The organism is Sanguibacteroides justesenii, from assembly GCF_003204205.1.
Taxonomy (GTDB): domain Bacteria; phylum Bacteroidota; class Bacteroidia; order Bacteroidales; family Marinifilaceae; genus Gabonibacter; species Gabonibacter massiliensis.
Window position 1 is genome coordinate 288,358 of the sequence record NZ_QJPL01000004.1, and the last position, 108,863, is coordinate 397,220.

The 108,863-nt window shown below is 41.6% G+C and carries 75 protein-coding genes, 1 tRNA gene and 2 pseudogenes (1 of these 78 running past the window's edge); 27 read left to right on the forward strand and 51 right to left on the reverse strand.

What is annotated here, in order from left to right; genetic code table 11:
• The 7 genes from DMB45_RS08320 to DMB45_RS08350 form a co-directional block, all read left to right on the forward strand.
• Nucleotides 1-564: the final stretch of an acyl-CoA carboxylase subunit beta gene (locus tag DMB45_RS08320; protein ID WP_110688653.1), read on the forward strand. 996 nt of this gene lie to the left of the window's left edge; 564 of the gene's 1,560 nt are visible here — the last part of the coding sequence; its start codon lies beyond the left edge, outside the window; its stop codon occupies nucleotides 562-564.
• A gap of 5 nt (nucleotides 565-569) precedes the next feature.
• Nucleotides 570-917 (forward strand): OadG family transporter subunit, encoded by a 348-nt coding sequence (locus tag DMB45_RS08325; RefSeq protein WP_041502161.1) that lies wholly within the window; start codon nucleotides 570-572, stop codon nucleotides 915-917.
• A 12-nt stretch (nucleotides 918-929) separates the two neighbouring features.
• Nucleotides 930-1,361: a biotin/lipoyl-containing protein gene (locus DMB45_RS08330; protein WP_041502162.1), complete on the forward strand. Its 432-nt coding sequence runs from the start codon at nucleotides 930-932 to the stop codon at nucleotides 1,359-1,361.
• A 20-nt stretch (nucleotides 1,362-1,381) separates the two neighbouring features.
• Nucleotides 1,382-2,647 carry a sodium ion-translocating decarboxylase subunit beta gene (locus DMB45_RS08335; RefSeq protein WP_041502163.1) on the forward strand — a complete coding sequence of 422 codons (1,266 nt, stop codon included), beginning with the start codon at nucleotides 1,382-1,384 and terminating at the stop codon, nucleotides 2,645-2,647.
• Nucleotides 2,648-2,747: 100 nt separating this feature from the next.
• A complete protein-coding gene (locus DMB45_RS08340; protein ID WP_041505387.1) occupies nucleotides 2,748-3,776 on the forward strand; it encodes a threonine aldolase family protein in 1,029 nt (342 codons plus the stop codon).
• A 3-nt stretch (nucleotides 3,777-3,779) separates the two neighbouring features.
• Nucleotides 3,780-4,439: a tRNA (5-methylaminomethyl-2-thiouridine)(34)-methyltransferase MnmD gene (mnmD, locus tag DMB45_RS08345; protein WP_110688654.1), complete on the forward strand. Its 660-nt coding sequence runs from the start codon at nucleotides 3,780-3,782 to the stop codon at nucleotides 4,437-4,439.
• Nucleotides 4,440-4,511: 72 nt separating this feature from the next.
• The gene (locus DMB45_RS08350) at nucleotides 4,512-5,267 is read left to right on the forward strand and encodes a TIGR02757 family protein (protein ID WP_059025604.1); all 756 of its coding nucleotides are present in this window, start codon (nucleotides 4,512-4,514) and stop codon (nucleotides 5,265-5,267) included.
• 3 nt (nucleotides 5,268-5,270) lie between these two features.
• On the opposite strand, the gene DMB45_RS08355 is transcribed toward DMB45_RS08350, so the two are convergent.
• The 17 genes from DMB45_RS08355 to DMB45_RS08435 all read right to left on the reverse strand — a co-directional run bounded on the left by DMB45_RS08355 (nucleotide 5,271) and on the right by DMB45_RS08435 (nucleotide 31,544).
• Complete coding sequence (locus DMB45_RS08355) at nucleotides 5,271-5,483, reverse strand: hypothetical protein (protein ID WP_059025603.1); 213 nt, start codon at nucleotides 5,481-5,483, stop codon at nucleotides 5,271-5,273.
• Nucleotides 5,484-5,623: 140 nt separating this feature from the next.
• A complete protein-coding gene (gdhA, locus tag DMB45_RS08360; RefSeq protein ID WP_110688675.1) occupies nucleotides 5,624-6,958 on the reverse strand; it encodes an NADP-specific glutamate dehydrogenase in 1,335 nt (444 codons plus the stop codon).
• 247 nt (nucleotides 6,959-7,205) lie between these two features.
• Nucleotides 7,206-10,544, reverse strand: a complete 3,339-nt coding sequence (locus DMB45_RS08365) for a golvesin C-terminal-like domain-containing protein (protein ID WP_110688655.1) — start codon at nucleotides 10,542-10,544, stop codon at nucleotides 7,206-7,208.
• An 89-nt stretch (nucleotides 10,545-10,633) separates the two neighbouring features.
• Nucleotides 10,634-10,978 carry a hypothetical protein gene (locus DMB45_RS14715; RefSeq protein WP_110688656.1) on the reverse strand — a complete coding sequence of 115 codons (345 nt, stop codon included), beginning with the start codon at nucleotides 10,976-10,978 and terminating at the stop codon, nucleotides 10,634-10,636.
• A 432-nt stretch (nucleotides 10,979-11,410) separates the two neighbouring features.
• Nucleotides 11,411-11,806 carry a carboxypeptidase-like regulatory domain-containing protein gene (locus tag DMB45_RS08375; protein ID WP_041502170.1) on the reverse strand — a complete coding sequence of 132 codons (396 nt, stop codon included), beginning with the start codon at nucleotides 11,804-11,806 and terminating at the stop codon, nucleotides 11,411-11,413.
• A gap of 25 nt (nucleotides 11,807-11,831) precedes the next feature.
• Nucleotides 11,832-14,135, reverse strand: a complete 2,304-nt coding sequence (locus tag DMB45_RS08380; RefSeq protein WP_110688657.1) for a Gldg family protein — start codon at nucleotides 14,133-14,135, stop codon at nucleotides 11,832-11,834.
• 12 nt (nucleotides 14,136-14,147) lie between these two features.
• Nucleotides 14,148-16,436: a Gldg family protein gene (locus tag DMB45_RS08385; RefSeq protein ID WP_110688658.1), complete on the reverse strand. Its 2,289-nt coding sequence runs from the start codon at nucleotides 16,434-16,436 to the stop codon at nucleotides 14,148-14,150.
• The gene (locus tag DMB45_RS08390) at nucleotides 16,433-17,377 is read right to left on the reverse strand and encodes an ABC transporter ATP-binding protein (protein ID WP_041502173.1); all 945 of its coding nucleotides are present in this window, start codon (nucleotides 17,375-17,377) and stop codon (nucleotides 16,433-16,435) included. Before DMB45_RS08390 ends, DMB45_RS08385 begins: the two co-directional genes overlap by 4 nt.
• Nucleotides 17,378-17,856: 479 nt before the next feature.
• Nucleotides 17,857-19,461, reverse strand: coding sequence for a PKD-like family lipoprotein (locus tag DMB45_RS08400; protein ID WP_110688660.1), 1,605 nt, complete (start codon nucleotides 19,459-19,461; stop codon nucleotides 17,857-17,859).
• A 24-nt stretch (nucleotides 19,462-19,485) separates the two neighbouring features.
• Complete coding sequence (locus tag DMB45_RS08405) at nucleotides 19,486-20,328, reverse strand: DUF4843 domain-containing protein (RefSeq protein ID WP_110688661.1); 843 nt, start codon at nucleotides 20,326-20,328, stop codon at nucleotides 19,486-19,488.
• Nucleotides 20,329-20,352: 24 nt separating this feature from the next.
• A complete protein-coding gene (locus DMB45_RS08410) occupies nucleotides 20,353-21,837 on the reverse strand; it encodes a RagB/SusD family nutrient uptake outer membrane protein (protein WP_041502176.1) in 1,485 nt (494 codons plus the stop codon).
• Nucleotides 21,838-21,848: 11 nt separating this feature from the next.
• A complete protein-coding gene (locus DMB45_RS08415; protein WP_052634361.1) occupies nucleotides 21,849-25,241 on the reverse strand; it encodes a SusC/RagA family TonB-linked outer membrane protein in 3,393 nt (1,130 codons plus the stop codon).
• Nucleotides 25,242-25,328: 87 nt separating this feature from the next.
• Nucleotides 25,329-26,534: a FecR family protein gene (locus DMB45_RS08420; RefSeq protein WP_041502177.1), complete on the reverse strand. Its 1,206-nt coding sequence runs from the start codon at nucleotides 26,532-26,534 to the stop codon at nucleotides 25,329-25,331.
• Between the two features lie 440 nt (nucleotides 26,535-26,974).
• Complete coding sequence (locus tag DMB45_RS08425) at nucleotides 26,975-27,400, reverse strand: carboxypeptidase-like regulatory domain-containing protein (RefSeq protein WP_041502178.1); 426 nt, start codon at nucleotides 27,398-27,400, stop codon at nucleotides 26,975-26,977.
• Nucleotides 27,401-27,507: 107 nt separating this feature from the next.
• A complete protein-coding gene (locus DMB45_RS08430; protein WP_110688662.1) occupies nucleotides 27,508-30,801 on the reverse strand; it encodes a golvesin C-terminal-like domain-containing protein in 3,294 nt (1,097 codons plus the stop codon).
• A gap of 63 nt (nucleotides 30,802-30,864) precedes the next feature.
• On the reverse strand, nucleotides 30,865-30,987 hold the full coding sequence (locus tag DMB45_RS14995; protein WP_262509242.1) for a hypothetical protein: 123 nt from the start codon (nucleotides 30,985-30,987) through the stop codon (nucleotides 30,865-30,867).
• Nucleotides 30,978-31,544, reverse strand: a complete 567-nt coding sequence (locus DMB45_RS08435; protein WP_041505382.1) for a hypothetical protein — start codon at nucleotides 31,542-31,544, stop codon at nucleotides 30,978-30,980. The genes DMB45_RS14995 and DMB45_RS08435 overlap by 10 nt, the downstream gene beginning before the upstream one ends.
• A gap of 535 nt (nucleotides 31,545-32,079) precedes the next feature.
• On the opposite strand from DMB45_RS08435, the gene DMB45_RS08440 reads away from it, so the two are divergent.
• On the forward strand, nucleotides 32,080-32,589 hold the full coding sequence (locus tag DMB45_RS08440; protein ID WP_041505381.1) for a sigma-70 family RNA polymerase sigma factor: 510 nt from the start codon (nucleotides 32,080-32,082) through the stop codon (nucleotides 32,587-32,589).
• Nucleotides 32,590-32,637: 48 nt separating this feature from the next.
• Here DMB45_RS08440 and DMB45_RS08445 read toward each other — a convergent pair whose 3' ends face one another.
• The gene (locus DMB45_RS08445; protein ID WP_041502623.1) at nucleotides 32,638-33,498 is read right to left on the reverse strand and encodes a sigma-70 family RNA polymerase sigma factor; all 861 of its coding nucleotides are present in this window, start codon (nucleotides 33,496-33,498) and stop codon (nucleotides 32,638-32,640) included.
• Between the two features lie 99 nt (nucleotides 33,499-33,597).
• Complete coding sequence (locus DMB45_RS08450; protein ID WP_041502622.1) at nucleotides 33,598-35,064, reverse strand: Do family serine endopeptidase; 1,467 nt, start codon at nucleotides 35,062-35,064, stop codon at nucleotides 33,598-33,600.
• Between the two features lie 271 nt (nucleotides 35,065-35,335).
• Between DMB45_RS08450 and DMB45_RS08455 the strand changes: the two genes are divergently transcribed.
• The 4 genes from DMB45_RS08455 to DMB45_RS08470 all read left to right on the forward strand — a co-directional run bounded on the left by DMB45_RS08455 (nucleotide 35,336) and on the right by DMB45_RS08470 (nucleotide 41,443).
• The gene (locus tag DMB45_RS08455; RefSeq protein WP_110688663.1) at nucleotides 35,336-37,858 is read left to right on the forward strand and encodes an FtsK/SpoIIIE family DNA translocase; all 2,523 of its coding nucleotides are present in this window, start codon (nucleotides 35,336-35,338) and stop codon (nucleotides 37,856-37,858) included.
• Nucleotides 37,859-37,878: 20 nt separating this feature from the next.
• Nucleotides 37,879-38,775, forward strand: a complete 897-nt coding sequence (locus tag DMB45_RS08460) for a CPBP family intramembrane glutamic endopeptidase (protein ID WP_041505380.1) — start codon at nucleotides 37,879-37,881, stop codon at nucleotides 38,773-38,775.
• 135 nt (nucleotides 38,776-38,910) lie between these two features.
• Complete coding sequence (locus DMB45_RS08465; RefSeq protein WP_041502619.1) at nucleotides 38,911-40,125, forward strand: C1 family peptidase; 1,215 nt, start codon at nucleotides 38,911-38,913, stop codon at nucleotides 40,123-40,125.
• Nucleotides 40,126-40,246: 121 nt separating this feature from the next.
• Nucleotides 40,247-41,443 carry an FprA family A-type flavoprotein gene (locus DMB45_RS08470; RefSeq protein WP_041502618.1) on the forward strand — a complete coding sequence of 399 codons (1,197 nt, stop codon included), beginning with the start codon at nucleotides 40,247-40,249 and terminating at the stop codon, nucleotides 41,441-41,443.
• 98 nt (nucleotides 41,444-41,541) lie between these two features.
• On the opposite strand, the gene DMB45_RS08475 is transcribed toward DMB45_RS08470, so the two are convergent.
• The 10 genes from DMB45_RS08475 to DMB45_RS08520 all read right to left on the reverse strand — a co-directional run bounded on the left by DMB45_RS08475 (nucleotide 41,542) and on the right by DMB45_RS08520 (nucleotide 54,578).
• On the reverse strand, nucleotides 41,542-42,864 hold the full coding sequence (locus tag DMB45_RS08475) for a TolC family protein (RefSeq protein WP_041502617.1): 1,323 nt from the start codon (nucleotides 42,862-42,864) through the stop codon (nucleotides 41,542-41,544).
• Between the two features lie 23 nt (nucleotides 42,865-42,887).
• Complete coding sequence (locus DMB45_RS08480; RefSeq protein ID WP_041502616.1) at nucleotides 42,888-45,938, reverse strand: efflux RND transporter permease subunit; 3,051 nt, start codon at nucleotides 45,936-45,938, stop codon at nucleotides 42,888-42,890.
• A gap of 76 nt (nucleotides 45,939-46,014) precedes the next feature.
• A complete protein-coding gene (locus tag DMB45_RS08485) occupies nucleotides 46,015-47,103 on the reverse strand; it encodes an efflux RND transporter periplasmic adaptor subunit (protein WP_041502615.1) in 1,089 nt (362 codons plus the stop codon).
• Nucleotides 47,104-47,287: 184 nt separating this feature from the next.
• Nucleotides 47,288-48,211 (reverse strand): magnesium transporter CorA family protein, encoded by a 924-nt coding sequence (locus DMB45_RS08490; RefSeq protein WP_041502614.1) that lies wholly within the window; start codon nucleotides 48,209-48,211, stop codon nucleotides 47,288-47,290.
• 136 nt (nucleotides 48,212-48,347) lie between these two features.
• Complete coding sequence (locus DMB45_RS08495; protein ID WP_052649423.1) at nucleotides 48,348-49,364, reverse strand: endonuclease/exonuclease/phosphatase family protein; 1,017 nt, start codon at nucleotides 49,362-49,364, stop codon at nucleotides 48,348-48,350.
• A 42-nt stretch (nucleotides 49,365-49,406) separates the two neighbouring features.
• Complete coding sequence (locus DMB45_RS08500; protein ID WP_041505378.1) at nucleotides 49,407-49,775, reverse strand: carboxymuconolactone decarboxylase family protein; 369 nt, start codon at nucleotides 49,773-49,775, stop codon at nucleotides 49,407-49,409.
• A gap of 11 nt (nucleotides 49,776-49,786) precedes the next feature.
• On the reverse strand, nucleotides 49,787-51,121 hold the full coding sequence (gene rseP / locus DMB45_RS08505; protein ID WP_041502612.1) for an RIP metalloprotease RseP: 1,335 nt from the start codon (nucleotides 51,119-51,121) through the stop codon (nucleotides 49,787-49,789).
• A gap of 80 nt (nucleotides 51,122-51,201) precedes the next feature.
• On the reverse strand, nucleotides 51,202-52,353 hold the full coding sequence (locus DMB45_RS08510) for a 1-deoxy-D-xylulose-5-phosphate reductoisomerase (RefSeq protein WP_041502611.1): 1,152 nt from the start codon (nucleotides 52,351-52,353) through the stop codon (nucleotides 51,202-51,204).
• Nucleotides 52,354-52,405: 52 nt separating this feature from the next.
• Entirely contained in the window at nucleotides 52,406-53,266 is an 861-nt protein-coding gene (locus DMB45_RS08515; protein ID WP_041502610.1) for a M23 family metallopeptidase, read from the reverse strand.
• A gap of 58 nt (nucleotides 53,267-53,324) precedes the next feature.
• Nucleotides 53,325-54,578, reverse strand: a complete 1,254-nt coding sequence (locus tag DMB45_RS08520; protein WP_041502609.1) for a mechanosensitive ion channel family protein — start codon at nucleotides 54,576-54,578, stop codon at nucleotides 53,325-53,327.
• Nucleotides 54,579-54,837: 259 nt separating this feature from the next.
• Between DMB45_RS08520 and DMB45_RS08525 the strand changes: the two genes are divergently transcribed.
• On the forward strand, nucleotides 54,838-57,654 hold the full coding sequence (locus DMB45_RS08525) for a M16 family metallopeptidase (RefSeq protein ID WP_041505377.1): 2,817 nt from the start codon (nucleotides 54,838-54,840) through the stop codon (nucleotides 57,652-57,654).
• 46 nt (nucleotides 57,655-57,700) lie between these two features.
• On the opposite strand, the gene DMB45_RS08530 is transcribed toward DMB45_RS08525, so the two are convergent.
• The 4 genes from DMB45_RS08530 to DMB45_RS08545 all read right to left on the reverse strand — a co-directional run bounded on the left by DMB45_RS08530 (nucleotide 57,701) and on the right by DMB45_RS08545 (nucleotide 64,153).
• Nucleotides 57,701-59,818 carry an HRDC domain-containing protein gene (locus tag DMB45_RS08530; RefSeq protein ID WP_041502607.1) on the reverse strand — a complete coding sequence of 706 codons (2,118 nt, stop codon included), beginning with the start codon at nucleotides 59,816-59,818 and terminating at the stop codon, nucleotides 57,701-57,703.
• A gap of 127 nt (nucleotides 59,819-59,945) precedes the next feature.
• Nucleotides 59,946-61,961, reverse strand: a complete 2,016-nt coding sequence (locus DMB45_RS08535; RefSeq protein ID WP_110688676.1) for a protein-disulfide reductase DsbD family protein — start codon at nucleotides 61,959-61,961, stop codon at nucleotides 59,946-59,948.
• A gap of 153 nt (nucleotides 61,962-62,114) precedes the next feature.
• Entirely contained in the window at nucleotides 62,115-63,662 is a 1,548-nt protein-coding gene (locus DMB45_RS08540) for an Rne/Rng family ribonuclease (RefSeq protein WP_110688664.1), read from the reverse strand.
• A gap of 188 nt (nucleotides 63,663-63,850) precedes the next feature.
• The gene (locus tag DMB45_RS08545) at nucleotides 63,851-64,153 is read right to left on the reverse strand and encodes an HU family DNA-binding protein (protein WP_449415972.1); all 303 of its coding nucleotides are present in this window, start codon (nucleotides 64,151-64,153) and stop codon (nucleotides 63,851-63,853) included.
• A 281-nt stretch (nucleotides 64,154-64,434) separates the two neighbouring features.
• Between DMB45_RS08545 and DMB45_RS08550 the strand changes: the two genes are divergently transcribed.
• Nucleotides 64,435-64,854, forward strand: a complete 420-nt coding sequence (locus DMB45_RS08550; RefSeq protein ID WP_200889844.1) for a single-stranded DNA-binding protein — start codon at nucleotides 64,435-64,437, stop codon at nucleotides 64,852-64,854.
• 129 nt (nucleotides 64,855-64,983) lie between these two features.
• Nucleotides 64,984-66,300 carry a gliding motility-associated protein GldE gene (gene gldE, locus DMB45_RS08555; RefSeq protein ID WP_041502602.1) on the forward strand — a complete coding sequence of 439 codons (1,317 nt, stop codon included), beginning with the start codon at nucleotides 64,984-64,986 and terminating at the stop codon, nucleotides 66,298-66,300.
• A gap of 33 nt (nucleotides 66,301-66,333) precedes the next feature.
• On the opposite strand, the gene DMB45_RS08560 is transcribed toward gldE, so the two are convergent.
• Complete coding sequence (locus DMB45_RS08560) at nucleotides 66,334-67,914, reverse strand: alkaline phosphatase family protein (protein ID WP_041502601.1); 1,581 nt, start codon at nucleotides 67,912-67,914, stop codon at nucleotides 66,334-66,336.
• 129 nt (nucleotides 67,915-68,043) lie between these two features.
• Here DMB45_RS08560 and DMB45_RS08565 point away from each other — a divergent pair, with 129 nt between their 5' ends.
• Nucleotides 68,044-68,667: a hypothetical protein gene (locus DMB45_RS08565; protein WP_041502600.1), complete on the forward strand. Its 624-nt coding sequence runs from the start codon at nucleotides 68,044-68,046 to the stop codon at nucleotides 68,665-68,667.
• An 11-nt stretch (nucleotides 68,668-68,678) separates the two neighbouring features.
• Nucleotides 68,679-69,164, forward strand: a complete 486-nt coding sequence (locus tag DMB45_RS08570) for an Lrp/AsnC family transcriptional regulator (RefSeq protein WP_041502599.1) — start codon at nucleotides 68,679-68,681, stop codon at nucleotides 69,162-69,164.
• Nucleotides 69,165-69,208: 44 nt separating this feature from the next.
• On the opposite strand, the gene DMB45_RS08575 is transcribed toward DMB45_RS08570, so the two are convergent.
• Both DMB45_RS08575 and DMB45_RS08580 read right to left on the reverse strand, forming a co-directional pair.
• A complete protein-coding gene (locus DMB45_RS08575) occupies nucleotides 69,209-70,120 on the reverse strand; it encodes a diacylglycerol/lipid kinase family protein (protein WP_041502598.1) in 912 nt (303 codons plus the stop codon).
• A gap of 66 nt (nucleotides 70,121-70,186) precedes the next feature.
• A complete protein-coding gene (locus DMB45_RS08580; RefSeq protein ID WP_059025582.1) occupies nucleotides 70,187-71,506 on the reverse strand; it encodes a UDP-glucose dehydrogenase family protein in 1,320 nt (439 codons plus the stop codon).
• A gap of 311 nt (nucleotides 71,507-71,817) precedes the next feature.
• Between DMB45_RS08580 and DMB45_RS08585 the strand changes: the two genes are divergently transcribed.
• Together DMB45_RS08585 and DMB45_RS08590 are read left to right on the forward strand one after the other, a co-directional pair.
• On the forward strand, nucleotides 71,818-77,256 hold the full coding sequence (locus tag DMB45_RS08585) for an alpha-2-macroglobulin family protein (protein ID WP_237143290.1): 5,439 nt from the start codon (nucleotides 71,818-71,820) through the stop codon (nucleotides 77,254-77,256).
• A 621-nt stretch (nucleotides 77,257-77,877) separates the two neighbouring features.
• Nucleotides 77,878-80,178 (forward strand): TonB-dependent receptor, encoded by a 2,301-nt coding sequence (locus tag DMB45_RS08590; RefSeq protein WP_110688666.1) that lies wholly within the window; start codon nucleotides 77,878-77,880, stop codon nucleotides 80,176-80,178.
• 42 nt (nucleotides 80,179-80,220) lie between these two features.
• Here DMB45_RS08590 and DMB45_RS08595 read toward each other — a convergent pair whose 3' ends face one another.
• The 8 genes from DMB45_RS08595 to DMB45_RS08635 form a co-directional block, all read right to left on the reverse strand.
• Nucleotides 80,221-81,936: a sensor histidine kinase gene (locus tag DMB45_RS08595; protein ID WP_041502595.1), complete on the reverse strand. Its 1,716-nt coding sequence runs from the start codon at nucleotides 81,934-81,936 to the stop codon at nucleotides 80,221-80,223.
• Nucleotides 81,937-81,948: 12 nt separating this feature from the next.
• The gene (locus DMB45_RS08600) at nucleotides 81,949-83,070 is read right to left on the reverse strand and encodes a histidine kinase (protein WP_041502594.1); all 1,122 of its coding nucleotides are present in this window, start codon (nucleotides 83,068-83,070) and stop codon (nucleotides 81,949-81,951) included.
• A 212-nt stretch (nucleotides 83,071-83,282) separates the two neighbouring features.
• Complete coding sequence (locus tag DMB45_RS08605) at nucleotides 83,283-84,020, reverse strand: hypothetical protein (protein WP_041502637.1); 738 nt, start codon at nucleotides 84,018-84,020, stop codon at nucleotides 83,283-83,285.
• 238 nt (nucleotides 84,021-84,258) lie between these two features.
• Nucleotides 84,259-84,828 carry a K(+)-transporting ATPase subunit C gene (locus DMB45_RS08610; protein WP_041502636.1) on the reverse strand — a complete coding sequence of 190 codons (570 nt, stop codon included), beginning with the start codon at nucleotides 84,826-84,828 and terminating at the stop codon, nucleotides 84,259-84,261.
• An 80-nt stretch (nucleotides 84,829-84,908) separates the two neighbouring features.
• Complete coding sequence (kdpB, locus tag DMB45_RS08615; RefSeq protein ID WP_110688677.1) at nucleotides 84,909-86,948, reverse strand: potassium-transporting ATPase subunit KdpB; 2,040 nt, start codon at nucleotides 86,946-86,948, stop codon at nucleotides 84,909-84,911.
• A gap of 76 nt (nucleotides 86,949-87,024) precedes the next feature.
• Entirely contained in the window at nucleotides 87,025-88,722 is a 1,698-nt protein-coding gene (kdpA, locus tag DMB45_RS08620) for a potassium-transporting ATPase subunit KdpA (RefSeq protein WP_059025575.1), read from the reverse strand.
• A gap of 461 nt (nucleotides 88,723-89,183) precedes the next feature.
• Entirely contained in the window at nucleotides 89,184-90,536 is a 1,353-nt protein-coding gene (locus DMB45_RS08630) for a sigma-54-dependent transcriptional regulator (protein WP_110688668.1), read from the reverse strand.
• Between the two features lie 158 nt (nucleotides 90,537-90,694).
• A complete protein-coding gene (locus tag DMB45_RS08635) occupies nucleotides 90,695-92,047 on the reverse strand; it encodes a radical SAM protein (RefSeq protein ID WP_041502589.1) in 1,353 nt (450 codons plus the stop codon).
• 166 nt (nucleotides 92,048-92,213) lie between these two features.
• Here DMB45_RS08635 and DMB45_RS08640 point away from each other — a divergent pair.
• The 3 genes from DMB45_RS08640 (at nucleotide 92,214) to DMB45_RS08650 (ending at nucleotide 93,272) form a co-directional block, all read left to right on the forward strand.
• Nucleotides 92,214-92,301, forward strand: a tRNA-Ser gene (locus DMB45_RS08640).
• A gap of 237 nt (nucleotides 92,302-92,538) precedes the next feature.
• Nucleotides 92,539-92,739, forward strand: coding sequence for a hypothetical protein (locus tag DMB45_RS08645; protein WP_052649422.1), 201 nt, complete (start codon nucleotides 92,539-92,541; stop codon nucleotides 92,737-92,739).
• Between the two features lie 50 nt (nucleotides 92,740-92,789).
• Nucleotides 92,790-93,272: a phage integrase SAM-like domain-containing protein gene (locus DMB45_RS08650; RefSeq protein WP_110688669.1), complete on the forward strand. Its 483-nt coding sequence runs from the start codon at nucleotides 92,790-92,792 to the stop codon at nucleotides 93,270-93,272.
• A gap of 247 nt (nucleotides 93,273-93,519) precedes the next feature.
• Here DMB45_RS08650 and DMB45_RS14640 read toward each other — a convergent pair whose 3' ends face one another.
• The 3 genes from DMB45_RS14640 to DMB45_RS08660 all read right to left on the reverse strand — a co-directional run bounded on the left by DMB45_RS14640 (nucleotide 93,520) and on the right by DMB45_RS08660 (nucleotide 97,685).
• Nucleotides 93,520-93,699, reverse strand: a complete 180-nt coding sequence (locus DMB45_RS14640; RefSeq protein WP_146216430.1) for a hypothetical protein — start codon at nucleotides 93,697-93,699, stop codon at nucleotides 93,520-93,522.
• A gap of 24 nt (nucleotides 93,700-93,723) precedes the next feature.
• Entirely contained in the window at nucleotides 93,724-96,825 is a 3,102-nt protein-coding gene (locus DMB45_RS08655; RefSeq protein WP_041505340.1) for a response regulator, read from the reverse strand.
• 287 nt (nucleotides 96,826-97,112) lie between these two features.
• Nucleotides 97,113-97,685 carry a DNA-3-methyladenine glycosylase I gene (locus DMB45_RS08660; RefSeq protein ID WP_041502581.1) on the reverse strand — a complete coding sequence of 191 codons (573 nt, stop codon included), beginning with the start codon at nucleotides 97,683-97,685 and terminating at the stop codon, nucleotides 97,113-97,115.
• Nucleotides 97,686-98,098: 413 nt separating this feature from the next.
• On the opposite strand from DMB45_RS08660, the gene DMB45_RS08665 reads away from it, so the two are divergent.
• The 3 genes from DMB45_RS08665 to DMB45_RS08675 are packed head-to-tail and all read left to right on the forward strand — an operon-like array spanning nucleotide 98,099 to nucleotide 100,216.
• On the forward strand, nucleotides 98,099-98,941 hold the full coding sequence (locus tag DMB45_RS08665) for an ABC transporter ATP-binding protein (RefSeq protein ID WP_082027548.1): 843 nt from the start codon (nucleotides 98,099-98,101) through the stop codon (nucleotides 98,939-98,941).
• A 13-nt stretch (nucleotides 98,942-98,954) separates the two neighbouring features.
• Nucleotides 98,955-99,854 (forward strand): hypothetical protein, encoded by a 900-nt coding sequence (locus DMB45_RS08670; protein ID WP_041502580.1) that lies wholly within the window; start codon nucleotides 98,955-98,957, stop codon nucleotides 99,852-99,854.
• Complete coding sequence (locus DMB45_RS08675; protein ID WP_041502579.1) at nucleotides 99,851-100,216, forward strand: GntR family transcriptional regulator; 366 nt, start codon at nucleotides 99,851-99,853, stop codon at nucleotides 100,214-100,216. The genes DMB45_RS08670 and DMB45_RS08675 overlap by 4 nt, the downstream gene beginning before the upstream one ends.
• Before the next feature lie 78 nt (nucleotides 100,217-100,294).
• Here the strand turns inward: DMB45_RS08675 and bla are convergent, their stop codons facing one another.
• Complete coding sequence (gene bla / locus DMB45_RS08680; protein ID WP_041502578.1) at nucleotides 100,295-101,188, reverse strand: class A beta-lactamase, subclass A2; 894 nt, start codon at nucleotides 101,186-101,188, stop codon at nucleotides 100,295-100,297.
• A 133-nt stretch (nucleotides 101,189-101,321) separates the two neighbouring features.
• Between bla and DMB45_RS15070 the strand changes: the two are divergent.
• Both DMB45_RS15070 and DMB45_RS08685 read left to right on the forward strand, forming a co-directional pair.
• A pseudogene (locus DMB45_RS15070) lies at nucleotides 101,322-101,873 on the forward strand (GNAT family N-acetyltransferase); the annotation flags it as partial.
• A gap of 6 nt (nucleotides 101,874-101,879) precedes the next feature.
• Nucleotides 101,880-102,712: pseudogene (locus DMB45_RS08685) on the forward strand (aldo/keto reductase); the annotation flags it as partial.
• Between the two features lie 178 nt (nucleotides 102,713-102,890).
• Here DMB45_RS08685 and DMB45_RS08690 read toward each other — a convergent pair.
• From DMB45_RS08690 to DMB45_RS14725, 3 genes are all read right to left on the reverse strand, one after another.
• Entirely contained in the window at nucleotides 102,891-103,742 is an 852-nt protein-coding gene (locus tag DMB45_RS08690; protein ID WP_041502577.1) for a GNAT family N-acetyltransferase, read from the reverse strand.
• 81 nt (nucleotides 103,743-103,823) lie between these two features.
• Nucleotides 103,824-105,719, reverse strand: a complete 1,896-nt coding sequence (locus DMB45_RS08695; protein ID WP_041502576.1) for a M64 family metallopeptidase — start codon at nucleotides 105,717-105,719, stop codon at nucleotides 103,824-103,826.
• 234 nt (nucleotides 105,720-105,953) lie between these two features.
• Nucleotides 105,954-108,863: golvesin C-terminal-like domain-containing protein (locus DMB45_RS14725; RefSeq protein WP_181416503.1), on the reverse strand; the 2,910-nt coding region annotated here is incomplete at its 5' end.

The following is a 108,863-nucleotide window of genomic DNA, read 5'->3' on the forward strand; positions in this document are numbered from 1 at the left end:
GGAGTACTTGACATCGAAGCCTCCCGCAAAGCAGCCCGCTTCGTGCGTTTCTGCGACTGTTTCAACATTCCCGTGTTAACCTTGGTTGACGTACCGGGATTTTTACCGGGACGCATGCAAGAATACGGCGGTATCATCACCCACGGGGCAAAACTCATGTTTGCTTACGGCGAGGCAACCGTACCGAAAGTAACCATTACTTTACGGAAATCCTACGGTGGTGCTCACGACGTGATGTCGTGTAAACAATTGCGGGGAGATTTCAATTACGCCTGGCCGACGGCACAAATCGCCGTTATGGGAGCCAAGGGTGCCATTGAAGTGTTGTATGGCAAGGAGTTAGCCGCCATCTCCGATCCGGAGGAAAAAGCTAAGTTCGTCGCCACAAAAGAAGAGGAATACAACACGGCCTTCGCAAACCCGTACAAAGCCGCTTCATACGGATACATCGACGATGTCATCGACCCGCGTAATACGCGTTTCCGCATTATCCGCGCTTTCCAGTCTTTACAGACCAAGCGCATCGTTAACCCGATGAAGAAACATTCAAATATACCGTTGTAAGCCATATGATCACATTAGCAATAAACTGGGGTTATGCTCTCCTCATTACAGGTGTGGGAATGCTGACAGTGTTTCTATTATTGGTTCTTTTGATCTGGATCATTAATTTACAGACCAGGATCGCGAATCAAGTGAAAGATCATGCCACCAAAGCGGTTCAAGAACCGGAAAAAACAGTTGTGACGACGGATACCCATCCGACCCCACACGAACAAGCTGCCGTTGCCATGGCTATGCATCTATATTTTAACTCTCATGACGAAGAGCCTCATGTAATCACGATCGAAGAGGTTGAAAAACGTTATTCTCCGTGGAGCTCTAAAATTTATGGCATGAGAAATCTTAATAAGTAAAATAAACAGATTATGAATAAATTCAAAATCACCATAGACGAAAATAACTTCGACGTAACTGTCAATATAACGGACCATAACAAGGCCACGGTTGAGGTGAACGGGATATCTTATGACGTAACTTACGAAAGTAGGAATACGGTTGCTCCTACCGCCGTACCCCGCAAGCCCGCGGCAATACCGACATCGACCACGTACAAGAGTCCGGCGCAAAATACGGCGTCCAACAAAACCAACACGATTAAAGCACCGCTTCCCGGTACGATATCCGCAATCAGTGTTAAAGTCGGCAGTCAGGTGAAACGCGGAGATTGCCTGCTTGTGATGGAAGCCATGAAAATGGAAAATAACATCGTGGCAAGTAGCGACGGCCAAGTGAAAACAATTCATGTTACCGTAGGTCAGAGTGTTTCACAGGACGACCCACTTGTTGAATTGGCTTAATTACCGTAAAACATTTGAAAATGAAACAAGTAAAAAAATACCTGTTAAAGATAGCCTTATTACTCGGAATATTTATCATACCCTTTGCTGCCGGAGCAGAAGAGATCGATATGGGAGAAAAAGTGACCAAATTCTTAAATGACACAGGATTTGCACATCTCTATTCCGGGAACTGGTTATGTCTGGTCATGATAGTCGTAGCTTGCGTACTATTTTATTTAGCCATTGTTAAAAAATTCGAGCCCTTGTTGTTGTTACCCATCGCTTTCGGGATGTTGCTGACGAACTTGCCCGGGGCAGGACTATACCATCCGGAACTCTTTGAAGGAGGACACGTACATTGGGGCAATTTCGCAAACTACAATAATGTAGGTTTGCTGGATTACATTTATTTAGGAGTAAAATTAGGGATTTATCCCTGTATCATTTTTATCGGTGTCGGGGCAATGACGGATTTCGGTCCGCTATTGGCGAATCCTAAAAGTTTTCTGTTAGGTGCGGCAGCCCAACTCGGAATCTTCGCAACATTCTTGGGAGCCCTTGCACTCGGATTCACTTACGCGGAAGCAGGCTCCATAGGTATTATCGGGGGAGCCGACGGCCCTACGGCCATCTACCTGACGTCTAAGCTGGCTCCGGGGTTACTTGGCCCTATCGCGGTAGCGGCTTATTCCTATATGGCCTTGGTTCCCGTGATCCAACCGCCGATCATGAAAGCTCTGACAACCCAGAAAGAACGGGAAATTGTAATGCAACAATTGCGTAAAGTCTCCAAAAAAGAGAAAATCGTATTCCCGATCGTCGTAACCATCTTCGTATCGTTACTCTTACCCTCTGCTGCTCCTCTAATCGGATGTCTGATGCTGGGTAACCTGATGCGCGAATGCGGTGTGGTCGAACGCTTGAGCAAAACGGTTCAAAACGAATTGATGAATATCTGTACGATATTTTTAGGAATTTCCGTCGGAGCGACTACGACTGCCGCCGCTTTCCTGAATTTCCAGACACTGGCTATTCTGGTTATCGGTATTCTGGCTTTCAGTATCGGTAGTGCCGGTGGAGTTTTACTTGCAAAATTCATGAACTTGTTTACCAAAAACAAGATCAATCCGTTGATCGGTTCCGCCGGAGTTTCCGCCGTTCCGATGGCTGCCCGCGTATCACAAAACGTAGGCCAGGAAGCCAACCCGGGTAACTTCCTGCTGATGCATGCCATGGGACCCAACGTCGCCGGAGTTATCGGTTCTGCCGTAGCCGCCGGTATATTATTGTCTTTCTTGGGATAATTCAATATCAGAGACTACCTCAAATCTGTTTTGAGGTAGTCTTTTTATATTCCGTTCGTTCGGATCATTTTCCTTTAACCATTTAATTCAATTTCTATTCATGGGACTTAGAGGTTTCGGTAGTGACAACTTCTCCGGAGTATTACCGGAAGTTTTCAAAGCACTGGAAGAATCGGCTTTCGGACATCAACACTCCTACGGGGAAGACAAATACACGGAGAAAGCCGTTAAAGATTTCAAACAATTGTTCGGAGACGATATAGACGTCTATTTCGTTTACAACGGAACGGGAGCCAATATTTTGAGCCTCTCGGCATTCGCACATTCGTATAATGCCATCATTTGTGCAGAAACAGCCCATATCAACGTGGACGAGTGCGGGGCTATCGAAAAACAGACCGGAAGTAAACTGTTAACCGTTCCGACGTATGACGGGAAACTCACCTTGGGACTGATTCATAACCATATGCATGGATTCGACGATCAACATCACTCCCAACCGAAAATAATCTCTTTAACCCAATGCACGGAACTCGGAACCGTCTACACGCATGAGGAGTTGAAAGAAATTTGCGATTTCGCCCATGCCCACGATATGTATGTCCACATGGACGGAGCCCGATTAGCCAATGCCGTAGCCTATCTGGGATGCACCGCGGCCAGTATAACCAAAGAAGTGGGGATTGACGTGTTAAGTTTCGGTGGAACCAAAAACGGTATGATGTTCGGGGAAGCCGTCATTTTTTTCAATACACGAATGTCGAAAGAGGTTAAGTATATCCGGAAGCAATTGATGCAATTACACTCTAAATCCCGCTTTATTGCCGCCCAGTTCTCCGCCATGTTAAAAGATAATTTATGGTTGAAATCAGCGGCTCATGCCAATGCCATGGCACAAAAACTGGCCAATGCCGCAGAACAGATACCCTCCGTAAACATCACGCAAAAAGTGGAAGCGAATGAAATTTTCGCCATTATTCCGAGAGAAAAAATCTCCAAACTTCAAAATGAATGCTTTTTTTACGTATGGGATGAAGACGCCGCCGAAGTGAGATGGGTTTGTTCGTTCGACACCACGGAAAATGATGTCATCGAATTCGCAAATCTTCTGCGTCAAGAGTTGTGCTAAAGGATGGATAGAGCAATCATCACGACGGAAGACGGCAGCAATACCCTGTATATACCTGATTTGAATGAGCCCTATCATTCTATTCACGGTGCGATACAGGAATCGATTCACGTATTTATTAAAGCCGGAATAGTCCATTACGGTCAAAAGAATATCCGTATCCTGGAAGCCGGATTCGGAACCGGGTTAAACGCTTTTCTGACACTTATGGAGGCCCGTGAAAATCAAAGGAACGTGGTATTCCATACCTTTGAAAAATATCCGCTGACCCCTGACGAAGTGGAACAACTTAATTATCCGGATCATTTCGCTCCGGAAAACGCATCTTTATTCGCACGATTACATAATACCCCCTGGAACGAGGATGTTGTCGTCACGCCCTATTTCACGCTCCATAAACACAAGGCAGATTTTGAAGAAGTCAACTTCCAAGCATATTTCGATATTGTCTTTTTTGACGCCTTTGCCCCCGACGTACAGCCCCGTTTGTGGACGGAAGATATGTTCGCCAAGTTTTACAAAGCATTAAAACCGGAAGGAATTCTTACAACCTATTGTGTGAAAGGAACCGTGAAAAGAGCCCTCCGCAATCTCGGATTTAAACTGAAACGCCTTCCCGGTCCCCCGGGAAAACGGGAGATGCTGAGAGGGGAGAAGATTTAAGTGATTGAGTGATTAAGTGATTGAGCGATTAGGTGATTGAGCGATTAATAAAAACTGAAAATAATTTCAACTATGTCTGCACTTAAACAACTTCTTGACGAGAAATACATTGAGTATTGCAGATCCGATTTTTTTATCGAAACGGATCCCATCCAAATCCCTAAACTTTTTGAGGAAAAGGAAGACATTGAAATTGCCGGATTCATGGCAGCCACATTAGCCTGGGGTCAACGACCGACTATTATCAAAAAATGCAAAGAGTTGATGAAACGAGTGGATTACGCTCCCTACGACTTTGTCCTCCATGCGACGGATGCCGATTACTCCTGTTTATCCGGTTTTAAGCACCGCACTTTCAATGATTACGATTGTATCTACTTTTTCAAATCACTATCCCGCATTTATAAATATTACGGTGGATTAGAGGGTCTGTTTTCCCGAGCTTACCGACAACATCCGGATATGTTCGACGTATTGGCGGAATGGCACGCGATATTTACGTCTTCTCCGGCGGATCCCAGAGTTCTGCGTCATATTGCCAACGTAGAAAAGGGATCTGCAGCCAAGCGGATTAATATGTTCCTGCGCTGGATGGTCCGTCGGGATGAAATTGATTTCGGATTATGGAAGGAGATCCCTACTTCCGCCCTTCTTATTCCATTGGACTTGCATACCGGAAATGTCAGCAGACAATTAGGACTTTTAACTCGATCGCAAAACGATCGACAAGCGGTACTTGAATTAACTTGCCGTCTTCGGGAGTTCGACCCCGTCGATCCGATCCGTTATGATTTTGCCCTCTTCGGTTTGGGAGCATTCGCAAAATAACCTCTATGATTGCTTCTCAAAATCATCCAGAGCAGCAGATTCTTCCCTCAATTCATCCATATAATCAGACATGTTATCCTTCGCATCTTCATCATTGTTCTCCAAAATAGATTCCAGAATCTCATTGTATTCGGCATTCAGGGCATCATCGCTTTTCGAATAACGATTGTCTCGTTCCTCTTCGGGTAACGAATATTTTTTCTTATCTCTTTTCATTATTATCTTATCAAATTCATACCTTATCAAACGTAGAATGAAATAAAAGGTTTAAAATTTTCCATCGAAACAAAACAAGCGGTCGTATCGACCGCTTGTTCCCAACAATATTCAATATAAACGATTCTTCAATCTACAAATTATACGTGTCCCTGGGCACACATGGCTTCTGCGACCTTGATAAAACCTCCGATATTAGCTCCTTTCACATAATTCACCTTATCTCCTTCCCTGCCGTATTTGAGACAGGTATCATGAATATCTTTCATGATCTGTGATAATTTGGCATCTACCTCCTCGGCGGTCCAGCTGTAATGCATGGCATTCTGGCTCATTTCTAAACAGGAAGTTGCCACACCGCCGGCATTAGCCGCCTTTCCGGGAACAAAAGTAATATGTTCATTAGCATAATGTATGGCCTCCGGAGTACATCCCATATTTGAGGTTTCTACAATTAGTCGACAACCGTTAGCAACCAACTGTCTGGCATCCTCTCCATTAAGCTCATTCTGGATCGCACAAGGAAAAGCGATATCACATTTAACCTCCCAAGGTTTTTTACCGGCTTTGAACCGAGCTCCAAATTTTTTCGCATACGGCTCTACGACATCGTTATTACTTGCCCGCAGTTCAAGCAAATAGTTAATTTTCTCCTGGTCCAATCCCTTTTCATCGTAGATATATCCGTCAGGGCCCGAGACCGTAATAACCTTAGCCCCCAACTGAACCAATTTCTGAGCTGCCCCCCAGGCAACATTACCGAAACCGGAAAGAGCAACAACCTTACCGGCAATCTTCTCTCCCTTGGAAGCCAACACATGTTGCGCGAGATAAACCGTACCGTATCCCGTAGACTCCGGACGTACCCGAGAGCCACCGAACTCAAAGGGTTTCCCGGTCAAAACTCCGGTAAATTCGTTACGGATTCTCTTGTATTGCCCGAACATATACCCGACTTCGCGTCCGCCTACGCCAAGATCCCCTGCCGGAACATCCGTATCAGGGCCGATGTATTTACAGAGTTCTGTCATAAAACTTTGACAAAACCGCATCACTTCGTTATCAGATTTTCCTTTCGGGTTAAAGTCCGATCCCCCCTTACCTCCCCCCATGGGAAGAGTTGTCAAAGAGTTTTTAAAAGTCTGCTCGAAACCCAGAAATTTTAACGTACCGAGCGTTACTGCCGGGTGAAAACGAATTCCCCCTTTATAAGGTCCGATTGCACTATTGAATTGAACCCGATAGCCCCGGTTGATTTGTACCTCTCCTTTATCGTCGATCCAGGGCACCCGGAACATAATCACTCTTTCGGGTTCTACCATTTTCTCCAATATTTTATTAGCCTTGTATTTAGGATTAGCCTGATAGGTATCCCATACGGTTTCAATAACCTCTTCTACCGCTTGATGGAATTCGGGTTCTCCCGGAGTCCTTGCCTTTAAGGCGTCCATGAATTCTTGCATTTCTGTTTTCATTTTCATTCCGATTAATCAATTAAAAGATAATCCATCTTTTAATACGTTATTAAATTTTTGACTAAAGTAGACACTTATTCGCACTCTCCCAACTATTCCTCTATGGTCTTTTCTCATACGGTATAACGATTCATCATATTTATATACAACACCTTATAAAATTTCGGTTCTCAACAAGAAGATTCTTGAAAACAAATAACCGGTTCCCTTTTCAGGCAACCGGTTATCCGTTTATAAAATCCGAACTTTATTCCTCCCCTACATATACCCATTTCACTGCGTCGGCATACACGAGGTCCACATCGCATTTATCATTCATCACCAGTCTTACCTCTCCTTTATCGAAAAAGAATGTGCCGGCGGAAACCCATGGAGTACTTATCTCTCTCCGTGCATTAAATTCTATCTCCTCCTTCTTATCCCCGAAATACAATGTATAATATTGTGTTATTCCCTTATTAACACTTATTATATTACTCCCTCCGCTTACATTATAAATAAACAGTTCATACTTTCCCCGTTTAGGAAGGTTCGCTTTCCATTCGACCATGGCCTTTCCATCTCCGGCTTTTTTATAATAAGCACTCGCGATATATTTCCCGTAAAATCCCTGTCTTATAATATAAGTCCAACGATGACCACCCTTCAACTCCTCGTAACCGGTATCCCTCCTATCTCTTTTCTCCGCTATCCGTTTCCCGCTCGAATCAAATAAAGAAAAGCCCTCGTCTTCATTATCTACGACAATGACATTCGGATCGGGCTGGAAAAGCTCCGGACTGATCGGAAATAGTCCCCGCGTAGAATCACGAATTACCTCTAATTCGTCCGGCAACATAATCGTGACCGCTGCCGGCTGATTCAATACTATACTCGGAGTTATCGAAACCAGTCCAGGAACGTCGTCACACGGTATATGTACCTCCAAAGCCTCTCCCGCCGGCAAAACGAATCTTTTCTCCCAATACCCGCGAGCATTTTTGAGCCAATTCGCACTCGCCGTAGCCGAGATCAAAATATCGGACTTTCCAGGATTATACAACTTAAAATGAACCGCATAACCTTCGTACTCCCCTTGTTCTACTTTATACCCCCCGATATCTTTAGTTTCCAGATAAGAACATCCTTTATTCCTGTACCATTCATCAAATACCTCGCCCAACTTATAATCGAACCGCTCTTCGAACTCTTTCATAAACTGTTCGAAGGTAACTTGTTGATAACGATATTTAGTCATAAATTCTTCCATAAAAGCCTGCAATGAACGCTCAGGAATATCCACCATAATCAATTCATACAAGTAATTGCATTTCTTCAGCAACAGTAGTTTAAACATATCCGAAGAGAGGGACGGATCTGTTGCGGCATCCTCCAAACTATGTTCAGAAAGATAATCGAGTACGCGCATCTCGTTTTGTGGCGAGTGGTTAGCGGTATTCGCCGTCTTGTAAGCCGGAGATAACAGTATCTGAAACTCATCGAATATTTGTCCGGCTATAGGGATCTCCTTAGAAAGAACGACACACCTGTTATCCTGAAATAAAGAGGAGAGAATATGCTTATTTCCGACTCCCACCTTCGTCGTTACGGGCGTTCCGCTATAATCCTGTTTTCCTCTTAACAAATCGAAATCGACCTTCACAAATTCAGAACCGGGAAATACAAACACACTTTGTGCACAATCGATAAAACTACGCATTGTCCATTCTTCATCATAAGGAGCTTGTCCTGTATTATTCAAATTCTTTTTTACTCTTTTTATTCTTTCATACATCTTCGCCATTTGATTTGCGATTTCAGGTATAGTTATCCCTCGTTCGGGAACGAATACCATAGCCGGCTGCACGTAATTACTCTTTTTACTCCATCCCCGTATGTAAGTAGCGAACGACACGGGAGCTTCCAAAAGAGAGAGTCTATCATAAAGATAAGGATGCCCCCATTTAGTTGCCATCAACTCACTCGTTTGCTTGACCAAAGAGGGAAGCGAATCCTTAATGCTGACAAAAGGAGCTCTAAAATAGTTTTCCCCGCGATAAAAATAGAGATCTAAGCTTACTGAATCCACGGTCAATGATTTGTGGGTATAATCTCCCATACATAAGCTGATTCCTGTCAATTTATCGCAATTTTCGAAACGGATAGTATCACCGGATACCTTTCGATTTCCTTGCGAAATCACGGTACGTTTATCCCTATGAATTACATTTAAAACATAATTCGTATAATTTTTCCCCGTAGAATAAGGATGCACCCAATGAACAGGAGGTTCTGTTACCGGATACCACAACACTTCAGGCTCCAGCAACGTATAATCCTTCTCTAAAAAAGCGTATCGTTTACCGAAGCAAAAAATATTCGTAATCCAACGGTTATCGTAATATTCCTCATCGGAAATATCCAGATAACATACCCGGTCATCTATCTTTCCCGTGTAATCCACTTGGAGAGAAAACTCTTCTTCCGGTGCCAAGTTTTTTTCCAAAATAACGACTTGACCATCCCGACGATAAGAAATAGCTTCACCGCTCTCTCCCCGAATTTCTTTGATGCGCAAGGCCGGGTTTAAGAATAAAACGATCTCCGATACCGGATGATTCTCCTTATTTTGGACGGTTAATTTACTCTTCACCGACATGGTAGTACCCGATTGCTCGAAAGCAATCTCTGCATCGGATAAATAGAGCCGGTCTCGCGCGCTGTACTTTTCAAAAGTTTCCACCATATGCTTCCGAAAACGCCTGTCGGCCTCTTTCGCCCCGACGAAGATCCCTCCGATTAATATACCCGATAACAGGATAAGTCCGCTGCATAATTTCAATTTTCCTTTTTTTCCATTTGGAATTCGAGGATACGATACAATGGCAAATCCCAGTAATCCCACACCCCAAACGACATAGGTCAAACGTTGTAAAAGATAAGATCCTATTTCGGGATGCCCGGTCAGTTCCGAAAACATATTGGGCATTTCCCGGGCAAAAAGATCAAATATACCATATCCGGCAGAAGGAATAAAAACATAAACCAATCCAACCGCTACCAACAATACCAACAAAGCAAGCATGGCATTTTTTATCCATGAGTAGATCAAAATAGACACTCCCAAGATAAACAGGCAAGAAGGAATGGTTAGGGTAAACAAATAAAAGAAATAGAGCCAAACGTTTACCGGTGCCTCACTGGCAAAAATATTAAGGGACAACGATATCAATATGGAGATGACATTCAATACTACCAATACGGAGAAAATTCCACCTGCCATTCCTATCAAGTAATCCGTATTGCTCACCGGACGCACACGCAGAGATTCGGTCGTATCCACGTGTTTTCCACTTTTAAAGCGGTCCGCCACAATAAAGACCAACAAAAAAACCTGTAACAAATTAAACCAGTATGCATTAAAGAAAGGCATGGAAGAAGGCAGGGCCACCATATAGTGTTCCGTTATACTCCACGAACTCTGAGTCATAATCTGTAAAACGGTTATTCCGACAAATGCCAATAAAGCGAATAAACGCAATAACCAACTTCTTTTTAACACTTTCGCTTCATAGCAAGCTACGGTCAATATAAGATTCAATTTCATAATTTCCAATTTAAATTTCAGTCATATTACCTATCCTTTTTCAACACAAAACATCGGATAGCATTCTTACAAACATATCCATCCCGGCTTTACTCCATCCTTCCAATTACCTTAGCTCTCTTTTCAACCTGTAAAAGAATAACGGACAAACCCTCCCCAAAAGGATCTGCATCATTAATCGGATACGTTCGAAAAGAATTCGACACGTTTACCTTCCCTCTTACCCTAATAAAATACAAGAAAAGGCCACACAATGCATCAGAGAATAGAATACTTACAGATAACCCAATCCTATCATGCCCGGCCTCCTGAAATAAAAACGGAATACAAAAAATTCCTATCAACCAAAATGAGACAAACACCCGAGACAACCAACGCTTCCTTAAAGCATTGATTTTATGCCGGATGAATGTAGAGATGAGACGTAATTTCATGATTTTATTTTTAGTTACACACTTTTCAAATATAAAGTATCTTCATTTGAAATCCAAACTAAAAATCATAGTTAATTTTGCTCGACTACCCTATTTATTCTGAAACCTCCCATCTCTTTATTGTCAACTCACTATATAACAACATTTTTACATACTAAATTCACTTAAAAACAAAAAATAAATTTTCTGTAAATATTTTATTTTTATTATAAATATGCACGAAATACCCATTTTTAATTGATTCCCAATAAATTTGCTCCATCGTACCGTAATAATTCATTCGCAATACAATAACCGATACGTATTCACTCATTCGTTTTCTATTCGAAATTATATACAAAAGGCAGACCCTCTCCCCTACAAAACGTTTTTCCCCTTTGGTTTTTTTGTAAGGTTAAGGCCTGCCTCAGTATACACACTACACAATATTCTTTAGCGCTTTGTTTCTAAACAACAAACAAGTCGATTATAAAAATGAATCAGCGGCTCTTCAGGTAACTCTTCTTCCACAAGGGTAATGAATAAATAATGTCCCTGTGCAGCTAAAAAATCCTTTACTTTTATCTCACGAGTAACATAACCATTACAGATAATCAAAAGCGTTCCTTCCTCTGAAACAATCAACTCGAAATACCCGCTCAAATCCGTGATCGTACTGTTCGTCGTTCCTTTCTCGACGATCTGAACACCTAAAATGACATTCATTTCCGGATCACAAACTTCGCCTTTTACTTTTACCTGGCGATTCTGAGCTATCACGACAGAAGTGAAACCCATAAAAAACATGACGGCTAACGATAGGCCTTTAAAAAGTATTTTTTGTTTCATAACAATTCATTTATAGTTAAGCAATTTAGCCTCTTTTTCTCAAATAATTAATAAAGATCCCGCAAGCGATTAACAATAACGGGAATACCCCCAGAAGAAAGAACTTCACCCAAAAGATGTCCGTGATAGGAAAAACGACCGTTGTATCTTTCGGATCCGCACGAACGATCTCTACCGGGAATTCACCATTTGTCAACCAACGGAAACTCTCCGTAATCAACGAGTAGTTCGAGGCATTGATTCCCTTGCGCATCATCATCAACTCCGCGTTACTGGCACAATCCGCATCCCCGAGAATTATTACCCGTTGCTCCTTGCCTTTCGTCTTCCGGCTTAAACCCAAAGCCGTGACATGAGATCCCTCGAACTCACCGGCAGCAGGATTCAACACCACTTGCTCGTTTATCAGATCACTCGTTTCCAACTCGTTCCAACTACCTTTTTCGATTGTTCGTAAGATGGGAAAAAAGGCATAACCTGCGGTATTGTCATACTCGAGCCCCACAGCTCCAGGCATTGTCACTCGTTCTCCTTTCTTTAACATTCGGGCATATTCACGAGAAATATGAGCTGCCTCTTCCGTCACCTGACATTGTAACAAATCGGCACTAAAATCTGATGTCGGTTGCACCAATACACCGGGCACCGAGCTTACGCCAAACAACGAAAGCAAAGGACGGACCAAATCCACACGATCCGGTTCTACCGCGATCAAAAGGTTACCTCCTCTTTCGATGTAACGGCTAACCTTGGACAACTCGTCCGGGGTAAAAGGACTTTTCATATCGGCAATCACAAGAATATCGTACTCGATAGGAATATCTTCTCCCTCTTTCATCTGGTAAACATAAACGTCAAAACCCTGATTTACTAACGCATAACGAAATGTCAGGTTACTGGCAAAAGAGTAATAATCAGGATCACCGAAACCGCTCGTGCTACGCTCTCCGTGACCTGTCAAACAAGCCACTTTAGGCGCATCAACGGCCAAACGTTTCAACGCTGCCGCCACCTCCGTCTCCGTCGGGAATTGTAGCTGGTCGTTGTACATGCGCAGGAACGTTTTACGTCCGTTTGCTGCCTCCAGCAAACGAACAAAACGATAGCCCTCCGGACGCAAATCGATCTGTTTATTTATCTCTTCGGAAGAGATAAAACCTTTTAACGAAACCTTCGCCATCTTCGCATACTCCTCCGCTACACCGCGTTCGTCCAAACCGGCGAATCGCTTACCATGAAGGGGGGCTGTCTGCAAATAGTAACGCACATAAGACATCTCTATATCCGGTTTGAAACGAACGTAAGGTTTAAAACGGTCCATGTCTCCTTTCTCCGCTCTCGGCAAACCGTAAATGTAATTTGTTCCCAAGAGATTTACATAAGTCGTAATTTTAATTTCGCCGTCGATCTGCTCCAGAATTTTCTGGGTGGATTCCGTCACCGTCTCCGTCTGGCAAGCCGTCATGTCCTTATACAATTGCAGTGTCGGGCGCGAAGTCAAATACCCCAAACCGACAACCACCGCAACCACCGCCACGTATCTCCCGACAGACACGACCCAACTTCGTTTGGCCCGATGAGATTCGACCTTCATGATGGACAAAGCCAAGAAAAAAAGAATGACCAAAAGAAAATAGAACAAGTCTTCACTACAGATCAAACCGTTAACAAAAACCATAGCCCGCCCTTTAATCGACAGCCAGTAGGTAATCTCTCTAACGAAACCGATATCCTGACCGACACTACCGATAAAATTCAAAACGATCAGTACCGCTAAGGTTCCCATTGCCGCTACAATCTGATAAGAAGTCAAACTCGACATATAAAGACCGATTGCCGCGTAAGCGCAGATCAACAAATACAACCCCAACAAACCCGAAAACGCCATCGAAAGATCGAAATGAGGAATCGTCAGGCAGGAAAACAAGATGTAAACGAACAAAATACCTACCAGAAGTAAACCGTAAAACATCATCGAAAGAAACTTACCCGTGATAATCTGGGTTGCCGTTACCGGTGACGAATATAACAATTTTATGGAACCGCTGCTGTACTCCCGGCTCATCAGGCTCATCGTCAACAAGGGTATGTAAAGGTACAAATATTGTTGCACCACGATAAAAAGACCGCTTAAAGAGACCAGGATCACACCCGTCAAACTACCCTCGCCGGGAGCATCATTCAAAAACTGTGACGTCACGCAAGATTTGAAAAGGTCCATATAGGTAAGACCCGTCTGGATTGTGAAGATCACCAATATAAACCAAGCCACAGGCGAGTAAAAAAGAGCACCTAACTCATTTCCAGCTATTTTTAATACTTTTCTCATATTCTATATTATTTAACCCAACCTTCTTTTCATCCAAACACCCACTCCTCCCAAAACGAACAAGGCAGGGAATATCCATGTCAATAATAAACTCGTCAGCGGCATTCCTTCGCGTGTCAACTCCAGAACCGTGTCTTTAAACGCCGGACGAGTGATCGATAACGGAAACTCACCGTAACTCAACCACCGGAACATACCCGTAATCAAGGAGAAATTAGACGTCTGAACACCGATGCGATTCATCAACAACTCCGAGTTACTGATACAATCGGCATCACCCAACACCACGATCCGTTGTTCTCGATCGCCGACCTGTCGCGTTAAAGCAAGCATCGTCGGGTAAGCACCCTGGACCTCGCCAACCCGGGGGTTAAAGACCGCCTTATCGCCACCTTCGAGCTCGTTCCAACTCCCCTCCCCGGAGGTCGTCAAAACAGGTGCTACCCGGAAACCGCGTGTCGTGTCAAAAGAGAGTGCTGAAGCGCCGGGCATCACGATACCGTAACGGTTTAACAAATTTTTATAAGAGGTCATCACGTTCACGCCCTCTTCATTGAATCGACAAATCAGCAGATTATCATTATAAACTCCCGTCGGTTGGACAAGCTCTCCGGGTATGAATTCTACCCCCAGCATACGCGTAATCGGGTTCATAATCGACTGCTTGGCAGGTTCTCCTGCTATGACCAAATTACCCCCGCGATCGATATAGCGATTCAATTTATCGATATCATCACTCGAGAAAGCCGTGTATGGATCGGGAATAACCAAAACGTCCACCTCCGGCGACACCTCTCCGACTTTCGATAAATCGAGCACTTCCGTATCAAAACCCTTGTTGATCAACGAGTGACGGAAAGTAGGGCTCTGCGCAAAGGTATAATAATCCCGGTCTCCGGCTTTGCGTATATCACGCTCGCCATGCCCCACGACGAAAGCCACCACCGGGACATCTGTCACCAGTCGTTTCATTGCCGTCGAAATCTCCGCCTCATTAGGAAAAACGTAACCGTCATCATAAACACGCAAGAAAGTCTTCCGACCGTTGTCTCGCTCGATCACGCGAACGAAACGATAATTCTCTCCCGATAGATCGATCTGGTGCGAAAGTTCTTCAGGTGTTAAGAACATTTTCATATTCAAGTCATTAGCCACCGCCACCTTCTCCGCTTTCTGGCGCTCCGTCAATCCAGAGAAACGCTCGGTCAGGTAATTATTCGAGTCCTTCACGTCCTTATAATAATAAACGTATTTCATCTTCATCCTGGGCTTGAAACGAGTGTACTCTTTAAAACGATCTTTATCTCCGTTCACTCCCGAGGGGATACCGTAAAGGTAATGACTCTCCAGGAGGTTAACGTAAGTAGTGACCGTCAAACCTCCGTCCATCTTCTCCATCACCTCCCGGCTTGCCTGGGCCAGCGTGTTTAACTTGGTCGCCGAGGCGTCATAATAAAACTTGAAGACGGGACGGGAACTCAGGTAGCCCAAAAATAAAGCCAGAAAAGTCACAACGAAGTATCTGGTCACGATCAAACCTTTATTACGTTTCTTACCCGAGAGAATCTTAATCACGGATAAAGAAAGGAACAAACCGATAACGATCAGAAAATACAAGACGTCCTCGCTCGTGATTAGCCCCTCGATCATCTGCGAGGAACGCCCCTGGATGGACAACCAGTAAGTGATATCCCGAACAAGGGGGATATCCTGCCCCAACCGGCCGACGTAATTTAAAAAAGCCAAGACTGCAAGTGTTGAAACTGCCGCCACCACCTGATAAGAGGTGAGACAGGACATGAAAAGACCGATCGCCGCGTAAGCGCAAACAACAAGGTAAAGCCCTAAAACACCACTCAAAGCCAACGTGTAGTCAAAATTAGGAACATTAAAACCCGTTAAGAACACAAATACCAGCAAAATTCCTCCAAGAATCAAATTATAAAGCATCATCGACAAGTATTTCCCCAAAACGATTTGAGTCGTCGAAACCGGTGACGAATATAATAATTTTATGGAACCGCTGCTGTACTCCCGACTCATCAACCCCATCGTCAATAAAGGGATGTAGAGGTAAAGGTTGCCAAGCATCGTCGGGTAAAGACTGAAACTTCGTGTAAAAAGCTCACGTACGATACTGTACCATAACGGACGGGAAAACTGTTGTGTCAACATGGTATCGATTAAACCCGTGTAAGACATAGCTGCCTGAACGGTGAAAATCACCAGGATCAACCATGCCACCGGGGAATAAAACAGAGTACGTAACTCTGTTATCGCTATCTTGTATATCTTTCTCATGACAAACGACTATTCATCTTTACTTTCCCGGACAGGCGGGCGAATACTTCATCCAACGAGCTACGTTCTACCGTGATCTCGCTTAACTCCCAACCGCGGGAAACACTCAACTCTACCACTTCGCGAGTCACGTCACTATCACGGGTAAACCACATACGGTAACTGTTTTGACTGACTTCTTCAACCCGATCGATTCCCGGTATTTCCCGCAACATCTCGATTGCCGGAGGGTTTTTCATTACCACGACGAAAGTGTTGGGTTGAACATAATTGTTAAACTCTTCCATCGTCCCTGAAAAGACGAGGTTACCCTTCTCTATCATCTTGATATGATCGCAAGTAGCCTGTACCTCCGACAATATGTGAGTCGACAGCAATACCGAACGATCGTAAGCGATCTCTTTAATCAGTTCTCGGATTTCGAGGATCTGATTCGGGTCCAAACCGTTGGTAGGTTCGTCGAGAACCACGAATTTAGGGTTGTGGATGATCGCCTGAGCAATGCCTACGCGTTGTTGATAACCGCCCGACAGGTTCTTCAACAAACGTTTATTGAAATGAGTGATACCACATTTGGCCATAGCCGTGTCTACGGCTGCTTTTATCTTTCTCGGTTCAACGGAACGTAACTCCGCACAATAAGCAAGGTACTCACGAACCGTCAAATCAGTATACAATGGCGGTTTCTGCGGTAAAAAACCGATGTTCATCTTTGCCGCTATCGGATTATCCCGGAAATTGATTCCATTGATGTAAACCTCACCCTCTGTCTGGTTCAAAACTCCGCACATAATGTTCATCGTTGTCGACTTGCCGGCACCGTTCGAACCTAACAAACCGAGAATACCCTTCTGGTATATCTCGAAATTAATGTCCCGGATCGCCCATTGAACGCTGTAACGATGAGACAAATGCTCTACTCTTACTACTGATTCTTCCATAAATTTATTTGAATTACATTATATATTACATCGAATATTCTTTTTATTTCGATTAGCAACTACATGAGGAGCTCTTCAAAAGGGACCGCCACATAACTATCAATTTAACTTCCACGGCCGACACGCCTTGAACGGCACGCAACTCTTCGACGGGAATAGATTCTCCACTTTTACAATGGTTTCTTCCACAAATACTTTTGATTACATACACACCCCGATCATTCTATCATGTACGATTACAATACAAATCATATCCCCGACACACCTTTCCGACAATTATCGGAAACTTCTTTACCCCTACTGCCAACCGGAAAAAAAATATATTTCAAACCTGATTGTGCCGTTATTTCAGGCTATACCCTCCCCTTTCCGCCTTTTATGAAAAAGCAGGCCCAAACGGAACAAAATCTTTAATACACAGCAATTATATACGAAATGAATAAGTAGGTAAGCAGCTACTGCTTACCTACTTATAAAAATTATTTTCCTTGGACAACGATATTTGAGATTATACCGAATCCGTCATAAGTTATTTGTTTTCCTTTATCCAGATTACCCGTTCCCAAATCCTTTTGCGGAACTAAATAAACCTTTCCGGCCTCTCCTGCTTGCGTGGCGATCAATACGGCTTTCGCATTCAAGGGAACCAAAGAGGAAACATCTCCATCAAAATCAGACGGACTCATCGTGTAACGTCCTTGCTGATAGAATTGGACGATAGTGATCTTCTCTCCGTCGGCAACCGTATATTTGGATTCATAAGTCAACGAACCCAATGACATCCTAACGGCATAAACATCCGTTTCCGTTGCCACGTACATAATCGGGTCAACCGAGCTGAAAGTATAAGAAACCGCCGCATCCATGATGCTTTTCAATCCGGCCGGCACCTGATACAGAGCGTAAGGAGTCGGAGCTACCAGATCATAGTTCGAATTCTGCGTTTTAAAAATATATATTTCGTACTCCTGAGTCGTTTTATCCCGCAATACCATAGCCAAACCGTCTCTTTCCATCACGCCTCCCGCTACGGCTTCTTTACCCCGGATATTGGAAGGATCGAACGGGAAAGTTTGGTTATATTCCGAAGAACTGAATAATTGACATTTCGGAGCCGCAAACAAAGAGTTAAAACGGGCAAAACACCCCATTTGAGAATCATACCACACGGCGCCGGCCCGATGTCCGGCAAAGTCTCCGGCAACAGCCGCAAGAATCGCATTATCTACATGATTGGACTCAAGGCCTAACACGTTAGTAACCTTTTCCGGTTTAACGAACATATTGTCGTTTTGACGATTATGTTGATAAACCTGATGATTGGCAACCATAAGAGTAGCTTGTATGGAAGGATAAAAAGCATCTGCTTCAAAAGAGGCATCCGCCATGGGTACAATACTCTTGGTATCCGTGTAGGAGTAATCCTCCACGTCAATCCGGTAAGCTCCTTTTTCTCCCGCTACCCATAAAATATTCCGATAATTTCCATAGGTGGATCCGGAAACGGTGTACATCATATTTTTGATTTTATCCGGGAATACCTCTCCTTTGGAGGCGTAAATATCGGAAATCACCTTCCTCTCTCCGGTAAAATCCTTCGTCAGATTCTCGTCCATCACCAAAGAGAGATCGGAAGTTTGTCCGTCGCGAGAGTGAGCAACCACAAGTCCTTCTCCGAACTCACTCGTCACCACCACCGTAAAGGAAGCAAAATACTGCAAAGTAGTCGCAGAATCCGTTACCGTTAACAAAAGTTTATATCCCCCCGCATTGATCGGCATAGTAGCCGTAACATCCAATATTCTTTCATGAGACAACTCTTCCGTCACGTAATCCAAAGAGGAGGTTCCTAACTGGATCTTCCACAAATATCCCAAATCCGGATGATTTGCCTGCCCGTTTTTTGTAATGGGTATATCTAATTTAAGATTCCCCAAATAATTAACATTCTGGACCTCGGAAATATTTTCCAAGTTAATCTTTATTTCCGGAAGTTTTTCTGTATCGTAAGTACTTTTATCGTCATAACATGACCAAAGGCCACTACTCAATAAAAGTACCAATAGATAAAATATATTTTTCATATGAATAATCTTTGATCTGTTAAATTAAAACTTTCTTGCCTTAACCGGTTGTCCTTTCGCCAATCCTCCGTCATGCAACAAAGGCTCTCCGTGTACTTCCTCGTAAGCCTCCAAATAAGCATTCAGCAAATCGTAATAGGCGTTGGTTTGAGCGGTAGAGTAGAAGGTCAGTCCGAGCGGATCACGGTTATTATATGCCGGCCATTTATCGGATTCCCAAGGCCAGTCCAAAGCTTCCAATATCGCCTTATGAGCATTTTTACTATAATAGTTATAATTAGCTAAATTCATACTCTGACCTGCAGCAATCAAATAGTTGTAAGTACGGCAATAGAATGTTCCGGATCTCGGCATCGGCAACTGGTTATCAAACATAAACTTTGCCCGAATATACTCTTTCGGTCCTTTTGCAAAATCATCCGAAGTTGTCAACACCAGTTCCAGTACACAAGTTTCCGTCTCCAAAGCCGGCAATTTGGTAACCTCGATCGAGATCTTACCGAATGCCTCTCCTGCCGGAACCACCGCCTCCAGAATTTTATAAGAACCCTCTATTAACGTACAACTGTCCAGATCAAGCGTACAATTCACTTTCCGGTCGTAACTCCGTACGTCCCCTATCACTTCCAACGGAATATCGACAATGACTTTCTCCTCGTTCGGGTCCGACCAGAAAGAGTATACTTTCTCAAATTTCTTTGTAGTAGTATTATATCCCGGATAGGTTTTTATTCCTATTCCCGTCCACGGAAAAGTAACCGAAGGAAACTCCTCGTTATAAGTAGGTATTTCCTCTTTGGAACATCCTGCAACAAGCAATCCCAAAGCGAATATACACATCGTATATATAAATCTTAATTTATTCATAACTTTGAATTTATGCTATTAAACTTATTGAACAAGACCCATTCCACTTTCTGCCTCCGGATAGGGCCATACATAAGTCTCATCACTCATCGGAGTAGACAAATTCGGAATATTCACTTCTCCGATACGCTTGTAATAAAGGAAGGTCACACCTTCACACAGGAACTCACGCCTGTATTCGTTCGTCAAACAAGTCAACAACTGGTCCCGGGTATAACCTGAGATATCAATGAAATTAGAACGATTCTCACGCAACGTCGTTAAATATTTGGCCGCTTCGGTTGTGTTAATATCCGTTCCCTTCAAATAAGTTTCCGCCACGATCAGGTACATCTCCGAAATACGTACCAGCGGGATTCTGTTCAAACAATCGGTACCGCTGATAGCCCGGTCCTGAGCTAATTTCAAAGGCACATAATAGCCATTGGAAGCAGGGAACAACATTTTGGATGATCCCCGGAAATCGGCATTACTACCCGCTCCGCTTTCATCAAAAATACTCTGTACTCCCTCCTCTGACAATTTGATCTGCTCATAATCCGTATCCGTAAAATTCAATTTGAAATACCCGGAAATCTTGTCCGACAGGGTCAACACGTTCAAAGAAGCGATATGTTCCGTAGAAAGAATCAAATTCGAGGAAATGTTATCATTCGTCACCCACGTGTAAAGATTGACCTTTTCTCCCTCTTCAATCACCTTTTTAGCTTCCTCCCGGGCCAACAACAAAGAGGCATCGCTACCTTCCCACATGTATACCCTGGCTAACAACGCTTTTACGGCAAAATAATTCAAACGATAGGTACGATCACTATAAAATCCGTCGTCATTCAAATTATCATAATAGTCATCCGTATGCTTTTTCGTGATCGGATCTTCCTCTTCCAACAAATCCAACGCCTCTTTTAAATCGGCCACGATCAAATCTATGGTCTTTTTATAAGACAATTGTTCCGTTGTCTCTTTCTTGTACTCTTTCACATAAGGAATGGTGAGCTTTGTCTCTTTATCCGTACGGGAGGCCAAATCTCCGTAACCGTAAATACGCATCAGGTCGAAGTGTAACATCGCCCGAATAGCCAATAACTCTCCTTTTATCACCTTATAAGAGACCGGATCTAAAACATTCGATCTCTTTTCAATAAATTTCAGGGCGTTATTCGCATTAGCAATGATGTTATACGCGTTCAACCAAACCGCATCGATGATAGGAGTGGCTCTCACATGTTTATATTGATAAGCAGCCATCGGATAAACCTGAGCCGAAGGATACAAATCATATTTTCCGTCCTGTACATCCAGTACGTACCAACTCAGGTTTTTACCGTACAAGGTTTCACTGGCCATTCCGATATAGCAACCGATCAACGCTTGTCGAAATCCGGGCTCATCTTTAAACTGATCCTCTTCTGGGACCTGTGAGGCAGGCGTTACATCCAACCAATCGTTACATGACGTAACAGAAAAGAAGAGGATAAACAAAGTTATATATTGTGTTATTCGTTTCATATCCTATTTATTTAAAATGATCCTATAAGAGAGAATGACATGGTTCTGGCAAACGGATAACTATATCCCCGCTCTACCTTGACAGAAGAGAAGGTAGCAATATCATTCATGTTAAAAGAAATTTTCAATCTACTCATTCTAAGAGATTTAAGAACATCAGGCTGGAATTCATAATAAACATTCAAAGCTCCCCAGGTAAGTAAACTTTCATCTTGTACAAAGCGTGTCGTGGGACGTGTCTTTTCCTGATATGCCTGCGCATCGCCGTCATATTGGAATGTTCCCAAACGTTTGAACTGTGCGACCTGTCCCGGTTCTTTCCAACGACCGTATAAAGCCCGCTTATCCACGTTATAGTTCATATCCACGTTTTCTACCCGTTCTACTAAGGTCGAATTGTATTTCTGGTAGCCGGTAGCATAACGGAAAGTCGTACTTAATCCGAATCCTTTGTATTCGGCATTAAAACCGAAAGTCCCCCTGTATTTTTCCAAAGAGTTTCCGGCCGGTACCTGATCGTTCTCGTCATACGTATAGGTCAATTCCCCGTTGCGTTTCACATAAACCTCGTTTCCCGTTTGAGGATCGATACCCAAAGAACGAACAGCCCATATCGTATTCATGGATTCACCGTCCACATATTTTGTTACCGGTTTATTATTTCCCTTATCGGCTGCCATCTTATCCCGCAATGCATTATACGTTTTCATACTTTCCGACAGGCGGATAATCTTGTTCGTCGTGGTCGTCAAAGAACCGAACAACTGCAAGAAACCCTTATTAGTCTGAAATACGCTATAAGTCAAATAGGCCTCGATACCCTGATTCCGGACCAAACCCAAATTATCTTTCACGGTAGAGAAACCGGTCGATGTAGAGACAGAAACATCCGTCAACATATTCTTGGTATCCGCCCAGTAATAGTCAAAACGAATATTAGCCTTGTAAATAATGGCATCAAATCCCACGTTATAGTCTTTCTTCTGTTCACCCTTCAACTGAGGATTAGCCATACGTGCAACCTGGGCTCCCGTCATTCCCAAATAATTATCCGTCGTGTAATACTCATAGGTTGCAACTGCTTCATTGTTATAGAAATTCTGGTTTCCGGTTACTCCGATAGACGCCCGTAACTTAAACTGTTGAACAATATCGTTTTTGAAAAATTTCTCGTTATGCAGGTTCCAACCTAAAGCCAAAGACCAACCTAAAGCCCAGCGATTGTCATTACCGTATAAAGAAGAAGCATCCTCTCTGGCACTGAAGTCCAATAAATAACGATTATCGAAGTTATACCCGCCGGCAAGTACGAAACTTAAATTCCTATTCCAGGAAGAACTACCGTAAGGACGGGAATCTTTTGCATATTGACGCGCGAAAGTGATATCGGCAATCTGATTATTAGGGAATCCCTCTGCCTGAAATACATAAGCCTGACTTTTATCTTCTCCTATCTCCGTTCTAAAGTTCAAGAAGATATTATGACGATCCGCAAATGTCGCAGAATAAGTCGCATTTATATTAGCAGAAATGGTACTGCTTTTACCCTCATCGATCCGGTAAGAACCTTTACGCAATTGATCTTCGGTAGAAGAGTACTTATTAATATCGGCAAATGAAGAGTGAGTTGCGGGTAAAAATTCATCTCCGTCATTTCTCTTTAGGCCTAACGTAATTCCTCCTCTTAAAATCAAAGCTTGTATAGGTCTCCACTCGATTTCAAAATTATTGACAAACTCAACATAGGATTGCTGGTAAAGCGTTCCGATTTCAGCATCGTACATAGGGTTGGCAACCGAAGCTCCTTGACCGGTATAAGCCCAACGGGCCACTTCTCCCGTGTCCGGATCCTTGGCTCTCCAATAAGGATTCATTTGTGCATATTTACTGAATGCCCCATAAGGAGAATCATTACTCTTATTGCTCGTTATGGAAGCATTATTTCTGAATAACAAATTATCCTTGCGATAAGAAAGATCGATCTCTCCGATAATATTTCTACGATCGGATCCTTTCATGACTCCCTTCACCTGATTGTATGTCAAACTGAACAATGCCTGCAGGTTCTGGTCTCCCAATTGGACCGAAAGATTGTGTTTATGTCCGACGCCCGTGCGTAAAGGTTTGGAAAGCCAATAAGTATCCAAACCGGCGGCAATGAGTTGCTTTCTCTCCTCATACAGTTGAGAATACCTGATCTCCTCGTCCATATTTTTATAATCGTACATACCGTCTATCCTCTCGGCTTCTAATTTTTCCGCAGCATTACATAAATTATAACTGGTCAAGTCCGGCATCTCAATATCGACACTTCCCGTATAGGTTACCAATTGCTGAGTTCCCGTTACGCGTTTAGTCGTTATAACCACTACCCCATTAGCAGCTTTAGAACCGTAAATTGCTTTCGCCGCGGCATCCTTCAATAAAGTAACACTCTCGATCCGGTTCATGTCCATATCCATTACACGTTCTACCGTGGTATTAAATCCGTCCAATATAAATAACGGTTGATTGGGATTGTTCTGGTAGTTACCTTTAAGCTGAATTCCAGTCTCTTCTATCGGAAAACTGGATACACCACGCATTTGCATTTGCGGTAAACTATTCGGATTCGATCCCATATCCAGGTTATCCATAATAAACAAAGCCGGGTCCAGGTTCTTCAAACTTTGAAACAGATTCGAACTACCGGTACGAACGATGTCTTTTGACGTTAGCGTAACGGCAGACCCGGCATAAGTATTTGCTTTACGAGTAAACATACCGGTTACAACCACCTCCTCTACCTCTTTAACATCTTCTTCCAGTACAACGTTAATCACGGTACGGTTACCGATCACTACGCTTTGCGACTTATAACCGATAAATGAATAAATCAAAGATTTTACTGCGCTCGGAACGGTTAAAGTATAAGTCCCGTCAATCGTCGTACTTGTTCCCAAATGCAAAGAATCTCCCGCAACAACAACTGTAGCTCCCGGTAACGGTTGCCCTTCTTTATCTTTCACCGTACCAGTAATTGTAATGGAAACCGGTGCTTTTTTAGGTCCCACCACAACCTTACCGTTCAATTCTCTGCATTCCAAATTTGTGTTTTTGATACAAGCTTGAACAGCCTGAAGAGTAGTAACATTGTTTAAATCTACTGTTACTTTTACCGTTTCCTTCTCCACTTCCTCCTTCTTAAATACAACTGAATTATCGCTCAATCGGTTGATTTCCCGTAGTGCATCCAACACACTAACTTGAGCAAGCTTTAAAGAAAATCGTTTGGAGTTTTGTTGTCCGTAGACCGGTGAACTTGTAAGCGCCGCAGTAATACCTAACAGCAAAATACTGCAAAACAATACTCTACAAGTCACCAAAAGTCTACAGAACCTTTTCGGTTTGTAGTTTTTTTTCATACTTTTGTTACGTTTTAATTAAACACACACCTTGCTATCAACAAGGTTTTTTAAGCCGGAAATGCTCGCCAAAGCATTTCCGGTATTCTATTTCTCTATGATATGCACTGTATTTCCTTCGATCTTAAATTCCGGCCCTCCCGTTAAGGTAAGCATTTTCAATATTTCGTTCAATTTGTCATCTTTACTCATTCGTCCGCTAAAAGTATGGGGACCTTTCCGTTCACCGTCAAAGACAAACTTCACATCGTACCAGCGACTCAGCATCCGAGTAACCACCTCTATATCATCTTCAGCAAACATGAATACGCCATAACGCCAAGCGGTAATCTCTTCCACCCGTACCTTTTCCACGGAAAAATCTCCACTCTCCTTATCTAATTTCAGTTGCATGGCTGGTTTTAATACAACCGGAGAGGCATTTCCCCTCTTGTTCAACATCACCTCTACCTTTCCCGTCAACAAAGTGGTATAAACATTAGGCTCATTTTCATAAGCATTAATATTAAAAGAAGTACCCAACACTCTTGTCTGCATGGAAGTCGTTTTTACAATAAAAGGTTTTTCCGGATCAGGTGCAACCTCAAAATAAGCCTCCCCTTTTAAAAACACTTCTCTCTTATCTCCCAAAAACTCAATCGGATAATCAATTTCAGACTCTGCATTAAGCCACACTTTCGTACCATCACTCAACACTAATTGATAATCTCCGCCAACAGTTGTGACAATTTTATGTATAACTTCCTCGACAGGCAAAGAATCAGCTGTCATTCTATAAGATAGTTTGCCCTTTTCCCCGATCATAGCGACAGAAGAGAGGTGCAAAGTATCCGGTAAAGAATTACTCAAATTAATCTGCTTCCCGTTCTCCAGCACTAACATTACTTTCCCTTTTGCCGGATTGATTTCAACCTTTTCTTGTCCGGCCATAACCGGAGAAGATTCCTTTTGTTGTTTTTCCAATCCAAAAATCAACAGCATACACGCAACGACAACACTGGCCGCAACAACGCTTCCCCCTAATACAAAATATCTCTTCTGTCTTTTCCCGGCGAGAAGTTTTCCGGAGATTTCTTTGTGAACCTCATCGAAACTCGTGGTCCGATTGATTTCATCTTCTAACTTCAATCGCTTTGCGATACTCTCTCCCCGAATAATACTTTTATACAATTGACGATTCTCATCGCTTTCGTCCAACCACTTTCCCAACTCTTCCCTCTCCTCCAAAGAAGCTCTCCGCAATTTAACCCGTATAATAATTTCGGCCAACAGCCTGGCTCTATCTACTACCATAACTTATCTTCTAATTTTATCTTAAGACACCGCAAAGCACAATACGGGATGAATGAAACACGAAAAAAATAATAAAAAAATCATCTTTTCGCCATATATCTAATAATTAACGGACTATTGGATCAATACCGTCCAACTCAGGAACTCTCCTTTTTGTCGTCCCGACAATCGATATGGAAACTCCGATCATTGGTTCATCGAATTCAGCATCAATTTCACTCCCCGTTATAAATTTCGCAGAAACCACCTGGGCGAAAAAATCGATATTCTATCCTATTACAAAAGCACAAAAACACCGTATCAGGCTCATCTTACCCGACAAAATGAAGGTTGTCCAAATTTTCATTTAAAGACAACCCTCGAAACAAATATATATCAACAGAATACAATACTACAGTATAACCATTCTTCTTTTTGTACCCAACACATTCACCTAAAAATTAACACACCTGAGGTTGTATCCTCGTCCTTAAAAACCGGTCATAATCAAAAAAGACGCAATCTTTATAAAAAGTCAGCAATCTTTTTTGAAACGTATCAGTCGACAAAACCATAAAATCATCACGCATAACAACATGAATCACACTAAGCCCTCTAACTCCTACTTCGACTTTCTTCATCCCTATATAAGAAAACACCAACGTATCCCCCGGCATAACGCCAACGATTGTAAAGTTGCCATCAAAATCCGTAATAGTACCTATATTAGTCCGCTTTATTTGCACATTAACCCCTATTAACGGTTCGCCCGCCATATCCGTCACAACACCCGTTATTCTGGAAGATTGCCCGTAAGACACCATATGAAAAGAACAAATAACAAAAAGAAGCATTATCATCTTCTGAAAAAAAATTTTTGTTTTCATAACATTAATTTTAGTAAAACATTTATTATTACTGCAGTAGTGTATTCAATATCAACATAATCAAAGATACCCTTTCTCCTCAAAGATTACTTATAAATCAGGAAAGGCTATTTTTTAACATATTTCCATTTGATGGCATCGGCTACAAGACGCATCTGCTGCCGAGCCCTATCTAACAATACAACACGGTTTTCTCCTTGTGGAAGCCGATACTCTCCGGCATAAACCCAACCTTGTTCCTTCGTTACATTAATATTAAACTCGTCATTCTTTTCTCCATTCTGGACCGCATAATATTGTAAACAGTCCCCATCCAACGAGCCGTTATAAACATAAGCAGGAAGAGCAGGCACATGTATCCATAACTCATACACACCCTCTTGCTGAATTTCTGCTGTCCATACAGCATGATTATTCTCTCCTCCTCCCAATTTCACATAAGCACTACGCACAATATCCCCATAACACCCTTCATCTATTCCGGGAGCCCAGCTCGTAGAGACAATTTTCATCGGCAACTGGTATTCTTTCCTACTCGACATATTCCCCAAAAGTCGATTAGAAGCCGCCGTCTTTACGTTAAATCCGGGATCTTCGTTATCCACTATAATTTCATCGGGAACAGGTAAAAAGTATCTTTTATCGATATCAAAGATTCCTTGCGACGTATCCGAAACAACAGCCGTTTTTATCGTGGGATTGAAAACCCAACGAATGGTCTGAGGAATGTTTTGCGATAAATTGGTATTTACATAGATCAACCTCGGCATCTTCTCGGCAAAAAATCGAATCTCTTTTGCTTCTCCCCTGTTAATCATAAAATGATTTATATATCCACCCCGGACCATAACAGAAAAAACGCCATCTGCTTCTGAAGGATTATACACCCGCATTCGCCCACGATATCCCTTCACCTCTCCGTTCTCTACCTTATCGACCCCTATATCCTTTATTACTAAACCAGCTGCTTGCCGACTTTTATACCATTCGGGCAACCATTGTGAAATATCTACCTTAAACCGATCTGTAAAAGCTTGCTTGAATTGTTTTAAATCAGTCTCTCTAAAAAAATAAGAACTTCTAAAATCATTTAAGAATCGATGCAGATCCGTATAAGGTACAGAGGTAGAGATTCTATTTTTCAAATCCCTGGCCTTTATATTGATTATTTCCGTCATAACCCCTACAGGTAGGGTCTCATCATTCAATGCATCTTCCAAACTATGCGAAGTCAGGTAAGCCATTGCCCGTTGATAATCGTCTATCCCTAAAAAAAGAGGCATTTTCATGATACTTGAAGAAACGTTATCTTCCTGAAATTTTAACATGGTTTGTATGATACGATCCATCACCGGATAATCGACAGAACTCATAAATCCCAGATAATCAGAAAACAAAGGTAAGATTGAATAATCATTAGGAATAGTCGTGGATTGTAAAACACCTATTGTTTCTTGTCTCAAATATAATTTTAAGCGCCGATTCAAATCAAGCTCTCTCAGTACAGCCCATTCCCGTAGAAAGGAGGACTCTAAAAATATACTCAATCGCATAAAATCCACATTAGGTTCTTGAATCATTTCATTTCCGCCCACGAAGTTCATCGCAACACCTTCTTGAAATTGAATATAATCCGACATCGCTAAGATTTTACTCCCCCGCTCGGGATAAAACAGCAATTCCGGTTGGGCATTTTCACTCCCTCCTTTCCAATTTCTCACGTAAGACGTCAACGTAACGGGAGTTTCAACTATTCTCAAATACTGAAACGGATATCCTTTCAAGTGTTTTTGCAAAAACGGCATTAGAAAATCCGAAAGATTCTCAACCTTCTTTATCAGAAGATCGCTCCCTTTAAAATAGTACCATTCCAACAGCACGTTATCCACCTTTACGGATTTCTTACCGTAAGATCCCATAGTCAACGTGATTCCCGTCAATTTATTTTCCGGCGTAAATTTAACGGTATCTCCCACCTCCTCTGCTTTTCCCTGAGAAATCACCATTCGACGATCCGGATTAAACACGCGAAGATCATAGGTTGTAAAATTCTTCTCCGTGGCATACAAAGACTTTAGGTTTACCGGAGGAACAGCTACCGGATACCACAAACACTCCGGAAGTAACAAGGTATATCCATTCTCAACAAAGGCGCTTCGCTTTCCGAACCTCCATTTTTTATCCAGCCAATACGCATGGTCATATTCTTTATCCGAAATATCCAAATAACAAATTCGCTCGTCAATTTTGCCGTCATACTCTATCCTCAGCGTTATATTCTCCCCTGGCTGAAGTTCTTTTTGCACCACTATAACCTGATTTTTCCTATGAAAAACCAAATTTTTTCCATTGTCCCATAATTGACGTACCGACAATCCCGGATTCAGGTAAAAAATAAGTTCCGGCATTCGGCTTACACCGGTATTTCTTACTTGCAATTGAGCGGAAACAAAAATACGATTCCCTTCCTGACGGTAAACGATAGAGGATTTCTCCACCCGCAAATCAAGTTTATCCGCATACTTTACATAAGTATCCGCATACCTCTTTCTGATACTCTTATCATGCAGAAAAGAGTAACAACACCCCAACATACAAATAATCCCGACAGTCAACAGTGTGCAAGACAGAATCCTTAGCCTCTTTAACTCCTTCCCGTCCGTTAACCGGTTGAACCATAGAACAGAAAACATCAGCATCCCCAAACCAATTCCGATGAACGAAACGCGTTGAAGCAGATAAAGAAAAAGTGCCGGATGTCCGGTGACATCAGAAAAAAGATTGGGAATTCCAATCGCAAAAAAATCAAAAGCTCCTCCACAAATCTCCGGCAAATACCAGTAGGCTACACCCCAAAACAACAACAATAGCAACAAAGAAAAAATATGTTCTCTTATCAAACGAGAAATGAAAAAAGAAAAACCGATCATAAAAATCAGGGAGGGGAACGATAAGGTCAAAAAATAAAAAAAGTACAACCAAAGATCAAAAGGGGACAAACTGAAAAAAACATTCATCGAAGCCGCTAATAATAGCGAAATAAAATTCAATCCGATGAAGATGCGGGAGATACCCCACATCTTTCCCAAAATAAGTTCGCTGTTAGAAACCGGATACAGTGTAAACACAATTCCTGAATCGCATTTCCGATCTCTTTTTATTACATCCGTCACGACAAATAGAACCATCAATGACTGTAAGATATTATAAACATAGGTATTGAACCAAGGCAAAGAGGCAGGCATTGCAATTTTAAACCAAGATGAAAATTGAATTTGTTCAATATATTGGAATCCCCATGTTCCCAATAGAGCAATCACAACAAATATCCGGAATCCCCAATTCCGTCTCAGTAACTTAGCCTCGTAACAAGCGATTGTTTTTATCATTCGAAATTTCATAAGTCTTATTTTAGTACGTTAGTTTTTTATAAATTCAATTCACATCGAGATTCTCTGACAGATTTAATCCCTTCTCACCCGAACCCACTTTACCGCATCGGCCATGAGGCGTTGCCCTTCCGTTCCTTTATGTAAAAGAGTTACTCTGTTTTCTCCTTCCGGAAGTTCACATTCATCTAAAAACACCCACCCCGTTTCAGCATATGAATGCCGATCTCCCGTTCTCCACCCTTATCCCGCACTACATAACACGGCATTGCCTCTTCAGCAGAAGAAACAGTCATAGGCATAATCCACGGGATATAAATCCATAATTCGCACCGACCGGCTTCTGGATTAGAAGCAAGCCGGGATACAGTACTTCTCTTTTTCTCCCGCAACCTCACGTAGGCTGTTGCGATATGATCTCCGTAGCAATTATCATCAAAAAACGGATCTTCGTCATCCACGACAATTTCACCTGCCGCAGATAGAAAATAATCCGGATGTTTATCTCTCGCCATAACCTCCCCGATAACCAAAACAAACATAAAAGATTGGGCAATATTGAAGAAATAAGTACTTAACCAAGGTGGCGAAGCGGAAAGCGATACGCGATGTTCCCCCATCCCGATACCTCCTTGCAAAAGATATTGCAAAAAAACGATCAGTAACACTGAAACTACAGCAAATAGCCTAAATTCCCAGCTCCGCCTCATCATAACACCCCTATAACGAGCAACAGAACGCACCTTTTGATTCATCGGTCAACAATTTGATAATGTATTATACAACTAAGACACCACTAAAAATATAAAAGGATTAATACAACCATAATAATTAGAAATAATTAACATTAAACCATCTCATGATTAGAAAACAATATTCCAGAAGATTCCTTGTATAAAGCCTATTCGAAGAAATAGAAAAACAATTGAAAATCGACCCATTCTCCTATTGCAAATGATTCGACATGCAAAAATCATAAAACGAAAAAAACTTACTGGGTTTAAACTTATTTCAAAATTAAAAATAAACGATAACACAAATAATCATATTTTCTTGTAAAATACGCCATTAAAATCATTTTTGGATGATTTTAAAATGGCTTTTCTCGAAAATTATTTCTATACTTGCATATTCGATATAAATTAACCTTCGTTTGTTGAAACGCAAAAACGAAGGGATAAAATCGATAACACGTATTTTTAAATAAACTGATAATGAGAGATATATGACATGATTAATCATATCAGCAGGAATATTGTGTACTATCAACAAACGAAGGTTTAATGAGATATGGGAGAAGTTTTAAAACTTGAAGTTTTTATCCGCAAATACTATACAACACTCTGTACATCAGCACTTCACTATGTCAATTCTCCTGATATCGCCCAAGATATCGCTCAAGAAGTGATCATTAAATTCTGGGAAAACAGAAAAGAACATCAAAACTTAAACTCGATTGAAAATTTTCTTTTTATCATGATCCGGAATGAATCACTAAATTACCTTCGAAGCTGTCAAAGGGAAACAAAACGATACGATAAAATCATCAATGAAGAAAGCGAGGACCCGCATATCCTAAATATGCTGATCGAGGAAGAGACCAATCAGATTTTACTTCATGCTATCAACCAACTTCCCCGACAAATGGCAAGAATCATGCGTCTGGTATTATCCGGCTATGAAAATAAAGAGATTGCAGAACTTCTTGGGGCTTCCGTTAATACCATTAAAACACTTAAATACGCGGCTTTACGAAAGTTACGGGAATACTTTGAAAAACATCAATATAACATCAGATAGCGACTCTCCCGTAAAGAATAAAGCGCCTCGAAGAAGCGCTTTATTCTATTATCCTAAATATGTTTTTAACAATTTACTTCGCGACGAATGACGCAAACGTCTTATCGCTTTTTCTTTGATTTGACGAACCCGTTCGCGTGTTAAGCCAAATTTCTCACCGATCTCCTCCAAGGTCATCTCCTGACAATTGATCCCGAAGAAGAGGCGAATAATATCCCGTTCCCTTTCAGTCAAGGTAGACAAAGCACGCTCGACCTCCGTAGACAAAGATTCGTTGATCAAAGTCTTATCCGCTACTGGCGAATCATCGTTGATCAATACATCCAGCAGACTATTATCCTCACCTTCCACAAAAGGTGCATCTACCGAGATATGACGTCCGGATACTCTTAACGTATCCGCCACTTTCTCGGCCGGCAAATCTAACGTATCCGCCAACTCTTCAGGAGAAGGACGACGTTCATGTTCTTGCTCGAAACGAGAAAAAGCTTTGTTGATCTTATTTAATGAACCGACTTGGTTCAAAGGCAATCGCACGATACGCGACTGTTCAGCTAAAGCTTGCAAAATAGATTGACGAATCCACCATACGGCATAAGAAATAAATTTAAATCCCCTGGTTTCGTCAAACTTTTCAGCAGCTTTAATCAACCCCAAATTCCCCTCGTTGATTAAGTCCGGTAAACTTAATCCTTGATTCTGGTATTGCTTCGCTACAGAAACAACAAAACGTAAATTTGCCCTCGTCAACTTCTCCAAAGCCCTTTGATCTCCTTTCCGAATTCGCTGAGCTAACTCGACCTCCTCCTCCACGGTAATCAAATCCTCCTTACCAATCTCCTGCAAATACTTATCGAGAGATGCACTCTCCCTGTTTGTTATAGATTTTGTTATCTTTAGCTGTCTCATAATTGTTTTTATATTCTCCCCGAAATATGTGGCAAAGGTAGAACATTTTATCCATATACCAATATGTTAAAATCGCCACCTTTGGTTTATTAACTTTTTTTAATCCTGTAACGACAATGCAAAATATTCGATCCGCCCCCTCGGAGAAATAGCGGTAATCAAAACCCCTTCATTCTCTGCTATCTTCAATGCCTTCACCAGATCGTCTTTATCATATATCCAATGGTTATTAATCTTTACAATAATATACCCTTTTTGCAAACCGATACCTTTAAAATGTCCGTTTTTCAATTCGGTAATTTTCACCCCTTTATTGATTCCATAACGATACCTCTCCTCTTTGGACAAGGGCTCAACCACCGCGCCTAAAATGCCGTCATCCTTCATATCCACCAATGCCGTGTCTCCATACATATTTTGCAAAAGTACATCCATATTTCTTCTCTTTCCCTTCCGTTCAACACTTACATTTACCGTTGTTCCCGGATGGTATTTCCCCAGTTGGCCATGGAATGCAGAAACAGTATTAACTTCTATACCATTGATCTCTTTAATAATATCCCCTTCCTTTATACCAGCCTTTGCTGCTGCTCCATTAGCAAGTACCTCTATGACATATATTCCTCCTACATCTTTTAGATTTAATTCTTTAGCTAATTCTGCCGTTACCTCGTTCATGCGAATACCTAAAACGGCCCGTTGCACGGTTCCAAAATTTTTCAAGTCTCCGACTACCTTACGAGCAATATTCGCCGGAACCGCAAAAGCATAACCGGAATAAGATCCCGTAGGCGATTCTATAGCCGTATTGATTCCTATCAGCTCCCCTTTGGCATTTACCAAAGCCCCCCCACTATTACCGGGATTCACAGCCGCATCCGTTTGCAGAAAAGAACTTAAATTCATTTTTCTTCTATCCATGCCCAAATCACGCGCTTTCGCACTAATAATTCCGGCCGTCACGGTCGAAGTCAAATTATACGGATTTCCGACAGCCAACACCCATTCACCCAATTCGACATCATCTGAATTACCATATTCCAAATAGGATAATCCATGTTCTTCTATCTTCAATAAAGCAATATCCGTATTTGCATCTTTCCCGATAACTTTTGCCTTATACTCTTTCTTATTGTTCAAAACGACCGTAATATCATCACTCCCGTCGATCACATGATTATTAGTTACGATATATCCGTCCTCTGAAACTATAACCCCCGAGCCAAATCCCATACGTTGCGGAACTTCCCTCACCTGAGGTGCTCTACCGTAAAAAAATTCCAACAAAGGATTCCCCACTATCTCCCTTCCCATCTGTATCGTTTTGACATGGACTACGGCAGGAACTGTCTTTTTGGCAGCATCCCTTAAGTCCACATTTCCGGCAGGTACATTAATCGCACTACCGTTTACCATGGTTACCGGACGAGCCGCAGCCGGAGAAACGACCTCCAAGGGCTGAGCGGATTTTACCGGTTCCTTTTGTAAAGTACCTGTAACGAAGAATGCAATACATCCTCCTGCCATACCTAATCCGAGGTTTAGTAATGATTTTGTAATTGCCATATCCTTATCTTTTGATTTAACTCAACTTTTCATTTTACTTCTCACAATATTAACAATATCCCTGCCAATCGTTTACTAAGAATTTCTTAATTAATATAACTTAACCTATGATTTTGTAGTTTCACAAAACCGTATACAATCCCCCCTATATCGGGACGTAATGTCAGTATATTATAAAAAAATCTTCCTTTAAAATTTTATCGGAAATTTATCCTTACTTTGTAACTCTCCCATATAAATTGTAACTTTGCCTGCTACAAATTTCAAGCACATGATAACAAGAATCAATCAGAAAAAGAGTACGAAATCAAGCAGTTGGCACAAACCACATATACTACAAGACCCAAGAACACGTGTAATTATGGGATTAATCCTGATTTTATTATCTGTATATCTTCTGCTTTCATTTGTCGGGTTCTTTTTCACAGGAGGAATTGACCAGAGTTTAGTCGACAAGAATTCGATGGAATTAATCACTAATTCCGAAATAGAAGCAGGCAATCCTGCTGGCAAAGTAGGTGCTATACTCTCTGATATTTTCATCAACCAATGGTTTGGAATATCCTCTTTTATATTCTGTTATCTATTCTTTATCGGAGGTCTGCAGGTAATGGGACGCTCTATTTATAGGTTCTCGAGAAAACTATTGATCGGGTTTATTCTTATCATCTGGTGTTCTCTGTTCTTCGGATATCTTTTTAATTTTATCCCAACAGGTTATGTTTTTCCCGGAGGGACACACGGCTATTTTATCAGCAATTGGTTAAACTCACTGGTCGGAAAAGTGGGAACTTTATTTTTACTGTTAATCTCTTTTTCCGTTATTCTCTTTTTCGGATTCGAAAATGCCTTTAATAAATGTGTCGCCATAGTAAAAAATTATTTTATCCGCAGACGAGAGCGTAAGGAAAAACAAGCGCATCTACAAGCTGAAAGAGAAGAAAAAATTCGAGAAGAAGCCGAAACAGAGGCAATGAGGATAGAGGAGGAAGAAAGGGAGAAAGAATCTGTTTGCGGGGAAACATTTCCTCAGGAAGAAGAGGAAGAAAACAGTATATTCGAACATCAATTCGATACTCCAGATACCCCTACTTTTCAAGATTTAGACCAACCCGATTTTGAGATAAACATAAAAAAAGAGGATGAACCTTTTGAGAAAAGGATCGAAGCAGAATCCGACGAACAAACTATAACAGGAGATTCAGGTAAAGACATTGAGCTCACTATAATCGCAGATAAGCTGGAAGAGCAGTTAAACAGGAACTTACGACCCGACGAAGACTACGACCCCACATTGGATCTCTCTAATTATCGCTATCCCACGTTAGAGTTATTGGCAGAACATTCGTCAGGAAATCTCAAGGTAACGGCAGAAGAATTAGAAGCAAATAAAAACACCATCGTCGAAACATTACGATATTATAAGATTGAAATCACCAAAATAAAAGCGACAATCGGTCCGACTGTTACTCTATATGAAATAGTCCCAGCCCCGGGAGTTAAGATAGCCCGGATTAAGAACCTGGAAGACGACATCGCATTAAGCTTGGCAGCCTTGGGTATCCGTATCATCGCCCCTATTCCGGGAGCCGGCACCATTGGCATTGAAGTACCGAACCAGAATCCGGAAATCGTCTCCATGCGAGGAATTATCGCCTCCAAAGCATTCCAGGAATCCAAATACGCCCTTCCGATTGCACTGGGCAGAACGATCTCCAATGAACCTTATACCTTTGATCTGGCCAAAATGCCTCATCTATTAGTAGCCGGAGCAACAGGACAAGGAAAATCCGTAGGTCTAAACGCGATCATTACCTCTCTATTATACAAAAAGCATCCGTCCCAGTTGAAATTCGTGATGGTTGACCCTAAGAAAGTAGAATTAAGTATCTATTCCATTATAGAAAAACATTTTTTAGCCAAATTACCGGAAGAAGAAGATGCGATTATTACGGAGACAAGTAAAGTGGTCGCTACCTTGAATTCACTCTGTATCGAAATGGATAGCCGTTATGATTTATTGAAAATGGCGCAGGTGCGAAACATCAAAGAATACAACGAGAAATTCATCAAACGTCAGTTAAACCCGAACAACGGCCATAGGTATCTTCCATATATCGTAGTGGTTGTAGATGAGTTTGCGGATCTTATCATGACTGCCGGCAAAGAGGTTGAACAACCCATTGCCCGAATCGCACAACTTGCCCGTGCCGTTGGAATTCATATGATTATCGCCACTCAACGACCGTCCACCAACATCATCACCGGCGTCATCAAAGCCAATTTCCCGGCTCGGATCGCTTTCAAAGTCGCCTCCATGATCGACTCCCGTACCATATTAGATTCCCCGGGAGCCAATCAACTGATAGGAAGAGGCGATATGCTCATCTCCGCCGACGGAGATATGGTCCGCGTACAATGTGCATTTGTGGATACTCCCGAAGTCGATGCCGTTACCCATTTCATTGCGGACCAACAGGCCTACCCGTCTGCCTATATGTTGCCTGAATACCAATCGGATACGGAAAACGGATTTAGTTCAGAAACCGATCTCGGTATCAAAGATCCGCTATTCGAAGAGGCGGCACGAATGGTCGTAAATACTCAACAAGGTTCAACTTCCTCCATTCAAAGACGTTTCTCGATAGGCTATAACCGGGCCGGAAGAATCATAGACCAGTTGGAAGCGGCAGGTATCGTGGGACCATACGAAGGAAGCAAGGCCAGACAAGTACTGATTGCCGACGAGTACAGCTTGGAACAATTACTCCGTTCTGTAGGAGAACGATTTTAGTAACCATTCAAACATCAGTTATGTTTTTAGAAAAAGCAACTAAAGGAGAAAACCAATGGTACAGATACGTCCTCACCCTGGCCATTACGTTTATAGCCATACAAATAGCCTCCATTCCCGTCCTGCTTTACAGCACTTATATGAATACGGGTTCTATCCTGCAAAGCAGTAGCTTCCTTGTCCCTAACACGAACCCGGGATTAGCCTTAGTATTATTTCCTTTCGCCGTGGGAGTAATCACCTTATTGATCTGTATAAGATTCATCCATCAAAAAAAGTCCGTAGATATTCTCACGGGCCGAAACCGTTTCGATATCCATCGCTTTCTGTTTGGAGCCGGGATTTGGGGGATCATAACACTTCTCTCCCTGCTTTCGCAATACCTTCTGAGTGACAAGTCTGAACTGCTTTTCCAGTTCGAACCGCTTCCTTTTATCATCATGTGTGTAATTGTCATCACCTTAATTCCTTTTCAAGTTGCTTTTGAAGAGTTTATATTCAGAGGATATCTCATGCAAGGTTTTGCCTTACTCTTCAAGTACAGGTGGATCGCCATTCTGATGACCGGCATTATTTTCGGTTTATTACATTCGAGCAATCCGGAAGTCGAACGCTTCGGCTACTTCAACGCCATGTCACAATATATCCTCATGGGACTTATTTTAGGTTATATTGCCGTAAAAGACGACGGTATCGAATTGGCACTTGGCCTTCATTTTGCCAACAACGCTCTCGCATCCATACTCGTAACGCATGATTCGGCAGCTCTACAAACACATGCTCTATTTAAAGATTTAAATCCGACTTCCTCCTATTGGGATCCGATCATTATTTTAATAGGCGGTATACTCTTCATCTGGATTTGCGACAACAAGTATCGTTTTTTCCCGAAAATCAATATATGGAAAAAAATTTAAATGTTATTTTTTTCTTAAAAAACACTGAATTTAATTTTGATCTTCCGTTTTGAACAAGCAATTTTTTATCTTTGGCGACAGTCTGAACGGAAATAGAATTAATAACATATCATTATTCACACAAATCACATTAAAATGAAGAAGATCAGTTCGTTACTGTTTATTTGTATCTTTGGGCTCTCTCTATTTGCCAACGCCCAAGTAAAAGAAAAAGAAGAAAAGCAAAAACCGGAAGGTTATATTTTCACGGAAATTGTCAGATTACCGACACTCTCGGTGAAAGATCAAAGTCGTGCAGGAACCTGCTGGTCCTGGTCAGCAACTGCATTTTTCGAATCGGAAATGATGCGTATGGGCAAAGATTCGGTTAATCTTTCCGCCATGTATTCGGTAAGACATGCCTATAGCGATAAAGCAGACAAATACGTACGCCTTCATGGTTTTTTGAATTTCGGTGTAGGCGGTTCATTCGGAGATGTTGTGCATACGATTAAAAATTACGGTATTGTTCCTTTAGAAGTATACGAAGGTTTGGAGTACGGAGAATCCAATCATGCTTTCGGTGAAATCGACGCCGTTTTAAAAGCTTACGTGGAAGCGGTTATCACAAACCAAAATAAGAAACTAAGTACGGCTTGGAAAAAAGGATATGAAGGCATTTTAGACGCTTATTTAGGAGCCGAACCTGAAAAATTCCAATACAAAGGAAAAGAATACACCCCCAGGACATTCGCAGACGAAGTTGTAGGTCTAAATATGGACGACTATGTCAGTTTAACCTCTTTCACGCATCACCCTTTCTACACCTCGTTTGCAATTGAGGTTCCGGATAACTGGTTATGGGGAGAATCATACAACTTACCTCTCGATGAGTTCATGGAAGTAATGGACAAAGCCATCGATAAAGGTTATACTTTTGCCTGGGGCGCCGATGTTAGCGAAAAAGGATTTGCTACTGTAAATCCGGGTGTTGCCGTGGTTCCGACAACTGATACCAAAGAGATGAGCGGGGCTGAAATCGCCAAATGGGAGGCTATGCCGAAAAAACAACAAAATCCGGACGCTTTCAAAAGTGGTCCGGCTCCCGAGAAACAGATTACCCAGGAAATGAGACAACGCGAGTTCGATAACTACCAAACAACCGACGATCACGGCATGCAAATTATCGGAAAAGCTAAAGACCAAAACGGAACTCCCTATTTCATCGTGAAAAACTCATGGAATAAATATAACAAATTCGGAGGTTATTTCTATGTTTCTTATCCTTTCATGCAATTAAAAACGATGAATATCCTCATTCACAAGAATGCAATACCTAAAGAGATCAAAAAGAAATTAGGTCTTAAATAAATTTTCTCTATTTCCTGATAGAGAAACTAAATTAAAAAAAGGCTGTCCTTCCTCCGAGAAGACAGTCTTTTTTTTATAATTTTGCGAAGAATTGAAACGTTTAATTAAAAACTTAATCGATATGAATCAAGCAGTAGAAATAAAAAAGGACATTTATTGGGTAGGTGTTAACGACAGAAGAACTCATATATTTGAAAATTATTGGCCTCTTCCCAAAGGTGTAGCCTATAACTCTTATCTCATTATCGATGAAAAAGTAGCCCTGATCGATACCATTGAAAGAAGCAAAATGGAGGATTACGTGGAGAACATCGAACAACTGTTGAACGGACGTAAAGTCGATTATCTGATTGTAAATCACATGGAACCCGATCACACGGGAGCAATCAAAGCTTTACTATGTCATTATCCCGACGTAACAGTGATCGGCAACTCGAAAACTTTTCCCATGTTGAAAAATTTTTACGGTGTATACGATAACCTGCTGGAAGTAAAAGAAGGAGATTCGTTGGATCTGGGAAAACATAAATTGAATTTTTATATGGCTCCCATGCTTCACTGGCCGGAAACCATGGTCACCTTCGAATCCACGGAAGGCATTCTGTTCAGCGGTGATATTTTCGGTGCTTTCGGCACATTGGACGGAGGAGTTTTCGACGATGAAGTGGATTTGGATTATTTGGAAGAAGAGATCAGCCGTTACTATTCGAATATCGTGGGAAAATACGGACAACCGGCACAACAGGCACTAAAGAAATTAGGAGGACTTCCCATACGGATGATTTGTGCCACACATGGCCCCATCCGACGTTCCCATATCGCCGATATCGTCGCGAAATACGATAAATGGAGTAAATACGAAACAGACAAAGGAGTAGTCATCGCTTTTAGTTCCATGTATGGAAATACGGAAAAGATGGCCGATATGATTGCCCGCTTTTTGACTGAAAAAGGTATTAAAAAAATACGAATTCACGATACGTCCAAAACCCATCCTTCTTATATGATTAACGATATCTTCCGTTACAAAGGCGTGATCTTGGGTAGCTGTGCCTACAACGGAGGCATCTTCCCCACCATGGAGACCTTTTTAAACGAATTGGAACATATGGGTGTTAAAAATCATGTTGTAGCCTTTTTCGGAGGTAAAGCTTGGGCGGGAGGAGCCATGCCTCGTTTCAATCAATTTGCCGAAAAAATCAAATGGGAAGTGGTAGCACCTTCCGTTGAAGCTTGTGGTGCACCCAAAGAAGAAGATTTCGAACAATGTCGTCAAATCGCCTACGCGATGGCAGATAAATTGAATGAGATTTGCTAAAAATTGATTATATACATTCAAAAGACGGTTTGCGAAACCTATTCACAAACCGTCTTTTGTTTTACAGTAACTCTCCTGTCTTCCCTCAATCCACAATTTCAAATACCTCCACTAATCAATAATAGGGACAGTTCCGAAACTTTAGCTTGATAAAGAGCTAACAACATTCTATCCACCGCATCCAAATAACTTCGCTGAAATTCACGAAATTCAATACCGGAGAGGGATCCTAATTTATACTTCTCCAACGCGGCATCCAAATTTTTTTCGGCAACATCCGCACTCTCCCGTTCAAAGCCAACCATCAGCAAATTATTTTCATAGGTGTTATACAGTAACGCCAAATCACCTAATGTCTCTTTTTCTACCTCTTTATAGGATAACTCACTATTCTCTTGTTCCAAACGGGCATTTCTGATTTTTGTCCGATTTTGCATGCGACCGAATACCGGAATATTCACGGAAAATCCCCAATAAAACCCGTTTGTCCGGTTCAGTTTCGTATTGGAAGCCGGAGCATCCGTTTTGTTATAATTATATCCGGAACTAAAATCCAATGTCGGGAATAGAACGGCTCTTGCATTTTTCAAATCCAATGCGGATATTTTCTGTTCCTTTTTAGCGATTAACAAAGCCGTATTGCGCACCAACGTGTTTTTCTCCAAAGTCGCCATTTCCAATGGCAGGTCCAATAATATCGTATCCTGCACATAGGCCACTTTCTGTAAATCGACATTCATCAATTTATTTAAATTGATATAAGCACTTTTCACCATCTCTTTCTGTTGCACGAAAGCAGAACTATCCGAATTCAAATCGATTTTTGCTTGTTGAGACTCTAAACCAGCCATATTACCGATCTGATGGCGAACACGCGCTTCATCGTAACGTTCTTTTGACAGATTCAACGAATGCTTAGCCGCTTTTAATCGATGTTGCTGTACCAACACATCGTAATAAGCGGCACTTACCTCCACGATCAAATTCTCCACCGCCATTTTTACGGATAATTCCCCTCTGGACTCCAACTCTTTATAACGTTCATGAGTAGTAAACATTTCCAATCCATCGAACAAACGCCAGTTCAAGGCCACTCCGGCCGAATAATTATCGGTTTTCACGTCAGATAATTTACTGATCTCTCCCGCATTACTCTCCGTCTTCACATCGTTGCGCGTCTGATTCTGTCTGGCATCAATAGCCAAGCTGGGTAAAAAATAAGAATAATCCACACTATTCTTAGCCATGGAGGCCTCGTTGCGAATTATCTTTATAGCATAATTTGACTCCAACGCTTGATTAATACATTCCGGGAGAGTTATTCTCTGTTGGGCAAATCCGTTAAATTCAAAACCCAGAAAAAAAATAAGCATACCGAATGTTTTCCATAATGCGGATTGATATAACACCTCTCTTCTCATAGTTTTCTCTTTTTAAGTCCTTTTTACTCCTTTATCTCCTCTATAATTCTTACTCTTTGAGAAGAAAAATAGGTATAGATAGCGGGAATAACAAACAACGTCAGTAAAGTGGAACAAACCATCCCGCCGACGACAGCGATTCCCATAGCAACACGACTCTCCGATCCGGCTCCCGTTGCGATAGCCATTGGCAAAATACCCAAAACAGTAGACAGACTCGTCATCAGGATCGGACGCAGCCGGGAAACCGATGCCTCTCGAATAGCCTCTGACATAGACAATCCGGCAGCTTTCCGTTGATTGGCAAACTCCACGATCAAAATACCGTTCTTCGAAACCAATCCGACTAACATAATAATTCCGATCTGACTAAAAATATTCATGGTCTGTCCGAAATACCACAAGGAAACCATAGCTCCGATCAATGCCAAAGGAACGGTCAACATAATAATCAAGGGATCCCTGAAACTTTCAAACTGAGCGGATAAGACCAGATATATAAACAATAAGGCCAACAAAAAGGCGAACATTAAACTGGAAGAACTTTCCACAAAATCTTTTGAATTACCGGAAAGAGTCGTTTTAAAATCATCATTCAATACCTCGTCAGCAATCCGATCCATCTCCTTCAATCCTTGCGAAATAGTTACGCCTTTGGACAAACCCGCGGAAACCGTTGCGGAAACAAAACGATCGTAACGATATAGCTGAGGGGGCATAGAACTCTCCCGCATAGAGATCAAATTATCCATAGAAATCAAATTTCCTTCCTGATTCCGGACATAAATTCCTTTCAGATCGGAAGGTTTATTTCGGTCCTCCCGCTCCAGCTGGCTTAATATCTGGTATTGTTTTCCGTTCATAATATAGTACCCTACCCGTTGTTCACTCATCGTCAACTGCAATGTTTGAGCGATATTTTGCACGGTCACCCCCATGGCCGCAGCCTTATCCCTATCGATGTTAATAGTCAACTCCGGTTTAGTAAACTTCAAGTTTAAGTCTGATGCGGAAAACAGAGGGCTTTTATTTACCTCCTCCATGAATTTCGGCAAGATCGATTTCAGATCATCCAGATTTTTAGCCTGAATGACATACTCAATCGGAAGTCCTCCTCGGCGTCCTCCAAAAGTCTGTTGTTGGGAAACCAATGTACGGGCTCCAGTAAATTGACGCACGCTTACAGCCAATTCATCAGCGATTTCTTGTTGCGTCCGGGTTCGATCATCCGGACTCACTAACCATAAATTCAAACTGGAGCGATTGGTCTGTCCTCCCCCCACGAACTCTATCAACTTATCCTGCTCGGGTACAGTCTCTTCGATAAAAGCTGAAAGTTCTTGAGAATAACGATTCGTATATTCAAAAGTAGCCCCTTCCGGCGCCGTCGATGAAATACGAATATTGGAACGATCCTCCAAAGGAGCCATTTCCGATGGAATGGCCAACCATAAAAGATAAATAGCAATTCCGGAGATACCGATGATAATCAATGCCCAATAACGTACCTGAAGAAAACGCTCTAACCAACGGCGATACACACGATTCATCCCTTCAAAGAAGGGCTCCGTTTTTCGATAAAACCAATTTTTAGTCGCATCCTTCGTCAATAACTTCGTCGAAATCATCGGAGTAAAGGTCAAGGCGACAAAAGAAGAAACGATTACCGCACCCGCGATAACCACGCTAAATTCCCGGAACAATCTTCCGGTAGTTCCCTCCAAAAAGACAATAGGGAAAAATACGGCTACCAACACGACCGTTGTCGCTATAACAGCAAAGAAAATCTCGTTGGATCCTTTAAAACCGGCCTCTAAAGGTGTCATTCCCTGCTCTATTTTCGTAAAGATATTCTCCATCACAACAATCGCATCATCCACGACCAAACCAATGGCCAAAACCACGGCTAATAACGTCAATATATTAATGGAAAAACCGGCCATATACATAATGAAAAAAGCCGCAATCAGCGAAATGGGAATTGCCAATACCGGGATCAAGGTCGTTCTCCAGTTACGCAGGAACAGAAAAATAATCAACACGACCAAAACAAAAGCTTCAAGAATCGTATCCTCTACCTCATTAATGGAATCACGAATAAAAACAGTATTATCATAGGCTATTCCGGCTTCAATATCCTCAGGTAAATCCCTCTGCAAATCATCCATAACTTGGTATGCCCTATCCGCAATATCGATGTAATTCGCTCCCGGTTGAGGAATCAACGCACAGATAACCATCGGAACCCTGTTGCGCTTCAATATACTACGCACATTCTCGGCATCCACTTCGGCCACACCGATATCCCGGAAACGAACCAATTTATCCCCATCCCTGGAAATCACCAAATTATTAAAATCTTCGATAGACATCAACCGTCCTAACGTCCGGATGGTTAATTCCGTATTATCACCTTCCACCCGACCGGAGGGCAACTCTATATTTTCATTTTCAATAGCCGCTTTCACATCCATCGGAGTCAGTTTGCGGGCTGCCAACAAAGAAGGATTCATTCGCAAACGAACCGAATAACGTTTCTCACCCCATATTTCCACACTACTTACCCCCGGAATGGTCTGCAAACGCTCTTTATAATAACGCTCGGCGTATCCGCTCAAATCAATCAAAGAGCGTTTATCGCTACGTAAAGAAACTCCGAATATAGGCTGTGCGTCAGCATCTGCCTTATAAACCGTCGGGGGATCTATATCTTGCGGTAAACGTCTTAAGGTTCCGGATACCTTATCCCGTACATCATTAGCAGCCGTTTCCAAATCTACCTCCAACTCAAACTCTATCGTAATCCGGCTCTGACCGTCACGACTCGTACTACTCAAAGAACGAATTCCCTGAATACCGTTGATAGCCGCTTCCAAAGGCTCCGTAATCTGCGTTTCGATAACATCGGCATTAGCACCCACGAAAGAAGTCGATACCGAAATAACCGGGGGATCGACACTGGGATAGTCACGTACACCTAAATAAGAAAGTCCGATTCCCCCCACAATTACTAAAATCAGATTCATCACCGTGGCAAATACCGGACGTTTTATACAGGTCGAAGAAAGACTCATTCCATTTTTATTTTTAGATTTTTAACCCTAATAATATCAAAATTCCATCACCAGATATAAATTGCTATCCTCCATCTTATTCCCCACTTGTCTCTTTGGCAAGAGAAACACTTACTCGCATACCATTCTGTAATTGCATCAGTCCGCCCGTAAGTACCGTATCTCCGGGTTGAATACCGGAAATAACCTCTACATAACGGGAATCCCGACTCTCCGTTTCCACCGGTACACTCAGGGCTTTCCCTTCTTTCACCACCCACAGGCGTTTTCCATTCATCTCCGGAACAACGGCCTCACTGGGAATCATCATAAATGTCCGATTGCTTTCCGTCATCAACTCCCCTTTTACAAACATTCCGGCCACCAAATTCGCCGTATTCCGATAGCGAGCTCTCAGGGTAATCATATGAGTCTGGATATCGGCCTGAGGATCGACAGCATATATTTCCGCTATAATATCTTTTTCTATCCCTTCGGTCCTAAACTTGATCTTTTTCCCGATTAAAGGAACATTTATATATTTTTCGGGAATTGAAAATTCGATTTTCAATACAGAATTATCCACCAGACTGGAAACCCTCGTACTCGGCTGTACATAACTCCCTTCACTCACGTAACGAAATCCCATCTTTCCGTCAAAAGGAGCACGAATCTCCGTTCTGGCAATTTTTACTTTCAACAACTCGATATCGGCCAAAAGCATATTGTATTCGGTTTCCATTTGTTGAAACGATTCATAACTGACAGATTCCCGCTTCAGTAATATACGCTGACGTTCCAGCTTGTCTTCCAATAACTTCTTTTCAAATTCGGCACGCTCCAACTGAGCCTTCAAATCCGAATCATCCACTTTTAAAAGAAGTTTTCCCTTCTTTACATGGTCCCCGTCATTAAAATAAATTTTGTCTACCTTCCCGGCCGTTTCAGAAACCAATTCAACCTCCTCGTTAGGTAATAAAGTCCCGTTAGCCATGATTCCATTATTAGACATCGACAATCCGGCGACACATCCGCTTACAGGCAAAATACCCTGTGACATCCCCCGTCGGCCCTGTCCGCTTCTTTGCCGTTTAGTGAAAGAATCATTTAAACGAGGAACTAAAATAAGGAGTACTATTACAACCGGTATTCCTATCTGCAAAACTCTTTTTACCCTTTTATTCATATTTAGTTTTCCATTATGTCTGCATGTATATAGTTTCTCCGCTTTCACACTTCCTACACCATCCCTTGATTCACCTTATGGACATCAAAAATGGCCAAAAGTTTATTTACAATCCGTTAAGAGTATGTTAAAATATAAAAGGGGTTTAACAAGAAAACCCCTTTTATATTTTAACTCTCCCGTATCAAAACCAATTCCTCCATTTAAATACAATAAATCCGATCGCCGAAAACAGGAGAGATACGACAAGCACGATCAAAAAACCATACGGGTTATTCTCCAGAGAATTAGGTACATTCATCCCGTATAAACTGGCTATTAACGTCGGAAGCATTAAAATAATAGAAATAGAGGTCAATCGTTTCATTACGATATTCAAATTATTAGAGATAACGGAAGCATACGCATCCATCGTACCGCTCAGAATATCACTATATATACGGGCTGAATCCTGTGCCTGCCGCTGCTCGATTTCAACATCCTCAACCAAATCTTCATCAAAATATTTACGCTGGCTTCTTAAATTTTTCACTTTGATCAACAGGTTATCGTTTCCTCTTAAAGATGTTATAAAAAAGACTAATGATTTTTCAATTTTTAACAAGCGTTGTAACTCTTCGTTACGAATTGATTTTTCCAACTCGATCTCAGCCGCGTGCATTTGATTGTTTATTTGCTTCAGGTATTTCAAATACCAAACGGAAGAAGATAAAAACAAACGAAATACCAAATCCCAAGGTTGTTTTACCTCAACCCCCTTACGGTCGGCATATTGAATAAAATCAGGTATCATCTCCGTTTTATAATGACACACCGTAATAATGACATCATCTTTTATAATAAAACCCAAAGGAACTGTAATAAAAGGAATACTTTCGTCCACCTTATACGGAATACGTAAAATCATGAGTATCCACTCATCTTCTATCTCCAAACGAGAACGCTCATCGATATCTTCTATATCTCCGAAAAATGACTGGGGAACCCCCATTTTATCGGTAAGAAAACGAATGTCTTCTTCCGTCGGTGAAACAACATTAATCCAACACTTAGGTTCCCACGCTTTCTTTTCTTCGAACCCAACATTACCCATTAGGAATGTTCTCATAGTTAATCCTCCTTCAATTTATGAACAGAGGTTAACGGAACCCCCGTCCTGATTAATACTGTTGATGATAATCGTCCATATCTTGTTTATGAATTTTTACGCTGCAAAAATAAACGAAAGTATTGAATATAAAAATTTATTTTTTCAAATCGATATAAATCGGTAAATGATCGCTATATCCACCCACGTAATAGGGGCCCCTATAGGTAGGTTTCGGCTTCACCCCGTAATATTTTTTATCTTCTTCAAACAAAAAACCGAATGTTCCCACCGTCAAATGTCGAGAAGCTTGCAAAGGGAACTTGCCATTGAGTAAAACCCCGGACAGGATTAAATGATCGATGGTCTGCCATACGCCCTTGTACCGATAACTCCCGTGATTCTCCCACAACAAATAATACCCGGTATTATACAATCCTTTATCCTTTATTTTACGGGTATCGGAATTTTTCGTTTTCATAGCTTTCTGTGCAATAGTATTGGCCTTACCGTTAAGATCTCCCATTATAACGATCGCAGCTCTCGGGTTTTCGGCCTGAATGGAATCTACTCGTTGACGAATGACCTTAGCGGCACGAACACGTTTCCATTCACTCTGACTCTCACCCCCTCTCATCGAAGGAAAATGAGCCACAAAAAAATGAAGCGTATCTATTTTTCCGATCACTCCTTTGCAGTATAAAACATCTCTCGTATGACCCTCTCCCTCCAAAAATACCGGAAAAAAACAGGCTTTCAACAATTGACAATACGGCTTACGATATAAAAAAGCCACATCTATCCCTCTCGGATCAGGAGAATCCGCATGTACAATACCATACCCGCCATCAGCCAGAACCGTTTTACCAATCAAATCTTCCAGCACTTCCCGATTTTCTACTTCCGCCAACCCGATAAAAACAGGCAATTCCCCCTCTCCGGTCGCACTCAAAACTTCCGAAATATGCCGTATCTTTGAATGGTAACGCTCCTTTCCCCAATGTTGTTTTCCATGGGGAGTAAAATCATCATCTGATGTATTAGGGTCGTCCTTAACGTCAAACAAATTTTCAACATTATAAAATACAATTCGATAACGTTCTTCCTTTACCTGTCCGTAACCCGTTTTAAGAACGAACAGCAATATCAAAACTCCTGCTACTATTTTACGCATCTTTTATCGTTTTATCCGAAAATATCTACCTGCACCGAACCTCTACCTTTCCCCGGAGTTCTCGGAAACGTATTCTCCCAATTCTTCCCAATATTCAAGCGCACGTCTCATATGAGGAATAACAATAGTACCTCCTACAAGATCCGCCACGGCAAAAATCTCGAACAATTGTTCCGTGGTTACCTTTAATTCATGACAACGCTCCAGATGATATTTAATACAATCATCACAACGTAATACCATAGAAGTGGCCAGACCCAACATCTCTTTCACCGTGGCAGAAAGAGCCCCATCCCTATAAGTATTCGTATCCAGATTGTAAATCCGTTTAATCACTCTGTTGTCGGCGGCTAAAATCTTTTCATTCATTTTTGCCCTGTATTCCCTGAACTGCTCAACCGTTTTACCCATAAAAGCATGTCTTAATGAAATAACTTGAGTATATCATTCGTATTGGCCAATACAAGCAGTAACAACAAAAAAATCATTCCTGCTATTTGCGCATTCTCCAAAAATTTCTCATTCGGTTTTCTCCGGGTAATAACCTCATACAACAAGAACACCACGTGGCCACCGTCCAATGCCGGAATCGGCAATAAGTTCATCACCCCTAAAATTATAGATAATAAAGCCGTTAAGCTCCAAAAAGCTTGCCAATCCCAATATCCCGGGAATATATTACCGATAGATAAGAAGCCTCCTACGGATTTCAACGCCTCCGGATTTTTAAACAATTTAAACTGCTTCAAATAGGAACTGATTTGATCGATCCCCATATGGATGCCCGCCGGAATAGCTTCAAAAAAAGAGTAATACTTCACGGCATAATCAAAAGCCGGATCTATTTTAACTCCAACTCCTATTATCCCGTCGGCTCCCACAGGTATAGCCACGGTTAATGTATCCGCACCCCTTAAAATTTCTGCCCGTAAGGTGTCATTTTTATGTGAACGGATGATTTTCGTATATTCGTCGTAAAAAGCAAACGTTTTTCCATTTAATTTCAAAAAACGGTCACTCTCTGTAATACCCGCGTTTTTTGCAGGAGATTCTTTAGCAAAACCAACAATCTCCCCCGAATAAGGATAACGGGGTTCTATCAGCATTTTATGCGCGAATCCCTTGGAGGAGTATGTCAGTAAATTTTTCACTAACGATGAAGGCAAATCAATATTTACTAATTGTCCGTTTCGAAGCACCTGCATCGTTTGGGGACTCTCCAATAAGATGGTCGGAATAATATCGGAAAAACGTTCTAATTTCTGATTATCCAAGGAGATAACAATGTCGCCGGTTTGCACTCCCACATTCGTGAATAAGCTATCACAAACAACCCCGTATTTCACATTCTCTGCCGGCAAATATTTCTCTCCCCAAGCAAATAAAATCATGATATAAATAAAGAAGGCCAAAATAAAATTAACCAAAACTCCTCCCAGCATAATCAACAAACGCTGCCATGCCGGTTTAGCCCTAAATTCATAAGGCTTAGGAGGTTCTTTCATCTGGGCAATATCCATGGATTCATCTATCATTCCGGAAATTTTCACATATCCGCCTAAAGGCAACCACCCCATTCCGTATTCAGTATCTCCCTTCTTAAATTTAAACAGCGAAAACCACGGATTAAAAAAGATATAAAATTTTTCGACTCTGGTCTTAAAGATCTTCGCCATCGTAAAATGTCCGAATTCATGTAACAAGACTAAAATGGAAAGACTCAATATAAACTGTACTACCTTTACAACTATCTCCATATTTCAATTTTAAAATTTTAGCTTCAATAATTTCATCTGTCTAATTTCCTACATTTTCCCGACAAATCCTCCGTATAACTCTATTTTTCAATAATATCCACAGCTATTTTACGTCCTTCCCTATCCGTTTCTATATAATCTTGCAAATCGGGCTTCTGTATAAAACAAACCCTGGAGATGGTCTCTTCTATGATTTCGGGCATACGAGTAAACGAGACTTTCTCTTTCAAAAAGGCATCGACCGCAATCTCATTCGCCGCATTCAATATACAAGGGATGTTCCCCCCTTTTTCCATGGCTTCAAAAGCCAATCCCAAATTACGAAAAGTGACCGGATCCGGTTTCTCGAATGTCAAATTGGAATACCGGCTAAAATCGACACGTTCAAATGAAGAAACGATCCTGTCAGGATAGGTTAGGGCATATTGAATAGGCAAACGCATATCGGGCACTCCCAATTGGGCTTTGATACATCCGTCCGTAAATTGAACCATCGAATGTACGATCGATTGCGGATGAACCAACACTTCTATTTGGGAAGGTTTCAAACCAAATAACCACTTGGCCTCGATTGCTTCAAATCCTTTGTTCATCATGGAAGCGGAGTCGATCGTCACTTTAGCCCCCATCTTCCAATTCGGATGCTTCAAAGCTTGCTCCGGAGTGACCCGCTTCAAGAATTCATAATCCTTACCCCGAAACGGCCCCCCGGAAGCCGTTAACAAAATTTTCTCGACAGGATTATTCATTTCGCCCGTTAAACATTGAAATATAGCAGAATGCTCCGAATCCACGGGTAATAGGGCTACCTTATATTCCGTTACCAGGTCATGAATCAAATCGCCGGCAACGACTAACGTCTCTTTATTGGCCAATGCTATCGTCTTGCCTGCTTTTATCGCCCGGATCGTAGGCAATAAACCGCTGTACCCCACCATAGCCGTGACAACGGTATCGATAATGGAACTCTCCACGACTTGCGCTATCGCCTCGCTCCCTGCGTATACTTTTATATCTTCATCCGCCAATAACTCCTTTAATTGTCCGTATTTCTCCTCGTTAGCAATAACTACCATATTCGGTTTAAAACGAACGGCTTGTTGAGCTAACAATTCGACCTGATTATTGGCAGTCAGCACCTCAACACGAAAACGTCCGGGATTTGCCTCTATCACCTGCAACGTCTGAGTTCCAATCGAACCTGTCGAACCTAATACTGCAATATTTTTCATCATTATCTATCATACGCCGGAAACATACTCTATCCCGAACGTTCTCTTTTATCTATTTAAACTTAATATAATTCTCCGGATTAATCGGCTTTCCAGCCTTCCACAACTCCAAATGCAAATGCAAACCCGTTGTCTCTTCTCCCGTGTTCCCGACAATCGAAATAACTTCTCCGGCCCGGACAAAATCACCCTGCCTCTTCAATAGAACGGAATTATGTTTATAAATGGAAATCAAATTACTACTGTGTTGAATAGCCAGGACAAAACCCGTTTCCACCGTCCAATCCGCAAAAACGACCACTCCGTCCAACACGCTTGCGACATTGGTATTCTGTTTCGTTACCAGATCGATACCGAAATGACGCTTCGCCTCATCAAAGTGATTGGTCACAATCCCTTGCAACGGCGGGAAGAAATGATAAAAATCATCTGGAGAAGAAGAGATCTGTCCCAACGAAAGATTAAAACGTTCTTTCTCCTCTATCATCTCTCTAAAACCATTCTCTTCGGGAGTAGTTCCCATGACAATGGTATCATGATTAATCTTCTCTACAGACGTTGTAACCCTGGCTGTGGTATCTCCGTCCTCCCCCGTCATAACCATGCGGATGGATTGAAAAAATTGGTCTTTTTTATTTAATTCGACCATCAACGAGTCAACTCGTAAAGCATTCAAAGTAATCTGACGCCTCATGGCCCGATCCGGATATCCCGGAATAAATTCCCGCAAATTAGTAAAAGCAATCAATATGATCGTCAACGTAATCAAAACCACCGCTAACGTACTCAATGCCATGAACACATGCAATGGGGACAAACGGAAATGCATAACCTCTTCGTAAGTAGATTCGTTGAAGATGGTCAGCTTATATCTGTTTTTTAGCTTATTCCAAAAATTTTTTTTACGCTTCATTCGACTATTTTTAGCCTCCAAAAATAGTACAAAAATCTAATTATACCAGCTTGTCAACCTAACTTTTCATTTCACCCGGTTCATTTACCAAAATTCGATTCGGATACTGGAATACTTGCAAATTAAAATAGGGAATCACAGCCAACAAGTGGTCGAAAATATCGGATTGTATCTTCTCGTAAGCAACCCATTCCTTATTCTTGGAAAAACAATAAATCTCCAAAGGAATTCCCGTCGGAGTCGGCTGAAGCTGACGTACCATATAGGTCATGTTCAAATTAATATCCGGATTAGCTTTCAAACGCAATACGGCATAATGTCGAAACACTCCTAAATTCGTTAAACGCCTTTCGTCAAGTATATCCTCCTTTCCCTCATTTGCTTTATCTATTTCAGGTAAAATGCTCTCTATATATCCTTTCAAAAACTCGGATTTTCTCAAGACGGCAATCTCATCATCCGATAAAAAATGGACAGAATGCATGTCAATATTAACCCATCTCATAATCCGCCGACCGTCAGACTCCTGCATTCCCCGCCAATTGGTAAAAGAAGCCGAAACCATTTGGTAAGTCGGTATGGTTGTTATCGTCATATCCCAGTTTTGCACTTTCACGGTATAGAGATTGATTTCCAACACCGTTCCGTCAGCATTATTACTGGGCATCACGATCCAATCCCCGATCCTTATCATCTGATTCGCCAATAATTGCACTCCGGCTACAAACCCTAAAATGGAGTCTTTGAAAATTAACATAAGTACCGCGGCAAAAGCACCCAATCCGACCAAGAGATTACGGGGAGATTCTCCGATGAAAATACTGATAATTGTAATAAAAATGGCAGAGAAAACAAAGATCTTAGCCACCTGTATAAATACCTTAATCGGACGGTCTCTGGCAATCGGATAAGATTCATAAATTTTATTGGCCGCATCCATTGCGGTTATCATGATAAATCCCGTCACAATCAATATCCAGACAACGATCAAATGATGGAAAGTATCGATTTTTTCCCAATCCCCGTATACGAACCGGATGGCGAAATCGATAAAAATAGGCGGAATCAAATTAAACAATTTTTCAAAAAAACGCTCTTGAAATAATATGTCGTCCCATTTCGTTTTCGTACGATGAACCATTTGGGCGATCAGTTTAACGATCCATTTCCGGGCAATAAAAGTTAAAAGCCACGCAATAATCACGATAACGATTAACTGAATGACGATTTCAAGCGTAGGAGCTGTCTCCGGATCCGTAATTCCCAAATCAAGCCAGGAAAACCAACGATGCCAATCCATTTTTAATTCCATAATTTTTCTCCGATCTATTTTTCTTTATACGGAAATTCCAAAGAAATGTCACATAATCCCCTTATCTTTTAGCAAAATCAGAGTTGAACATTAAAAATAATTAACAAGAAATCTTGCTATATAAAGAAAAACAGGTTCATTTTTCCCTATTTTTACAATTACCCCCTAAATTAACGTTAAACCGTTAACTTTTCATATCAATTGAAGCAGTGTTTACTATATTTGCAAACACAAACATTAAAACATTAAAAAAACTCGTATGGTAAAAAGACTTTTAATCGTGTGTGCCATCATATCACTAATCAGTGCAAACTTATTCGCACAATATGATATGAAAGCACCGCTTCCCTTAGACCCACAGGTCAGAACAGGGAAATTAGCCAATGGCTTAACTTATTACGTGCGTCATAACGCAGAACCCAAAGAGAGAGCAAGTTTTTATATCATCCAAAACGTGGGGGCGATCTTGGAAAATGACGATCAGGATGGTTTGGCCCACTTTCTGGAACACATGGCATTCAACGGAACCAAACACTTCCCCGGCAGAAAAGGGATCGTAAATATGTTGGAAAAACACGGTGTTGAGTTTGGACGTAACATTAACGCCTATACGGCTCAAGATGAAACGGTTTACAACATCAGCGATGTTCCTACCACCAATGAAGGCTTAATGGATACTTGTCTGCTGGTATTACACGACTGGTCTCACTACCTTATTTTGGAAGGAGATGAAATCGATAGCGAAAGAGGTGTGATTACCGAAGAGTGGAGGACCAGAAGAACCCCCGGTTTCCGGATCAGAGCTCAGGTTATGCCTGTTTTGTTGGAAGGTTCCAAATACGCAGAAAGAGATGTGATCGGAAATTTAGATATCATCAAAAATTTCAAATACCAAACGTTACGGGATTATTATCACAAATGGTACAGACCCGATTTACAAGCTATAGCTGTCGTCGGAGATTTCGACGTGGATCGAATGGAGAAAAAAATCATCGAACTTTTCTCTCAAATTCCGCCGGTAAAAGATGCAGCTGTTAGAGAAGTATACACGGTCCCCGCGCACGAGGATATTCGTTACGTATGCGCTACCGATAAAGAAGTTACCCAATCTTCCGTAGCCGTTTACATTAAATTTCCGACCTCTCCTAAAGAAGAAAAAAATCACCAATACATGAGAAATGAATTGTTGAAATCTTTCTATAATGCTATGTTGAGCCAACGGATCCGTGAATTACTGCAAAAAGGGAATCCTCCTTTCATCAACGGTAGTAGCGGTTTTAGCGGAATGGTCAGAGGAACGGGTATCTATATCATGTCTGCAACAGCCAAACCCAATGAAGAAGCCTTAGCTTTGGAAGCCATCTATCGTGAAAATGAAAGAGTAAAAAGATTCGGCTTTACAGAAGGCGAGTTGGAAAGAGTAAAAACCAACACGTTGGTAAGCTTGGAATCCGCTCTTAAACAAAAGGATAAAATTTCTTCTGAATCCTATATTGAAGAAATCAAACAAAACTTTTTGGAAGGTGAACCTATGGTAGATTTCGACTACTACTACAATTTCATGAAAACGATTATTCCTACCGTTACCGTAGAGGAGATTTCCGCCCTTGCCCAGGAATACATCAAACCTCAAAACATGGTTATCGTAGTACAAGGACCGTCGGAAGGAGCTACTCATATCACAAAAGAAGAAGCTTTAGCCGTTATGGATAAAGTAGACAAATCCGATATCGAACCGTATAAAGACCAAATAGCAGAGTCCTCCTTGATTAACGAAGAGTTACCGGGAGCCAAAATCGTTTCCGTTAAAAAACTTCCGCAATTCGATGCAGAAGAGTGGACTTTAGCCAACGGAGCGAAAGTAGTTTATCGCAAAGCCGACTATGAAAAAGATCAGGTTGTAGTCACTTCTTATAGTAAAGGAGGAACCTCTTTGTATGATTTGGATAAATTAGCTTCCGCACAAGTTACGGCCGACTTAGTAGGAGCGTACGGTCTGGGAGATTATGACAATATTACCTTAGGCAAGCTGCTCACGGGAAAACGAGCCGGTTCAAAAGTAAGCATAGGAAGCCTTTCCGAGTCAGTCGGAGGTAGCTCTATTCCAAAAGATTTCGAAACGCTGATGCAATTGATTTATCTGCGCTTTGAAAAACCCCGTTTCGACAAAGAGGTACACAATACCCTTATGCAAAGACAATACGCGGCTATCGCCAATATGCAAAAGAACCCGCAAAAAATAATGCAGGATTCAATAGATTTGATTACGAGCAATTACAATCCGAGAACTTTACTTGTCAACAAAGAGTTCTTCGACAGAGTAAGTATCGAACAGATTGAAGAGATCTACCGCGACCGTATCAAAGATGCCAGCGATTTCATTTTCTTCATCGTGGGTAACATCGATGCGGAGATTGCAAAAACGATGGCTGAAAAATACATCGGTTCCATTAAATCTTATAACAGAAAAGAGACTTGGAGAGATAACAAGGTTAGAGGTCCGAAAGGCAAAACGGAAAAAGTAATCGAAATAGCCTTGACAACACCGAAAACAACGGTGATTACCCATCACTCCAAAGAGATGAAATATAGCGTTGCAAACAACATCTATAACAATATTCTGAAAGGTATTTTAGATCTTCGCTATACTGAAAATATCCGTGAAAAAGAAGGAGGAACCTATGGCGTGGGCGTTAATGCCGGTTCTTCCAGAGAACCTTATCAAAGTTACAGCATGACCATGAGTTTCGATTGCGACCCGGATAAAGCAGAGCATCTGAAATCACTTCTTTACGTGGAAATCGACAAATTAATGAAAGAAGGACCCACTCAGGAAGAATTGGATAAAGTGGTTACTACAATGAAGAAAAACCGCGAACAAGGTAAAGAACATAATTCTTATTGGTTAAACGCGTTGACAACCTACTTCATCTCCGGTATCAACATCAACGATCCGAAGAATTTCGACAAAATCGTCGATAGTGTAAAACCGAAAGATATTCAGAATTTCGCAAAAAAATTGTTTAAAGGCGCTGACGTGGTAGACCTCATGTTCGTACCCAAGGCTCAAGAATAAAAGATTCTTACAGATAAAAAAAATAGCGTTAAGTAAAATCTTAACGCTATTTTTTATCTCCTTGAAAACGATATCGATCGACTAAGTCCAATAAAACGGCCCCATAACGTTCGATGACCTTTTTCCCTATGCCCGGAATGGACAAAAGCTCTTTCGAATTGGTAGGAAGTACATTAGCGATTCCCAATAATGCTTTTTGATGAAGCACCGTATAAACCGGCAGCTTCAACCGGTCGGCCTCCCGCTTTCTCCAAATCCGAATCTCCTCGTATAACGTCGGATGCAAAATATCCCGAGTAACTTCCTGCTTCTCATCCGCCTTCTTCGATTTCTGTTTTCGCTGAGGGACCTCGATACGAGCCTTGGCTTTAGCGATCAAATAACACTTTATATCAAACCCGTCAGAGATCGATCTTAATGTATCTGTCTTTATATTCAATTCCTCCTGCAGGTTTTTCAAAGCTTTATCTATCGATTTCCGTACCTCTTTATTATCGATTTCCGGTAGAGGCAGGAGCAATAGGGTTCCCAAAATTTTCTCCGTACTCTCTTCAAAATATATTTTTCCTTTTACGATCCGTTCCTCGAGTATTTTGCGAGACGTCTCCCCTTCCAATAACCGTTTCAATTGACCTTTAAACCGCTCGGCTACCTGGTAGAGTTCAACCGCAAATCGTTCATTGGCGTCCCGGTATTTGGCAACAAAATCCGGATAGAAACGACCTAAATTATCATCTAAAAGAAAAAAAAGATAACGTAAACGACGCTGCAATGTACCGTAATCAAACTGTTCCAACAGCAACTCTTTATAATACTCCCGACGAGCCTCTTTCAACAATTGTGATCCGGGTTGATGCTCTTTCAACTCCGTCATAAAGCGATCGATCGTCGTATCATTTACTAAAGAACGAACATTTACCGGCGTTCTCAGAATCAGCCCCTCGAAGGTTTTACAACGGCTTAAAGCCACGTAAACCTGTCCGTGGGCGAAAGCCGCACCGGAATCAATGATCACTTTATCAAATGTTAGTCCCTGACTTTTATGAATGGTAATAGCCCAAGCCGCTTTTAAGGGAAACTGCGAAAAACTGCCTTCAACAATTTCCGTGATCTCCTTTGTATCGGGATCCACGCTATATTTCGTGTTACACCATTCTACCCTCTCTACATCGATAAATGCCCCGTCCTCTTTTCCCTTCACCCGGATCAAATTACGATTGATCTCCGTTACAATTGCAATCTTTCCGTTATAATAACGTTTTTCCGGGGAAGCATCGTTTCTCACAAACATCACCTGAGCCCCCTTTTTTAAAGCAAGATTCTCATCCGTCGGGTAAGCGTAAACCGGAAATTCCCCTTTAATCTCGGCTTTGAATGAATAGGCTTCCGTTTCCAAAGCGTACAGCTTACTCTCGTTAATCTGTTTTGCCTGAAAATTATGAGTGGTCAAAACGATATACTCCTCGCTTCCCGAATCAAACCCCGCAACATAACGTTCATTTAATTTATTCAATACATTTGCCGTTATCTTATTTTCCCGTATTTGATTCAGCAATTCCAAAAAAAAGGATTCCTGCTGACGATACACCCGTTTCAATTCGATAGGCACAAACCGGGTATCAGCCAAAGCCTTGCTCGAAAAAAAGAATATCGACGGGTAATGTTCTTTCAGTAAAGCCCATTCGTCTTCTTTCACGACAGGAGCCAACTGTTGCAAGTCTCCAATCATCAATAACTGTACACCCCCGAAAGGCCGGGACCGGTCCCGGTAACGACGCAACACATCATCTACGGCATCCAATAGATCTGCCCTTACCATACTGATCTCATCAATGACCAACAGATCTATGCTCTTGATAACGTTAATCTTTTCCCGACTAAATTTATTGATTTTTGATTTTTTACCTTCTCCGCCTACCGCTTCCGAAAGCCCAGGTATATAAGGTCCAAAAGGCAACTGGAAAAATGAGTGAATCGTTACCCCTCCCGCATTAATTGCCGCCACACCCGTCGGAGCGACCACGATCATCCTTTTTGGGGTCCGCTCTTTCAACCGACGCAAAAAAGTCGTCTTGCCGGTACCGGCTTTTCCGGTAAGGAATACGTTCAAGCCCGTGTTTTCCAAAAAGTCATACGCCAATTCCAGTTCGGGATTTGTTTCCATCGATCCTACGGTGATATATTACGGGAGCAAAGATAGCGAATATTCAATAACCACGGATTTTACTCTCTCTACTTCTGACACGAGAATCGATTCCCCCTCCAAAGAGCATCTTTGGAGGGGGAATCGTCTAATTTTCCGTTTGCCGGGCTTTATACTCTTCCAATCCTTTTCTCAGGAAAGCGACAAAGGCATCCCGATCCAAATTATGTCCCCGCGGTGGAGCAAGGATATGAGGTTTCAAATCCGTATCGTTTCCTCCCCGGCTGTCCAATAATATATAGTTCGGCTGAGCATTGGAATCGAATTTCTTTATCTGGAAATCCGCATTCTTTTTTCCCAACGTCTTTTTCTTTTTTCCGTCGTACTCGGAAATATACCATTCCTCTTCGGGTAACTTCGCCTTATCATCCACATACAAGGCAACCACCACGTAATCGTTCTTCAACATCTCTAAAACCCTCGGATCCGACCATACACTTTGTTCCATCTCCCGACAATTCACGCAACCGTGTCCCGTAAAATCAATAAACAAAGGCTTATTCTGACTTAGAGCGGCTTTTAATGCCTGATCATAATCAAAATACCCTTCCAGTCCATGAGGTAAATGCAAAAAGTCCGAATATTTTACACTTTCTGTTGAAACATCAGCAGGATTCCCGACCTTGATTCCACTCTTCATTATCTCTTTCGCATTCTCCCTGACAATCCGGTTGATATCGAAATCGATACTCTCCTGAGGAGGGAAATAACCGGCTAAAGCCTTTAAAGGAGCCCCGAACATACCCGGGATCAGATAGACGACAAAAGAAAACGTCAAGATAATAAAAGCGAGACGAGGCACTCCGATATAAGGTAAATCGCTATCGTGAGCGAATTTTATTTTACCCATAAGATAGAGTCCCTGCAAGGTAAATATGGTTATCCAGATCGCGATATAAACTTCCCGATCCAATAATCCCCAATGATAAACCTGATCCGCTACCATCAAAAATTTGAATCCCAAAGCAACCTCTATAAATCCTAACACCACTTTTACCGAATTCAGCCAACCGCCGGATTTGGGTAAATTACTCAATTTCGACGGGAAAAAAGCGAAGAAACCGAAAGGTAAGGCAACCGCTATCGAGAAACCCAACATACCGATAATCGGGCGGAGGATTGAGCCTCTCGCGGCTTCCACTAAAACGGTACCGACAATGGGAGCCGTACAGGAGAAGGATACCAATACCAGGGTGAAGGCCATAAAGAAAGCGCCGATATATCCGCCCTTATCCGCCTGTTTATCGGATTTATTTACCAACCAGGAGGGCAATACGATCTCGAAAGCCCCAAAGAAAGAAGCGGCGAAAACCATAAAAATGATAAAGAAAAAGATATTGGGAATCCAATTCGTACTCAACCAATTGATAAAGTCAGGTCCCAAAAAGATTGAAATAATCAACCCTAATGCCGTATAAATCGCAACAATCGACAGGGCAAAAAACAACGCTTTTGCCTTCGCTTTCGCCTTATTAGCATCCCCATGCATAAAAAAAGAGACGGTCATCGGAATCATCGGAAAGACACAAGGCATGACCACAGCGGCTAAACCACCGACGAAAGCCAGCCAAAAAAACAACCACAAAGAATCATCCTTCGTCGGATCAGTCGTTAATGGAGCACCGGCAGTATTTGTAGCCTTCTTTTCCTCCAACTGAATAGAAAATTCCTTCTCCCCCGGTACGCAAGCCCCATCCTGGCAAGTCTGATACTCGATCGTTCCCCTTACCTCCTTTATGGCAGGGTCTGTTATTTTAATTTTTTGAACCAATCGATAATTATCCGTGAAATACCATTCGTCTACCTTAAAAATATCGCTATATTTCTTTTTCGGTTCTCCTTCAACCGCATCCCCTGCCAATTCAATGCCCTTTCCAACCCCATCGACAGTCAGAGATACCGGCATGGGGCCTCCAGCCGGAGTATACATGGAATAGATAGACCAACCCGGTTGTAAAGTGGCCTCTAAAATTAAATCGTACTCATTTTCTCCGGTTTTCTCTTTAGAGAAAGACCAGGAAGTAGGGTCTTCGGTCATTTGGGCAAAAGCCGCTATATTTCCTACACATAGAGCAAAAAATAGTGCCAATAGTCCTTTTTTCATAAACATCCATTTATATAAAACATCCATTTTCATATGTCTCGATCACAAATAAAATAAGTGAACTTTGCAAACTTAGCAAAAATTCACTTATCATACACCATACAAGTCAAATATTGACAATTATTTATATTTTATAATCCAAATTTGAACAAATCACGACTCTTCGATTTCCCGGTTAAAACGGTTATAAAATTTATATTCATAAATATAAAACGAAGGCACGCCTATCACTTGGATAGATACAAAATATTTGAATCGCCACCTTCTCAAAATAGACCAAAAACCTTTCTTCAAATAAGCTTCCACGAAAGGATGCGCTTTGATCTTCAATATCTTGTATTTTTTCTCAACAATCAAATATTCCAGCTGATCTTCTATTTTATCGATCAACAATACCGCGGCTTCAGCCTTTCCCGTACCGTGACACACGGGGCAAGTCTCCGTCGTTGTCACCGTCATTTCGGGACGTACACGCTGACGCGTGATCTGCATTAAACCGAATTTACTTAAAGGCAGAATCGTATGTTTGGCACGGTCTATCTCCATGGCCGATTTCATCTTATCGTACAATTTCTGTCGATTTTCAGCCAATTGCATATCAATAAAATCAATGACAATGATCCCTCCCATATCCCTCAATTGCAATTGACGAGCCACCTCGTCAGCCGCGGCTAAATTCACTTCCAAGGCATTCGTCTCCTGATCATCGCCAAGTTTAGTGCGGTTACCACTATTCACATCAATCACGTGGAAAGCTTCCGTATGCTCAATAATCAAATAGGCTCCATTTTTAAAAGAGACGGTACGTCCCAAAGAAGACTTTATCTGTTTATCAACGCCAAAATGATCCAAAATAGGTACATCCGTCGAAACATACTTCACGATATCCTCTTTTTCCGGGGCTATTGTACTGATATAACCTTTTATCTCTTTACTCAACGTAATATCATTAATATAAATATTTTCAAAAGAAGAGTTCAAAATATCGCGAAGCATGGCACTCGTCCGGTCGATCTCCCCCAAAATCAACTTGGGAGGTTCTATGTCCCGTATATGTTTGAAAGCAGTCTCAAACCGCTCCACGAGTTCGCATAATTCACTGTCGAACAACTCCGCATTCTTTCCTTCTGCTACCGTTCGAACAATCACCCCGTAATTCTTAGGGCGTATACTCTCTATCAGTCGTTTTAAACGTTTCCGTTCTTCGACAGATTTTATTTTTTGCGAAACAGACACCTTCTCGGAAAAAGGCATCAAAACCAAATGACGTCCGGCAATACTCAACTCGGAAGTTAAACGCGGACCTTTAGTCGAAATAGGTTCCTTGGCGACTTGAACAGCAACATACTGTCCCACGCTAAGCACATCCGATATCTTACCGTTCTTGTTGATTTCCGGCTCCAGCTTCAATTTGGAAACCGGCATCCCCCTTCTGGCAATACATTGTTTAATATAATTATCCAGTGAATGGAATTGGGGACTTAAATCAAGGTAATGAAGAAAAGCGTCTTTTTCATACCCGACATTAACAAAAACAGCATTAAGCCCCGGCATAATCTTTTTTACCTTCCCGTAATAGATGTCTCCTACGGCAAACTTCATGCTAGTCTTCTCTGTCGTCAACTCTACCAATCGCTTATCTTTTAATAGAGCGATCACTATTTCTTCTGCTCTTACATCTATGACTAACTCCGTACTCACTACCTAAAACAATTAATCGTATTATACTAAATAAACCTAAAGGCTATAGCCTTTAGGTTTATATCTCTTAACTCACAAACGACTACTTCTTCTTATGTCTATTCTTTCTCAGTCTTTTTTTACGTTTGTGAGTAGCCATCTTATGTCTTTTCCTCTTTTTTCCGCTTGGCATAACTTACACTCCTTTCTTATTTAACTTTTTCCTTTACTTGAACAACGAAACTCTTTGAAGGTTTAAATGAAGGAATGAAGTGTTCAGGAATTTTAATCGTTACGTTTTTTGAAATGTTACGAGCTGTTTTTTCTGCTCTTTTTTTCACAACAAAACTTCCAAAACCTCTCAAATACACGTTCTTGCCTTCAACAACAGAACCTTTAATCGCTTCCATAAATGCTTCTACCGTCGCTTGAACAGCTACTTTTTCGATTCCGGTCGTTCTCGAAATTTCATTCACAATATCCGCCTTTGTCATTTTCTTTAAATATTTAATATTCAATAATATATTTCTTTAAACTCTGTTTTCAGTCTGCAAATATATATCTTTTCCACAAACAATGAAACAAACTTAGACTTTTTTGTCAATATTTTTTCACTCCACAGATTGAAATAGTGAATTTTGCAACCCGCCTGTCTCCCGCTCCACGTAACGCGATCTTATCCATCGAGCCGTTTTTCATTTTCAACGATAAAATATTATCTTCGTTTCTCAAAGTCAAAAACTTTTTTTAATCAACTATTTTTTGTAATTTGTGTCAAATTTAATCTTAAATAATTATGGTAAATAAAGTTATTCTTATAGGAAACGTCGGTGCCGACCCGGAGGTCAGGTACTTGGAAGGAGGGGTTGCGGTCACTCGATTTAGCTTGGCTACAACGGAAACATACAATAATAAAAACGGAGAACGTGTCAGCCAAACGGAATGGCATAATATTGTACTTTGGAGAAATTTAGCGCAAATTGCCGAAAAGTACGTGAAAAAAGGGATGACCCTTTATATTGAAGGACGCCTTAGAACACGTACCTGGGACGACCAAAACGGGAATAAACGTTACACGACGGAAATCTACGGAGATACCATGCAAATGCTATCCCGCAAACAGGACAACTATGAAAAAACGCCGGAACCTCCTATGCCAGAGTCTCCAAGCAGTTTAAGCAATTCGGACGATAGCGACGATCTTCCCTTCTAATTTATCCAGGTTTACGCTTACCTTGGGACAAATTCGTCCGCACAACCGAATTTTTAACGGGATAAGCGCTAAACCTCCGGTTTTTTTTATAATTTTGGACGATTTTATGTTTAACCAATTAAAGTAACCTTGGATACAGATTATTTTCCCCCGGCGGAGCAGATTTTTACCGGTTCATTTGGAACGCTTGATCTTATTTTCATTATTATTTTACTATTCCTGCTGATATGTTCAGCTCTTATTTCTGGCTCGGAAGTTGCTTTTTTCTCACTATCGCCCGCTCAACTAAAACATTTGGAAGAAAAAGGATACGATAAGGCATGCCATCTTCAAAAAAAGCCCAATCTTTTGTTAGCCACCATCCTTATCTCCAACAATTTTGTCAATGTCGGAATCGTCATACTCTCGACTTATCTGGTTAATTCTTTATTCAATTTATCCGCAAATCCCGTGCTGGGCTTCATTATCCAAGTGATTGCAGTTACGTTTATCATCCTTTTGGTTGGAGAAATCATACCCAAATTATACGCGAATCGTTCACAAGAAAAGGTGGTTATTCTAATGACCGGCCCGCTCCTGTTTTTGTCTCATTTATTTCGACCGCTCTCGTATTTATTAATCAAGTCAACTTCAATCATCAGTAACCGCATCGAAAAAAAAGATGCCATATCCATCGATCAACTCTCGAAAGCGTTGGAATTAACGAAAGACTCGGAAATTAATGAAGAGAAAGACATTCTGGAAGGTATAGTCCGTTTCGGAAACATAGCCGTAATCGATATTATCCGAGCCAGAATCAACGTAGTCGCCATAGATATAGAATTTTCTTACCAACAGGTAAAAGAGATCATTACGGAACACGGTTACTCGCGAATGCCTGTCTATGAAGAAAACCTGGATAATATCAACGGGATACTTTACGTCAAAGACCTGTTGCAACACCTGGATGAAAAAAACGATTTCAAATGGCAAAGTTTGCTTCGCCCCGCCTATTTCGTTCCGGAAACCAAAAAAATCAACGATTTACTGGAAGAGTTTCAAAGTAAAAAAGTCCATTTGGCCATCGTGGTCGACGAGTACGGGGGAACTTCCGGAATCGTGACGATGGAAGATATCATAGAAGAGATCGTGGGAGACATTAACGACGAATACGACGAACAGGAGATTTTTTACACGCGGAGTAAAAACGGCGCTTACGTATTCGAAGCTTCTACCTTACTCAACGATTTCTTTAAAATAACCGATATTGAAGAAGAGAGTTTTGAAGATATAGAAGGAGACGCGGATACGTTAGCCGGACTTATTCTGGAGATTAAAGGCGAATTACCTCAAAAAGGAGATGTCATCACCTATAAAAATCATCAGTTTACGATAGAAGAAGTGGATAACCGGAGAATCAAGAAGATACAATACCAAAAAATACAATCGTCCCCCAAAGAGAAATAACTCCCCCTCCGAGAGACCTAAAAACGGAACCGTTTATTCTATCTTATTCCCCCGTACGGTATAAGGAACAGGTATTCCCATTATATCACATAAAGTAGGCAATAAATCCACCATATCGAAATTTCCTTTCAAACCGGTTTTTACCCCGGCTCCATACAAATACAGAGGGACAAACGGACGCTTACTATGCCGGAAATAAATATCTTCCATCTCTTTCAATTCTGAAATCCAGGTCGGATACAGGCAGAACAACACGTCTCCGCTTCGCTTATGAGAGAAAGCGTTTTGTATCAATTGATCCACGCCCGAAGTAAAAGCCGTATGTGTTAGTGAATAAGCAGTAATAACCTTTGCAATTCCCTCAAAATCGATCAAGAAATCCGCTATACGGTCTTCCATCTCTTTTAAATTCAATTTTTTCCTTTCGATTAAATCCCGATTCAAATATATCTGTCCCTGATCATAATCGGCGATCCAATCTCCCGGTCCGTAGATCAACCCCAAATAAGATTTTAATAAAGCTACGGCCTTATATATACTAAAATAACTCGAATTCAGTTTCACCTTTCTCAAGTCTTCGGGCATCAATTCCCGCATTTCGGAGAAAGTAACGAATAAGGTATAATTTCCTTTCCCCACATTAAGATCAAGAAAAGTCAACAAATCCTCCATATTCCTATCCAAACGCAAGAAAGCATCTTTCTCTTCTTCCGAATCTACGGTAAAATCCCTGTGCATGTAATCCAAACATGAAAAATTGACGGCCAGCAAATCCGGATCGTTATCTTTTCCCAATCTCTCTTCGGCAATCAATCGTTTCGCCAAAGCGCAGACTAAAGTATTAGCATGCGGGGTCGCCTTCAAAACTCGATAGGTCTTGTATTCCCTTTTTGCCCGAACAAGGTCGTAATAAAACAAATTTGCCAATCCGAATTTACTTTTGATTTTGGCAGCACTTCTTCTTTCATCCGACAATGGCATCCACCCTCTGTTTACCAAAGAATCACTCTCAATACGATCGTTGTAACGAATCAACCACTCCGGTAACCGCTCTTTATAAAAAGTCGATGAAACCCATTTTCCAGTCTTTTCACTAAACCAAAAAGCCTGATCGGCACTACTCCCTCCGCTCAATACCGCCTCATCCCCGTTCATGGCCACACTATAAACCTTCGAGAAACCATTATTCATCTTTAAAGCACTCCCTAAGTTAAGGGTTTGGATAAAGTCAGGACTTAAACTTTTTATACTATCCCCTTGTTGAGATCCGACCTCATAATAATCCCCCGTCATTACGGCACTTTGTCTTCCCCTACGGAGTCGGTCATACCAAATTTTGGATACGATCCCATGTTCTGCCGGAAGCATTCCGGTATATAGGGTGACGTGGTCTACTCCCGTTTGAGTATAAACGTAATTATAATTCATATTCAATTCAACCCCCTGCTGCATGAGTCTTTTAAAGCCTCCTGCAGAAAGATCCTGCCTATACCACTCAAGCCACTCCGGATAAAAATGGCTTATCACGACACCAACAACCAGCTTTGTTTTATTCTCCGCGGCAAAAGAAACAAAACTACTGAACATCAACACGAATAAAATAATCTTCTTCATAGGATATACTTACAAACTCTTACTAATTCTACAAAAGTAGTCAGAATATGATAATTTACAACCTATAATTATTTCAATTCTTAATTGTTTCGTATATTTACAGCATAAAACATAAAACAGATTTCATTTATGACTGAAAAGAAATGTTTGCTTACAGAGAAATTAAGAACTTACGTCTTTCGGTACGGCACTGATTTATCTGATGAGAATTTGCGAAAAGTAAATATTACGCGGGAAGAAATAGACGAAAACTTCTCTGATATGGAGGATATCGTAAATTCTATATTTGAGCGGGAAAGAATTTGTTTTGAAGAGATTTTCGACAAATACAATTTCGAAGGATGGAATGCCATCGACATCTTATTGCTGGTCGGTAATGAAATCAACGATCGCTTCTTCAACGTATCGCCTTCTGTCACTTTCAAATTGGCAAAAGCCTACCCGGAGATATACGAAAAACACCGGCTCAGACGTTCCGATTTTATCTTTGAAAAAATAAAAATCAATATTGAAAAAGGAATGCAACAAGGTATGTACAAAAATGATGTTTCCAGTGAAATGGTCGCACGCATGTATATCGCCAAGTTAAACGACATACATAATCCGGAAATCTATCCGCCGGAAGGATACGACTTTGCAACTATTTTCAATAACATGATCGACAGCGTAATAAAGACCATTACCAATGAAGAAGGATGGCAATATTACAAACAACGGAAGCAACTATATAATGTATTGAATTTCAACAGATAATACACAATAAAATGAATGCAAAATATCAAATTGACGAAATCGACCGGAAAATATTATCGCATCTCGTGAAAAATGCAAGAGTCCCTTTTCTGGAAATAGCGCGGGAGTGCGGAATATCAGGAGCTGCCATTCACCAAAGAGTGAAAAAAATGGAAGATTCCGGTATTATTGAAGGATCCAGATTTATCGTAAAACCGGATGCCCTCGGATTCGGCGTATGCGCCTTCATCGGAGTAATCTTAGACCACGCTCATACTTATAAAACAGTAGTCAAAGAGATTGAAAATATTCCCGAAGTCATCGAATGTCATTTCATCACCGGAGGTTTTACCTTCTTAATAAAACTGAGATGCAATGACCACCAACATCTTATGGATATATTAATCAACACCTTACAAAATATTCCGGGAATAGCAAAAACGGAAACTTTTATCTCTTTGGACCAACTCATCGAGAAACAGATTAACCTGAACGTGGACCCCGCACCGACAAAATAATTTGATTAGATGCTGTCTACCGGATTATTCCGGGACAGTATGAATTAAACATTCCTTTTAATCTTCTTCTTTCTGGATAGTTTAGGAACAACTACGTTCAGTACCCCCGGATGGATCCTCACCTTTACCGGTACATTTAAAACATAGGGATCCCCATCGATATGGGCTTTAGATATATCTCCCTCGATCTCCGCCTCTGCACATTGTATTTCACTAAAATAAGACAGTTTGGATATCCGAGAATTCATAAAACAATATATAAAACGGGGTATCTGGTAATATTTAGGCCGTTTTAAAATACATATGTCAAACAACCCGTCCCGTAAAGAAGCTTTGGGAGCAATCCGCGCATTATTTCCATATTGCGAACTGTTCGCAATACTTAAAATAAAACAATCCTCCTCCCATACCTTATCCCCGATTTTAAAACGATAACGTTTACTCGGGTAACGAAACCACATGCGGACGATCGAATAAATATAGGAAAATATTCCCCGCATCTTCATTTTATTAAAAAAATGAGCCACCTCTGCATCAAACCCTAACCCACTTACGTTCAAAGAATAATAACCATTGATTTCAACCACATCAATTCGGGTGATCTCGCTTTGAAGCAATTGCTTTAAAGCCTTCGACATCATCAAGGAGAATCCGAGATGACGAGCAAAACCATTCCCACTCCCCAAAGAAATAACCCCAAAAGCAATATCCGTACCACATAAAGCCGTTCCTACCTCATTTACCGTACCATCACCTCCGACAGCCACAATATGCGTATAATTTTCATGTTTTGCATTCTCGACCAACTCTTTGGCGTGTCCGGCATATTCTGTAAAACGTATCATATAGTCGACCTGACGATAAGCCGCAATACGCTTCAGTCGATAAGGGACTTCCCAACCCAAGCCAAAACCCGATATAGGATTTATAATAAATAAAATCCGCAATTTATCCATAAATCATAACTTTGAAGCAAAGATGCCTCATTCATACTCCCGAACAAATCATCCTGTGACGACGAATTACTTTTGCCGTCCTACCCCATAATAAATATAACCGAACTCTTTCATCTGTTCCGGACTATATATATTACGACCATCAAATATAATCTTATGCTTTAAAGCCTTTTCAATAAAAGTAAACTTAGGAATCTTAAACTCAGGCCACTCCGTGACAACAATTAAAGCATCCGCATCCGATAACGCATCGTACATATTACTTGCATACTCGATCTTCGCCCCTATGCGTCTCTCACACTCTTCCATTGCCACCGGATCATAAGCTCGTATTACAGCTCCGGCTTCCACCAGACGTTCGATCAGAACCAGCGAAGGAGCCTCCCGCATATCATCAGTAGCAGGCTTAAAAGACAATCCCCACACGGCAAAACGTTTACCTTTCAAATCCGGACCGAAATGAGCTATTACTTTTTTAAACAACACCTCTTTTTGCCTCTCGTTCACTCTCTCCACAGCCTTCAATAATTCTAAACTATGTCCGTTTTCATCTCCCGTCTTAATCAACGCCTTCACATCTTTAGGGAAACAAGAACCTCCATAACCGCAACCCGCATTCAAAAACTTTTTACCGATACGGCTGTCACTACCTATCCCTTTCTTTACAGCCTCGACATCCGCCCCCACGATCTCACACAAATTCGCAATATCATTCATAAATGAAATTCGGGTCGCCAACATGGAGTTGGCAGCATATTTAGTCATCTCCGCCGAAGGAATATCCATAAAATAGATCGGCGTATTATTTAAGATAAACACGTGGTACAAACGCTCCATCACCCGTTTGGCCCTTTCGCTCTCAACGCCGATCACCACCCGGTCAGGAGAAATGAAATCATTAACAGCATCACCCTCTTTCAAAAACTCGGGATTGGAAGCCACATCGAAAGGTACGGATACCTTTCGTTTTTGCAAAGCCTCTTTTATCGTGGCCTTTACCTTCATGTTCGTCCCCACAGGAACCGTCGATTTCGTAACAACCACAATATAATCATCGATAATTTCACCTATCTCCCGCGCTACTCCCAATACATATTTCAAATCAGCACTTCCATCCTCGTCCGGCGGAGTACCGACAGCGATAAATACAGCGTCGGCATCTTTCAATGCCTCTCTCAATGAGGTCGTAAAAAAAAGACGTCCGTCACTCTGGTTACGAACCACCAACTCTGCCAATCCTGGCTCAAAAATAGGAATACCTCCATTGTTCAACAACTCTATCTTAGCCCGGTCTACATCGACACACGTCACCGTAATTCCGGTTTCCGCTAAACATGTACCGGATACTAATCCTACATAACCGGTTCCAACGACAGCTATTCTCATCTTTATCCTTTTTACGTGAATGATTCTCATTTCATGACCGACAACTCTACCTTACACCCGCCACCGATCATTTTTCAATTTTGCAAAAATACAAATTTAATATAAACAATCGGGTCCTAACCTCATTAATTTTAACGAACCCCTAAAAGAGAACCTGTCCAAAGGAGTAACGAACAATTTCATACAATCCGGATCTTATACTACCTGAATAATCCTCGTTTTTTCGAATAAAATTTAAATACAAACCCAAACGAATTGGTTTTATTTACATAAATTTGCCTAATCTAATATTAATCACAAAAACAAAGGCCATGAATAGGTGTTTTCTCTTTATCTCATTCTTGATCATGCTCTTTGCATTTTCTTCATGTAAAGAAAGACAGAGTCAAAACAAATTAGAATACAGCAAATACGTCAGCGAATTCACACAGGGAATGATACGGTCAACGGATCCTATTTGTATTCTTTTTAACGCGAACTTGGATTCTCTTCCTGTTTCGGCTGATGATGTTTTTAAAATATCTCCCCGAGTAAAAGGAACATTTCAATTCCATCAAAATACTTTGAAATTTATTCCAAGCGAAAGATTTAAAAACGAGCAAATTTACCAAATCTCTGTACAATTAGACCAATTGTTCGATGTCCCCGCTGCATTGAAGAAATTTAATTTCACAGTTAAGATACTTCCCCAGGCATACTCTTTTCAGGAAGGGAATTTAGGCATCTATCCGGAGAATAACGATCAATTCTTCTACAAAGGAGCTATCGCAAATGCGGATCTAACGACCCCCGAACAAATCGAGCGGTTGATTACGGCGAAATTAGACGATCGGATTCTCTCTCTTGTATGGGATCATTCTCCTTATATACATAACTTTACAATTCCCGATCTGAAACGGGAAAAACACTCCCAGACCTTAAAACTCACCTTCGACAAGAAGATAAAAAACGGAAACGATTTACTCGTTGAAATCCCCGGTGAAAACAACTTCTCCGTCCTGGATATCAAAGTTACCGACGACTATTCCCAAAGTATAGACGTTATTTTCTCTGATAATGTAAGTCCGACCCAAGATTTACAAGGATTAATCACTATTGACGGCATAAACCGGCTGAACTATAACGTGCAAGGCAATATCGTTCGCCTGTATACCAACGAAACGAGCAAAATGAGGGGTATCGTACAAGTAAACGTTTACCGGGGTATCATGAATGCCACTGGGGACAAATTAACCAAAGAAGTAGCTCAATCCGTAAGCTTCCCTTCAGCGAAGCCAGAAATACGGTTTATTGGAGAAGGTACGATAACTCCGGCAGATGGGAATATCTTAATCCCTTTTTCCGCGGTTGGCCTGAAGGCGATTCAATTACGTGTTGTTAAAGTTCTACCGCAAAATATGAATTTTTATTTACAACAAAATTCTTACGAATACGCCGGCGACTACGAATTACGAAGAGTAGGCCGTCCTATTCTAAATAAAAAAATTGTATTGGCAAAAGAAGGACAAACGATTCATTCTGATAAATGGCAAGACTACACGATCAACCTCGCGGACCACATTCAACTGGAAAAAGGTGTCGTTTATAAAGTCGAACTTCGGTTCAAACGATCTTATACCACTCTCGCCTGTAACGAAAAACAAAATCCAGATCGGGATGATTCGGACGATCAGTTCTGGCAAGGTTACGATAACTACGACGAGTATTATTACGGGTATCCCGAAGATTACTCTTGGGAAGAGAGGGATAATCCCTGTTCAAACTCTTATTATTACGTATCCAGTCGTTTCCCTCAAAAAAATATAGTGGTAACCTCCTTAGGTATCACGGCTAAGGCAGGCACTGACGGAAAATACATAGTGGCTGTAAATGATTTGTCTGACGCCACTCCGGTAAGCCATTGCGAATTATTCTTCTACAATTATCAAAACCAAAAAATAGATTCGACCCGGACCGATGATCGAGGCATCGCAATAGCCCGGATACGGGGAAAAGCATTTACCGTCGTCGCTCGGAAAGGTAATGATCAGGCCTATTTAAAAGTCAATGATGCCGGTTCTTTATCTTACAGCAATTTCGACGTAACGGGAACCGTCGTTCAAAAAGGGCTCAAAGGATTCTTGTACGGGGAGAGGGGAGTATGGCGTCCCGGCAATGAAATCCATTTATCTTTTATCCTGGAAGACAAAGAAAACGTAATTCCGGCAGGCCATCCCATCATTGCCGAATTATACGATCCCAACGGACATGTCGTACAAACCCGGAAAGAGGGACGAAACGACAACGGCATGTATTGTTTTACCTTCAAAACGGATGATAACGCGGTAACGGGATACTGGCGAACGATCGTCAAAATCGGTGGGACCTCTTTTTCCAAAACCATACGGATTGAAAGTATAAAGCCTAACCGCTTAAATATAAATGCTATTTTGCCGGGAAATATACTGGGGAAAGGAATCCATGAAAATAAGATTCCGGTTACGACCCGCTGGTTACACGGGGCTAAAACCAGTTTATTGAAAACCATTACCGAATTAAAATTAACTCAGGGGAAAACCGTATTCGAGAAATACAAAAATTACAATTTCGACGACCGTTCCAGATTCTATAAAACAACTACGACAACCCTGTTCGACGGAACAACCGATCCAGACGGCAATTTTACTTTGTCCACGCAAAATATCACGACAGAAAATACCCCGGGAATGTTGAATGCCTTCCTGACCATTCGGGTTTTTGAAAATAGCGGAGATTTCAGTATCGTCACCTCCTCTTTTAAATATTCCCCCTACACACAATACGTCGGAATAGCCTTACCGGAAACAGATGATAATTGGTATCCGGCTGGTAAACCGATACCCGTAAAAGGCGTTGTCGTAAACACCCTGGGGCAACCCGTTGCATCCAATGAAATAGAGATTGAAGTTTATGCTTTGGATTGGCGCTGGTGGTGGGACTCCAGCGACGATAATCTTGGTTCATACGTTAACCGGTCTTACCGAAAACCCATATTACATAAAATGGTAAAAAGTACGGACGGAAAATTTAACGTCGATATTACCTGTAACGAGTGGGGACGCTATTACCTCATTGCTAAAGATAAAGTTTCCGGTCATTCTTGCGGTTCGACCTTTTATATCAGTTCTTGGCGCAACGACTTGAACATGCCCGGAATGGCCAATCTCTTGACTTTGACCAGCGATAAAAAAGCATACCGTGTCGGCGAAAAAATAAAAATCAAATTTCCCTCCTCATCGGGTAGCATCGCCCTTATCAGCATCGAAAATGGCAAAACGGTGAAAGATATTTTCCGTATTCCGACAACAAACGACTTTACGATATTCGAGATAGAGGCAAAACAGGATATGTGTCCCAACATATACGTGAACGTATCCTTAATACAACCGCACAAAGGCCGGGACAACGATAAACCGATAAGACTATACGGAGTGATGAATATCGACGTGGAAGATCCGAGCCTCCATTTACATCCTCAGATCAACATGGCCAAGGAGTTGCGTCCATCCGAAGATTTTACGATTACGGTAAGCGAAGCCGACGGCCACCCGATGGCCTATACCTTAGCCGTAGTGGACGAAGGTCTTCTCTCGCTGACCTCTTTCAAAACTCCGGACCCCTTCCCCGCATTTTACGCACGGGAAGCTTTAGGCGTGAAAACGTGGGATTTTTACGACGACGTATGCGGAGCTTTCGGCGGAAGATTGGAAAAAGCCTTTGCCATCGGCGGAGACGAAGCACTAAAACCGGAAGAGAACCACAAGAGCAATCGGTTCACTCCGGTAGTACTATTCCAGGGACCGTTTACCTTAAAAAAGGGTGAAAAAAAGAGTCATACCCTACGTATGCCGGAATATATCGGAGAAGTACGTACCATGGTTATAGCCGAACATAAGGGGCAATACGGTTCGGCCTCCAAAAATACAAGTGTCAATCAGCCCCTGATGCTTAACGTTACGATGCCGCGTATCTTCACCCCGGGCGATGTAATCGAAATTCCGGTTACCCTCTTCGCCATGAAAGACCGGATTAAGGAGGTAAACGTAAGTATCCGAACAGACGATAAGATAGAAAATCTCGCCTCCGCTCAACAAAAGGTACATTTCGACAAAACAGGAGAACAAATTATATTCTTTAAAGTTAAGATCAAAGAGACGACCGGGAAATCGACACTCTCCTTCTCGGCACAAAGTGGTCAGGAAAAAGCATACTTCAGTTGCGATATCGATATCCGCATACCCAACCCCCGAATTACACGGGTGGACGCGAAAGAGCTAAAAGCCGGAGAGACATTAACGTTCGATAACCCAATCGAGGGAATCAATCCGACCTCCATGTTGGAAATTACTTCTATCCCTCCTCTAAACTTAGAAAAACGATTAAATGATCTCATTCAGTATCCGCACGGATGCGGAGAACAAATTACCTCTGCGGTATTTCCACAGCTTATGCTCCACACTTTGATGGACCTCACGGAAGCCCAACGGGTAACCGCAGAACTCAACGTGAAAGAGGTAATCTCCCGGTTACGCAATTACCAACGGAACAACGGAGGTTTTAGCTACTGGGCCGGTAGCGAATTTATCTCGGATTGGGTAAGCAGTTATATTACCGACTTCCTCATCCAAGCCGAAAAACAAGGATACCAGGTTCCTGCATCCATGAAGAATAATGCCGTCAATTATTTGAATCAACAGGCAAACACCTGGAAACCTTCCGATTATTATGCCGAACTGGAGCAAGCTTACCGTCTATACGTTTTAGCTTCTGCCGACAAGCCAAATCTGGCAGCCATGAACCGGATGAAAGATATAATCTATAAAAATCCCGTTGCACGTTGGCAACTGGCCGGAGCCTACGCAATAGGTAAATACGATAAAGTCGCCCGGTCGTTGATTGCCAATCTGCCAACGGAAGCGGAATCTTACAGGCAATTAGGCAGATGCTACGGTTCCGGATTGCGTGACAATGCCATTCTTCTCCGGAGTATGGTGGATATGGACATGCAAGAAGAAGCCTATACCCTATTGCGAAAAATAGCCTTGCGCTTTGCTTCTAACGACTGGATGAGTACCCAGGAAAATGCCTTTGGACTATGTGCCGCGGCTCAATACGTTAAACGGTATTTCAAAGAAGGAAACGGTATAAAGGTTGAGATCGGAAAAGAAAAAATCCAAACCGAAAAAACAGTTATTCTTAAACCCTTAACCGTTAAACGACAACGCTCTAACGTGACCGTTAAAAACAATACCGACGGAACATTACACGTTAGGACCATCAATAGTTCCGTCCCGTTAGGAGTCATAACACAGAATGAAATGTCCGGATTGAAAATGCAAATTACTTATTATAGTAACAATAAACGGATCGATCGGCCTACATACCGACAAGGTGAAGATATAACAGCGGAAATATCCGTACAGAATACCGGTAAGATCGGTCAATACGATGAGCTGGCTTTAACGTGCATGTTTCCTTCCGGATTCGAATTTATCAATGAACGTCTGATTTCCGGGATAAATCCTTTTAAAGGAACTGAGAACGTAGATATCCGAGACGACCGGATCTACCTGTATTTTTCATTAAAGCAAGGAGAAACCAAAAAATTCACTCTCCGTTTCAACGCCTCGTACCCCGGAACATACCTACTGCCGGCAATTACTTGTTCTGCCATGTATGACGATTCAATTACGGCAACTCTTGCCGGAAATCGAATCATAATAGAGAAATAATAAACAACGGAAGATGTTATCCCGTAATGAGATTGGAATAACGTCTTCCGTTTTTAACAATATTTTAAGAAGAAAAATTAATCTTTTATTTAGAAACATTCTACATTTGCATCGGTACAAAACTAATGCAAAAAAAGAGAACGCATATCACCCTAAGGATATTCCTGTTAGCTCTATTTCTGAGTTACTATGGAAATATCACTTTTTTCCCTCACTACCATATAGTGGACGGGATAAGGATTGTTCACTCGCATTTTCATAAAACAACAACTAATCATCAGCCCCAACACTCTCATTCCGGCAACGAGATAAAATTAATCGCACATCTCAATTATTTCTTCACCCTTTTGTTATTAGCACCTTCCGTATCTACCGCCCCATTGACACGGAAACTCGTTTTATATATTACACGGAAAGCGGAAGTACCCGCTTCGCGTTTCTTCTTTCATAAAAAATTAAGGGCCCCCCCGGTCTGTATCTGACATTTTTGTCAATCTATTCTAAGTTATTTTTATTACTCGGGATAACTGTCTTTTCTTGTTAATAACTAACAGGAAGAATAGTCCATTCGGGATAACAGGCATATCCAAAAATCAAAAACTATTTAATTATCAATAACATATGAAACATATATATATACTAACCCTCTTTTTAACATTCGTTTTACCCGGTTTCGCTGACGAAGAAAACAGCAAACCCAAAAGCGATGCCAACATCATGGGACACGTTATCAACAAAGAGACAAAAGAACATATACCCTTTTTATCCGTTTTTCTTAAAGACACACATATAGGTACTTATACGGATGAAACAGGTCATTATTTCCTTAAAAACTTACCGGCAGGAAAACATACTTTACGCGTACAAGGCATCGGTTATAAAAGCGTTGAAAAAGACGTATTTTTGGAAAAAGGAAAAACCCTGGAAATTAATTTTGAGATTAGCGAAGACAATATCATGCTGGAGGGATCTGTTGTCACGGCTAACCGAAACGAAACCAGCCGTAAAGAAGCTCCGGTGGTCATCAACGTATTAACACCTAAAATATTTGAAAACACCAATTCGTTTTGTCTGGCACAAGGACTAAATTTTCAACCGGGTTTACGAGTGGAAAACAATTGCCAGAACTGTGGATTCCAACAAGTCCGTATCAACGGCTTAGACGGTCCCTATACCCAAATATTAATCGACAGTCGTCCTTCATTCAGTTCTCTATCGGGAGTATACGGACTGGAACAAATTCCCGTCAATATGATCGAACGTGTCGAAATCATGAGAGGAGGAGGTTCCGCTCTATTCGGTTCAAATGCCATCGCGGGAACAATCAACATCATCACCAAAGAACCGCTATATAATTTCTTCCAAATCAGTCACAACCTATCGGCTATTGACGGTGAAAGTTTCGATAACGTAACTAACTTTAACGGGGCTATTACTAACGAACAAAAGACAACAGGCGCGTACCTTTTCGGCATGGTAAGAGACCGCCAAGGTTACGATCACGACAAAGACGGTTTCACGGAATTAGGTAAACTAAATAATACCTCATTGGGTTTTAGAACGTATTACAAACCGACCAACTACAGTAAAATTACATTGGAATACCATCATATTAAAGAATTCCGCAGGGGAGGAAATTTACTTGACAAACCTCCTCACGAAACGGATATTACGGAGCAGGCAGAACACAACATACACGGTGGAGGTGTAAACTACACGTTCAATTCTTCAGATTACAAACACCATCTAAATGTGTATACCTCTCTGCAAAATATAGGACGAAAATCATATTACGGTGCAGACAGGGATACGGCGGCATACGGAAAGACGACGGATATTACATTCGTAGGTGGAGTCCAATACTCTTATGACTTTAACCATTTTTTATTCCTCCCCTCGGAGTTGACTACCGGTTTCGAATATTCTTACGACAAACTGACCGATATCATGCTGGGGTACAATAGAGACCTTAACCAAGAGATATATGTTTACAGCTTATATTTACAGAACGAATGGAAAACAGGACACTTAAGTTTTTTAATCGGGGGACGCATGGATAAAAATAGTGCCGTAGATAACCCTATATTTAGTCCGAGATTGAATATTCGATATAGCCCGATCGATGCCATCAACCTGCGAGCCAGCTATTCCGAAGGCTTTCGGGCTCCCCAAACCTATGATGAAGACCTGCATGTAGCCGCCGTAAACAACGAGGTAGCCATCATTCAAGTGGCTAAAGACCTGAAAACGGAACGCTCCAAAAGCTATAGTGCTTCCATCGACTATTATGCTACCTACGGAAGCACACAACTGAACTTGTTAGTCGAAGGATTTTATACCAATTTAAGACATATTTTCGTATTGGAACCTCTCGGACCGGATACAGACGGAAACATCATCTATGAACGTAGAAACGGTAACGAGGCGATCGTAAAAGGAATAAACGTGGAAGGGAAAATCGTTCCTCATTATAAAGCGCAAATTCAATTCGGAGCTACTTTGCAAAGCAGTAAATACGACCGGCCTCGGGCCTGGACGGATGACCCGGAAGCAGAGAAAACGCGTAAATTATTACGCTCTCCCGATACATACGGGTATCTTACAACCAATTTCATCCCTTTTAAAAACTTCTCATTCTCTCTTTCGGGAACTTACACCGGACCGATGTATATAGGACATGAAAAAGGATACATCGAAAAGAGCATATTGAAAAAAACCTCTTCTTTTTACGATGCCACACTCAAATTGAATTATGATATCAAATTCAATAATTACACGGTACAGGTAAGCGGAGGCGTACAAAACCTGTTTGACAGTTATCAGAACGACTTCGACAAGGGAGCCAATCGGGATTCCAAATACATTTACGGACCGGGACTCCCTCGTACCTATTTTGCCGGCGTTAAATTCGGTATATTCTAATTGATCAATTATCCCTCGAAATTTTTTTTTCGAGGGATAAAGTTACCGAACAGGAAAGGAAATCGTAAACCGACTCCCCTTGCCTACTTCGCTGTCCACCCGGATCTTTCCGTTGTGAGCTTCAACAAAATCTTTGGAAATAGCCAGTCCTAAGCCGCTCCCCTGAACTTTGGTTCCAGGCACTCTAAAATAACGATCAAATATACTTTGATGGTAACGCGGGTCTATACCTTTTCCGAAATCCTGTACAAAAATTTCGACTCGTTTGTCTTCTTCATAAGCTCCTATAATAATCCTTGAATTCTCTTTGGAATAATGGATGGCATTGGACAACAGATTCGTAATCACCCAAGCGATCTTTTCGCTATCCACAAACAATTTAGAGATCTTCTCAGGGTATTCGACTTCGATATTACATCCGAACCGTTCTGCCAATACCCGGGTTGCCGAAAGGGCATAATGAATCAATTCTATCGGCTTCGTTACCTTGGGGCTCAATGTTAATTTCCCCGTCTCAACCTGTGTTAACTTCAATAACTCACCGGTAATATTCAGCAAGCGATCGCTATTCTCCTTAATACTTTCCGTTAAAGAGAACTGTTCTTCGTTCAATTGTCCGACCCGTTGGTCTTCCAATAATTTCAAACTCATCATAATAGCGGCAATTGGAGTCTTCAACTCATGAGAAATCGTCGAAATAAAGGTAGTCTTAGCTGAATCCAACTCCTTGAATTCCGTAATATTTTTCAATATAATCAGATCGCCCACGTATTTTTGCTCCTTCTCCCCCGTTTTGGTGAGACGAACCGGAACATAATAAGCCTGAAAAAAACTCTCCTTATCATCCGCATATATCTTCAAAGGTTCATGCTTTTCATTCGGATGTACTAACTCCCGTATAAGACGGCGCAATAAATCATTTCTTAAAGAAAGCTCCGCCGCCGATTGCCGGATAATCTCTTCCCGCTTCAAATTCAAAACAGACAACGCATCGTCATTAACAAATATGATTTTTCTCTCCTCGTTTAAACCGATAATCGGCTCGCGAATACTATTCACGATCGCTTCTATATATTTCTTACTGGATAGCAGATCCTCCAAAGAACTCTGCTGATATTCCGCCAATTTTTCCGCCATCGTATTGAACGAAGCCGCAACATCTCCGAACTCTTTCGTTTTATGAAAATATAAACGCTGATCATAATTTCGTTTGGCAATCTCTATGATACCGTTAGTCAACTCTTTTATGGGACGAGTTATCTGAGCCGGAAAAACGAGCAACAATAAAAAAGCAACGGTTATACTTCCCATCCCCATGATCGAAATCCATAGCATAGCCTCATGAGCCGTCCGCGTGGCGACTTCGCTTTTACGTTGGATGGAAGCCATATTCAGATTCATTATCTGGATCAAATCCATGCGGACCTGTTGAAGAGATTCCTCATTCCGGCTCTCCTGCAACAATCTAAAATGCCCGATCAGGCGTTCCGTGACTTCCGATTCATCTATTTCCGTTATATTTTTCCGCTGCCTCTCCAAGTTTTCGATAAATACTTGAATAGCCGACTGATCCGTCTCAATCTGTTCGACAGCCTGTAACATCCGTTTCGCATAATCCAACGAATTGTAATTATCAGCCAAAATATTCTGGGTATCCGCCGATAATTTATAAATATAACCTACTGACAGTGTTCCCATCAGAACGATAATCAAAAACAAGATTCCTATTCCCGAGGTCAATTTCGTCTTTATCTTCATAATCTTACATTTTCATGCTAAAACGATCAAATCCACATTCAATGCCGCTAAATTATTCAATAATTTCTTATACCGTAAGGCGGTTCTCACAAATGAAAACAGTCGAATATCCGGCTTGCCCACACACAAGGTACTGATCTGACGTTCCCGGCAAACCCGAATGATGCTCCCGATAATATCATCGGACTGTATCTGAATCACTTCTCCTCCCAACTCGGAAGCAAGTTTAAAATGATTGATCAAATAACGCTGATTGGCCAATGGTATCCGGTCAGGACTTTCACGACGAGTCTGTACGTACAGGACAGAAAATCTGGAATTGTACCTTGTGGCTAACCGTGCCACTTTGCGAATCAATTTTCGAGGCGTTTTTTCATGGCTACTGATACAGGCCATAAAACGCTCGTGCCTAAGTCCCACGTTTTCCACGACTTCGTTCTCCACCTTTTTTTCAACCCGCAACGCGACCTCCTTCAATGCCAACTCCCGGAGCTGCAAGATATTTTCCACTTTAAAAAAATGGTTCAAAGCTATATCTATCTTTTCGGGTTTATAAATCTTCCCGGCTTTTAAACGGGCAACCAACTCCTCCGCCGTCAAATCGATGTTTACAACCTCATCCGCCTCTTCAAATACACGATCAGGCACTCTCTCCTTCACCTCTATGCCGGCAATATCCTGTATCTCTTCGTTTAAGCTCTCTATATGCTGAATATTGATCGCACTAATAACATTTATTCCGGCATCCAACAAGTCAAAAACATCTTGCCATCTTTTCTCGTTCACACTTCCTTCTGCATTCGTGTGAGCTAATTCATCCACAATAACCGCTTCCGGACGAATTTGCAGGATAGACTGCAAATCCATCTCTTCGATTTCTTTCCCCTTATAATATATTTTCCGCCGGGGAATAACAGGCAATCCTTTCAAAAGAACTTCCGTATCCACTCGTCCGTGTGTCTCGATATAGCCGATTTGCACATCTATCCGGTTTCGCAATAGTTCGTGTGCCTCCTGCAACATCCGGTAGGTCTTCCCCACCCCCGCTATCATACCGATATATACCTTAAAATGTCCTCTCCGGCTTTTCCGAATCAGATTTAAAAAATGCTGTACATTTTGTTCCTTGTCCATAATCGTTTTTCAGCAAAAAATATACTACAAAGATAAAGAATATATAGTTTACTTTCTATCAACAATTTACATACCGGAAGTCATATAATATCGTTGATTCTGCTTTTTCATTTTGAAAATGCTTTTTTCAAAATGAAAAATATTACCGCTCGATTTGCCAAAGCCCGGCAAGGATATCTTCCCGGGCTAAAACGTAAAATAAATCACTTGTACTACCTTAAAGTAAATCCCAAAACAAAATGGGCATCTTCATGAGCGGGATCGAAAACAATTCTCGTAAAAACAGGTAACGAAAAAGCCTTGGTGAATTGTATCTCCTTCGAAGCTCCCAATTCGATATTCGTTATACTAAAACCGCGAACGGCATATAGTTCGCTTTCATACGGAGAAAAACCCAAGGTGAAATTCAAATCCACATTTTTTACTGAAAAAGGACAGGTCATCTCCGCGTAAGAAGAGTAATTTTGCTTTTCATTATCTTTTTTATCAGCCCCCCAAACCATCGTGCTCCAAGAGATACATAACGGAAATTTATCCGAAACGACATACCCTATACCGACCTCCACATGATGAGCGGTGTTACGATTATCGAAATGAAAATAGTTGTTATTTTTCCAGGAAACCCTATCTCCCAATTTCTCTCCCTCCCACCAATAATCCGCCACGAATATATTAAATTTTCCCCAACGATAAGCTGCTGTCAAATCGATCTCTTTATGTGTACCGCTTATCTCTTTAGATCCCCAAGCCGTTAAAGAAAAAGCTCCTATACCCATCGATAAGGTAGGCTGGATACTGGCTCCCGCGTTATAAGCTCCGCGCCAAATATAAGAACTTACAATATCTCCGCTCACCTTAAACACCACACTTTTTAGGCTATTCCTCGCCTTTACTTCTACGACAACTCCTATCAATAGGAGTACCAAAATCGTCTTTCCTAAAAAATTCATTTTATTAAAAATTAAAACAAACAATAATTTACAATCAAATCTTCGAGCATAATCCTTCCTGCCTATCAACATGATAAAACAGGCTTCAAAAGAAAGATTAAAAAATAGATAAAAATGGGAAGTCCTCTCGTTACGGATCAGTTATCTCAACACTCCTTTACCTTCGAACTTCCCCGAAATGCAATAATATCACTTAAAGATTTATACATTTCTCTAAATAACCCCAACTAATATAAACTTAATTCGCACTTTTTTCCAATGCGACATTGAGTTTCAATACATTGACTCTTGAAGTACCGAATAAACCCAACAAAGGTCTTTCGATCTGTTCATCCACGATCTCTCTAACTTTTTCTTCCGATATACCCCTGGCCCGAGCCACCCGTCTTACCTGCACGTAAGCCCCTTCCGGAGAAATATGCGGATCCAAACCACTACCACTGGCCGTTACCATCTCTGAAGGAACCTCCGAACGTTTTAAATAGGGATGCTTTACTAAGAAAGTATCAATTCGTGCCTCTACCTCCCGCAAATATTCCGGATTGGAAATACCTTTATTACTACCTCCAGCCCCGTCTCCGGCATAATCAACTGCCGAAGGGCGCCCCCAAAAATAAATACCTTTCGTAAAAGCCTGGCCTACATTCGCAACTCCGACCACTTTTCCATTTAGAGTAACTAACTCTGCCCGTCCATGATTAGGACCCGCAATCAAAGCAAATATCCATAGGATGAAAATATAAAACACACTAAAGAATACGCAAAAAACAAGTGTCAACCTTAAAGATTTCAATAAATTAGACTTCATCATCCTTACATTTTAATTTAAACGTCATCCAAATGTCAGGAGGACCCGCTGCACGTCGTCCTCGCGGGCCCTTTCCTGACTTAGAAAAATAACCCAACTAAAAGATCTATCAATTTAATCCCTATAAAGGGTGCTATAATCCCTCCTACACCGTAAATCAATAAATTACGCCGCAATAAAGCGGAAGCACCAATAGGTTTGTAACTTACACCTTTCAAGGCCAAGGGAATCAATACAGGTATAATGATCGCATTAAAAATGACAGCAGAAAGGATGGCTGTTTCCGGACTATGAAGATGCATAATATTCAAAGCCCCCAAAGAGGGAATCGTTAACATAAATAAAGCCGGAACAATGGCGAAATACTTGGCAACATCATTGGCGATACTGAAAGTAGTCAAGGTTCCCCGTGTCATCAACAATTGCTTGCCAATTTCTACGATCTCGATTAATTTGGTCGGATCATTGTCCAAATCTACCATATTACCGGCTTCCTTTGCCGCCTGAGTCCCGCTATTCATAGCTACCCCGACATCGGCCTGAGCCAAAGCAGGTGCGTCATTTGTTCCATCCCCCATCATCGCGACCAATTTCCCGTTCTGCTGCTCTTTACGGATATATTCCATCTTATCTTCCGGCTTGGCTTCCGCTATAAAATCATCCACACCTGCTTTTTCAGCTATATATTTTGCCGTCAGAGGATTATCTCCTGTCACCATAACCGTTTTCACACCCATTTTACGCAACCGTTTGAAACGCTCCTGTATACCCGGTTTAATAATATCCTGCAATTCGATAACTCCTATTGCCTTCTCGTTCTCCGAAACCACTAAGGGAGTCCCTCCGTTTTCCGAAATAGCCCGTATGGTCTCTTCCGTCTCCCGACTTATAATGTTATTCGCTTTTTTCACTATTCGACGAATCGCATCGGCTGCTCCTTTCCGTATTCTCACTCCGTTCTCTAAATTAACACCCGAACAACGGGTCTCAGCCGTAAATCGAATCATCGAAGCCCCCACCGCGTTCAAATCACGAATACAAATACCTCTCTCCCGTCCCAACTCGACGATGGATTTTCCCTCGGGTGTCTCATCCGATAGAGAGGATAACAAACAGGCCCGGATAAAATGCTTTTCGTCCACGCCATTGGCAGGATAAAATCGGGTAGCTTTACGATTACCGATCGTAATCGTCCCGGTTTTATCCAAAAGCAAGGTATCGATATCACCCGCCGTTTCAACAGCCTTTCCCGATTTCGTGATGACATTGGCTCGTAGAGCCCGATCCATACCTGCAATTCCAATGGCTGATAATAATCCTCCTATCGTCGTCGGAATCAAACATACAAACAAAGAGATAAAAGCCGCCACGGTAATATGGGTTCCCACGTAATCCCCGAAAGGTTTTAAAGTAGCACATACGATAACAAACACCAAAGTAAAACCGGCCAATAAAATCGTCAATGCGATCTCGTTCGGAGTTTTCTGACGGGATGCCCCCTCCACAAGCGCAATCATCTTATCCAAAAAGCTTTCTCCCGGTTGTGTGGTTACCAATACTCTGATACGATCGGAAAGTACTTTCGTTCCGCCGGTGACAGAACTCTTATCTCCCCCGGCCTCCCGGATAACCGAAGCACTCTCCCCGGTAATGGCGCTCTCGTCGATAGAGGCTAATCCCTCGACAATCTCCCCGTCGGAAGGAATAATATCCCCCGCTTCGCACTCGAACAGATCACCTTTTTTTAATTTGGAACTGCTTACTATCTCTATTTTCCCGTTCACGATCACCTTGGCCGGAGTCTCTTCGCGGGTCCTCCTCAGACTGTCGGCTTGCGCTTTTCCCCTCGCTTCGGCTATGGCTTCCGCAAAATTGGCAAATAACAAAGTAACTAACAACACGAGGGACACGATCATATTATACCCGGACGAACCTTGCCCTGCCGTCCCCGTGATCGCAATGTATACGGATACAAGGAACATCATGACAGTACAAACCTCTACCGTGAACATGATTGGGTTACGAAACATCGTACGCGGATGCAATTTCACGAACGACTGTTTTAAACTTTCTACAACTAACTCCTTTGGAAACAAAGAAGCAGACCTATTATTTTTCATCTCCATACTATTTTATCCTAAAAATTCTCGGTTTTACAATTTACCATCCCGATTTTTTTTCACCGGAAACCATCAATCAAAAACTTAGATATTCCGCAATCGGCCCTAACGTCAATACCGGGAAAAACGACAAGGCAGCAATAATAAAGATTACCGTAAAGGTCATAACCGCAAAAGTCCCCGTATCCGTCTTTAAAGTTCCGGCACTCTCCGGAATAAATTTCTTTTTCGCCAACAATCCGGCTATGGCCACCTGACCTACTATCGGCAAGTAACGTCCCATGATCAAAACGATACCACAAGTAAAATTCCAGAAATAGGTATTATCCCTCAGCCCTTCAAAACCGGAACCGTTATTGGCAGCCGACGAGGTATACTCGTACAGCATCTCACTCAATCCATGAAAAGAAGGATTATTTAACCAAGCCTCCGCCAGCTCCGGATTACGAGTGGCCAAAAAGCTGGAGATCGCCGTAAATACCAATATAAAGAACGGATGAGCCAAAGCTACGATAACAGCTATCTTCATCTCTCTCGCCTCGATCTTCTTTCCTAAAAATTCAGGTGTCCGTCCTACCATCAATCCGCTGATGAATACCGCAATAATAATAAATACATAATAGTTCATCAATCCGACTCCCACTCCCCCGAACCAACAATTTATCTGCATATTCAACATCGATAGCATTCCCGTGAGCGGAGTCAAACTATCATGCATACCGTTAACCGAACCGTTGGAAGTTACGGTTGTCACCTGACTCCACAAAGCCGTGGCTGCAGTACCTAAACGGATCTCCTTTCCTTCCATGCTTCCCCGCTCCTGGGCAATTCCCATGGCATCCATTTGCGGACTACCTTTCAGCTCGAAATAATGAGCTCCCACGACACCGACCAAAAAGGCAAACAACATAACACCGTAGATGGTGTAAGCTAATTTTTTACGTCTCAGATAGAATCCCAAAGCGAAAACCATAGACATAGGGATAATCAAAATAGACCAACACTCTATCATGTTCGATAAAAAAGTCGGATTCTCCAAGGGATGAGAAGAATTAGGGCCGAAATAACCTCCTCCATTCGTACCCAATTGTTTTATAGGCACAATGGCCGCCGTAGGGCCTTGGGATACGGCTTGCTCCACACCTTCTAAAGTCGTGATCCGTTCCTTTCCTTCGAATCCCATAGGTGTACCCTCGATAATCAGAATACATCCGACAACTAAAGACAACGGTAATAAAATACGCGTACAACTCTTTATTAAAAGTACCCAGAAATTACCGAAATTCCGGGTCGTTTTAGTCGCCATGGCCTTAAATATTCCGGCCAAAGCCGCCATTCCGGTAGCCGCCGTAATAAACTGAAACAACATGATCACGAAAAGTTGTGTAAAATAAGTCAATCCGCTCTCTCCGCTATAATGCTGCAAATTACAGTTTACCATAAAACTGATACAGGTATTAAAAGCTAAGTCCGGACTTTGTCCCGCATTTCCGTCAGGATTCAACGGCAAATACCCCTGGGAAACCAACAACACCATTCCCCAAAAGAACCAGAAAACATTTACGGTCAACAACGCGACCAAAAATTTCTTCCAGTTCATCTCCTCCGCGGGATTAATCCCGCTCATCCTATACATCCACTTTTCAACGGGGGCCATAAAATCAGACCAAGTCCTTTCTCCCTTATATATTCTTGCGATATAACGGCCCAATGGATAGCTCAATACTACCATCATCACGACCTGCAAAATACTTCCTAATATTTCCGTATTCATCTTTTAAAACATTACTACGATTTCCCGTTATCCGGGATTTCTATCTCGTTTCTACATTCGCTTGATACTCTTTCTAAAATTTTTCGGGTTTTACCAACACGTACATCATATACCCGAATATCATCACACTTAGTATAAACAATACCGTAAACATAACCTCCCTCCTTTTCAGATTTTTTCAAACCAATAAATACACTTGAAAAAGAACCAGTAACAAATAACACCAACCATACCTAAAAAAATAAATGATAATACTTCTTCCATGACTTTTTAATTTAAGTTTTCGTTTCTCCCTATGCCAAAGCCATGCCATCGGAATTACCACAAAAGATAACTAAGTGTATATAAAATAAATAGACGGACAGAATGGAATATTCTATCCGTCTATCACCTTTTCATTTTGAAAAGGTACCATATCATAATAGCATATCGATCTGCAATCAAAAAAAACAGACCAGCCGCTATTTTTCACCTAACCCGTACTCCTCTATCTTACGGTATAAAGTAGTCAAACCGATATGCATTAAACGAGCTGCTTCGGTCTTATTCCCTCCCGTGTATTGAAGCACTTTTTGAATATGATTCTTTTCTATGTTGGCTAATTCGAATTCAGAAAAACGTCGGTCTTCTCCAGGCCCGAAATTTCCATGCTGTAAATCAATAGGCAAATCTCCCGAGGAAAGCTGTTCCCCGTCGGCAATAACAATACTACGTTCAACGACATTTCTCAGTTCCCGCACATTCCCATTCCAGGCATGCTGTTTAAGCAGAGCCATGTAATCAGGTTGAATAAAAGTGATTTTTTTCCTCATCTTTGCCGAAAACTGGTTCACAAAAGCATGAACATACACTTCAATATCCCGGATACGTTCCCTTAGCGGAGGCAGGTGAATTTGAAAAACCGAAAGCCTGTAAAACAGATCTTCTCTAAAATGTCCGGCAGCGATCTCCTTAGGCAGATCCCGGTTAGTCGCGGCAATCACCCTCACATCTACTTTCGTCGGTTTAGTATCTCCGATCTTTATAAACTCTCCGGATTCCAGAATCCGAAGTAACTTTGCCTGTAGATCAAATGCCATCTCTCCGATCTCGTCTAAAAACAAGGTTCCCTGATGTGCCTCTTCGAATAATCCTTTCTTATCTTTTAAGGCCCCGGTAAACGCACCTGCTTTATGACCGAACATCTCACTCTCCAACAACTCTTTACTAAAAGCAGAGCAATTGATAGCCACAAAAGACTTCTTATTTCTATTACTTCCCTGATGAATAGCCTGAGCAAACACCTCTTTTCCGGTACCCGTTTCACCTGTTAGTAAAACCGGGACATCCGTGACCGCTACCTTCCGGGCCAAATGGATAGCTTCCTGCATTACCTCCGATCGCCCCAGTATCGTGTCAAAAGTATATCTCCTCTCCCCGCCTCTATTTTCCGTTTTTTCATCCACCTCACGAGCTACTTTCTCCATAGCACGACTGATCAACGGGATAATCCGGTCATTGTCATCCCCCTTGGTAATATAATCAAAAGCTCCGTTTTTTATCGCCTGCACTCCATCCTGAATATTCCCATGTGCCGTAAGCATGATAATCTCCGCACGAGGAGACAGCTGTTTTAATCTTTCAATAATCTCCACCCCATTCCCGTCCGGTAAACGCACGTCACATAAAACGACATCCGGCATACATTGTTTAGCTTGTTTCAGCCCGGACGTACAACTATCTGCCTGAAAAACTTCATATCCCTCCAACCCGATGATACGGGACAACAATCCCCTTAATTGATTCTCGTCGTCAATAATCAATACTTTGTTCATAAGATTATATTTACACAGAAAAATACAAACGAAAATACAATAAAAAATTTATCCCCCAAGAAAGTGAAAATAAAAAGAGAGTGAACTTTTAAAAGTCACTCCCTCTCCAGCCTCCATCGGTTGCCGATACCGTTGTCAGCTATTTGATACAGAACAATTTAATTCAGTGTTTTTCCCCTTTCCGTCCATATTTGATCCGCAACGACGGCCCACTTATGAGCGCATCCCTGGCATTTTCCGGTCAAATCTTCCACGCTTTCGGGCTTCAACATATCGGTAGAATGAGCATGAGCCGCATTCACGACCTCTTTCAATCGATCGGGATTATCCAATAAGGGACAAGGCCGCAAATGATTTTTATTAAAAGGCTGACGTTTCTGGTATTCTTGGAAAAGCGGTGTTCTAAGCGCATCCAACAAACTCATATTCTTTATATTAGCCGTTGAATAATGAATAAAAGCACAAGGCTCTACATCGCCGTTGGCATTAATATGGAAATAATATCTTCCCCCGGCTATGCATCCGTCGACATACTCCCCGTCATTCCAGAAATCCATGGCAAAAATCGGTTTGGTACGCCGAAACTTTCTAACTTGATAATACATGTATTTCCGTTGTTCTGGCGTAGCCAACAATTCAGGAATAGCGTCTTCACCAACAGGCATATAGGTAAAATACCAAGCAAAAGCGGCTCCTTTTTCTATCATGAAATCAACGTATTCGTCCGAACCGACAACATCCACGTTTTGACTATGATAACAGGTCGAATATCCGAAAATCAATCGTTTACGTTTGAGAAGTTCCATCGCCTTAATGACCGCCTGATAAGTCCCTTCTCCTCGACGCATATCCGTCTCTTTTTCAAACCCCTCAACACTAATGGCCGGGGCAAAATTACCGACCCGGAGCATCTCATCCGCAAAATCCTCATCAATCAATGTTCCATTCGTGAAAGCTAAGAAATAACATTCCGGGTGTTTTTCACAGAGACGGATGATATCTCTTTTTCTTACCAAAGGTTCTCCTCCCGAATAGATATACATAAATATACCCAACTCTTTCCCTTCCTTAATAATCCGGTCCATGGTATCGAAATCCAGCGACATCTGGTGACCGTACTCCGCTGCCCAACATCCCTTACATTTCAAATTACAGGCAGAAGTCGGGTCCATCAAAATCGTCCAGGGTACATTTACCCCGTGCTTCTTTCCGGTCACTTTCACCATACTGTTGCCGATAATGGCGGAATTACAGATCAACGATTCGAATAACTTCCTCCTCACGAAAGGATCCCATTCATTGTAAGCCTTTTTAATCAAAAGGTTCCAATTATTATCGGGATCGGATAAACAAGTCTCCAGACTACTCCATGCAGAATCATACGTTCCATCCACGTCCACTTTTCTTATCCATTTCAATGCTTTCGGTGCATTGGCTTCCGGATCTTTCTCCACATAATTCAATATTTGCCGAATTCCGTAAGCTTGCATTTTGTTCTTAAAACTCCCCATCTTTCTCTTGTTTTGATAGATATAATTAGTTTAGTTTAGAATTTAATTTTCTATAACGTACGAAATAAAAATTGGTTTCTTTCACACTCCATTTTAACGTACTCCCGTAAAAAAGCAAAATCTTATTTTGTCGTTCGAAATTTTCCCTTATCTTTGCAACCGCACAGGAGAGATGGCAGAGTGGTCGATCGCGGCGGTCTTGAAAACCGTTGTACTGAAAGGTACCGGGGGTTCGAATCCCTCTCTCTCCGCCAAGTATCATAGAAGAATAGAGCTAAATCCTGTAAGTGTGCAACTTACAGGATTTTTTCTTTTCAGCCGCATCGCAGAAAAACGTATTTTAAAGCATTTTCCGGTGTACTATTCGGTGACCAAACGAGGCCTGAATATTGGTCACCGAATAAACATATAAAACGCTAAAAATCATCATTTTGCATCTTAAGTTTTTGCATACTTAAAATTAGTTTTGTAACCATTAAAAAGTAGCAAAAATGGAAAGAAAAACATTCAGCGTAATTTTTTACTTACGCCGTGCACGAATAAATCGTGACGGCGAAGCTCCAATTGTAATGCGTATCACCATAGACGGTATGCATGCAGATGCCACGATAAAAAAACAATCCACCCGGATCAATGGGATTCCGCAAAAGGAAAAGCATCTAAAAAAAACAACAGAAAAGGCTATGAACTAAACCTTTACATGTAGGCCATTCGATGCAAGATCATTCGTATTCAAAGAGAAATGGAAATCGACGGAGTAAAACACATAACCGCCCAAATGATTCTCGACCGCTGGCTCGGACGGGACGAAAAAAAACGCCACACGATCCTCGAAGTATTCCGGGAGCATAATAAAAAATGCCGTAAACTCTCGGGAATAGACATGGCCCTGGCAACGGTCGAACGATACGAAATCTGCCTAAAGCTCACAGCCGAATTCATTCATTTTACCTACAAACGGGATGACTTCTACTTGGATGAAATGAGCCGCCAGTTTATCGAGGATTATGAATTTTATTTAAAGACAGTACGGAAATGCAATCACAACACGACGACGAAATATCTGAAAAACTTTAAGAAAATCACCCGGATCGCCATGCAGAAAGAATGGCTGAAGAAAGACCCGTTTGCCGAAATACGCTTTCACCTCGAACCGGTGGACCGGGCTTTTCTGGAGAAACAAGAAATAGAAAAAGAAACAGCTTGTACAATATGGCCGACGTGAAACATCGCACAACTCCATATCACTGGTGTTAAATAGAAAAGAAAGATATAAAAAGACAAATCCCGCTAAAACCTCCACCCTATAAAGCCGGATTAATTAAAAACAATAAATCACGAAAGCGATTATAAAAGAGAGTTACAGACTCGCCTGGCTTGTGCCGCACGTAACGGGAGTGCAGTTGCCAAAGACGTTTTAACGGAAATAAAAAACAAATAAATATATTTTAAAAATTGAAGATACGACCTTGTTATATAACGAAAGCCTCTTCCCCGTGTACATTGCCTTCGGGGCTTTTAAACCATTTTTCGAAGAACTCCTGCAGTCTGGGATGCTGTTTATCCACCAGCATAGTGCTGACCGATATATACGGATAAACGCTTCCATCGGGATCGTTGTGGAAACGGATGCCGTATATAGTCTTCAACACCCGGCGGTCGATATGTTCCCTTGGTCAGACTAACGTAAAGTTCTTGTTGAGTATAGTTCGTATTTCAACACCCAATTTTGTCGGATTGATCGGTTTAGAGACATAACCGTTGAAACCGTTTTTGAGGATCTTTTCCTTATCCGACGCGAATGCATAGGCCGTCACGGCAATGATGGGGAGCGTCTTGGAAAATTTGCGGATCTCCCGGGTAGCTTCGTAACCGTCCATGTTCGGCATATTGATATCCATGATGATCAACTGGGGATTGTGCTCCCGGCAGAGTGCCACTGCTTCGCATCCGTCCCAAGCGTGGATGAGTTTGTATTCCGTCTTCAGGATGGACTGGAACAGCAGGAAGTTGCTTTCATTATCCTCGGCAACGAGAATCGTGATGTTCTTCCGTCCCAGCGGAACTTTCGGGGGCTCCGCAACGACTTGTTCCGCCTTTACGATCTCGGCGGGCAAATACGGAATTTTAAACCAGAACGTAGAACCCTTGCCTTCACCTGCAGATTCGACGCCTATTGACCCGTTCATCTTCTCGACGATTCCTTTGCAGATAGAGAGTCCAAGTCCATTGCCCGGCATGAAATCGTTCAGTTTGACGAAACGCTGAAAAAGTCGGCATTGGCCCTCAGGGGAGATCCCCATACCGGTGTCTTTCACGAAAAAGTAAATCTTGTCTCCACGCAACTCGTATCCGAAAACGATGCTTCCGCTCTTCGTAAACTTACGAGCATTGGAGATCAGGTTGATCAGTACCTGTGACAAGCGATTGGGTTCGGTGTGGACAACACAATCGGTCGCACCGAGCATGAAGTTGAGCACTACCCCGGGTTGCAGGCGCAGACGCTCCGTGCTGTCTATCGTACGGATCAGATCGTTAAGATCCACGGCTTTATAAATGAAGTCCAACGTATTGGACTCGACCTTAGCCAAATCGAGTACATCGCCGATCAATTGCAGTAGCAACTGGTTGTTGGTTTCGATAATGTTTACGAACTCCTGTTTCTCCTGCTCATTCTCGGTGGTGAGCAACAGGTTCGAGAACCCGACGATGGCGTTGAGCGGCGTACGGATCTCGTGACTCATATTGGCAAGGAAAGCCGACTTCAGGCGGTCGGACTCCCTAGCTTTCTCTTTGGCCGCAATAAGAGCTTGTTCCTGCTTCTTACGTTCGGTGATCAGGAGCAGCGAACCGATAAGCGCTTTCGCCCGCCCCCGGTCGTCACTTTCAACTACGGCAGCATGGACCTCCAGCCAGTCGGTATGCAACTGTCCGTTCTTGTCGGTAACTATCCGGAATTCGGTCTTGATGTACTGGAGCTTTCCTTCCAGAAAACCTTGGTGGGCCTGCTTTACGTGCACTACATCATCGGGATGGATGCGCTCGAAATATTCGGCTTCCTCAATAATATGGACCAGATGGGTTGATCCTCGCTGCTTGGTGAAATTCATGTGCCTCAATATGCGCTGAGCCTCACAGGCGATCTTGTGGCTCTCCAAATCCCAGCGCCACGGAATGATATGCGCCACGCTCAGAGTGATGTCCAGTTTCTCCGCAAATTCCCTCAGCTCATTGGTCGCTTTGCTTTTTGCCGTAATGTCGATGGCGAAGATATCCAACTCCTTTCCCTGCTCAGACTGGTACATCAGAAACTCGTAATACGTATCGGTCTGTTTGAAATAGTGCGAAAAAGTAACGGGGAGTCCTTTCCTTAATACGGTCTCGATCAAGTTGGAGATATATTCGGGAGCAAACAGTTTGCCGGGAGTGTCCGGGAGGGCATTTTGCCGGATCAGACACGCGAACGCCTCGTTTCCCGAGTGACAATCGATGTCGGCGACATGGCTGTCTGCACCGTACCGCACGGTCGCCTGCGTATAGGCGATGGGCATACGCTCGACCAGCTCGGCGTGTTTCCTGAAAAGAGCCATCTTCTTACGCTGGAATACCGCATTAAGGATAGCGATCACGATCGTTGCTGTAAAAATGACGAATCCCACGATGATGTACCAGCTGTACTGTTGCCAGAATGTTTTGGGTTTATCGAGATACACCGTATTCTCGGGGCATCTGTCTACTGGGATCCCATCCTGAACCAGCCTGGGATAATTGACGATAGGGAATGCCTCTGTTGCGTAAGCGAAAGGAAGCGTGCGCATAGGTACGCCGTCCAACATTTGATTGACGGCATGCATGACGGCTGCCTGCGTCCGCCGAGGATCGGGGAAATACCCCCCGTCGATACCGTTGCTCAGATAAGCGCTCCGTAGGGCGAAAACAGGACGTTTCGCGGCAGAGATCATCCGGGCATCACCCGAGATCAGCATCGGAAACCCATGCACATTGACACGTTCGTAAAACCAAGTGGAGAGCAACAACCCGACCGAAGGATCCTGGTCGTTCAAATATTGTTGCATAAGATCACTGTTGTGCTCATTACCCACGAGCCATTCGTACTCCAAATCAGGATAGGTTTCCTTTATATACCGGCGGATAAGCCCGTTTAGGTAGCGGTTCAGGTAGAATTCATCGGCCAGGAACACCACCTTGCGCATTCCGTGTAGCATCCCCACCATCATGTCGATCGTCCCCTTATACAAATCGGGCACTTCGACCATTGTGAAATTGTATTTGCCCTGCAGGTCGATCAACGGTTTAAGCATATCGTCCGATACATCGGATGTTTCGCCTGTCATATAAAATTCCTGAGGCCCGTATATTTTAGTTTTGGAAATCAACACCATCGGAATATCGCCCCATTCCTTCACGATACGTTCCCTTAAAGTAAAGGACATGTTGCCGATCAGTACCAAGTAGTCCGGTTTTTGATCCTCGAAACGCTGAAATATACCATTTTCCACCTGACGGTACATCGATGCATTACGAATGAACGTACCGTTCATATGGACGATATCGGCACGTACGCCATCCATCCGTGCGGTTAACAACGCGATCGGGGTGATCAACTCCTGGCTCCACGGAGCCGCCTCGTTATAGGAGTTGATGATAAGCAAGCGGTGCTCCCTGACATCGGCCGCTCGAGAAGTGAAAGAAGAAAAACTCAGACTTACAAATATGAAAACAATATGCTCGACAAACAAAAACAGCCTCTTTCTCATTATTTCGATTACTTTTTTATTACACGATACATGCAGTTCATTTTGCACGGCACTATAACTGTATGCACTATTTTCGGAAAGACAAAAATAATCATGTCTCTCTAAAGATCAAAATGTATATATAAAACAAAATTCCGAATTATCTCTCTACCCTCATAAGGAGTTCAAAAACTACCGTTAAATCAATATATATCATAAATTACAACACATTCTTACTTTCGACTCCCGGCAGATCAATTAAATATACAGCCTATACCTCGAAAAGACTCCGTAACGAGACGGTACTTTTACGATTTTCGACAAATGCAATCCGTCAGGTGATCGTTAATAAACCCCGAAGCCTGCAAATGAGCATAACAAATTGTCGTCCCGAAAAATTTGAATCCTCTCTTTTTCATATCTTTACTCATTGCATCGGATTCGGGAGAAGATACCGGGATTTCACTCATTGACCGAACATGATTTACAATCGGCTCTCTGTTCGGAAAAAACGAAAGGGTATAGTTGTAAAAACTACCAAACTCCTTTTGAATGGCAATAAACAGTTTTGCATTCGTAATGGCCGATTTGATTTTCAACCGATTCCGCACGATACCATCGAATTGCATCAACCGGTCAACGTCTTCATCGGTCATTCGAGCAACTTTCTCAACATCAAAGTCATGAAAAGCCTTACGATAACCTTCGCGTTTCCTGAGAACAGTTATCCAACTCAAGCCCGCCTGAGCACTCTCCAATACCAAAAACTCAAAAAGTATCTTATCATCCGTCACTAACTTTCCCCACTCCAGATCGTGATATTTAACATATAATTCATCGGTTCCACACCAACCGCATCGGCCATTTACGATATCCTGCATAATTTTTTCGTTTTATATTTTAATACACGTAAGTATTTTATTATAAGATGCTCGCTATCATGATTGAACACAAAAATACTTATTTTAATCATATCCACAATTCGTATAAACAATTCCGATTATTATCATTATATTTCAAGCAGATCAAGCACCACCTATCACTCTTCAAACTCTTTTTCCGATTTACCGTTTGGAAACCTTTATCAACAGTCCACCCCTGTAACGTAAAATGCTATTCGGCAAATTAGAGTCTGGCAAATCAAATACCACCTGAAAATCAACAATATAACACACCCAATTAGTTAATTAGAGTTAAATATTAAGGTTTCCGCTTGTCTAATCAAATAAATTATACACATTTGCAGTGTACTATTTAACTAATACACACATAAACCAATTAATCTATAACCACCATGATGATCGAAGTAAAAAACTTATCTTTCAGTTATGGAAAGAGAAAACAAAAAATCTTTGACGACTTTTCGCTGACATTAGGCAAAGGCTCAGTTTACGGTCTTTTAGGCAAGAACGGTACAGGTAAATCGACTTTGCTTTATTTAATGACAGGCTTACTTCGTCCTCGAGCAGGACAAATATTTTACAAGGGAATGAATGTTTCAATGCGCCATCCGCAAATATTAAAAGATATGTTCCTTGTACCGGAAGAATTCACTCTACCACCGGTCAGCTTGAAACAATATTTGAAACTGAATACCCCGTTTTATCCGAATTTCAGCCATGAACAGCTAAGAGCCTGCCTTTGCGATTTCGATATGAATGAAGATATCCATTTGGGCGAACTATCGATGGGACAAAAGAAGAAAGCATTTATGTGTTTTGCATTGGCAACCAACACCCCTCTGCTGTTAATGGATGAACCCAGCAATGGATTGGATATTCCCTCAAAGAGCCAGTTCCGTAAAGTGATCGCTTCGGGCATGACAGATGATAAATCGGTAATTATCTCGACCCATCAGGTAAGAGATATCGACAGCTTGCTGGATCATGTAATTATTATCGACGGTACCCGCGTATTGCTAAATACATCGGTAAAAAACATCTGTAATAAATTATATTTTGCAGATCAAGGGATAAATGAACCGACAGATAATGCACTATATATTCAATCATCAATCCAAGGAAATAGCGTAATTTTCCCGAATTTTGAAAATGAAGAAACAAATTTGAATCTGGAAGTATTATTCAACGCTATGCTGACAGAAAGGGAAAAAATGCAATCAATATTTAACAAGTAAAAACAGGCACATTATGGATGCGAACAACTTTTTTAGCTTATCGCGCATAGTCATGGTAATGAAACGCGAGATCATTGAAAACTGGAAAACGAATGTATACCGATTAATCGGTCTTTACGCGGCATTTGCATTGACGTTAATATTTGCCATGATCAAGGCAAATAACGAGCCGCGTTGGTTGGATAATCCCGAGTGGGCGGTAGAACATTTTTGTCTAAGCAGAATGATTGCCTTTATGATAATTGCGGGAATTGCATCTTTTATTTACGCGGCCAATATTATGGAAAATATGAAAACGAAAGAGAAACGCATATCATTCCTTATGCTTCCGGCTACTATGTTTGAAAAGTTTATTGTAAGATTCTTATACGTTACGGTAGGTCTTTTCGTGGCTATCCTGTTAACCGTATCCTTGGCAGAGATTACCCGTCTTCTTCTGCTTCCTTTATTCAACGTACCTGCCACTTTGCATCAGACCGTATTACCTAAGATATTTTCTATGTTTATAGATATGATTTGTATGAGTGGTAAAAATAGTTCCGTTATTTACGGAAGCGGAATTTCTAATTGGGGATTGGTTTCGGCTTGTATCTGGACTTCGGTTATCTGGCATCATTCCTTGTTCATATTAGGCGGCAATTATTGGTATAAAAAACCTTTTTTAAAAACATTGGGAACCCTTTGGGGTATAATGTTTCTATTAGGCTTTATCGCATCAATCGCCATAGGACGACAGGACCCCGAAAACACGTCTGCCCTGTTGTATTCCGGAGAGGCCACTTGGGCGACAGTGAAGAATATATTGACAGCAGGTGTGACTTTCTTTAGTTTATTTACTATTTTCAACTGGTGGTTGAGTTATAAACTCTTTACCCGTTCACAAATTATTAAACCGAAATTTCATTTATTATGAGATTTAAAGAAAGTAAATCCATATACTTGCAGATAGCCGACCGGATATGCGACGAAATCCTGCAAGAACAATATAAAGAAGAGCAGCGTATTCCATCCGTCAGGGAATACGCTGCCACCGTGGAGGTAAATGCGAACACGGTCGTTCGTACTTACGATTACCTTCAGGGGCAAGAAATAATATACAATAAACGCGGTATCGGTTATTTCGTATCGGCAGGGGCCAAAGACCGGATTATGACTCTTCGCAAGGATGTATTCCTGCACGAAGAATTACCGGAATTTTTCAAACAAATAAAGACATTGGATATTTCAATAAAGGAGATAGAGAAAATGTATAAAGAATACATAGCTCAAAATTAACATGCCCGATAAAGCGAACCATCCCCTCACAAAACTTCCCGCTACCGGAAGAGAAATACCTCTTACCGGTAGTATTGTCTATATTTCGCTCACATATTGATATACGACACGAGAAATATCAGCTATGATTCGAGAAGATTCCTGCATATTTTCCGCGGAGTCTTTTATAAAAACGGCTATCGTGTATCTTTTCCCGTTCGGCAGATATACAAAACCCACATCATTTATTCCGATGATCTGGCCTTTATCATTGAGATCTCCTGTTCCCGTTTTATGACCGATGATTGCTTCTGTCCCCTCTAACGGAAAAGGCAAGCGATCTTTTCCAGTCTCACAGGTAACCATCGCCTGTTTAATAAAATCCTGATAATCTTTATCGAATAACGGCCGAGTAAGCAGTAATTCCATGACTTTAACCGCTTCAAGAGGAGTACTCCAATTCCTATAACAGGTATTTATGTCCTTATGCATTTCATCCTCCGTAAATTCAACGGAAAAATCCCGGATACCCAAACTTCGTATATACTTGTCAGTTGCCTCCGTCCCACCGGTTCGAGCAAAAAGAATATCACACGCGTTATTATCGCTTAAATGCAAGGTATATTTCAGCAACTCTTTAATCGGAAGAAAAATTTCACCTTGAGGATATCTGTCGCGAAGGGGACTATATGTATTCGATTTCAAATCGGATCGTCGAATATAAACAGACGTTTCGAAAGACAACTTCTCTTTTTGACAATAATCTGCAACAGCCAAGGCTTGGTACAACTTAAAAACACTCATCATAGGATATTGACAATCATTGTTCACAGTGATCGTATCCTTGCCGTTAAGAATAACGGCTATACCGACTTGAGCATTCTTTCCGGCGATCGTTTCCCGTAATCGCTTTTGTAAATTTTCATGTTCCGCTTTTACTATAACCGGCAACACGAGTAAACTGAAAACCAACCATAAGCCTTTTAATTTCATATCATTATTTTATCTATTCAGCAATGCTCAAAACTACAATCATTTTTTATCATATACAAAGATTCTATTGCCCATCGACAAGCGAAAAAAGCTTGATTAACACACAAACAACAATTATCTATTTTTATAAAATATAAAAACTAAACCTAAAATATACATCACCCTGACAAAAGAGAATATTGATACACAACATCTCTGTTGCGTTTTCTCCGACAAGAAATGTAGCGAAGGTTACGAATTAAAAAAGATTGGATGAAAAAGCAAAAGTTTTTATCGAATATGTTCCCGCACAAAAAGCATGGACTCCCGTAGAGATCATAACCATCTAATAATCAATTATTTTTTTGGATGACAGAAATATACAAAGGAAAAGGGTATGCCAAAGCCTTATTAAAAACTGTCGTCGACGATGCCAAATAGCAAGGCACAAATGGTTTGGTTACAGTTATCGAAACAAAAAAATATCACTTTATGAGCAATACCGAATGGTTCCCGAGACAGGGTTTGGAAACCGTTGAAAAACGATCAAACGGCTTTTCGCTTCTCGCCTTAAAAATAGCTCCTTCTGTTCCTTCTTTTAAAAAGTGTGTAATAAGTGGAGAAAGTGCCGACTAAAAGAGTTGGTCATTTACTATACCAATCGTTGTCCGTTTCAGAGTATTATATCCATAACTCTTTGGCGAATTGAGCCAAGAATAAAGCATTAGATAACGGCCTATTGGATTTTTTACTTGATGAACGGGAAACCGGACGTATTCGGAACCTCGGATTCTCTTACCGCGGGGATATTCGCATATTCGATTACCTACTCTCTCGACACGGCGAAATCAAATGGGATTTCGTACAAATTCAGCTCAACTATGTGGACTGGAAACATGCCAAAGAGGTAAATACCCGCAACACGGATGCCGAATATCTTTACGGAGAGTTAGAGAAACGGGGTATTCCGGCCATAATCATGGAACCGCTTTTGGGAGGACGTCTCTCTAATGTACACGACCATATTGCTGCCCAATTGAAACAACGACGTCCCGAATCGAGCGTCGCATCCTGGGCTTTCCGCTTTGCCGGCTCTTTTCCGAATGTTCTAACCGTACTAAGCGGCATGACCTATATGGAACACCTTCAGGACAACTTAAGCACTTACTCCCCCTTTGAAGAAAAGGAATTTTTGGAAGAAACGGCACGGCAATTGCTCCGTTACCCGATCATTCCCTGTAACGATTGCAAATATTGTATGCCATGTCCTTACGGTATGAATATTCCGGGTATCTTACTCCATTTCAACAAATGCATCAACGAAGGCAACATGCCCTCTTCGTCACGGGATACGAACTACCGCAAGGCCCGCCGGGTATTCCTTATCGGCTACGACCGTTCCGTTCCGCGTTTACGGCAGGCCAATCATTGCATCGGCTGCGATCAATGCAATCCCCATTGTCTGCAAAATATCGATATATCCCCGCACAGTTGCGACGTATCGATAAATTCGTCGAGGATCTGAAACAAGGACGTGCATTCTAAGATGAATAAAATAATACGACTCTGAAAAAACAACAAGCTATCGATATATTATAAATTGAAAAAGTGCCGTTAGTAAAGCGGCACTCTTTCAAAACATTTCATTCTTTCTCCAAAACCTATCGGATAAAAATCGAACAGCAAAAGAAACATAAAACAGTAATTTTACTATAAAATCACGCTATAACTGTTTTATCATTTCAAATTGCTTTCCTTGTATATCTATATTTCTCGCCTTTAGGAAATCGGTGATCGAAGGTGATAAAATATCCGTATTTATGATTTTTACTGTATCATTTTGATTTAATTTAATCATTTCATGAAGTAACACGGAAGCAATTCCTCTCCTTCTGTATCGTTTATCGACCGCTATCTGGGTAATATCTCCGGAAGCGGGTTCAAAAACACAATACCCGACAAGCTTATCTTCAATAAATGCACCCAAACAAACGAACCCCTCGGCAGCTCTTTGGATGGATTCAAAACTATTCTGCCAGGATGGGGTAAAATCCCAAAATTCAGGAATAGAATCAAACTCCTCAAGATCAATTTGCCTAAGTATACCGGAGGTATTCGAATTTTTAACGTCATTTCGAACATCCTCATTTTTAGTAATAAAATAATTAAATTCACGGGGCACCTCGAATCCGAGATGCCTATAAACAGAAACAGCCTTTGTATTGTGTTGCAACACCTCCAGCAAATATTGCTTAATCCCCATTTTTTTTAAATACGGGATGGAATAGTTAAAAACCTCCGTAGCCACCCCTTTTCCTCTATAATCTTTCAAAGTCCCGGTACCCGTATCGTAAGCCGTTGACATCCCACCGAAATTTCCGATGCCGTTAAACGTAAAAGCAACGATTTTACCTTTGTCAAAGGCTGCAAAAGAGAGTGTAGGATCATATCCCCGCCTTTTTAACATGGTTTGAAGCTGCATCCTATTTAGCTGAACCTCATAATCGGCAAAAGCCTGATAAAATGCTTCAAACACAGTCTCAAAGTCCGTCTTTCCAAGAGATTTTATTTCCATATCGTTACTTTTAATCGTACGTTAAAATATATAGCAACTTTACCCCTATCCCCGAGTGCTACCCAAGTGCTATTCAGTACACTATTTCTGTTCAATAAGTATCGGGGGGGCCAATGGTACAAAGTTCTTCATGACATAAGAAGCCCTAACTTCCGAAGGAGCTTTCTGTATATCTTTCGCAGAAAATTTCTCAAACGTAAGAGGTCCTTCTCCCGCAACCTTTAGAATTCGCTCCACGATAAAATATCTGCTTGGGGAATTAAAATACAACCGGTTATCCACCATGCAACTTGTTTCTTCAGGCCGGGTAGCCCCCAAAGCGTAGAGATAGGCTCCAGTATAAATACCTACATGAGAGTAATCGGGTTCATCAAGAAATCGATTCCATGGTACCTTATGCCCGCCTGTATTATCATAGGGAGAGACATTTCTGAAATATTCATATCCCTGCCATGCCAAAAGATTTTGCACCCTCTCTTCGGGTATCGCAAAATTATAATTCACATATTCATCCGCTAACCTGCCGAAACCATGTCCACCGTACTCGTGACAAACAATATTCCCGAACGTAGTGAGAACGCCAGGCTCTCTGGATACCGGAACCATCGCAACGCTCTTGCCGTTACTAATGGTATAGCATGTCCCGGCATACACATCCTCATTTATAATCACACAAACAGAGGTATTGCACAGCTCCGTTTCTGTCATCCCGAGAGAATGTAATACATAAGAAAATACTTTATCGTAATTACATTGAATTCCAGTACCTCCCGTGAGCTCGCAAGAAAAAGCCGTATTCTTAACGACACCGGAGATCTGACTGCTGACTCCGGATTGAGCCGAGAATGCGGCCACTTTATATACCGAGAAATATTCCCGATACGTTCTATAAGGTTCTATCGAGAACAACGCTTCAATCGCTTCGTTTACATTCTGATCGAATAGTCCTCCATATTTGTAATGTTCGGGCAGATACCCATCCCCGGTAAAGACTAACTTTATGGGGTTAGCTTTTGTACACTGCTGATAAATCGAATAACCTCCATCACGATAAGCATCTGCAAATCCGGTTGTAAACTCCACCATATCGGATTCGGTCACTCCGCCGTGTCCATCATCTGCTTGTACTTTGTAGAAATATGTTGTATTCGGTTGTAAAATATCTGCGTCGGCAGGAAGAGACGTGGAGGTATTTTCACCGGCAATTATAGTATTCCAATCGAAACCATTGGTAGAATATAAAACGGTATATTGCATAACGTCATTATCAGCATCCGTACTCTCCGTCCAGCTAAACATCGGAATAATAGAGACATCCGTTGTATTCGGTTTCAGCCCCGAAGGTTTTGTGGGTAAATTATTGTGAGCTGCTTTCTGTTTCAAAACAACGGAAGCAGATGTTCCCGAATATTCGATCTTTAAAATATGCTCCCGTTCCATTCTTTCGGGATTATCCGCAACAGTCACGCTCACCCAAACATCTCCCTCGCCGGCCATCGGAGTAATATTTTGAATCCACTGGGGCAAATTATCGCCTTGAATCTTCCACCTCGTATTGGCAGTAATCTCGAATGCCTTAGAAGAAGAGACCGAATCCAACAATAAAGAAGAGGGAGTAACAGAAAAATTCAGGGACGGTTGCGAAAGTTGCACCTTTACTGACAACCCACCACCTCGAATGATCAGGTCTGCTGTTTTTTCCGTAGAGGTGAAATTGGGTGGCGCACTTATCGAGAGTTGTGTCGTCCCCGCTTTCCCGAAAGTAGGAGAGACAATAAAATCGGAATTTACACTCAACGAAGAGGTCCAATCCACATTCGAGGTAACCTCTACATTTACCTCCGTATCATCATTTTGAATAATCGCACTTTGTACATCTACATCAATATAGACCTCTTCTTTATCTTTACTACAAGAGAAGACAGCACCGAACAAAAGACAAAAGAGTAATCCCCTAAACAATAAAAATTCTTTCATACACGCACTATATTTAATCAAAATAACAATTTGTAAAGCTAAACTTTATTTTATAAAAACAATAAATATTGGATATTTTATTCTATAATTTTAAAGATTTGGATTCTGTATTTAACCGAAGTGTTTTATCCGGTTCGTAACGGCCGTTGTACTTATCCCGTATTTTAATGCAGCAACCTCGCAAAATACATTTTTAAGACTTCACGTATAGCACTTTGGGACGGAGGTAAAGTGCTATTCATCTTCTATATAGACCCATTTTACGGCATCGGCATAGATATTAAAATCCGAGGTGTTGGATTTATCACTTAAAGTAATCACGTGTTCTCCGGGCGTCAATTTAAAACGTCCCAACGATATCCATTTCCCTTTTTCCGCTTTCCAACCGATATTAACGTCCAAGGGAATCTCTTTCACACCCTCGTCACACGTGACCGTGTAATACTGAAACAACTGAATGGTATTAGTAGAAATTGAATTTCTCAAGTTATATATATAGCGCTTACACGTTAAACAAGGGATGGGAGTCATATAAACAAAAATTTCATACATTCCTGATTTTTCTATTCGAGCATGCCACTCCACGCTAAAATCTCCCCTACCGGCCTTCTTGGAAACAAAACCCTCCGTGATATCACCGTAAGCGAAAGAAGGTGCGGCAAAATAAGTCCACTCTGGAAGCTCTCCGGTATACGGAGAACTACCATTAATCGTGATATATCCTTCTTCCCGTTGACCGAGTAAACGACCGAGCAACAAACGAGATTTCGGTTGAATGATTCGAAAGCCCTCGTCATCCTCGTTGACAATAATCTCGTTGGCCGGAGGTTGAAAATAACTAAAGGGTAATTGCTCTATCCGTTGTGTAGTGTCAGTAGTTGTTACACCTTTTTGAGCATACTTTGTTCCCGGGTTATTCCGGGCTATATTAGTAAGTAAAATTACACCAAAACCTATCTCTTCCCCAATCCATTCGATCCTTTGCCCCTCATGCCTTTTTACCAGAAAATTCTTCTGTTGAGGTCCCTTGTCTGTATAGAAACTAAATGAAATAATACCGTCAACCTCTCCCGTGTTATATATACTTGCCTGCACTTTATAACGTTTTTTACCAGTAAGATTTTCTGTCATTCCAGATTCCAATATCTCCGCCATTTTAAAATCTCTTATGATATACGCTGGAACTCTATTCTCCGAATACCATTGCGGTAAAAATTCCATCCAGTCAATGCCAAACTCTTGTTTATAGGCAGTATTAAATGTTTCAAAATCCACTTGTTTAAATGTATACTGTTGAACAAAACCAACCAAAAACTTGTTCAACTCCTCTGAAGAAGAATACAACAAGAGTATATCCTTAAGCTGATCGACTTTTATTCTTAACAAATCATTTAACAATACGGGGAGAAATGATGCATCCGAAAGAGCATCAGAAAAACTATTTTTAGAAAGATAATACCTCACGTGAGAGTTATCAATTATTCCTGAACTTGCTTGGGGATACACTGTTCTCAAGTACTCCTCAAAATTAGCCTTATCGGTCATTTGATTTAATAGGGTATTAAGTACGGGATATTCCTTCGAGTTAAAACTAATCGTGTAGTCATTATAAAGTGGAAAATCCACATATAAATTATTTACAAGGATTTTGTTTTCATCAAACTTATTCAATACATTAATAGGTTGTCCTTTAACAATTTTAGTATAGAACATCACTTGACGAATGGTTCTTTCTAATACCCTCATTTCATACCTGAATGGTGTAAGTACCCCTCTTCTGTTTACTCGATCCTCTTCCTCCATCCGGACAATTTCTTCTTTAAAATTCGGGAGAGGTATACCGATCATCTGCTCAGGGAAAAAGTACATCTCCGGCTGCACGTACCCGCTTCCGTTCCGAGAGACCCGGTAGAAACTACAAAACGAGAGCGGGGTCTCCACAAAAAAATAACGATCGAAAGGGTAAGGCTTTCCATGCCCCGCTTTCGAAAAAGAAGAAATCACCCCCGGGAGTGAATCCGGTACGACCTCCAAACCGTTAAAGTAATCACCGTGTCCCGGGTAAACATAATAACCGTATTGCACCGAATCTACCGGCAACATATCGCCGGTGTAACGACCCACTACAAGCGATAACCCGACAAGAGGCTTTGTCGAACGGAATAAAGTAACCTCTCTTTCCTTGAACGACGCTCCTTGTGAAAAAACAGCCTTATCTCCCGTGCCCCTTATCTTTAGCGTCGAATTGAAAAAATGTTTATCAACAGCGTATACATTCCCCGGGTTAACCGGGGGAGTACATACCGGGTACCACAAGCATTCAGGGGTGAGCAGAGTGTAATCCTCTCCCAAATAAGCGAAACGCTTCCCGAAACGACACGTGAAATCTCCCCGGTCCGAAAGATCGAAAAACGTTTTATCCGGGATGTCCACATAACATATACGTTCATCGATCTTACCCCTGTAACGTATCTCCACCTCACACACCTCTCCCGCTGCCAAATCGCTATAGAGCAGGAGCACCTGTTCATCTCGCTTCCACGGGATATCCTTCCCGTCTACACGTGCCGACTCTAATTCTAAAGAAGGATTCAGGTAAAGAAGAAGATTCTCCACGCATTCCTTGTTTTGATTCCGAACACGTAAACGACAATCGACCGACAATCGATTTCCACGCGACTCGTAATCCAGATCCAAATCGAGTAGGGTGACTTTGGGGTAGGAATTGTAATGGACGTATACATCACGATAGAGACGACGAGCCTCTACGGAACCTTGATATCTTAAATAAAAAGTCGTACCGTTGCCAGCACCAAGGACAAAACATATCACGCAGACAAACCTCCATAAACGCTTGTCCCGTGTACTATTCGGGAGACGGCGGGACAACACCACCGCGGCGCTAAAAAAAACTATACCACACAGCAACCAGCAAAAACGGTGCAAAAAATAACCCCACGGGTCGGGGAAACCGACCATATCGGAAAAAATATTGGGTACATGAAGGGCAAAAGGATCAAACAAGCCCTGGCATGTATCCGGCAAGAGAACGACGGTCAACAATAAATACCCGATTAAGAGAATAAAAGAAAAAAGACGGTTACGGGTTAAATAGACCACGAAAAAAGAAAAACCCGTCAAAAA

Coding starts and splice junctions, on each gene's coding strand:
- DMB45_RS08325 (WP_041502161.1), top strand. CDS start 570: ATGATCACATTAGCAATAAACTGGGGTTATGCTCTCCTCATTACAGGT.
- DMB45_RS08330 (WP_041502162.1), top strand. CDS start 930: ATGAATAAATTCAAAATCACCATAGACGAAAATAACTTCGACGTAACT.
- DMB45_RS08335 (WP_041502163.1), top strand. CDS start 1,382: ATGAAACAAGTAAAAAAATACCTGTTAAAGATAGCCTTATTACTCGGA.
- DMB45_RS08340 (WP_041505387.1), top strand. CDS start 2,748: ATGGGACTTAGAGGTTTCGGTAGTGACAACTTCTCCGGAGTATTACCG.
- mnmD (WP_110688654.1), top strand. CDS start 3,780: ATGGATAGAGCAATCATCACGACGGAAGACGGCAGCAATACCCTGTAT.
- DMB45_RS08350 (WP_059025604.1), top strand. CDS start 4,512: ATGTCTGCACTTAAACAACTTCTTGACGAGAAATACATTGAGTATTGC.
- DMB45_RS08355 (WP_059025603.1), bottom strand. CDS start 5,483: ATGAAAAGAGATAAGAAAAAATATTCGTTACCCGAAGAGGAACGAGAC.
- gdhA (WP_110688675.1), bottom strand. CDS start 6,958: ATGAAAACAGAAATGCAAGAATTCATGGACGCCTTAAAGGCAAGGACT.
- DMB45_RS08365 (WP_110688655.1), bottom strand. CDS start 10,544: ATGAAATTGAATCTTATATTGACCGTAGCTTGCTATGAAGCGAAAGTG.
- DMB45_RS14715 (WP_110688656.1), bottom strand. CDS start 10,978: ATGAAATTACGTCTCATCTCTACATTCATCCGGCATAAAATCAATGCT.
- DMB45_RS08375 (WP_041502170.1), bottom strand. CDS start 11,806: ATGAAACAAAAAATACTTTTTAAAGGCCTATCGTTAGCCGTCATGTTT.
- DMB45_RS08380 (WP_110688657.1), bottom strand. CDS start 14,135: ATGAGAAAAGTATTAAAAATAGCTGGAAATGAGTTAGGTGCTCTTTTT.
- DMB45_RS08385 (WP_110688658.1), bottom strand. CDS start 16,436: ATGAGAAAGATATACAAGATAGCGATAACAGAGTTACGTACTCTGTTT.
- DMB45_RS08390 (WP_041502173.1), bottom strand. CDS start 17,377: ATGGAAGAATCAGTAGTAAGAGTAGAGCATTTGTCTCATCGTTACAGC.
- DMB45_RS08400 (WP_110688660.1), bottom strand. CDS start 19,461: ATGAAAAATATATTTTATCTATTGGTACTTTTATTGAGTAGTGGCCTT.
- DMB45_RS08405 (WP_110688661.1), bottom strand. CDS start 20,328: ATGAATAAATTAAGATTTATATATACGATGTGTATATTCGCTTTGGGA.
- DMB45_RS08410 (WP_041502176.1), bottom strand. CDS start 21,837: ATGAAACGAATAACACAATATATAACTTTGTTTATCCTCTTCTTTTCT.
- DMB45_RS08415 (WP_052634361.1), bottom strand. CDS start 25,241: ATGAAAAAAAACTACAAACCGAAAAGGTTCTGTAGACTTTTGGTGACT.
- DMB45_RS08420 (WP_041502177.1), bottom strand. CDS start 26,534: ATGGTAGTAGATAGAGCCAGGCTGTTGGCCGAAATTATTATACGGGTT.
- DMB45_RS08425 (WP_041502178.1), bottom strand. CDS start 27,400: ATGAAAACAAAAATTTTTTTTCAGAAGATGATAATGCTTCTTTTTGTT.
- DMB45_RS08430 (WP_110688662.1), bottom strand. CDS start 30,801: ATGAAATTTCGAATGATAAAAACAATCGCTTGTTACGAGGCTAAGTTA.
- DMB45_RS08435 (WP_041505382.1), bottom strand. CDS start 31,544: ATGAATCAAAAGGTGCGTTCTGTTGCTCGTTATAGGGGTGTTATGATG.
- DMB45_RS08440 (WP_041505381.1), top strand. CDS start 32,080: ATGGGAGAAGTTTTAAAACTTGAAGTTTTTATCCGCAAATACTATACA.
- DMB45_RS08445 (WP_041502623.1), bottom strand. CDS start 33,498: ATGAGACAGCTAAAGATAACAAAATCTATAACAAACAGGGAGAGTGCA.
- DMB45_RS08450 (WP_041502622.1), bottom strand. CDS start 35,064: ATGGCAATTACAAAATCATTACTAAACCTCGGATTAGGTATGGCAGGA.
- DMB45_RS08455 (WP_110688663.1), top strand. CDS start 35,336: ATGATAACAAGAATCAATCAGAAAAAGAGTACGAAATCAAGCAGTTGG.
- DMB45_RS08460 (WP_041505380.1), top strand. CDS start 37,879: ATGTTTTTAGAAAAAGCAACTAAAGGAGAAAACCAATGGTACAGATAC.
- DMB45_RS08465 (WP_041502619.1), top strand. CDS start 38,911: ATGAAGAAGATCAGTTCGTTACTGTTTATTTGTATCTTTGGGCTCTCT.
- DMB45_RS08470 (WP_041502618.1), top strand. CDS start 40,247: ATGAATCAAGCAGTAGAAATAAAAAAGGACATTTATTGGGTAGGTGTT.
- DMB45_RS08475 (WP_041502617.1), bottom strand. CDS start 42,864: ATGAGAAGAGAGGTGTTATATCAATCCGCATTATGGAAAACATTCGGT.
- DMB45_RS08480 (WP_041502616.1), bottom strand. CDS start 45,938: ATGAGTCTTTCTTCGACCTGTATAAAACGTCCGGTATTTGCCACGGTG.
- DMB45_RS08485 (WP_041502615.1), bottom strand. CDS start 47,103: ATGAATAAAAGGGTAAAAAGAGTTTTGCAGATAGGAATACCGGTTGTA.
- DMB45_RS08490 (WP_041502614.1), bottom strand. CDS start 48,211: ATGAGAACATTCCTAATGGGTAATGTTGGGTTCGAAGAAAAGAAAGCG.
- DMB45_RS08495 (WP_052649423.1), bottom strand. CDS start 49,364: ATGCGTAAAATAGTAGCAGGAGTTTTGATATTGCTGTTCGTTCTTAAA.
- DMB45_RS08500 (WP_041505378.1), bottom strand. CDS start 49,775: ATGGGTAAAACGGTTGAGCAGTTCAGGGAATACAGGGCAAAAATGAAT.
- rseP (WP_041502612.1), bottom strand. CDS start 51,121: ATGGAGATAGTTGTAAAGGTAGTACAGTTTATATTGAGTCTTTCCATT.
- DMB45_RS08510 (WP_041502611.1), bottom strand. CDS start 52,353: ATGAAAAATATTGCAGTATTAGGTTCGACAGGTTCGATTGGAACTCAG.
- DMB45_RS08515 (WP_041502610.1), bottom strand. CDS start 53,266: ATGAAGCGTAAAAAAAATTTTTGGAATAAGCTAAAAAACAGATATAAG.
- DMB45_RS08520 (WP_041502609.1), bottom strand. CDS start 54,578: ATGGAATTAAAAATGGATTGGCATCGTTGGTTTTCCTGGCTTGATTTG.
- DMB45_RS08525 (WP_041505377.1), top strand. CDS start 54,838: ATGGTAAAAAGACTTTTAATCGTGTGTGCCATCATATCACTAATCAGT.
- DMB45_RS08530 (WP_041502607.1), bottom strand. CDS start 59,818: ATGGAAACAAATCCCGAACTGGAATTGGCGTATGACTTTTTGGAAAAC.
- DMB45_RS08535 (WP_110688676.1), bottom strand. CDS start 61,961: ATGAAAAAAGGACTATTGGCACTATTTTTTGCTCTATGTGTAGGAAAT.
- DMB45_RS08560 (WP_041502601.1), bottom strand. CDS start 67,914: ATGAAGAAGATTATTTTATTCGTGTTGATGTTCAGTAGTTTTGTTTCT.
- DMB45_RS08565 (WP_041502600.1), top strand. CDS start 68,044: ATGACTGAAAAGAAATGTTTGCTTACAGAGAAATTAAGAACTTACGTC.
- DMB45_RS08570 (WP_041502599.1), top strand. CDS start 68,679: ATGAATGCAAAATATCAAATTGACGAAATCGACCGGAAAATATTATCG.
- DMB45_RS08575 (WP_041502598.1), bottom strand. CDS start 70,120: ATGGATAAATTGCGGATTTTATTTATTATAAATCCTATATCGGGTTTT.
- DMB45_RS08580 (WP_059025582.1), bottom strand. CDS start 71,506: ATGAGAATAGCTGTCGTTGGAACCGGTTATGTAGGATTAGTATCCGGT.
- DMB45_RS08585 (WP_237143290.1), top strand. CDS start 71,818: ATGAATAGGTGTTTTCTCTTTATCTCATTCTTGATCATGCTCTTTGCA.
- DMB45_RS08590 (WP_110688666.1), top strand. CDS start 77,878: ATGAAACATATATATATACTAACCCTCTTTTTAACATTCGTTTTACCC.
- DMB45_RS08595 (WP_041502595.1), bottom strand. CDS start 81,936: ATGAAGATAAAGACGAAATTGACCTCGGGAATAGGAATCTTGTTTTTG.
- DMB45_RS08600 (WP_041502594.1), bottom strand. CDS start 83,070: ATGGACAAGGAACAAAATGTACAGCATTTTTTAAATCTGATTCGGAAA.
- DMB45_RS08605 (WP_041502637.1), bottom strand. CDS start 84,020: ATGAATTTTTTAGGAAAGACGATTTTGGTACTCCTATTGATAGGAGTT.
- DMB45_RS08610 (WP_041502636.1), bottom strand. CDS start 84,828: ATGAAGTCTAATTTATTGAAATCTTTAAGGTTGACACTTGTTTTTTGC.
- kdpB (WP_110688677.1), bottom strand. CDS start 86,948: ATGAAAAATAATAGGTCTGCTTCTTTGTTTCCAAAGGAGTTAGTTGTA.
- kdpA (WP_059025575.1), bottom strand. CDS start 88,722: ATGAATACGGAAATATTAGGAAGTATTTTGCAGGTCGTGATGATGGTA.
- DMB45_RS08630 (WP_110688668.1), bottom strand. CDS start 90,536: ATGAACAAAGTATTGATTATTGACGACGAGAATCAATTAAGGGGATTG.
- DMB45_RS08635 (WP_041502589.1), bottom strand. CDS start 92,047: ATGGGGAGTTTTAAGAACAAAATGCAAGCTTACGGAATTCGGCAAATA.
- DMB45_RS08645 (WP_052649422.1), top strand. CDS start 92,539: ATGGAAAGAAAAACATTCAGCGTAATTTTTTACTTACGCCGTGCACGA.
- DMB45_RS08650 (WP_110688669.1), top strand. CDS start 92,790: ATGGAAATCGACGGAGTAAAACACATAACCGCCCAAATGATTCTCGAC.
- DMB45_RS08655 (WP_041505340.1), bottom strand. CDS start 96,825: ATGAGAAAGAGGCTGTTTTTGTTTGTCGAGCATATTGTTTTCATATTT.
- DMB45_RS08660 (WP_041502581.1), bottom strand. CDS start 97,685: ATGCAGGATATCGTAAATGGCCGATGCGGTTGGTGTGGAACCGATGAA.
- DMB45_RS08665 (WP_082027548.1), top strand. CDS start 98,099: ATGATGATCGAAGTAAAAAACTTATCTTTCAGTTATGGAAAGAGAAAA.
- DMB45_RS08670 (WP_041502580.1), top strand. CDS start 98,955: ATGGATGCGAACAACTTTTTTAGCTTATCGCGCATAGTCATGGTAATG.
- DMB45_RS08675 (WP_041502579.1), top strand. CDS start 99,851: ATGAGATTTAAAGAAAGTAAATCCATATACTTGCAGATAGCCGACCGG.
- bla (WP_041502578.1), bottom strand. CDS start 101,188: ATGAAATTAAAAGGCTTATGGTTGGTTTTCAGTTTACTCGTGTTGCCG.
- DMB45_RS08690 (WP_041502577.1), bottom strand. CDS start 103,742: ATGGAAATAAAATCTCTTGGAAAGACGGACTTTGAGACTGTGTTTGAA.
- DMB45_RS08695 (WP_041502576.1), bottom strand. CDS start 105,719: ATGAAAGAATTTTTATTGTTTAGGGGATTACTCTTTTGTCTTTTGTTC.